The organism is Novimethylophilus kurashikiensis (genome assembly GCF_003112435.1).
In the GTDB taxonomy this organism is placed as follows: Bacteria; Pseudomonadota; Gammaproteobacteria; order Burkholderiales; family Methylophilaceae; genus Novimethylophilus; species Novimethylophilus kurashikiensis.
The window spans coordinates 171,862-287,204 of the sequence record NZ_BDOQ01000006.1 but is presented as its reverse complement, the minus strand read 5'-3'; the positions used below and the strand labels follow the sequence as shown (position 1 = coordinate 287,204).

Here is a 115,343-nt window from a genome sequence, read left to right as displayed (position 1 = left end):
GCCATTTCAGCATTCAGTTGCTGTATTTCCTGTAACCCTTGTCTTTGTCTGGCAGCCTGCTCGGGCGTGCCAGCCTTGGTAAATGCCCCGGTGATCCTGGCTGCATTTAGCGCTTGCAGGGTATCCATCCAGCCCTGGTAGACCGTCAGCAACGAGACATTAGGTTGCTTATCCAGTGGCAGGGCATGCAGGAATAATCCCTGCATGCTGACATCCAAGCCATCAGGAAATTGGGCTGCAATTACGCCATCATCCAGCACGACCTTGCCTGCCTCATTCTGCGCCCAGCGTTTGCTGGCAAGCGACAGGTGCAGCGTTTGCTTAAGGCCGCACAATAAAAACACCGGGTAAGGCACTGCGCGGTGAATCAGCTCTTCTAACCGGGCAATCTTCGCCTGTGAGCTGGCTTCTGACCTTAGCCTGACAGATAGCAACGCAATTTCCAGATATTCCCGCTCATCATCACGATATTCGGCAATGCCGGAAGTGCCTGGCTTGAGCGCGGCCAGCCATTGTATTTCATCGATACCATCATGGATGAGCCGCTTATCTGTAGAGGTAGGCGCGCCATTTTCAGCCAGCAGTTTTTTGGGGACGCGTTGATCTACCCGACAGCTTTCCGGGAGCCGTAAGGCATTAATGATTTTGGCTATTGTTGTTTCTGCCATCAGGACTTAATGATCCTTTCGATGTGCAGCAGGCAGTACCACCAGAAAGGCGACCACCTCAAAATCGTTGATACCTGCAAACTCGCCCCGCATGGCATGCGTACCACCTGAACTGAATAAGCTGGCAACCGCGCGCTCTTGACTCTTGCCGGCAATTGACGCTACTGCTGATGCTAATAGACGCTGGGCCTGTCGCATGTCTTCACCGTTCTTGGTGGCCTTCTCAAAAATGGCCGTTGCACCGGCATCCTGCATATCGCGCCCCAATGACAGGCGTTTCAATCGATCCAGAATTCGTCTCGCTTGAGTGTACGGCAGTACCACGTCTCCATCTTCAGACACATGTACTAAATAATGCGGTGCCAATGGGTAGCCGGGGTCGATAGGCTTTTGAGCGGCCACGCCTTCGGCCCGGAGGCAGAAGATGATACCGGGCGAGATGTCCTCATCGATCGATGAAGTTACCGCACAGGCACCAAGCGGCAGTGTTTCCAGCTTACCCGGGTGTGCCTTCAGGTATTGCGCCAGATCGATACGGAAATCGGTAAGGGTCAGGTCTGTAATCGAAACTCCGCTGGAAAGGTCTTCTAAATCGATGACGCTATCTTGTAGCTTCAATAACTGCTTGCGGCGATATTCCAGATCGTTCATCGGATTGCCGGATTGCTGCTCAATCAGGTTTTCTTCCCCCGTTGCGGAAACATCGAGTAGCACCATGCGGCCGCTAACGCGCTGCTCTAGGTTGATGTATTCCTCCAGCTCCATGTTGGGCCAGAAATTTACAAGCTGGATGTGCTTATTTGGGGAGCCAATACGGTCGATACGGCCGAAGCGCTGAATAATACGCACTGGATTCCAGTGAATGTCATAGTTAATGAGCCAGTCGCAGTCCTGGAGGTTCTGGCCTTCGGAAATACAGTCGGTAGCGATCAGCAAATCCAGTTCACCCTCGTAAGAGAGCTCTTCTGGTCGCTCTTTTGACTTGGGTGAAAATGCCGTGAGAATGGAAGCCAAATCCTTACGCAGTCCTGTCAGCGTGGTTTGGTTGCCACCGGCACCCGTCATCAGTGCAGATTCAATTCCAAGGGTTGCCTTAGCCCATGGCGAAAGCTGCTCATATAGGTAGTGTGCGGTATCGGCAAATGCGGTAAAGATGATGATTTTGCGATTGCCAGGGTTGATGGGGTTAGTGCATTTCTGCTCAATCATCTTCCGCAAAGCTGCTAGCTTGGCATCGCGTTCGGCGTCTACTTCATTGGCAGCGGCTAAGAGCGTGGCAAGCCGGTTACGGTCCTCGATCAGGTCTTGTCTCCAGCGAATCAAATCAACATCGCTCAGTAGGACTTTGACCTTGCGTCCGACCAATAGGCTTTCAAATGCCGGATCATCAATATCAACATCTGCGATGTCGATTTCTTCAATGTCCTTATCATGGGCTTCAATGTGGGCAAGCATCGCTTCTACGTCCCGCAGCTGACGCTCTACGGTCAATGCAAATGAAGATACTGCGCTTTCCATTCGCTTGAGCACATTGACGCGCAACAAGTGAATCAAGCTTTCTTCACGGTCTACCTGCCGGAAGAAGCTTTCTCCACCACGAATCTGGGTGCTGTATTTGGCATCGTAGGCGGCTTGCTTGTGTGGCAATACATAACGAAGAGGGGCGTAGCTCGCCAAGTTGAGACGGCGGATCTCCAGATTAATGTCGCGAATGGCCGGGAATGCACCACTGCGATCAACATCAGATTTGATGTTAATGGGAGGTAGCCGATCCGGGAATTTGCCAGTTTCGCTGGTGCCGTAATACTTTTCGATATGACGACGGGAACGGGCAATGGTGAGATGATCGAGTAGGGTGAAGTAGTCAAACCCCAACATCTCGACCAGACGTGACGGTGTTTTCTCTGCCTCATCCATGTCGAGCCAGCGATTGAATTGGGCCTGCGCCTTGCGCGTAGTCGCCTCAATACTGGAAATGCCATGTTCCAGCAAGGCTGAATCGTCACCTTCAGTCACGAAGGATATTTGGTTACGTAAATCGGCCAAGCGATTATTGACCGGTGTTGCAGACAACATTAGGACTCTAGTTTTGACGCCTTCCTTGATGATCCGGCGCATGAGGCGGTCGTAGCGGGATTCTTTACCTTTATGTGTCGCCTTATTACGGAAGTTATGGGATTCGTCGATGACAACCAAGTCGTAGTTGCCCCAGTTAACATGGCTCAGATCAATGTCGCCGGATGATCCCCCATCCCTTGATAGGTCGGTGTGATTGAGAACGTCGTAATTGAGTCGGTCGGAGGCAAGCAAATTGCGCTTGTCGTTAGTTTTGTAAAGTGTCCAGTTGTCACGCAAGCGTTTGGGGCAAAGCACCAGGACGCGATCATTGCGAAGCTCATGGTATTTGATGATAGCAAGCGCCTCGAACGTCTTGCCGAGGCCGACGCTATCGGCAATGATGCAACCGCCAAAACGGTTGAGCTTATCGATTGCGCCAATAACCCCATCGCGTTGGAATTTGAACAGTTTTTTCCATACGACTGTATTACGGATTCCGGTTGCCGATTTGACGATGCGCTCTTCGTCCATTTCGCCATCACCATCACGCAGCAGGCTGGAAAGGATCAGGGTGTAGAGGGTGAATGGTTCTTGTAGTTCGGAAATGGACTGCAGAGCCTGGAGCAGCTGTACCTTTTTTTCTTGCACGTCAGATAAGTTTGACCACTGCGCATTAAACCATTTGGCCAGATGATCTGATTCTGTGAGGTTTTCAGTGGATTGAATCAGGTTTAGCGGATTGCCGGGAGTTATGCCTAGACCATCTGTGCTGAAAGAAAATGACCCAAAAACTGCTTGGACAGCTTGATTTACAGAATTATGGATGATCGCAGCCCCTTGAGGCACAGCGCCGCGGGCGTGTCGGACTTCTACTTGCTTATTTAGCCATTCAAGGCATCGTTTTGCTAGCCAACGAGATTGAAGGCAGTTGCGCCCTGCGCGGTCACCTTGATTGCCGATTAGTTCCAAGTCAACATCGCTGCCAGGCAAGAGTAGCTTGATGTTCTGGAGTCTAAATAGCTCATTCTGAAGCTCTTCAAACGCAAATAGCGAAAAGCTGGTGGTCGCTAAGTCTAGACCATCGCCGCTTGATAGGCTCGGGCGAACAATATCGATAACTCTATCTGTCCCTACATTTGTGACAATTCTCATGGTCGTCCCAAATTATTAGTATTGATTTTGGGCAATTGAATATTCCTCCCTCAGGTTATCTTTTAGATAACACCATAGGCGCTTATCAATTTGGGTGCGAATATTTGCCCATCATACAATGCGTGCATCATCCCAGAGAGCAGGTAATCGGCGCTCAACATATTGAATATAACTAACGAACATAAGCGCCAGAAAGCAATAACACCTGCCACAACCTCAGGAGTGATTTTTACTTCACCTCTTGAGTATGCTAGATAAACAGCATTACGTTGTTCGCCTTTTGAGTGAGCAATATAGTCTATCTCTGCTTTGTAGTTTTCAGGCAGCAACTTCCGTTCAAAATGAATTGCATATTCTTGTATCCCGAGTAGTCCTCTATTTCTCCACTCCTTTTGCTCGGGAAAAATAACATCAATCACCTCCCAAAGCTTTGCATGCGGCGCAGCTAATGCAGCCCATAACATCACACCTCCGGGGCCTAGGTCGAATACGGCACGACTACCTGCACATCTCTTTTCAACAGCTGCAAGGGTGGCATGCGTTGGAACCCTAGTTCCAGAACGGTACTTATACCAATTACGGTCAGTACCAGAGCCGAAAAAGTCGTCCATCTCATAGGCTGTAGCGAGCCCAAGTCGTTCTCGCAGCCACTCAAACCACACCACAGTTCTTAACCGATCAATTTCCGTTCGTCTTGGACGGGCCATTATTTAATTACTTTATTGGACAGTTATTCAATTAAACACGTCCTGTCAGTGACTTACAAGACTCCCTAGTATTGCAGAACGTAATCGAACACACCTGACGCCCAGATTGGCAATGGTGATTAGCGCAAGTAGGCGAAAGCCTTGTGGAACATAGGTTATTAGCCTTTTGTTAGTGATTACCAAACGGCCCTTCTACAAGTCTGGAACCTAGCGTTGTAGTGCGGCTTCTGGCCAACGAGTTTTCCCTTGTTCCAGGCTTCGCGTTTGTTGATGGTTTCCATTTCAGACTCCTAGGTTGTTGATCGGAGTCTGATTTTTCGCCTCAGTTGGCAACGGCAGCTATTGGATAATACTTTCTAAAAATACTATCGGCCAATTCCAAACATTCAAACTGTTAAACTGTCGTGATCGAATTTTGAGCACATTTACGAGTTATGGATTTTCTCATTTTGCTTTTGGGGATTATTTGTGCAGCAATCGGCGGTGAACTCTTTGTTCGCGGAGTTGTTGGGATTGCTCTGTGGGCCAGAATATCCTCAGGAATCATTGCAGCAACCTTTGCCGCCTTCGCCACGTCGAGCCCAGAACTTTCCGTATCTGTAACTTCTGCCCTAGCTGGTACTCCTCAAATCGCACTTGGCGACGCATTGGGAAGTAACGTAGTCAACATCGCATTGATTCTTGGCATAGCTCTTTTAATAGCACCGCTGAAGACACCAAAAGACGTTTTGAAGCGTGATTTTCCTGTCGCACTGCTCGTACCAATTCTTCTAATCATCCTCGCTCAAGATGGACTGCTTTCAAGGGCAGATGGTTTGATTCTGCTATCTCTATTTGCCATATGGGTAGTCATTATGGTGCTTGAAGTTAGAAGGCAACGTAGTGTTGCGCCAGCAATACTCGGAGATAACAAGCATGGCCGATCTGTGATTGAAAGCCTTATTGGGTTAGCGTTTCTGGTTGGGTCGGGAAAACTTATCGTGTCAGGAGCAACAGCAATTTCAGCTTATTACGGAATCGATCCCTTTCTTGTCGGCGCAACATTGGTTGCAATGGGTACATCCGCGCCAGAACTAGCCACAGTAGTTATCTCCCGACTGCGTGGACACGATGAAGTTGGCTTGGGAACGATATTAGGCAGCAATATATTTAACGGTTTATTTGTAGTCGCAATTGCAGCAATCATTAATCCTATCGCTGTAAAGTGGGGTGACGTTTCAACGGGTTTGATTTTTGGCTTAATCACAAGTATCTGCTTATTCCCATTGAGTGCAGGCTTAATTGAAAGGCGGCGAGGCGCATTATTGTTGGCACTTTATGCAGTTTACATAAGCGTTCTATTGCAGCGTATGTGACAAGCACGATCACAAACCTATTAAATGTCCCCTTCGGGTAGAGATTCGTCGTCTTGAACCGGCCATTAGTGGACTGTCAGAGTCAAAAGAAGACGCTGAGGAATCACATATCCACTCAACCAGCGAGTATTCAGTGCACCTGTAGACCACTGGCCTTTACTGATTTTTCATCCAGCTATTTGAAGTTAAGAATCAATGGATACTGTCCATGCTCAACAGTTTCTCTCCGAAGGTATGCTGAAATCCAATGAAAAGCCGCCACCGGTCAGCGGCTGGCTGTACCCCACACCGACGTAGGCGCATTTAAGTCTGAGCATCTCACCGCCGTTATTGCACGGTGTATCCGGTTACGGGGTATCCGGCGGCAGATATTGAAGACTGAACCGCCTGGATGTCTGCCTGAGTATCGACATTCACAGTCTTCTTTTGCAAATCCACATCAACCTGTGCATGGCTGTCCACGCGCTGTACTGCCTGTTTTACATTGGCCGCACAGCCGCCGCAGGTCATGCCTTCCACTTGCAATTGATACATGGATTTCTCCTTGGACAGGGATGTGTGTAGTAGCGGGATTGCCCGCTTGTTCAATCAGAATTTTGGGCGAGGCGTTGGCTTTGGTCCGACCAAGCAATCATGGTGGAGCCCACGGTCTTTACCTTGCCGAATACCAGTGCGCTGGGGTCGATCCACATGCGTTTGCCGCCCCAGTCGATAAAACCGAGTGCATTACGTACCCCGCCGATGGCAAGTTGCAACATGGGGCGCCCCTGATGTTCGGCAACATCCACGACTTCGCCGATTCGGATACCTTGACGGTCAAGCACGACGGCGCCTTTGTAGCTCCGCAAGTTGGTGTGAGGTGAATTGACGTTTCCACTCGCGCCCTTCACATCGAATTGCGTAAGTTGGGTGTTTTGCAATAGTCGCTTAGCCTTGTCGGGATGACCGTCGGCGATGCTGCGCCGGGTGCGCAAGACGGTTTCATGTGCTGTTTGGAATGGCTCGCCAAATGTCATACCCAGTTCGCTTACCCGCTTAGCCGCATCCAATGCCAGTACCGCCTCCGTTTTATTGCTGTCTAATGACTGTGCCGCCAGGCCGATGTCTGCCTTTAAGCCCTCTGCAAGTGCTGCCACAGGTGTTATGCCGAATGAAGGTTCGGTGTCCTCTTGCAATGGTTGGCCGATACGAGTCTGAACGATAGCGGCAAATGCCCAGAGGGCCAATACACCCAACAACGTCATCCCAAGAATGTGTAAAGGCATACGGTTCATATCAGGACATTCCGTGTTTCCAGCCGATTTTTACCAGCCAGTAATTCATCGGGTAGGTGACGATAAATCCCATCAGAAGACCGAGTGCTGCAAAGCCCCAGAAGGCAAACGTCGCGGGGTGAGGCTGCTCGCCGACGGTTAATGGCGTCACATACCCCATCACGACTCCCATACCGGACATGACGGTAATCATTGAAAAGAACTCTGCGCGACCTCCCATCCATAGCGCTTGCATTGGACTGTCGGCCATTTTTCGCATGGCTTTGTACTGAAAGATGAACCATCCGAAGGCAAACCCGACGACATATTCGAACCAGTATTCCTGCCAGAAATTCATGCCGATGAGCCTAGCTACAACCATTGCCGTAATGATGCCCAAGCCATCGCCGCCCACGCAGTGGATCACCGAGCCCGTAACTTTGCGAAAGGTTGAGCTGACGTATTCGTGATGCGCCTGCTTTTCCTGCTTGCCTGTTTTGTTTTCGATACCCGGCGGGCGGCAGGTCCAAAGATAAAGCGCCAGACCGATCACGGAGAAGAAGACAACGATAATCGGCCAGGCCCACTTCAGCGCGGGCTGTACCTGAGTGTTCTTGAGATATTCGTCCTGTACCACCCATATCGCTGCAATCAGGCCGATGATGTACCAGAGCACTACGAATATGGGGCTGGCGAGAAATGAAAAGAAGCTCAGATCCGGCATCGCGAGCATCCTTTAAGAATCAATTCAAGGGTTGGTGGTGGGCTAGCCACCCATGATTCCAAGCTTAGGAGAGCCTGCTTGAATTGTATGTACTACAAGACACGCAAGGTGTTTAAGCAAAAATCACCTGCCGGATTTCCTAAGAACAAAAACAAACTTACCGTCTTCACGAGTTTCTTGAACCAGGTCATAGCTGTGACTGGAAGCGAGTGTACGGATATTCCTGACGGTGCCCTCGCTGCTTGCAATAAGCTTAAGAGTCCCTCCTGCAGGTAGCCTATCCAGCGCTTCCTTGCTGCGAATGGTGGGGATGGGACATTCATCTGATGTTGCATCCACTACGACGTCATATTGATGTATGTAGAGCATATTGTTCTCCCTTTCATAAATGGCTCATGGGGCCATAAAGCCCGACGGGTCAATTCCTTTCGATTCTGTTTCTACAATCGTTCGTACGGCTTCCTGCAATTTGCCGACATCGTGTTCCAACTGATACAACCGCTTGGTCCCACGCAACCAGCAATGAAATCCCTGTTCGTATTGACGTTCGAAGACCAGATAGAAGGGCAGTCGCTGCGCTAGAATTTTGAAGAAGTGACAAACCTCCTCCATGACGCTGCCATAGTGCCTATTGAAGTGGGTATCGATCACCATGACAACGCAGTCGTAGTCCATTGATTTACTGTCCTGGCCTAATGCGTTTGAAACTGTTCGGGCATCGCAAGCCCAATTTAGAACCAAGAAGTGATGTTGTAACAACGTAGCAAGGACTGTGCTGTCAGAGACAACCAGTGCATGTAAGGACATCAATTCCCCCTTATAACAATTGAGCGAACCCATGCAAAGTCCGCCAGGGCTTGAAAAAACAGAGCAATAATTTTTAAAAATACTATTGTACAAATATAATTGAGGCAATGAATATTTTTGAGCTTGAGTCATTTCAATCTATCTATGGTTCTGAATCTTAAGGAAGTTTTGACGGCTGTTTCCAAGGCCCAATTGACCGATCATCAGGCGTGGCGTGGAAGGCTGGTAATTTGGTTGGGTGCGGCTGCAGTCGGACTAATCACCGTGGTGTTCGTCCGGCTTTCCGACCTTGCCATCCGCCTCTTTTTTGCCTTGCAGGCAATCGCCTGGTGGGTCCCGCTGGTAGTAACGCCACTGGGTGGCATGCTCATTGCCGCTATCACTACGAAGTGGTTTGCAGGTGCTAAAGGCAGCGGAATCCCCCAAACCATCGCTGCCGTGCAGGAGCAGGAAGCGATGGTCTCGCCATTGATTTCACTCAAGCTAGCCTTGGGCAAGATTCTGCTGGGTGCGTCGGCGCTTGCAGTAGGTTTCTCATCCGGACGTGAAGGGCCCGCGGTACAGATCGGTGCCAGCGTTCTTCACAGTTTCAGGCGATTGGTACCTGAAGGCTTCAGCGTTCATCCCCATCATCTCATCATGGCCGGAGGTGCCGCTGGCATAGCAGCAGCATTCAATACACCCCTAGCAGGAATTGTGTTCGCCATTGAGGAACTCGGTAGGAAATTCGAACAAAAAACCAATGGTGTGGTGATCACGGCCATTGTGCTATCAGGCTTGGTTTCGATTTCGCTACAAGGTAATTACACCTATTTTGGTAGCCTAGCCGTGGGGCATGTTGATAGAACCATTTTGTGGCCTGTTTTGGTCTGTGGCTTAATCTGTGGCGTACTTGGCGGGGTGTTCAGTCGAACCTTGATTGAAGCTTCGCTGCCAATGAATGATTGGCCTGCTCGGCTGAGGAAAACCCATCCCTTGATATGGGCTGGGGCATGCGGGTTGGTGGTAGCCTTGTTAGGTTTGGTAAGTCACGGGGCGGCTCATGGTTCAGGCTACCAATATACCCAGCAGATGCTGAGCGGCGGGGTTAAAGAGGCTTGGCAGTATGCCCCCATTAAATACCTTGCAACGATATTCACTTACCTTAGCGGTGTGCCTGGCGGAATCTTCGCTCCTTCTCTTTCGATCGGTGCAGGCATTGGTAACGATCTCCTGTCCGTATTTGGTGGCACGTATAGTCAAGCCGCTATTTGTGCATTGTGCATGGCTGCGTTCCTCGCCGCGGTCACGCAAGCGCCAATTACATCTTTCATCATCGTCATGGAGATGATTGACGGCCATTTGATGGTGATCAGCCTAATGGCTGTCGCATTGCTCTCTTCTATTGTTGCCCGCTTGTTTAGCCCTCCGCTTTATGCGGCACTGGCTATAACGGCAAATAGTGGCAATCCTCTTTTAGAGCATAAGGAGAAAAAACGGGCTAGTCCATTCTAACTGCGCGCCTATCTGCCGATTTTCCTCTTTGCTTGGACCTGTCGCCCCAGATTGCATTTATATAAATATATTTATACTATAACCATCATAAAAATCCTGTCTAAATGAGGCACACCTAACAGGAACAATCGATGCCATAAGAATTCAGGACTAAGTAAATTGATATCAATCAAAAGGAGATGAGATGTATGTACGACAGGCATCTGGGGGAGTTTTGATTGGCGGAAAAAACCATTCAGAAATTGAAATTAATCGGTTCAAGTTCCTTGAGCAGACCGAAAAATTAGGTCTCGCACCATTCGTAGAAATATCTCCTGCCGAGAATGGTCAAGGCACTAGGTTCTGGATATGCAGAGAGATTCAAGAAGCATGGGCCCCAGATCGCAGTACATTAAACCTCTGTAAGACGCTTCAACTCGATACGCTGGCAAAGACAGATGACCTGGAAAAAGAAATCCTGGTGGCCATGCTGCTGGCGCCTGTTACTTTTGCGTTTCCCAGCCATGATGAAATGCTTGCTTCAGTTCGCATCCGTCAAAATATTGTGCAAGGAGCTCGCCGCACTGCACTCTCTTTTCACACATCCAAAGTCGATCGACCCACTGAATATTGGCGATACTCTGAAGAAGCTGGCTTCATCTTGGTTCCAGGAAAACATTTAATCGAGGCTCTTAGAACTGCAACGCAGCCCGACAACTCTGAAATCCGCTATTCATTTTCCTGCTATCGCGCTACAGAGTATGTGATCCTGCTCGGTATGGCGCTGGAACTCGAAACGTCTAACCCAATACTATTACAAGGGTTACAACGCCAGTGGGAAACCCGCGCCATCATGTCAGGCCGCTTCCATGACACATTTCTTTGCGAGTACGGTTCAGTGAATGAACCTCTGCCAATGAAATTTTATGTACCTGGCGATAGGTTGTGGTTCCGCAACCCAGACGAAGCATCCTCTGACGTCTCTGGCTATGAAGGGTCTTGGGTTTTCTATCTTGGAAATGGCTTATTTACCAATTTTTGGGAGCCGGACAAACCATATACCTTGGCGGAAAAATGCGTCGAACTCTACCACTGGCGTCATGCAATTTACACAGACGAAGAGGGAGCCCCGAGGATTGATGAAACAATTGTCGATGAAAGGGTTTGCGCAACAATGAAGGACCATGCCAAAGTCCAAATCATTCTTGGAAAAATGATGCGATTGCGTGATTCCAAAGGGGTATACGCTGATGGTGGTTGCATCGATAGAACGCGTGAATATCCTCGTTTAGTTTGTCAAGGAACTTCCGACATAGTTCTGCCTTTTGACATGCTCATGGGCTCACCTCAATGAAAAGGCTCATGGTTGCAGCAATTTTCACCCTCGGTACGTTATGTGTTGCCATCTACTATTACTGGCAACATATTCAATCGATACCGGTGGACGAACCAGTTCCACCACCCATTCCTGCGATGACATCGACCCCACCTAAACCGGTAGCACGTCAAGTCATAACCCCTCCTGCTACCCAAGGATCTTTACCAGATTTGGCAAATAGCGATCCATTCGTGATGGATGCTTTGACGAGTCTAATCGGCAATCAATCGCTGCTGAAAATTTTCAAGACCGAGCAAATCATTCACGACATCGTTGCAACGATTGATAATCTGCCAGGCCCACGTGCACCGATGAGTGTGATGCCTGTAGAGCCTGCCCGTGGAAAGTTCATCATAGAAAAGACAAAAGGAACTATCGGTATAGATCAACAGAATGCTATTCGCTATACCCCATATGTACGACTAGCAGAATCGTTAGATGCTAAGAAATTAGTGGAGTTATATGTCCGGCTATATCCATTGTTCCAACAGTCTTATGAAGAGCTAGGTTACCCAGGTAAATATTTTAATGACCGCTTGATGGTAGCCATAGATGATCTGCTTGCTGCGCCTGAGTTCAGCAAACAAATTAAGTTGGAGCAACCAAAGTATTACTACCAATATGCCGACCCAGATATCGAAAGCCTTTCCATTGGGCAGAGAATTCTTGTACGGATTGGTATCGATAACGAAATGTTGATCAAAAATAAGATAAGAGAAATCAAACAGGAGTTGATTCATCACATGCACAAGATTGGCACGTCGGACGTCAGATAAATACGAAGTTCTTAGCTATAACGATTACGAGGAAGAGCGGCTAGGCGGGGGCGGCTAAAGCGGGTGCTCCCGTCCTTTTTTACTTCTTTATTTTGAAGAGAAGTAGCTGGTCAATCAGCCAATAAATCATCTAGTGGCCTGCTGCGTTAGTCATATAGATCGCTTGGTTTCTATCGCGGCAGAAACGAAAATAGACCCGAGGGGGCAACTTCGATATGCCGATTGGCCATGTGTCGCTTTAAACGAGCGAAAGGCAAAGATGATGATGTATGAAGCTTTGCAAACTGACGTCTAGATTTGTATCAGGGTTTTAGAACGAAACAATAGTCTTTTCGTAAACTCCTGAAAATATAGGAATGGAGCTTGTTATGGATGGCGTAAGTGATGAAGCGGCTACTGAGGCAGCCATTCAAATTGCTTCATCAAATTATCTAAAGACTTTAACTGAGCTTGGCGATAGTCGCTCACTAATTACTACTCAAGATATTTATTCAAGTACCGGTCTCAAACTTATTAAAAAGGGGGTTCGCTTTAATAGCAAGCTATACGATCAACTTGTTCATCACAAGTTAATCCCTGACCTTGATCAATCCCTCGGCATTGAAAACCCTATTACGACCGAGGAACTCGCTGAACAGTTGAACAATTTGCTGGCTTATGATGCTCGGCTTCTAGCGTTTAAAGCCAATTTTTCCCAAACAGATGTTCTTGTGCGGGTGCTCAAACAAGTTCAGCTCAACCCTGCAATGGCCTTCAAGCTAACTGTAATGAGGGAAGTTCGTCCTAGACTATTGCAACACAGTCTTTATGTCACAATCGTTAGTATTTATATCGGTATTCGTGCCAATTTGTTAGAGGAAGAATTAATAGGGCTTGCAACTGCGGCATTACTTCATGACATCGGCATTATGCATATGGACCATAGACTACTTGACGATGGCCATGTGCTAACAGAACAAGAGTGGAACCATCTCTATGCCCATCCAGTTACGGCATACCTAATCCTTAAAGAATTTCCAGAGTATGAAGCCAACATTACCAATGCAATCCTTGAACATCATGAGCGTTTAGATGGTAGTGGCTACCCTCGAGGTTTGCGTGGAAATAGAATTGGTCGCATGGGGCAGATCATCGCGCTGGCTGTCATTGTGTCAAGCCGTTTTGAGCAAAATGATGAGAACCATGGTGGCCTTCGCCTGGAAACCATTCTTAAGTTGAATTCTCGACGCTATGGGCACGAATATATTGGTTATCTAGATATCTTCTACAAGGATCAGGATATCCAATTACCTTCAATAACACCGGAATTACAAGAATTAACTGCTGAGCGAATTAGAACCATAGCCATGGTCTTGCAATCATGGGCTGAAACTTACTTGGCATTGCGAGATAGCCAACCCGTCGGGCACTTCATAAACGAGCGGATATCGAATTTGGAAGTGGCAGTATTCGATGCAGGATTTGACCCAAACCCAGAAAATACGATGCTACTTGAGGCCGAGAATGATCCTAGATTTTTGTTAGAGATGCGAGTCCTATCAGATGAGACATTTTGGCAGATAAGAGAAGTTCTAAAAGAAATTCATCGACGATGGCCATTGCTAGACCACGAAGACAAAACTTCCGCTCTACGCCCAATCGCTGATTGGGTATCAGAAACGAGGGCGCTGACGGCATTCAGTGATCAGAACACCCTATGACAGGCAAAGATTGCTGAAATTCCAAGGGCTGCAATGGGTCGGAAGTACGCATTCCCGGTATTGAAAAGCAGCCGTTCGGCATGAATTCGTGATCAGTGACAGCTATAGATTACATAGAGGACCAAGCTGCTATGAATCCGAACGGCTGCAATGGCCGAGAAGCCGACCTTGGTTTCTATCTCTGTAAACGACTGCTCTTGGCCGTAAGCTGACATTGCAATAATCATTAGCAACAGTCTGGTTCTTGGCCAATGCTGCCCTTACGGATAAGGCCAGTCTGAGGCGGCAATGTGCTGGTATTCTGCCGTTCAACTGGCGGCAAAGTGTCTACTGAAACGAGTCAATTCATTCCTCATTTTTAAACTTTTATTGTCCAGATTTATTTCGAGTTGGATCTTCTCTTCACGGCGCTGGTCGACAAAGCTGAGCCGGTCACATTCAGATCTCCAGATGGTTGGATTCCATCCTCAAAAAAAGCATCTACATGATTCTTAGTCCCAGCTGCATGAAACAAAATCAATTCATTGATGGCATTTTTGATTCTTAATGGCAATCGGTTATATGCGGCAAGCATTTCAAGATGCTGTGGGGTAACAAAAGATGGAAGCCCATCGGGTATCTTCCCGGTAGCGTTTAGTGTGACGCCAAGAAGAGTTTCCAGCTGTTGAAGCCTTCCAATCTTTATTCCTTTCCCATTTTCCCAATATGTGACTGACGTTTTAGATACCCCTGCTCGTTTTGCAAGCTCGGCTTGATCCCAGCCTTTTGCCTCTCTTGCAATCCGGATTTGGTCTTTCAGCTCCATATCGATTTATCCCTAAATTGTTCTCATAAATATACAAGAAAAAGTTCAATCAGACAAAAAAGTTTAACTTAAAAAGTAAAAGTTATATTAATATGTGCCTCTGATTCGCACTTGGGTTAGACAAGGTGTGTTCAATTAAAGCCAGGTAGCTTTTAGTCGAATCAAAATTAATCAACATTAAAGAGCAATCATTTGTGAAAAATTAAATGCTGAGCAAAGATCAAACTACATTCGAAGATGGCAGTAATCAAACATCAATTCATAACAATGAAAGCGATGAGGTGCAGCTGAATAACCGAGACCCATTATTAAATACAGTAGAAGCGGCCAGCTATCTTGGTATTTATCCACATACCCTCGATGTTTGGAGATGCACAAGACGTTACAAGATTTCTTATGTGAAAGTGGGGCGCTTGGTTAGGTATAGGAAAAGTGCTCTCGATGAATTCTTGAATCGTCAAACTGTGCGTTGATGACTCATGTGTAAACCAAATTAGATCAGTACGAGAAAGCTAAACATGACTATTAAATTCGCTAATTCTCCAGCAGATGTGGAATCGAGGGAGATGGAATTCAGACGGAAATATTTTGCGACTGCAGAAGATAATTTGAGAAAGGTGGGAGCTAAATTCATACATCTTTACCCCGATCAAAACTTACACCACAACTTTAGTGGATCAGCAGACATTGTGATAATTGATCAACTACTTGAAGCAATAAATCCGAAATTAACTAACCGAAATGTGGTTGGTAAGTTGGGTTCAAGCATCAGCGCAAAGTCAGCAACTGAAATGAAAAAGTTTGCTAAAAAGTTAAAAGACATACGCAAGAATCTATTGAAGATGGTGGAGGAATCAATATGACCTCGACTCATCTGTTGAGATTGGCGAAGCTGAAAGGAGCTACTCGAGTGCTTGCGGCTGCTAAACATAACCGGCGGGAAATTCAGAGCGAGTTAGTCGGAGGTGGAAATATCGATCCTACGAAATCTCATCTTAATTATTCGCTGACTGGAGCTACTACAGCGATGGGAATCAGCCAAGAAGCTAAAAGTATGATGCAAAGGGCTGGTATTAAAAAAATGCGTAAAGATGGTGTAGTCGCTGTCGAGGTTGTGTTTTCGTTGCCTGCGAAACATTCCGCAGATCACAAGAAGTTTTTCAGCGACTGTCTGGAATGGACATGCACTGAATTTGCCGGTCATGTTTTAAGCTTCGACGTTCATCTGGACGAAAGTGCTCCACACGCACATGCATTGATTCTTCCGCTTATAAATGGAAGCATGAAGGGGTCGGAAATGGTGGGAAACAAGAGACGCCTTCAAGAATTACATGCTCGATTTCATATTGCGGTCGGGTGTAGATATGGCTTGGCAAAACCAAGCGGACGATTGATTGGATACGCTAAAGAAGAAACTCTAAAAAACGTACTTGCCGCTTTGAGAAACGATCCTGTCCAACATTCAAAAATTTGGGCAGTGGTGCGTGACATGATCACAGTAAACCCAGCTATCTTTGCAAGTGCGCTAGGAATTATGATTTCAAGAGCCAAAGCTGGTGCACGTCAGTCATTCGTTGAGATCATGACAAGCAAGGGGCATGGATCAACGATATAAGTTTGCATAGTTCCAAATCGAACCCTATCCTGTGTAGGGTTCGTTGTTCCGCTAGCTTTGCACTTAGTTATATATAAACGGAACTAACTGTAAAAGGCTGGGTGAGCCTCTCAACTAAAAGGAGGTTACGCTGCAGTTACCAAGTGGTTACATAAACTATTCCATTTTTAGGCTAATCTCACATGCGTATAACTATTTTTATTAATTTGCATGCGATGATGTGGCATCTGCTAGAAATTCTAGAGAGCAAATCGTTCTCCGATAGTAGGTAGCTCGTTCCAGTCAGCCGTGTAGTTTCTACTCTTCAGTTCCCGACGCATTGCCCAATCATTGCGATAACCCTGAGAGGCTAAACGGACGGTATGCCTGCCGTAACGTTCGTTAATCTTATCGATCGCAGTCATCAGTGACTCAGCTTTACCTGCATCATCGGAATACCCCAGCAAATCCATTTGCTGCCCTGCTACGGGCACTAGCTCCATCAGCATGACTCCAGCCTTCTGGTAATACACCTTAGGGGCGTACATGCGTTCCAGCAGCATCAGAGCGGCCTCTGTCACTTTAAACGTATCATTGGTCGGGCTTGGCAATGCGATAGTCAGGCTGCGTCCGAAATACGGCCTCTCGTCGAACGGGCTGTTCTGGATGAAGCAATGAACTGCCTGCGCATAGAGCCTTTGCTCGCGCAACCTTGCAGTGGCAGTTGCAGCGTGAAAGGAGATAGCCTCCCGCAAGCCCTGCAAGCTACTTACGCGCTGTCCAAACGACCGGGAACTCATGACCTGCTTAGATGGCTCAATTTCCTCGGTAAGCTCATGACAAGCTATGCCGTTCAATTCCTGGACTGTACGCATGAGCACCACACCGAACTCATCCCGTACGCGACGAGGATTAGCTCGTTTCAATCGCAGCACGTTACGCACACCCAGGCTGTTCAGGCGTTCCGCATAACGTCGCCCGACGCCCCAAACCTTATCCACGTCGAGCTTCTCAAGAAGTGCATCCAGCTCAGCCTCGGACATGCTCGTGAAGTCGCATACCCCACCAAATCGCTCCTGTTTTTTCGCTACCTTATTAGCCAGCTTCGCCAAGGTCTTGCTGTGTCCAATACCGACACAGATGGGTAAGGATGTCCATTCTAGAACCGTATCCTTGATCTTGCGGCCATACTCTTCGAGATCGAGTTTCAAGCCGGTCAGGTCCATAAAACACTCGTCGATGGAATAAACCTCGATTCTGGGCGCGAAATGCCGCAGCGTTTCAACGAACCTATTGCTGAAGCTGGCATACATCTCGTAATTGGATGAGAATGCGACCACGCCTATCGCACGCGCCTGCTTTTCTACTTCGAACCATGGCTGCGCCATCTCGATACCCAATGCCTTCACTTCCTTGGTCTGAGCAATTACACAGCCATCGTTGTTCGACAGGACCACGATGGGCGTCTTGTGCAGGTCCGGGCGGAATGCACGCTCGCATGAGCAGTACATGGAATTGACGTCCGCCAGCGCGAACACTGGCCTAGGCGAGCTTGTTGATCGCATCTTTCACCACGCCAAAGATATAAAGTTCGCGACCTTCCTTGAATTCGATTGGTGGGTAGTTTTTGTCCCGATTTGATGAGTGCAGCTGTACCTCGCCATTCCGCTTATATAGGCGCTTAACCAACCACTCCCCATCTACGGCAGCTACCACAATGCTTCCGTGCCTTACCTTCAGCGAGCGATCCACAATAAGCAAGCTGCCGGGCAGTATGCCGTCATCAATCATTGAGTCGTAATCTTTCCCTACAGGAAAAAGAAATGTAGCGGGTTTGTTCTGCACCAAATGAGCTGTCAGATTGAGTTCATCGACCGTTTCATAATCCTGCGCTGGCGATGCGAAGCCTGTAGTCGCTCCGGCAATCAGTTTGAACCCATAGATCGGAAGAGAGACTTCCGACAGGTTCTCGGGAAGACGGAAGAGGGTGAACGTTGGTATCTCGAGGGCATTGCTCATGTTGAATCATCTATTGAACGAACGTACAACAATTTCAGTGCGAAATATACGCCGACAAAAGATAGGTGTCTATGGTAAAAATTGCAGATGTGCTCTAACTATGACCCCGTGCTGGACAAGACAAAGCTGCGCACGCATTTTGGTGTAGAAGATCTTCCGCCAGACCTCAAGCCTAGGCTCTGGCCCGGCTATGTCGGGCCGTTTATACGCAAACACGAGTTCGCTGACGTTGGTGATGAGGCAGTGCCTAAGCATGAGCTTATGGTTGGTTCGTTTGGCCTAATTCCGCATTGGGCCAAGGACGAGAAGATAGCGCGACAAACCTACAACGCAAGATCGGAAACAGTGCACGAGAAGCCATCATTCCGCGATGCATGGCGTCTCGCACGACACTGCATCATTCCAGCTGAGGCGATTTTCGAGCCCGACTGGCGAAGCGGTAAGTGCACTCCGACTCGAATTGTTCGCACCGATGGCAAGCCGATGGGTATAGCAGGTTTGTGGACCGGCTGGAAGCAGCCGAATGGTGAGGTTCTGCGCAGCTTCACGATGTTAACGGTGAACGCGGATGATCATGCATTCATGCGGAGCTATCACAAGCCTGATGATGAAAAACGGATGGTAGTGATCCTGCAAGATGAGGAATACGATGCATGGCTGTCCGCATCGCCAGATGAAAGCCGCTACTTTCTACGGCAGTTTCCGTCGGAACTGATGGCAACAGATTAATACTACGTGTTCATCAAGACCGGACTACTGCGTAGTGATTAGTTGTAGCTAAGTGGGTGCAGAGAGATACGGAACGTGGAGCTCAGGTTCATTTAACCTGATTCATTTCTTCTTCAACTAACCGCATAAATTCTGAAACACTCACATTTAGTGCGGGAACGATCTTGAATATGATCTTGAGGCTTGCACTGTTGCGGCCAAGTTCCAGCAAAGATATATAGTTGCGTTCAACGTCAGCCTGATGGGCGAGCGCTTCCTGCGACATTTTCAGTTGCATTCTCATTCTCTTCAGCACTCTTCCAAATGCAACTTCTGGTTCCAACTGCACCTCCGGTTAAGAGGTGCAAGTTACGGGGACGCAGACCCAATGTCTTCACAATATATTGGGCAATAAGTCTAAGATTTGGATATTATTCAACTAGGAACAGGCATGTTCACTTGGTCAGGTTTATTGATGGGTTATAGATGAAAATACTGATTTTGTTTCTAGCTTTGATGACGTCTTTCACGGTCAATGCAGCTGGTAACTGCAATCCATATCTCAAGCATACTGTGCGAGAACTCATTGTTTGTGGCATTGAGAGAAGTCAGGGATTGATCACCAATAAAAATGACTTTGTAAGTAGTGCGTACGATCATTTGCATAACTCAATGATCAATGAAATGCAGGACTTGCTTGAGGCTTTGGATGCGAAACAAATCAAACCTGCTCAAGCTGGATTAGCATTTGATAGATTGCTTGCTAGGTACACTGAAGAAGCTGATAGGCTGGAAGTAAGATTGAACCAGCAGATAGACAGCATGAACAACATACCAATCCCAATTCCATCGGCTCCTCAGTCGATAGATTTTACTTGCACAAAGCAATATGATGATTCGGTAAGGTGCCGATAATTGAAAATGGAAGATCGTTTACGGAAGTTGATTTCCAAGCACAAGCTAACTCCGCAGGAGCTAGAGCGGCGAAGGCTGGGAGCGCATCGTTTAAAAGAACGGCTTTCACACATTCCATCCTTCAAGCAGAAGGCGGATGCAATTGGAGAGAGGTATTGGCAACTCTTGTACGATTCTCGAGTAAAAACCTAATTGGTAACACCGCTCTGCAACCACTGGATTTACAGCAACGGCGCCACGTCAGCTTGAGGCCCTGGCCTCATATTTCAGTGAGGACTAATTGGTTTTAGTTCTGGGTAGAGCGGTAGCTCGATTTAAGCCCAAATCGCACACGAAACTGTACCGGCCATTTCCCTGACTCCAAGGCGCAAGAACAATGCGTGGACGTAATTTAGTTCATGAGGCTGTTTGTAGGCTAAAAGCTTTTTGATGTCGTCATCGTCTGGAGTTGGTGACACTCCCTTTTTTAGCTCAATGGCCAGAAAATTATTATCAGTGCCGATACGGTGCAGAATGATGTCGGGAATAACAACCTGCTCCCCTCCGTTCACAGTTTTAATTTTGACACCCTTGCGGTTGTATTCAACATGGACATTCCATGGCTCGCCATCGGGGGATAACAGTCCTTGAGCTCGAATGTGAGATGCTAACTCTGCAGCTATATGTCGCTCGGAAGCATCGACTACCAACGAGTGACGGTCTTCACGCCATAGCGCTTCTATACTTCGAGCGATAGCAACAGCCAGTTCTGGGTTGCCACACTCAGCAAGCAGTTCGCGCCAGTTTTCCAGTGCCATAGCCAGAATTCGCGTCGTTCGGTGGAAGTAATGTTAGTTATTTTAGCCGAAGAGCTTGCTTCCAAATGGGCGCCTGCCACTCCCATACATGAATTTCTTCGAACGTCTTAAGTAGCAACATGCGGCCAATCTCGACGCTAAGGCATAGCGGAGTTGCAGGGTGCAAATGGAGAACGCGTACGCCGGCCCGGACCAACTTCATGAGGAATGCATTGAACTCCCGTCGGAAGGCTTGGACATGACCCTCTGTACGAATGATTCCACGGTTGGGAGCTTCGGCTCGGAATTCCACAATGCTGGAATATGAAGGTGGAGTGGCCACATTAGAGATACTCACGACAACCGCAACTTCACGAGGTAATTGATCAGGTACAACGTGAAGGAATTGCGGAGACGGGCAGTCGGCATTTTTATCCCAAAGCCATCGTTCAGTGGGTAGGTCGAACACAGTTGCTTCTGTCTTGTCTCCGAGGAGCGCTCCAAGCTTCATGAGCATTGGAATGGGTGCGAAGGCAACCACAGTCAAATGGGTCGCGCCGTTTCTCGCGGTGATTTCGGGAAGGATACGCCGCTCATAGACTTCAGTGACAACGCGCTCCGCTCGCGGCCAGAAATCAGTCGAATTGTCTTGGGTGTCGAAATCACTCTTATCAATATGAACATGCTTATCAAGAGGAAAGCGTGTGTAGCCACTGTTCTCTAAAATTGCATACTGAACTTGGCGAACGTCGATGACAGGCACATGGGCACCGATAGGAAATGACATCATTATTGGCAGGCTGTCTTTTACACCAGTTGCCGAGTAGATGAACTGTATGCGAGCCTCGTGCTCACGCTTCATTGCTCGTAGTTGCTCTGCCGTATATTCATTATTTTTTCCATTCCGGTCGATACGGCTGTGGCAATCGAAGCATGCAAGCATGAGATTGGTTGGATCTTTGGCCAAGCGCTCTGATTCACCTGCAACTCCGCGAGTACCGTCCGGACTGTCAGCGATGATATGTGCATATTCACCCACTTTACACTTCGTCTTGGTTAAAAAGTCCCGGTCAACAGGCTTGCAGCAGCCTCGAAATTCGCAACGTCCAGCAGCAGCAATCCATAGTTCGCGGCGCACGTCCCGAGGGATGTATGCTCTATCCTGAGTTCTAGCCATTCTTGATCTCCTGATTCAGTTCCTGAATTGTGCCGCTGCGGCTCAGGCACCACACTCGAATTCGTTCTGTGCCAATAATGGGGAAAAACAGATGGTCGCCTTCAAACGTGTCTCCATACACAGCTTGCTGCCAGTCGAGCCGGTCGACGCTGCTGGGATTCGGGTCGGGCTCGGGGTGGGTGTGCCACAGCCCCAGGTAGGCTGACGTTCTATCCTGCTCTAACCATCGCTGACGCGCGAGGTATTCATGCCTGGATGACCGGAAGAAGGCGAATCTGCTGCGGAGGTCACTTTTCTGGGGCGTAGACACCTCGTCGATGACCACGTCATGTGAATCCAGAAGATGACGCCCTAGCAGGACGCCACCGGCCTCGCAATTCCACCAGTGGCGCTGCGTATACCCCACCATCTGCTGTATGGCATGCTCTACGATGATGAGTCGCTGCTGCGGCGTGACGCGATAAACCAGTTTCACGTCGGCTCCTGCGGTGTGCGGCAGTGCATGCAGGGACGGCCGAAGATCCGTTGCGTAGCGTCATCCTGGAATGTTGTCCGGGCTGACTGAAACCAGTGCGTCGTGTGCAGCCCATGTTGAGCAGCTGCGCTGCCGTCACCAACCCAGAATCGGTAGGAAGGCTGGTGTGCCGCAACACCCGCTGGGATTACGCTGATTGCCGAAAGGATGTGCTCTGCAGCCATCAAGCCAGTGCGGCGCGCCTGAATGGGCCCGAATGGGACGAATGCACCGGCGCAGCCCGTAAGGTTGCGCGTTACGGGCTGGTTTGGCGTCAGAAACGAAGTGCGCGACACTTGGGACGGGTGACCATCGTCGTCGCGATAGACGCAGTCAAGGCAGCCCTCGCCCTTGGTCCACATCAGTATCGAATGTCCGCCGATGTCCAGAGCCTCAAGCCAGGTGAAAACCACGGGCAGTTCGTACCGCCTGTTCCTGAGCGCACGCGATAAAGAGCGCTCAATGGACGGCGCGCCAAAAGCAATCACTATGCCGTCGTACTTTCTAAGATCGGCAGTCTTAAGCCATTCTTGTGCTGTCGTGCAAACCGGCGTGATCTCGACACCTGGGTAACGTCTTTCCAGCGACAGCTTTAGTCCTATCGGCTTGCCTAAGTCAATGTAGAGTGGCTGTAGAAGATGACGAAACACGTTATCTTCAGAATATTCGTCGTGATCCACTACCGTTAACTTTCCGATGCCAGTTGCAGCTAAGGTGTCGACGACAACGCTACCGATAGCTCCAGCGCCCAGAATAGCCACGTGCTTCCCCATTAAATCAAGCGACGCGCCGCCTCGAGCGCGCATGTAATTGGGGGTATGGCGACGCATAGTCAATGGCGCAACCGTTACTCTCTCATCAACACCACCACGGTATGCCCCAAAAGAGACGCCGACCAACGAACGTCCGCCAGCTTGTCGAGGCACGGATACCAGCAGCGCCACTCGCTTTGGTGAATTTTTCGATGGTCCGACCAGTTCCTCCCATAGTTTCAACTGATCACGCGACAACCGTTGATGAACCTCGTCGACGAACCCTGTGGTCAACTTATCAGGTTTCACTGGCGGCAAACTAAGCGTATCAACGTGAACGTACAGAGCACGGTGCCCCGCGAGCTTTTTATCCTGAACTTCCCAGGGCACTTTCTCGTCTCGCTCCACAAAGTACCATATTGGCTTATTCAGTTTCGAATCTAAGAACCCCTTAATCATCCGGGAGTTGCCGTCAACCTCGAAGTAGGCACGGGAACGCAGAGAGTCTGGCAGGTGTAACCAGTAGCCCTCTAGTTCATTGAAGAACTCCGTATAACCGTTAGTCGCATCGAGCGACGAATGTTCGAGCAGGTGATATGCTTTGAGGACCGTATGCGCTACGATTTCCGCTGGTTGCTTAGGGTCTAGCGACAGCCCCTGGCCATCGTCAACGCACACGACACCAGAGTAACTAACATGCGCGAGTGGTGTTACCGGAGGCGGTGTCCAGACCCTCGGAAGGCGCAGCAATTCCTCGTCACAATTGACGTACAAAGGCCATTTGCACGTCGCGCCAGTTAGCTCGATTCCTAGAGATTTCGTGTCTGGGCTCTCCAGGCGTACAACCTCGATGCCGCCCAAATTACAAACGGTCTTGACGGCCTCGAAGGCGGCGTCTACCTTCGAGGTGTCGTCCGCATCGATGGTGGACTCCGTCAAGCGGAGTTCCCGGTGCTGATCACCGCAGCCGCTACCGCCTTGGCCGTTTCGGATTTCTCCGGCACCTTGAAATCGTCACCAAACTGTTTCTTGAGTAACTTGCAGGCGTCCTCGGGCAATTCCTCGTCGTAGGCATCGCTGAGAGCATCGCGTAGCGCTTCCAGCTTCTCCTTGAACGTCGCCATCTGCCCCTTCGACATGCCTGCCATCAAGTCGCAGTATGGGGTCACCGGTAAAGTGACCTTCAACCGTTGGTGCCAACCATCATCATCGCTGTAGGAAGTTTCGAAGTGCGACAGGATTGCCTTGGTCAAGTCGAGCAGGGCAAGCAAATCCGTCGGTTTACCTGAGATTTCGAAGTAGGGCTTGAACCACGTTTTAGCAGCCACGGTGAGCGCAATGCTGAGTGGAGCTCCACCATTGCGGAATTGGACGTCACGCCAGCGCTTGAGATAGCGTATGCAGCGGCGATACTGAGCCAACTCGTTCGTATCCTTGAACGCGGTGCAAATGAGCTCAGTGAGCTTTTTAGGGGCTGACGTTTCCCAGACCCGATACCCCTCGATGGAATTCTCTTTGCCCTTAGCTAGGTCGAGCTGGTCATCATCACGCTTGGCATAGATTGCCAAGTCAACGTGATACTCGATTTCGGCTCCACGCATATAGTTTACTGTTACGCAGGGGCGTCTGATGACAACCTCCCGCCCATTCGAATTGAGTGCATCGCGAACTTTAGTCTTTAGTTTAACGGGGTCGGGATACTTGTCCCGTTTACAGTCAAAGATGAGACCCACATCGATATCATAGTTGCCATCAAGGGGCACCACACCTGTGTGCATCGAATAGCTGCCTTGATTAAAGTGCTCGAAAGATGGGACGTCGTTCAAATGGCTATTCAAGGCGTCAAGAAGTATTTTTCGCTTCTCGCGGAGGGTCGCTTTTTCGTCATCGTCGTCGAGCTTAATATTTGAATGGAAGTCTTCGAATTGCTTTTGTACTGCTGGCATCTTAGAGTCCTTATCATCAAAGAAGAGCCATGCGGCCGCTGTGAACAGACCAAGGCGAATGAGCGGATGCATAATTTATAAATGGTTTTTCGAATAACCCTACTTTACAATAAAAACACCATATTTAGTGTTTTATTTTATTTTAATTCAATATATGGGGCTTTTTGGATCTGCTGAAAGAAGCACGTACATATACTTGATTCATCCCTATTTAACTAAAGAACTGAGTTGAGGTAGGGGTAATAATGTGAATTCGACCAAGAATGGATTTTGTTTAACGTGTCGGAGCTGTGACTTACAAGTGCAGGGGTCAAAAAGTGGATCGCCATTGTCACCAGAAGAGCGACTTTAGGTTCTAACTGTCTTACGGAGTAAATTTTGCATCCGGTGCTGGCACGCCTGGGTATAGAGTGGATAGCTTACTGGCTGAATAATCAACCGAGACGAGAAACCGCGGGCAAAAAAGACTGAGATGTTCTTAACGATGGTTACAGGGCTAATTGATCTTAGCGTAACCCCTGCGTAACCCCGTATAAATAAAAAGGGGTTAGCATTTCTGCTAACCCCTTGTTTTATTTGGCGCGCCCGAAGAGATTCGAACTCCTGACCCCTTGGTTCGTAGCCAAGTACTCTATCCAGCTGAGCTACGGGCGCGTTGTTGAGAGACCGAGATTATACAGAGCCAGCGATTTTGTTCAAGAGGTTTTCGCGGAAATATTCGAATTTATTGAACTCATGCACGGCGCCAGGTGGTGCCTTGGGGGCCGTCTTCGAGGATGATGCCCGCCTCGGCGAGTTCCTTGCGGATGCGATCGGCTTCTGCAAAATTTTTGGCTTTGCGAGCATTGAGTCGATCCGAGATGAATTGCTCGACTTGCTCGGCTGTGAGGACATCCATGCTACTGCTGCCGGCTTGGAGGTAGGCTTGGGGGTCGCGCTCCAGCAGCCCTAGGGTGTTTCCCAAGGATTTAAGCAATGCCGCCGATTGAACGGAGCCTGATTTGTTGACTTCATTTGCCAGTTCAAACAAAACAGCAAAGGCTTCCGGAGTATTGAAATCATCATCCATTGCTGCCTTGAAGCGTTCGCCATAAGCGTTGCTCCAGTCGATAGCGATGTTAGGAATCTCGATTCCGCGCAGTGCGGTATAAAGCCGCGTCAGCGCTTGCTTGGCGTCTTCCAGATGCTGGTCTGAATAATTGAGCGGGCTGCGGTAGTGCGCGCGCAGGATAAAAAAGCGCAACACTTCCGGATCGAATTTTTTGACGACTTCACGAATGGTGAAGAAGTTGCCCAATGATTTGGACATCTTTTCGTCGTCGACGCGCACAAAACCGTTGTGCATCCAATAATTCACAAAAGTGCAGTTATGAGCGCCCTCGGATTGGGCGATTTCGTTTTCGTGGTGGGGAAATTGCAGATCGGCGCCGCCACCGTGAATATCGAAATGGTCGCCCAGGTGCTGTTCACTCATGGCTGAGCATTCCAGATGCCAGCCAGGACGTCCAGGCCCCCAAGGGGAATCCCAATGTGGCTCGCCGGGTTTGACCGATTTCCAGAGAACAAAATCGAGCGGGTCGCGTTTGTGGGTGTCGACCTCTACACGTTCACCGGCACGCAAGTCTTCCAGGGATTTGCCGGATAGCTTTCCGTAGCCTGTAAATTCGCGCACTGCATAGAACACGTCACCGTTGCTACCCACATAAGCCAACCCGTTTTCAATGAGACGGGAGGTCATGCTCAGCATTTGCGGAATATGCTGTGTGGCTTTGGGTTCAATGTCCGGACGCAGGACACCCAGGGCAGCGGAATCTTCATCCATAGCCTGGATGAAGCGCCCGGTCAAGGAATCGATGGTTTCCTGATTCTCTGCCGCACGCTTAATAATTTTGTCGTCAATATCCGTGATGTTTCTGACGTAAGTGACGTCATAGCCCGAGGTGCGTAGCCAGCGCGCTACCATGTCGAATACCACCATCACTCGGGCATGGCCCAAATGGCAGTAGTCGTAAACAGTCATGCCGCAAACATACATACGTACCTTGCCGGGTTCGATGGGAACAAAGGTCTGCTTGTCGCGTGCAAGCGAATTGTAGATTTTTAGCATGGGATTAAAAGGGTGCTGGAACTGCTTGAAATATTTGGATTAAAAGGAAGTAAGTTGCTAGAATTCCGCAACCGAAATTTTGGAAAAAAGTATAGCATAATGACCCGCTTACGCACTCCCTTGCTCAGTTTGTTGCTGTTTGCGGCGCTCGGCTTCCCGCTTGTCTCACATGCGGATGAATTGAAGGATATTTCCCAATTGATGGGCCAGGAGCAGTATTCCCAGGCCCTGGATAAAGTGAATGCTTATCTCGCAGCCCATCCCAAGGATGTTGCCGCGCAATTTCTCAAGGGCGTGGTTCTGGCAGAACAAAACAAGTCTGCCGAAGCCATCAAGATTTTCACTGACATTACGGAAAAACACCCGGAACTCCCTGAGCCCTATAACAACCTTGCTGTGATCTATGCCGAGCAGGGCCAGTACGACAAGGCCCGGATCTCGCTGGAGAAAGCGATTAAAACGCACCCCAGTTATGCAACGGCGCATGAAAATCTAGGGGACATCTATGCCAAGATGGCGAGCGATGCCTATGACAAGGCCTTGCAACTGGATCGCAGTAACTCGCGTGCTCAAACCAAGCTGATGTTAGTGAAGGAGCTGTTTTCGCGTAGTGCGGTCGTCGCGTCATCCGGGGTTCCAGCGAAACCGACCCCAACTCCTGTCATGCCTACGCTGTCCTCGCCAGTGGTAGCAGTCGCGCCTAGTCAACCTCCTGCACCTCCTGCAGTTAACCCGCCGCTACAGTCTGCAGTAGTTGCAAAGGCTGAGGAGCCCGCCAAGCCTAAGGTGGAGCCTGTGCAAGCATCTGCGGACAAAGCATCATCGAAAGACAAGGCGCCAGATGCGACGTCGATGACGGTGGAGAAAAGCAAGAGCGTAACCGCCAAGGAAGAGGCAAAAGTTAGTAAAGAAGACCAGTCCAAAAACAATGCCCAAGAGGCTTTGCTGAGAGCTGTGCACGGTTGGGCCAAGGCCTGGTCGGCACGCGATGTGGATGCTTACCTCGCCTATTATGCAAAGGATTTCAAAACGCCTAATGGCGAGAGCAGGTCGGAGTGGGAGAAAATGCGCCGCGAGCGTATTCGCAAGCCTGCTTCGATTCAGGTCGAAGTACTGAATCCAAAAGTCAGCATTGACGGCAATCATGCTACCATTGCGTTCAAGCAAAGCTACCGTGCGGGCATCAATAGTATGCGTACAAGCAAGACCCTTGTGTTTGTGAAAATGGGTGAGAAGTGGCTAATAACGCAGGAATTGGCCAACCATTAACATTTGAGTATGTCCCGGAAACTACAGACGCTGGCGCTTACGACTGGAAAACTTTGTATCTTGACGGCAATGTTGTTGCCGTGGAACGCCACCGCCATTTACTTTGCTGATCGTCCATCACGGTTGGAGTCCTTTTTGCACGGGACTCCACGCCAAATCGAAGGCTTGTTGGTCCGGAGCCTGCTGGAAACCACCCAAGGCAAGCTGGATGCCGCGTTGAGCGATATCGACGAGGTCATCCGCGCCATGCCTAATTTCAAGCTGGCCTACCTTGTGCGCGGCGACCTCCTGCAAGCCAAGGCGCGGCAGATTTCAGGTTTCGGCAGTGCACCTAATGCCCCACGCGACGAGATTGCTGATTTCCAGGATGAGGCACGAGTACGGCTGGAGCGTTATCTCTCCCGCGAAGATGCGCCTGCGCAACCTGATTACCTATGGCAACTGGACGAAGCGCAACGCCATGCCATCGTTGTAGATACCAACAAGTCTCGTCTTTACCTTTACCGCAACGATCATGGCCAACCACGCTATGTGGCTGATTACTACGTGACTGTCGGAAAAAACGGTACGGAAAAGCAGTCCGAGGGCGACAAAAAGACGCCTATCGGGGTGTATTTCGCCGGCAAGCAATTAGAGCGCAAGAAGTTGCCGGATATGTATGGCACCGCAGCTTACCCGTTGAGCTATCCCAACGAGTGGGACAAGCATCGCGGCAAAAATGGGCATGGGATCTGGCTGCATGGCACGCCTAGTAATACCTATAGCCGTCCCCCGCGCGCATCGGACGGATGCGTTGTCCTCACCAATCCAGATATCAGCTCACTGGCCCCTGTGCTTCAAGACGGTAGTACTCCTGTCGTGATCGTAGGCAACAATCCGGTTTCGCAGGCAGCCCTCAAGGCCGAACGAGAGCGCTTGATGGGCGCAATGGAACAATGGCGGCGCGATTGGGAGACCCAGAATACCGAGGATTATTTGGCCAGGTACTCGCGCGATTTTTTTAGCGAAGGCAAGAACTTCAAGGCCTGGGCTGATGAAAAGCGCAGGATCCAGCAGAGCAAATCCGCGACGAGTATCCAACTGTCCAACCTGAGCGTTTTCCGCTATCCTGACGGCCAACAACAGATGGCGGTGGTCAGCTTCGATCAGGATTTCAAGAGTGATCGCCTTAACAGCCACATGCGCAAGCGCCAGTACTGGATACTGGAAGACGGGCAATGGAAGATTCTTTACGAAGGTGCTGTATAGCCTGAAGTAAAGGCCGGATGAGGGAGGTCAACATGCTGGGTTATACCAGAGCGCTGCTTTTTGTCGTGGGCCTGCTGGCGAGTTTTCAACTGCTTGCAGCCAATCCTCAAGTAGAAGTCGAAACCAACCGCGGCAATTTCGTGGTTGAGCTTTATCCCGATAAGGCGCCGCAGACAGTGGAGAACTTTTTACGCTATGTTGCCAGCGGTTTTTATAGCGGGACCATTTTTCATCGCACGATCCAACGCTTCGTGATTCAAGGCGGTGGACTGACCGAAAAACTGGAAGCCAAATCGACTTTCGACCCGATTCCGAACGAATCAACCAATGGGCTCTCCAACGATTACGGCACTTTGGCGATGGCTCGTAGTTATGGACCGAATACGGCCACTTCGCAGTTCTACATCAACCTGGAAGACAACAAGTTCCTCAACTTTTATCGCCAGGAAGCCGGACTTGAAGGTTATACCGTATTTGGCAAGGTGGTGCGTGGCATCGATGTTGTGAAACGTATCAGCGAAAGCCAAACGACCAAGATCGGCAAGATGGAGCATGTGCCGACCGAGGCTGTTGTGATCTCCGGCGCACATCAATTGGATACTCCGGTCGTGGCTGAGACTTATGGTCCGCCGCAACCGGAAACGATCAATAAACCTATTCAAATTGCAAAAAAAGGAAAGAAACGTGGTTGAAATTACTACAAACTACGGCACCATCAAGCTTGAACTGGACGCAGAAAAGGCGCCGGGTACTGTTGCCAATTTTCTGGAATACGTGAACAGCGGTTTTTACAACGGCACCGTTTTTCACCGTGTGATCGACGGTTTCATGATTCAGGGCGGCGGTATGGAGTCTGGCATGAAACAAAAGTCGACCAACGCGTCGATCAAGAACGAAGCTGACAATGGCCTGCCGAACAAGCCTTATACCATCGCTATGGCACGCACCCCCGATCCTCATTCGGCCAGCAGCCAGTTCTTCATCAACGTGGCTGATAACGATTTCCTGAATTTCCGCGCACCCAACGCCCAAGGCTGGGGTTATTGCGTGTTCGGCAAGGTGGTCGAGGGCATGGACATTGTGGACAAGATTGCCAAGGTCAAGACCGGCAACAAGGCAGGCCACCAGGACGTCCCGGTGGAAGACGTGGTGATCGAGTCTGCAAAAGTCGTTTAATTTTTGATTCTTTTCATTTCCGATCTGCATCTCTGTCAGGAACGGCCGCGTACGACGCAGTTGTTCCTGGATTTCCTCAGCAGAGAGGCTTCACAAGCTGCAGCGCTATACATCCTAGGAGACCTGTTCGAATATTGGGCAGGTGACGACGATGTTGAAAGCACTTACATTCAATCTGTGCTCGGGGCGATGCGCAGGTTGTCCGATAGCGGAACCAAGGTGTATGTGATGCGAGGCAACCGGGATGTGCTCCTGGGAGCCGGGTTTGAGCAGGCAAGTGGTGCAGAACTATTGCCGGATCCTGTGATGATCGACCTCTACGGTCGATCCGCGCTACTTACCCACGGTGATGCGCTGTGTACGGACGATGTTGAGTATCAGCAATTCCGTCAGATGGTGCGCGATTCGAAGTGGCAGCAGGATTTCCTCAGCTTGCCGCTGGCACAGCGCAAGTCACAGATCCAAGCCCTGCGTTCCCGCAGTGAAGAAGCTAAATCCTACAAAGCCGAAGCCATCATGGATGTGAACCAGGATGCGGTTGCGGAATGCTTACGCACGCACGGCTATCCGCCGCTCTTGATTCACGGGCATACACACCGCCCTGCACGACATTCGTTGGAGATCGACGGAAAGCATTGCGAACGGATCGTCCTGTCCGATTGGGGTGATACGGGCAGTTATCTTCTTTGCACTAAACAAGGTTGCGAAGTCGTCAACCTGTAGTGCAGGCGTTTCGCCTGCAACTTCCATAAACAAATAAAGCTACCTGTACTAAGTTTGAGCGCTGATTACAACGCTTCTAGCTTGGCGTATTCCAAGGCCAACCACTTCGTCCCCGCATCGCGGAAATTGACCTGAACCCGGGCATCGGCGCCCCCTTCATAAGCGAGAATGACGCCGGCGCCAAATTTGGCATGGCGAACACCTTGCCCGACTTTCCATGGTGCATTACTGGCATTTGCACGCGGTGTCGCAGCGAATTCCTGTGTGGAATAAGCAGCCTGATACTTGGCAACAGGGCGGGCGTTCAGCCGTTTCAGCAGGTTTTCCGGAATCTCGTCCAGGAACCGCGAGGGAATGTTGTAACGGATCTGGCCGTGCAGCATGCGGCTTTGGGCGTGGCTCAAGTAAAGCCGGCGTCGGGCGCGAGTTACCGCCACATACATTAGACGTCGTTCTTCCTCCAACCCATTAGCTTCCGACATGCTCTGCTCGTGTGGGAACAGGCCTTCCTCGATGCCGCCGATGAACACGGTGTGAAACTCCAGCCCCTTGGCGGCATGCACCGTCATGAGTTGCAAGGCGTCGCGTCCCGGATCTGCTTGATGCTCGCCGGCTTCCAGGCTGGCGTAAGTGAGGAAATCGACCAAGGTATTCTCATCACGCTCACTCATGAAAGCGATGGCGGCGTTGACGAGCTCGTCCAGGTTTTCGATGCGTTCAGCGCCTTCTTTTTCCGCGCTGTAATGCTGGCGCAGCCCGCTCATTTGCGTAACGGCATCCATCATTTCCGGTAGCGGCAAACCGGTACACGCTTCCTGCATCGACTTGATGAGCGCGACGAAAGCGGCGATCTTGCCGCTCGCTGCAAGCGCTGCCTGCCAAAGGCTACCTCCCTGAGCGCGTGCTGCTTCCTGCAATTGTTCCAGGCTGCGCGCGCCGACGCCGCGAGTAGGGAAGTTGATAACGCGCAATATCGATGTGTCGTCGTCGGGGTTGATCACCAAACGCAGGTAGGCCAGCGCATGCTTGATTTCGGCGCGTTCGAAGAATCGCAATCCTCCATAGACCCGGTAAGGTACGCCTGCGGAGAACAAGCCATGCTCCAAGATCCGGGATTGGGCGTTGGAGCGGTAGAGCAATGCCATGTCTGACAACTCGATGCCATCCTTATGCAGCGCCTTGACTTCGTCCACGATGAAGTTGGCTTCGTCCTGGTCGGTGTAGGCGTCGTAGATGCGGATGGGTTCTCCGCCGCCTTCAGACGTCCAGAGGTTCTTGCCCAGGCGGTTACGATTGTGCGAAATGATGGCGTTGGCCGCATCCAGGATATTGCTGTGCGAACGGTAGTTTTGCTCCAGCTTGATCACGTCCTGTACATCGAAATCGGCACGAAAATCCTGCATGTTGCCGACCCGTGCCCCGCGGAAGGCATAGATGGATTGGTCATCGTCGCCGACCGCAAATACGGCATTGCCAGGGCCAGCCAGCAATTTGAGCCACAGGTATTGCAGCCGATTGGTATCCTGGAACTCGTCGACCAGGATGTAACGGAAGCGTTCTTGGTAATGCTGGCGCAGGGCTGTGTCGCGGGCCAGCACTTCATAACAGCGCAGCAGCAATTCGGCAAAATCCACGACGCCCTCGCGATTGCATTGGGCATCGTATTCGGCATAAATCTCGCGCATTTTCTCCGAATGCCGGTCGTAGACCTCGACCCGGTCGGCGCGTAGACCTTCTTCCTTGCTGTTGTTGATGAAGGACTGCACCTGGCGCGGCGGGTACTTCTCGTCATCTACATTCAGCAGCTTCATGACACGCTTGATGGCTGAAAGTTGATCGGCCGTATCCAGAATCTGGAAGGTCGTCGGCAGGCCTGCCTCGCGGTTGTGCATGCGCAAGAAGCGATTGCACAACCCGTGGAAAGTCCCGATCCACATGCCGCGCGTGTTGATGGGCAGCATGGCTGAAAGCCGCGTCAACATTTCACGCGCCGCTTTATTGGTAAATGTGACCGCCAGGAGTCCATTGGGCGAAACCAGCCCGTTTTGAATCAGCCAGGCGATGCGTGTGGTCAGTACACGGGTTTTTCCGCTGCCGGCACCGGCAAGAATCAATGCGGAAGCATGGGGTAGGGTGACGGCTTGGAGCTGTTTATCGTTCAGCCCGTCGAGCAAGTTATCTGGCATAGGTCGAAAACAAAAAATGCGTGACGCCGGTGGGCATCACGCATGTATAAATTTTTACAAATCTGGCGGGAACCAATCTGGTTGCGGGTCGTCTTAGCAATAGACGATTTCTTCGTCTCCCGCTTCTCCTCCCTGAGCGGGCGCCTTAATCTGCATTAAGGCATCTTTTCCCCCGGTTTTATCCCCTTTAACCGGGGATTTTTTTGCCCGTTGCAAACGCAAAGCGGCAAAAAACCGGCATGAATTGATGACGCAGTATATTCCCAATTTTTCTCGGAAGTAAAGCAATAAAAAAGGCTCGCATGAAGCGAGCCTTTTGGGGCTTGTGACAGGTGTCAGCCGTTCTGAAAACCGTAGCGAGCGCCGCAGGATCGAGGGCGCCCGGAGTACAGGAACCGGAATGTACTTTAAGTACATGAGGATCCGAGCACCGCGCAACTTCGACCCTGCAGGCGTAGTAGGTTTGCAGGATGGCTGGATTACATCATGTCCATGCCGCCCATGCCACCCATGCCGCCCGGCATTGCAGGAGCATCTTCCTTCGGCAGCTCTGCAACCATGCAGTCGGTGGTCAGCATCAGGCCTGCCACGGAAGCAGCGTTTTGCAGTGCGGAACGGGTCACCTTGGTCGGATCCAGGACGCCCATTTCCACCATGTCGCCATAGGTGTCGTTGGCAGCGTTGAAGCCGAAGTTGCCAGAACCTTCCAGCACCTTGTTCACAACGACGGATGGCTCAACGCCAGCGTTGGAAACGATTTGGCGCAGCGGCTCTTCGATAGCGCGCAGAACGATCTTCACGCCAGCGTCTTGGTCGTGGTTGTCGCCTTTGGCAGCAGCGATGGCAGCACGGGTGCGCAGCAGAGCAACGCCGCCGCCTGCAACGATACCTTCTTCGACAGCAGCACGGGTAGCGTGCAGTGCATCTTCAACGCGCGCCTTCTTTTCCTTCATTTCGATTTCGGTCGTAGCGCCAACCTTGATCACGGCAACACCGCCGGCCAGCTTGGCCACGCGTTCTTGCAGCTTTTCACGGTCGTAGTCGCTGGATGCGTCTTCGATTTGCTTGCGGATTTGCTCGACGCGGGACTTGATGTTGGCTTCAGCACCAGCGCCGTCGATGATGGTGGTGTTTTCCTTGCCCACTTCGATGCGCTTGGCTTGGCCCAGGTCGTTCAGGGTCACGTTTTCAAGCTTCAGGCCGAGTTCTTCAGCGATCACGGTACCGCCGGTCAGGATGGCGATATCTTCCAGCATGGCCTTGCGGCGGTCGCCGAAGCCAGGCGCCTTAACAGCGGTGGTCTTGAGGATGCCGCGAATGTTGTTCACAACCAGGGTAGCCAGTGCTTCGCCATCGACGTCTTCAGCGATGATCAGCAGCGGACGGCCAGCCTTGGCCACCTGTTCCAGGGTCGGCAGCAGGTCGCGGATGTTGGAGATCTTCTTGTCGTACAGCAGCACGAAGGGGTTATCCAGCAGCGCGATTTGCTTTTCAGCGTTGTTGATAAAGTAGGGGGAGAGGTAGCCGCGGTCGAATTGCATACCTTCGACGACGTCCAGTTCGTTTTCCAGGCCGGAACCGTCTTCAACGGTAATCACGCCTTCCTTGCCCACCTTGTCCATCGCATTGGCGATGATCTCGCCGATGTTGGAGTCGGAGTTGGCGGAGATGGAGCCAACCTGAGCGATTTCCTTGCTGGTGGTGCAAGGCTTGGATTGCTTCTTCAGTTCTTCGACGGCGACTGCGACGGCCTTGTCGATGCCGCGCTTCAGGTCCATCGGATTCATGCCGGCGGCAACGGACTTCATGCCTTCACGGATGATGGCTTGAGCCAGCACGGTAGCGGTGGTGGTACCGTCACCAGCGATGTCGGAGGTCTTGGAAGCGACTTCCTTAACCATTTGCGCGCCCATGTTCTCGAACTTGTCCTTCAGTTCGATTTCCTTGGCAACGGAAACACCGTCCTTGGTGATGGTCGGGGCCCCGAAGGAGCGCTCCAGCACCACGTTGCGGCCCTTGGGGCCCAGGGTGACCTTAACAGCGTTGGCGAGAACGTTCACGCCATTGGTCATTTTTTGGCGAACTTCATCGCCGAAACGTACGTCTTTAGCAGCCATTATTAAATTCTCCTGAATTCAAATTCTGTCGTAAGGTGTCGAGCTATTAAGCTTCAACGACGCCCATGATGTCTTCTTCGCGCATCACCAGCAGTTCTTCACCGGAGACCTTCACGGTTTGGCCGGCGTACTTGCCGAACAACACCTTATCGCCCACCTTGACTTCCAGCTTGCGCACGGAACCGTCTTCCAGCACCTTGCCGTTACCCACAGCCAGGATTTCGCCTTGATCAGGCTTCTCGGCAGCAGTGTCGGGAATGACGATACCGGAAGCGGTCGTACGCTCTTCTTCCAGACGCTTGACAATGACGCGGTCATGCAAGGGACGAATTTTCATTGTTAAACACTCCTAATAGGTTAGAAATCGTTGAACATTAAGTTCATGAATCAGGCAGAGGATTAGCACTCATGCCTTTCGAGTGCTAATAATAGGGGCGACCCTTTGGATTTTCAAGGGACGATGATGAAAAAACTTATTATGTCTTTGATGATGCGATGAAAAACTAGGCCATAAACCATGCTTGATGGCCTAGGAATTAACGATGCGGAGGATTTTCTTCCTTCACCGCATCGTCAGCGGCTGATTCGCAATCAGCTGATGCGGAAGCGGGACGCTAGCGTTTGCAGATGGCCTGAAATGGATTGAAGACCTTTGGCCGAATCGGCGGTATGCGCGGCGGACGCGCTGTTGTTTTCGGCACTGGAGGCAATCTGTTCGACTTTCAGGGCGATCTCCCGGGCTGCGGTGGCCTGCTCGTGCAGTTCGTGCGAAATCTCATCGACTGCGCTTGCGATCTGCCGGCTGCCCTCGCTGATTTCTGAGATCGAAACGCCTGCCTGGTTGGCGAGATCTACGCCGTGATTGACGCGTTCGACGCTATTGTTCATTTCCCTGGCGGCGCGGTCGGTTTCAGCCTGGATTTCGGCGATCATGCGTGAAATCTGCTGGGTGGATTGCGCGGTACGTTCCGAAAGGCTACGTACTTCATCCGCGACCACGGCGAAGCCACGGCCGGCCTCTCCGGCCCGTGCTGCTTCGATGGCGGCATTAAGCGCGAGCAGGTTTGTTTGATCGGCGATCTCATTGATGACGTTGGCGATGCCAGAGATGTTGTGAGAAGTGTCTTTTAGGCCGCTTATGGTTTCCGCAGTGGATTTGACGGCAGCTGCAATGTTCTGCATTTCTTGACTGGCCGCGAGAATAATGTCCCCGCCTTGCTTTGAACGAGCAGCTGAGTCCTGGGTGATTGCTAGCGCTCTTCGGGAATTGCCTTCCACTACGTCTACCGATTCCGATAGTTGTTCAATCGCCGCCGCCATGCCTGCTGCAGCCGAAGACTGCTCGATAGAGACTTGAGCGGTATCGTCGGCAGAATGGGTGAGATGCGAGGAAGAGCGATACAACGCTTCCACGTTTTGTCGCACAGCCGCAATCAACTCATGCAGCGCATTTCGCATGATGGCGACCTTGACGATCAGGTTGCTGATTTCATCGTTGCCGGCGGGCGGCAGCGGTTTGATCAAGTCGCCGGTAGCAATCGAGGTCACCGCGTCTTCCGCAACCCTAAGTCGTTGCCCCAAGCTTTTGATGTTAAGTCGGGCGCTAACAGCCACCGTGACGCAGCCCAGTAGCGACGTTGTCCATAGCGCAAGCTGCGCTGTCGGGAAGAAGAGAGCGATAGCCGGAAGCGCGATAAAGAACAAGCTCGCCAGCAGCGCGGAAGCCAGGATGCCGTTTGCGATAGATACTCTATTGAAATAGTCAGCCACGGCAGCAAACCCGGTTTTCACCACGGTGCCTTCCTTGAGCCGGATGTTCTCGCCGTTGTTGATGCGGCGATAAAGCGCCTCGGCTTGCTGGATTTCATCGCGTGTAGGTTTGATGCGAACCGATGAGTAACCGCTGCCGTCGGGCAGAGGTGCGACCGTCGCCTTGACCCAATAGAAATCGCCGTTCTTGCGACGATTCTTGACGATGCCGACCCAGGGGCGGCCCCGTTTTAATGTCTCCCACAAATCCTTGAATGCCGCAGGCGGAATGTCGGGATGGCGGATCAGGTTATGCGCTTGCCCGATTAATTCGTCGAGGGTATAGCCGGAAATCTCGACGAACTCGTCGTTGCATTCGGTGATGACGCCTTTGTGATTGGTGCGCGAGATGATGGCTGCTTCATCTCGCAATACGTATTCATTATTCGTGACCGGTTGATTGTTCCTCACGATATCGATCTCCCCTGGCCGTTGCCATTGCATTACTGTCGTATCTTGTCGTTTTATTGCTACCTGACAGGGGAACCGAATGGATGGCCGGCGTGGCAAATCCACACGGCTCCTCTCGTGAGTAGTTCTTATTAGGAATGATTAGAAGGTGCTGATGCGACCTTCTTTTGCATTAGACAGAACGGCAAATGGTTTGTCGATAGTACTTTGGGAGTAGATGGGTCAGTGGGCGCTTTCCCAGTTGGGGCCAACCCCCAGTTCAACCTCGAGAGGCACGTCCAGCTTGGCGACGCCGTTCATCAACCGCGGGAGTTCTTGGCGGATTAATTCGAGTTCGCCAGCCGGTACTTCGAGCACCAATTCGTCATGCACCTGCATGACGATGCGCGTGCCGATGTTCTGCGACTTGAGCCAGCCGTGCACGGCAATCATGGCCAACTTGATGAGGTCGGCGGCAGTGCCTTGCATTGGGGCGTTGATGGCGGCGCGTTCGGCACCCTGGCGGCGCATGCCGTTGGGGCTGTTGATCTCCGGCACCCACAGGCGGCGGCCGAACAGCGTTTCGACGTAGCCGTTCATCTTGGCTTCGGTGCGGGTGCGCTGCATGTAATCGGCGACCCCAGGATAGCGTGCGAAATAGCGGTCGATGTAGCTCTGCGCGGCACTACGTTCGATATTGAGGTTCTGTGCCAGGCCGAACGCGCTCATGCCGTAGATGAGGCCGAAGTTGATGACCTTGGCATAGCGACGCTGTTCGTTGCTGACAGCTTCGGGCTCCACCCCGAAGATTTCCGCGGCAGTGGCGCGGTGAATATCCTGGCGCTCGGCAAAGGCCTTGAGCAAACCGGCATCCTGCGACAAATGCGCCATGATACGGAGTTCGATCTGCGAATAGTCGGCCGAGATAATGCTGTGTCCGGGCGGTGCGATGAAGGCTTCGCGGATGCGGCGACCTTCTGCGGTACGGACGGGGATGTTCTGCAGATTGGGGTCGGAGCTGGCGAGACGCCCGGTCACGGCCACTGCCTGGCTGTAATTGGTGTGCACGCGCCCGGTTTTGCTATCCACCATCTTGGGCAGCTTGTCCGTGTAAGTCGACTTGAGCTTGGACAAGCCGCGATATTCCAATAGCACCTTGGGGAGCGGATGGTCGAGCGCTAGTTCCTGCAGCACGTCCTCATCGGTGGAAGGCGCGCCGGACGGCGTTTTCTTGAGCGGCTTGATGCCGAGCTTGCCGAACAGGATTTTCTGCAACTGCTTGGGCGATCCCAGGTTGAACGGCTGACCGGCCAGGGCGTGGGCCTTTTGTTCGAGTTCGATCAGCTTCTGACCCAGTTCGTGGCTCTGGGCCTGTAGCATCTTGGTATCGATCAGTACGCCGTAACGCTCGATATCGTAGAGGATATCCAGGAGTGGCATCTCGATGGTGCGGTACACGTGTTCGAGTTTTTTATCGGCCGCAATTTGCGGATAGAGCGCCTCGTGCAGTTGCATGGTGACATCGGCGTCCTCGGCTGCATATTCGCCGGCCTGCTCGATGGCGACTTGATCGAAGCCGACCTGCTTGGCCCCCTTGCCCGCGACTTCTTCAAACGTGATGGTCTTGACGCCCAGATGGCGCATCGCCAAGGAGTCCATGTCGTGGGTGCGATGACTTTCCAGAACGTAGGATTGCAACAGAGTGTCGTGAGCGATGCCGTTCAGTTGAATACCATGGTTGGCGAGCACATGCTTGTCGTACTTAAGATTTTGGCCCACCTTGAGTACGTTCGGGTTTTCCAGCAGCGGCTTGATGCGGGCAAGCGTGGTATCGAAATCCAGCTGCTGCGGAGCGCCGGCATAGCGATGGGCAAGGGGCAGGTAAGCGGCTTCGTGGCAGCACACGGCGAACGACATGCCGACCAGTGCGGCGTCCATGCGTTCCAGGCTTGTTGTTTCGGTGTCGAAGCAGATCAGCGAGGCTTGCTGCAGTTTCTCCAGCCAGCGTTCTAGTTCGGCCTCGGTGAGGATGGTTTCGTACTCGCGTGCAGCTTGGCTCTCTGCAAAAAGACCCATCTGGCCCGATTCTGCAATAGGTGGGGGCGCCGCTGGTGTTTCTCCGGCATTGCCCAATTCCCGCAGCCAGGTCTTGAATTCGAAACGCTCGAACAACTCGGCGAGCTTGGTGCGATCGGGTTCGGGATGGGTTAGCCCATCTATGGTGACGGGTAGTTCGACGTCACATTTGACGGTAATCAACTGGCGCCCCATCGGCAGCCAGTCCAGCGCCTTGCGCAGATTCTCGCCGACTACACCGGTGATCTGATGGGCATTCTCGACCAGATTGTCCAGCGTGCCATGCTGGGAGAGCCATTTCACGGCGGTCTTGGGGCCGCATTTTTCCACGCCGGGTACGTTATCCACCGCGTCGCCCACCAGCGTCAGGTAATCCACGATCAGGTTAGGAGGCAAGCCGAATTTGCCGATCACTCCGGCTTCGTCCAGCACTTCGTTGGTCATGGTGTTGACTAGGGTGACGTCGCAATTGACCAGTTGGGCGAGGTCCTTGTCGCCGGTGGAAATGACGGTGCGGAGGCCTTGAGCGCGGGCTTGGCAAGCCAGAGTGGCAATCACGTCGTCGGCTTCGACGCCGTCGACCATGAGCAACGGCCAGCCCATGGCCGTGATCGCTTCCAGCAACGGCGGAATCTGGCGCGACAAGTCGTCTGGCATGGGCGGACGATGGGCCTTGTATTCCGGGTAGAGGTCGTCGCGGAAGGTTTTGCCTTTGGCGTCGAACACGCAGGCGCTATAATCGGCCGGATAGTCCTTGTGCAGGCGCCGCAGCATATTCAGCACACCGTAGATGGCGCCCGTCGGCTCGTTATGTTTGTTGCGCAGGTCGGGCAGGGCGTGAAATGCGCGGTAAAGATAGGACGAACCGTCTACCAGCAATAATGTTTTCATTTAGGAATGAGGCCTCAAAATGTCAGCCGAAGATAAGCTGCCAAAAACCACGGATGCAGAAGTCTTGGCCCGCGAAACCTCGGCGCGCGAATCCTGGCGCGTGTTCGAGATTATGGCAGAATTCGTCGATGCCACAGAGCGCCTGAAAAACATCAGCCCTGCGGTATCCATCTTCGGCAGCGCCCGCATTAAGGCCGATAGCCCTTACTACAAACTGGCTGAGGAAATTGCACGCGAGTTGTCCGATGCAGGATTCAGCGTGATTACCGGGGGCGGCCCCGGCATCATGGAAGCCGGCAACAAAGGGGCATTCGGCGGTAAGTCGCCCAGCGTCGGCCTCAATATCCAGCTGCCGCACGAGCAGCACACCAATCCTTATCAAGACATCAGCCAGACCTTTCAGCACTTTTTTGCGCGCAAGGTCATGTTCGTCAAGTTCGCCTCGGCCTACGTCGTGCTGCCCGGCGGTTTCGGCACCATGGATGAACTGATGGAGGCGCTTACCCTGATTCAAACCGGCAAGACGCGCAAGATCCCCATCATTCTCGTGCATGAGCCGTTCTGGCGCGGCATGCTGGATTGGTTCCGCAACGCCATGGTGGAAGAAAAAATGATCGACCCCTCGGACATGGGGTTGATCCAGGTTATCGACGAGCCCAAGCACGTGGTCGAGGCCATCTTCAAGCATTACGAGTCGCGCGGGTTCGAACCTTCGGCCAGCGAGCGCGAAATCCAGCTCAACCTGTAAATCCGGCGCAGCTATTCCTTGATGCGCGCCGCGGGATATTTCGCTTTCTGCTAGAATCAAACAAATAATCAGGACTTACCGACGAGGTCGATATGCGTTACCTAACCCGTTTTCGTTCGATGCTGGCTGTGCTAGCACTCGCTACGCCGCTGATGGCCGCTGCTGCGGATGCCAAGCCGCCTGCACTTGAACCAGTGCCGGAGCCGCCGCCTCCGCCCGCAGGCTTCGAACCGGATGCCAATACCGAGCCGCAAGTGACCATTATCAAGCGCGGTGAAGACACCATCGAGGAATATCGCATCAACGGTCAGTTGTACATGCAGAAAGTCACGCCGTCGCACGGCGTGCCGTACTACCTCGTCAAGGAAAGCGTGGACGGCGGTTGGGCACGCATGGACGGTCCCGGCGAGCGTGTGTCTGTTCCTCAATGGGTGTTGTTCCGATTCTAGCCATCACTTCTTCTCGCCGGGTCGCGATAATGCGGCTCGGCGATTGAATATTCTCGTCTTCCATTCATGTCAGTTTTTACTACCGTAACCCCTGAGCAACTGCGGGGTTGGCTGCAGAACTATGCCCTGGGCGCGTTGCTCGACCTCAAGGGTATTGCTTCGGGCATCACCAACACCAATTACTTCGTCACGACCGAAAGCGGTCGCTATGTGCTGACGCTGTTCGAAAAGAACACGCTGGAAGAGTTGCCGTATTTCCTCGACTTGATGGCGCACCTGGCACAGCACGGCATTCCTTGCCCGCAGCCAGTGGCGAGCAACGGCGGAGCGTTCGTGGATATGCTCAACGGCAAGCCGGCCGCATTGGTAAGCTGCTTGCGCGGCGCGTCGTTGGAAGAGCCCCAGCCGGTACATTGCGCCGAAGTGGGCGCTTTCCTTGCACGTATGCATCTAGCGGGGCAAAGTTTTCCGGCGCACATGGATAATCCCCGTGGCCCGCACTGGTGGAACGTGACGGCGCAGGCCGTCCTCCCGATGTTGAATGCCGACGAACGTGAGTTGCTGGTGGAGGAACTGACCTTCCAGGCTCGCTTCAAGGATCTTGATCTCCCGCGCGGTGTGATTCATGCCGACCTGTTTAGGGACAACGTATTGTTCGACGGCGATACCCTGGGCGGTGCCATCGATTTCTACTATGCCTGCAACGACGTACTGGCCTACGACCTCGCGATTACCGTCAACGATTGGTGCGTGCACGCCGATGGTTCGTTGGACGAAGCCAGGCTGCAAGCCATGCTTGCGGCTTATCAGCGAGTGCGGCCGTTGTCGGAAGCTGAACGCATGGCATGGCCTGCATTGCTGCGTGCCGGGGCGCTCAGGTTCTGGCTGTCGCGGTTGTACGATTTCCATTTCCCGCAACCCGGCGAAATGACCCACGCCAAAGACCCCGGCCATTTCCGCCGGGTGCTAGAATCCAGAATCAACGACCAAGCTGCCATCGCTCGCGTATGGGGCTGATTTGAACGGAAAAATCATGGAAGTAAAAAAAGTGACGGCCTCGCACGGCTGGCAATGGATACGCGGCGGTTTCGACCTGTTTCGCATGAACCCGGTGATCTGGATCACCCTGTTTTTCGTCTACCTGCTGCTGGGCATGGTGCTCTCGCTGGTGCCGCCCGTCGGTCCCATCATTCTCAACTTGTTGGCGCCGGTATTCATGGCGGGCTTCATGTTGGGATGCCAGGCGCTGGAAAGCGGCGAGGAACTGGAAATCAACCATCTGTTCGCCGGCTTCAAGCAAAATACCTCGCAACTCATTACCGTCGGTGGTTTGTACCTGGTGGGTATCATCGTGGTCGCCGGATTGGTGTTCGTCACGACCGGCGGCACCGTCATGAGCGAAGGTTTGCACGATATGGCGAACCAGCACGAAACACCTGAGGCGAGCGGCGGCATGTTACTCGCTGCCTTGCTGGCATTGGCGCTGCTGATTCCGCTGGTGATGGCCTACTGGTTTGCGCCGACGCTGGTGATTTTTCACGGCATGAGCGCTGTAGAAGCCATGAAGCTCAGTTTCAATGCGTGTTTGAACAACCTTGGGGCTTTTACCCTTTACGGATTGATTTCCATGGTGCTGTTCATCCTGGCCGCTATTCCGCTGGGCCTAGGGTTGCTGGTGATGATCCCGACCCTGACGGCTTCGCTGTATGTGAGCTACAAGGATATCTTTGCGCAGGAAGCCGTGGCTTGAACCAGGCTTGCATGCAATAAAAAAGCCCGCAATCGCGGGCTTTTTTATTGCGTCTCGAGGCTTAGCGTCGTTCGAGCAACTCGTTGATCATCGGGGTCAGGATTAACTCCATCGCCATGCCCATCTTGCCGCCGGGCACCACGATGGTGTTGGGCCGAGACATGAAAGAATCCTTAAGCAAGGCGAGCAGGTTGTCGAAATCCGCCAGTTTTGGATCGTTGAAGCGAATGACGATGAAGCTCTCGTCCGCCGTGGGGATTTCGCGTGCGATGAACGGATTGGAGGTGTCGACTGTGGCGATGCGCTGGAAATTGATGTGCGTGCGCGAAAACTGTGGCGTCATATAGTCCACGTAGTCGCGCATGCGGCGCATGATGGTGTGCGTCACCGCTTCCGGCGAATAGCCGCGTTCCTTGCAATCGCGGTGGATCTTCTGAATCCATTCCAGGTTGACGACCGGTACGACACCCACAAGCAGATCGGCATACTGGGCCACGTTGACGGTATCGGTCACCACACCGCCATGCAGCCCTTCATAAAACAGCAGGTCCGAACCCGCGGGAATAGTCTCCCATTGCGTGAACTCGCCGACTTTCAAGGTGCGCTCAGGAGTTGAATACTCGGCAGCGCTTTGGCGGTCTCGAATGTAATAGCGGCGCTGGCATGTGCCGGTTTCGCCGTAGCTGCGGAAGCATTCTTCCAGCTTGTCGAAATGGTTGACCTGTGGGCCGAAGTGGCTGGGCGCGGGTTTGCCGGCTTTATCGGCGGTTTCGACCGCGGCGCGGAATTCGGCGCGGGTGTGGCTGTAGAAGCTGTCGCCCTCGATAAAGGCGGCGTTGATCTCCTCGCGGCGGAAGATGTGCTCGAACGCACGCTTGACGGTGGTCGTGCCGGCACCGGAGGAGCCTGTAACTGCGATGACAGGATGTTGTTTAGACATGCGGGATCCTGAGGTTGTCTTGCCGAAAGGTGGAAATTGACTACTGGTAACGCGAATTTTTCGGATTATACGGTAGGCTTTCCCATCAACCAATCGCCCGCGGGTATAATTTAACTCTTTTAACGCACGGGTTTATTCATGCAGCAGCAGTATCAATTCGCCGAAATCGAACAACAGGCACAACAATACTGGGAATCCCAGCAGACCTTCCTGGCGGTTGAGGATACCTCCAAGCCCAAATACTATTGCTTGTCGATGTTCCCGTACCCCTCCGGCAAGCTGCACATGGGCCACGTGCGTAACTACACCATCGGCGATGTGCTTTCGCGCCACTACCGCATGAAGGGCTTCAACGTTTTGCAGCCCATGGGCTGGGATGCATTCGGACTGCCAGCTGAAAACGCCGCGATCCAGAACAACGTACCGCCCGCCAAGTGGACGTTCGACAACATCGCCTACATGAAGAAGCAGTTGCAGAGCCTGGGCTTCGCCATCGATTGGACGCGCGAAGTCACGACCTGCACCCCCGAGTACTACAAGTGGAACCAGTGGCTGTTCCTGCGCATGCTGGAAAAAGGCATCGCTTACAAAAAGACTCAGGTGGTGAACTGGGATCCGGTGGACCAGACCGTACTGGCCAACGAACAGGTGATTGACGGCCGCGGTTGGCGGACCGGGGCCTTGGTGGAAAAGCGCGAGATTCCCGGCTACTACCTCAATATCGTGGGCTATGCCGAAGAACTGCTCAACGATCTCGATAAACTCCCTGGCTGGCCCGAGCGCGTCAAGACCATGCAGGCCAACTGGATCGGCAAGAGCACCGGTGTACGCTTCGCCTTCCCCCATGACATCCAGGACGCAAGCGGCCAATTGATCGACGACGGCAAGCTGTGGGTATTCACCACCCGCGCCGACACTATCATGGGCGTCACTTTTGTCGCCGTCGCTGCCGAGCATCCGCTGGCGACGCACGCTGCCGCAAATAATCCCGAACTCGCGGCCTTTATCGAGAAGTGCAAGCAGGGTTCTGTCATGGAAGCTGACATGGCGACCATGGAAAAGGAAGGCCTGCCTACCGGGCTTTACGTCACGCATCCGCTGACCGGCGAACAGGTCCAGGTCTGGGTCGGTAATTACGTGCTGATGAGCTACGGCGAAGGCGCCGTCATGGCCGTGCCAGCGCATGATGAACGCGATTTCGGCTTTGCCAAGAAGTACGATCTGCCGATCAAGCAAAGCATTGCGGTTGAAGGCCAGACCTTTACCACCGATGCTTGGGCAGAATGGTACGGCGACAAGTCCAATGGGGTGTGCGTCAATTCCGGCAAGTACGACGGCTTGAATTACGAAGCCGCCGTAGACGCTGTTGCAGCCGACCTCAAAGCTAAAAAACTCGGCGACAAGCAAGTCAACTGGCGCCTCCGCGACTGGGGCATTTCGCGCCAGCGCTACTGGGGCTGCCCGATTCCGCTGATCCACTGCGACACCTGCGGCGATGTGCCGGTGCCTGACGACCAACTGCCGGTGGTGCTGCCCGAAGACTGCGTGCCGGACGGTTCCGGCAATCCGCTCAACAAGCGCCAGGATTTTCTCGCCTGCACCTGTCCAAAATGCGGCGGTGCAGCGCGGCGCGAGACCGACACCATGGATACCTTCGTGGATTCCAGTTGGTACTACGCCCGCTACGCCAGCAAGCGCAGCAACGATGCGATGGTCGATAGCGAAACCAACTACTGGATGCCGGTGGACCAGTACATCGGCGGCATCGAGCACGCGATCCTGCACCTGTTGTATTCGCGCTTCTGGAGCAAGGTGATGCGCGACCTCGGTCTCGTCAGCTTTGATGAGCCGTTCAAGCATCTGCTGACCCAGGGCATGGTGTTGAACCATATCTTCTCGCGCCGCACCGACAAGGGCGGCATCGAGTATTTCGCGCCGGACGAGGTGGAGCTGTTGCACGACGAATCCGGCAAGGTCATCGGCGCCAAGGCACTCAAGGACGGTCAGCCGGTGGATTTCCAAGGCATGGGCACCATGTCCAAGTCCAAGCGCAACGGGGTGGACCCGCAATCGCTGATCGAGCAATACGGCGCCGATACCGCACGCTTCTTCATGATGTTCGCCGCGCCGCCGGAACAGACGTTGGAATGGTCCGACAGCGGTGTAGAAGGGGCGCATCGCTTTCTGCGTCGTGTATGGGCTTACGGTCATGCTTTGTCAGCCACTTCGGCAGGCGAGATGCCGGCCAAACTGGGCAACGAACTTGCCGCAGTGCGCCGCGATATTCATTTGACACTGAAACAAGCCAGCTACGACCTCGCGCGTCACCAGTTCAACACCGTCGCTTCCGCCGGCATGAAAATGCTTAATGCTTTGGAAAAAGCGCAGAAGGATTCCCAGGACGGCTGGGCTGCCGTTGCGCATGAAGGCTTCTCCATCCTGCTGCGCATGTTGTCGCCGATCACGCCGCATATCACGCATGCCTTGTGGCGAGAACTCGGCTATGGTGACGATATCCTCAACGCTGCATGGCCAGAGCCGCTGGAAGCAGCGTTGGTGCAAGATGAAATCGAGCTCGTCATTCAGGTCAACGGTAAGCTGCGTGGCAGCATGACGGTAGCCAAGGACGCCGACCGCGCGGCGATCGAACAGCAAGCGCAAGCCGAGCCTGCCGTCCAGAAGTTCCTGGAAGGCGTAAGCGTGAAAAAAGTCATTGTGGTCCCAGGCAAACTCGTCAACATCGTGGTGGGGTAACTCATGCAACTTTCTGTGTTCAAACGTCTGCTGGTCCCGGCACTGCTGGTGCTGACGACGGCCTGCGGCTTTCATCTGCGCAAGATGGAGTCGCTGCCGTTCGATGCCATCTACGTGCAAGGCGGCACACCGGCCATGCAGCGCGACATCAAACGTCAGTTGGCTGGTGGCGGGGTCAAGGTGGTGGAAAGCACTGAGGATGCCCAGGCTGCTTTGGAACTGATGGGCGACCGCTACGAAAAACGCATTATGTCCTTGTCGGGCAAAGGTCGCGTGCGTGAATACGAATTGATTTACAACGCCACCTTCCGCGTGAGGAATTCGCCCACGGAAAACTGGGGCCCTCCGCAAACGGTGGAGCAGCGTCGCGATTTTTCGTATGACGATACGCAGGTTCTCGCGAAGGATGCTGAGGAGCAGCGTCTGGTCAGCGACATGCGCGCCGAAGCAGTACGCGAAATCCTGCGCCGGGTGGGCAGCTTGAGCAAACAAGCGGCGCCCGCCCAGTAATGAAAGTTGCTGCCGAACAGCTTGCGCAGCATCTCGAAGGCGGCTTGCGTCCGCTTTACGTGGTGTCGGGCGACGAGCCGTTAGGCGTGACCGAAGCGGTAGACGCTATTCGCGTTGCGGCACGCCAGCGCGGCTACAGCGAGCGCGAGGTTTACAACGTCGAGCGCGGCTTCAACTGGCAGCGGCTGCGCGCCAGTAGCCAAAGCCTGTCATTGTTTTCCAGCTTGCGTCTCGTCGAGGTCAATATTCCCTCGGGCAAGCCGGGCGTGGATGGCAGCAAGGCCTTGCAGGAGTACGCTGGAGACTTGCCCCCGGATACGGTGACGCTGATTACCCTGCCGCGTATCGAAAAGCGCGACCAGGGAGCGTGGTTCAAGGTGTTGGAAGACACCGGCGCAATGGTTCAGATCTGGCCGGTGGAAACCGAGAAACTCCCTGCATGGATCGGACGCCGCCTTGCGGCACAACAGCAGCAGGCCGATAGCGAGGCGCTGGAGTTCATCGCCAACCAGGTTGAAGGCAACCTGCTCGCGGCCCATCAGGAAATCCGTAAGCTGGGCTTGCTGTATCCGCCGGGGCGATTGAGCCTGGAACATATCCGCGACGCCGTGCTCAACGTCTCGCGATTCGATGCTTTCCAGCTCGGCGACGCGATGCTGGCGGGTGATGCGCCACGTACGGCCCGCGTGCTGGAGGGCTTGAAAGCCGAGGGCGTGGAACCTGTGGCCTTGCTCGGGGTCATCATCTGGCTCTTGCGTGCGGCGCTCAAGGTGAAGACGGCGCAGTCGCAAGGCATGGACCTGACCGCGGCATTCGGCCAGGCCAAAATTTGGGGCGACCGCCAGAACCTCATGCGACAAGCGCTGGGGCGCCTATCGTTGAAACGTTTGCAAGCCGCCCTCTTGAAAATGGCGGAGATCGACAAGATTAACAAGGGCCTGGCGCAAGGCGAGTCGTGGCTGGAACTGTCCAGGCTGTGCCTGGGCCTGGCAAGAGCGCAGCCGGCAAGGAGCAAGAGCCTAGCTCCGTAGGAAACGAAAGATGCGTTTGAACACAAAAGGGATGGATGCAAGGCGCAACGTGCAACGAATGGTTGTTCCATTCGCAAGCGGTGCAACGCCGCACATGCCCTTTTGTGTTCAAACCCTACGGGCTGGCCCTGCATTGCACACATGGCGGTGTTGCTCGCCGCTTATTTGGAATGACCAAACATCGCAGCTCGCGCCTAGCCCTGCGCGCAATGCAGGACCAGCGCACGTTCGTTTCCTACTGAGATAGGCTCTACATGAATATGATCAATATCAAGGAATACATGCAGCAGCTGGGCGTGGAAGCGCGTGCCGCCTCCCGACTCATGGCGCGCGCCGATACCAACGCCCGCAATCAGGCATTGCTGGCGATTGCGGCTGGTATCCGCCGCGACAAGGAAGCGCTGCTGGCTGCCAACCGCAAGGACATGGACGCCGCCCGGGCTGCCGGGATGGATGCCGCCATGCTGGATCGTTTGGCGCTGTCGGAAAAATCCATTGCCACCATGGCGGAAGGGTTGGAGCAGATTGCTACGCTGGCCGACCCCATCGGCGAAATTACCGATCTCAAATATCGTCCTTCCGGCATCCAGATCGGCAAGATGCGCGTGCCGCTTGGCGTGATCGGCATCATCTACGAAGCGCGTCCCAATGTGACCGTGGATGCCGCTGGGCTTTGCATCAAGTCCGGTAATGCCTGTGTTTTGCGCGGCGGTTCCGAGGCGATTCATTGCAATCAGGCCTTGGCGGCGCTGGTCAAGGAAGGCCTGCGGACGGCAGGCTTGCCCGAGGCTGCGGTGCAAGTGGTCGAGACCACCGACCGTGCCGCAGTCGGCGAACTGATCACGATGAAAGAATACGTGGACGTCATCGTGCCGCGCGGCGGCAAGGGGCTGATCGAGCGTATTTCCAGCGAAGCGCGCATTCCCGTCATCAAGCATCTGGACGGCAACTGCCATGTGTATGTCGACGACGATGCCGACGAAGCCAAGGCGTTGCGTATCCTGGAAAACGCCAAGACGCAGCGCCTGGGGACCTGCAATACAGCGGAATCCCTGCTGGTTGCGCGCTCTGTCGCTTCGGCGATGTTGCCCAAACTGGCTGCGATGCTGACTTCCAAGGGAATCGAAATCCGCGGCTGTGCGGAAACGCAGAAGCTCGTGCCGCAAGCCAAAGCTGCGACCGAAGAAGACTACTACACTGAATATTTAGCAGCGATTATTTCGTGCAAGGTCGTCGATGGGCTGGATGAGGCCATCGAACACATCAACAAGTATTCCTCGCAGCACACCGAAGCCATCGTGACCGAGAACTACACCAAGGCGCGGCGCTTTCTGCGCGAGGTGGATTCGAGTTCGGTGATGGTGAATGCTTCGACACGGTTTGCAGATGGTTTCGAATACGGTCTGGGCGCCGAAATCGGCATTTCCACTGACAAAATCCACGCACGCGGCCCGGTGGGGCTGGAAGGGCTGACCTCGCAGAAATACGTGGTGCTCGGCGACGGGCACGTGCGAGGCTAAGCCGTAGGGCGACTTGGTGCAGGCGGTCGGCATTCTCGGGGGTACGTTCGACCCCATCCATTTCGGCCACTTGCGTATGGCTCAGGAGCTGTGCGAACAGCTGTCGCTGGGAGAAGTGCGCTTCATTCCCTCGGCCCGCCCGCCGCATCGTGAGGTGCCTCGGTCTGTAGTCGAACATCGGGCTAACATGGTCCAGCATGCCATTGCCGATAATCCCTTGTTCGTGTTCGACGATCGGGAAATCCGGCGCGATGGGCCGTCGTACATGGTGGACACATTGGCGAGCCTTCGCCAGGAATTGGGTGAGGACGTGCCGCTGTTCCTGCTGTTGGGAGCAGATGCTTTTCTTGGATTGGACCGATGGCATCGTTGGTTGACCTTGTTCGATCTGACGCATATTGCCGTGGCTTGCCGTCCAGGCGTGGCGCTTGATCCCGGAATCATGTCGCCGGAACTCAAGGCACAGTGGCAGTTGCGCCATAGCCCACATACCGGCGAAAACCCCGCCGGTAAGATTTTGCAGTGCGAAATTACCGCGCTGGATATTTCGTCGAGCGCCATTCGAGCAGGATTTGCTGCCGGTCATACCCCGCGCTATTTGTTGCCAGAATCCGTGCTCGGCTATATTTTTGAACACCAACTTTATATGTCAGGAACTGAATGAACCTTGAAGAAATGAAAGCTGCCGTCGTCGATGCCCTGGAGGACGTCAAGGCCACCGATATCAACGTAATCGATGTGTCGGAGATGACTTCGCTCACCTCCTGCATGATCATCGCCAGCGGTAGTTCCAATCGTCAGACCAAGGCCTTGGCCGATAACGTACAGAAAAAGCTCAAGGAAAAAGGTGCCGACATTAACGGCGTCGAGGGCGAGCGGGAAGGCGAGTGGGTGCTGGTGGACCTGGGTGATATCGTCGTCCACATCATGTTGCCCGCCACGCGAGACTACTACAACCTTGAGCAACTGTGGGGCGCGGCGGAAAGCCGTCGTCATAACGCCAAGGCCGCTGGTTGATTTCTCCTGCTGCATGAAACTGCACATCATTGCCGTCGGCCACAAAATGCCCGCTTGGGTGGCCGAGGGCTATGCGGAGTACGCCAAGCGCATGCCGCGCGAAGCGACTATCGAACTTATCGAAATCAAGCCCGATAAACGGGCCGCCGGTAAAGGCGGAGAGCAGGTGCGCGAGGCTGAGGCTTTGCGCATTCTCGAAGCGGTCGGGCGCGACTATCTGGTGGCGCTCGATGAACACGGGCAATCGCCCACGACGCTCAAGCTTGCGGATAAGTTCAAGGCCTGGCTCGCCAACGGCCGCGACGTAGCGCTCGTCATCGGAGGTGCCGACGGCTTGCATGCTTCAGTCAAGGAACGCGCCGATTGGACTTGGAGCCTATCGCCGCTCACCTTGCCGCACGGCATGGTGCGCGTGATGCTGGCAGAACAGCTCTACCGCGCCTGGAGTGTCATCAACAATCACCCCTATCACCGCGGCGATGTCGGCTAAGCGCTACGACCGCGCCCTGGTATGGTTCCGCCGTGACTTGCGTGATTACGACCATGCTGCACTCTCCCAGGCGTTGATCGACGCACAGCACGTTTACTGCGCTTTCGTATTCGATACCGACATTCTCCATCATCTCAATGACAAGGCCGACCGACGTGTCGAATTCATCTGGGAAAGCGTGCGCGAGCTCAAAGAAGCACTGCGCGATCGCGGCGGAGATTTGATCGTTCTGCACGGCAGTGCGCAAGTCGAGATTCCGGCCTTGGCCGCAAAGCTGGGCGTTCAGGCGGTCTATGCCAATCGCGATTATGAGCCTGCCGCGACCAAGCGCGACCAGATCGTTGCCGATCTGCTAGGTCGCGAAAATGTCGATTTCGAGACCTTCAAGGATCAGGTCATTTTCGAGCGCGACGAAATCCTCACTGCCCAGGGCAAGCCTTACGGAGTATTCACACCCTACAAAAACGCCTGGTTGAAACGCGTGAGCGAAGCTGATCTTGGACCGCATACCATCGACGAGCATGTTTCCTCGCTGGCCGCACCGGCAACGGTCTCGCCCATGCCTTCGCTGGAGTCGCTGGGTTTCCTGCGTACCAACTTGCTGCAACTGATGCCGACGGGCATGTCGGGAGCGGACAAGCTGTTCGAGAATTTTCAGGAACGCATGGACCATTACCACGATGCACGGGATTACCCGGCCAAGAAGGGACCTTCCTACCTGTCGGTGCATCTGCGCTTTGGCACGCTGTCGATCCGCGCTGCGGCGAGCCAAGCCTGGTATATGGGGGGGCGGGGGGCTGAGGTGTGGCTGAGCGAGCTCATCTGGCGCGAGTTTTACTTCATGTTGCTGCATTTCCATCCCCAGCTTGCCGAGGGGCGGGCGTATCGCCATGAATTCGATGGCTTGGCGTATCCGGGTGACGAAGAGCATTTTGTGGCTTGGTGCGAGGGGCGAACTGGTTTTCCTATCGTCGATGCAGCGATGCGTCAATTGAATCAAACCGGCTATATGCACAACCGCTTGCGCATGATTGCAGCGAGTTTTCTGGTGAAGGATTTGCTGGTGGATTGGCGCCGAGGTGAGGATTATTTCGCTCGAAAACTGATTGATTTCGACTTGGCTGCCAATAACGGCGGTTGGCAATGGTCGGCTTCTACCGGCTGCGACGGCCAGCCCTGGTTTCGTATTTTTAATCCGGTGACGCAGTCGGAGAAGTTCGACCCGGACGGCAAGTTCATCCGCCGTTACGTGCCGGAACTGGCGGCTTTGCACGGGGCTGAAATCCATACGCCGTGGAAAGTACCACCTATGCGGCTGATGGAAGCAGGTATCGAGTTAGGTAAAACTTACCCCGTTCCCGTCGTCGATCACGCCGTCATGCGCGAAAAAACGCTGGCACTCTACAAGAGCGCCAGCGGTTCGGCTCACGCTTTGTGATACGCGACGAGGCGTTCGACCTCGTTCCTGGACCCCAAAATCACCGGTACGCGCTGATGCAGGCTGCTCGGCTGAATGTCGAGGATGCGTTCGCGCCCCGTGGATGAAGCGCCGCCAGCTTGTTCCACGATCATGCTCATGGGGTTGGCTTCGTACATGATGCGCAGCTTGCCTCCTTTTTCCTTGAGGTTGCTGTCGAGCGGATACATGAACAAACCGCCACGGATCAAGATACGGTGCACTTCGGCCACCATGGAGGCCACCCAGCGCATGTTGAAATCCCGTCCGCGTGGGCCTTCCTTGCCTTTCAAGCATTCTTCGACGTAGCGCTGCACCGGTGCTTCCCAATGGCGCTGGTTGGACGTGTTGACGGCGAATTCGTGCGTGTCGGCTGGAATCGTCATATTGGGATGGGTGAGGTAGAACTCGCCAACCTCGCGATCCAGCGTAAAGCCGTTGACGCCGCGTCCTGTGGTAAGCACTAGCATCGTCGACGAGCCGTACAGCGCATAGCCCGCGCAAACCTGTTGGGTGCCGGGCTGCATGAAGTCTTCTACCTTGGGATGCGTAACGCCTTCCGGTGCACGCAGGATGGAGAAAATCGTGCCGACGGAAATATTCACATTGACGTTGGATGAGCCGTCCAGCGGATCGAACAGGATCAGATATTTGCCGCGCGGATAGCGTGCCGGAATCTCATAGGGTTCTTCCATTTCCTCTGACGCCATGCCGGCCAGGTGGCCAGACCATTCCAGAGACGAAATGAAAATGTCGTTGGTGATGACATCTAGCTGCTTTTGCACCTCACCTTGGACGTTTTCCGACTCCAGGCTGCCCATGGTGCCCAGCAGCGCGCCTTTGTTCACGGCCAGCGAGATTTTCTTGCAAGCGGTGACGATATCGTTGAGCAGCAGGGTGAATTCGCCGGTGGCGCCCTTGGCCTGGCGCTGCTCTTCGATGATGAACTGGGTGATGGTGATGCCGGTCATGGTTGGCTTCCAAGCGGTAAGTGAGAGGCGGCAATAGGCCGGATTGTGTTACATTTATGCAACGCAATTCTAGCATGCGTCAGGGAAGCGATTTAATGGCTGGACAAAGCTTCCGGGCGTACTTTAAAGTTACACGACGGCTATTGTAGGGGTATTAAAGCCGTGAATTTCGACAGAAAAACGGAATCCAGAATGCACACCAAATTAATCAAGACCGCTGTCGCTGGTCTCGCTGCCGCAAGTCTGTTGGGCGGCTGTGCCAGCCAAGCAAACAAGGACCCGCTAGAAGGCCTGAACCGCGGTATTTACAAATTCAACGACACTGTCGACAAGGCTGCGCTACGCCCTGTTGCCGGTGCCTATAAAGCTGTCGTGCCGAGCCCGTTGCGCACCGGCGTCAGCAACTTCTTCTCCAACCTGGGCGATGTCGTGACCGTGGTCAACGACCTGCTCCAGTTCAAGCTGAGCCAAGCCATGGACGATGCCGGTCGCGTTGCGATCAACACGACCTTCGGTATCGGCGGCGTTTTTGACTGGGCTTCCAAGGACGGCATCCAGAAACATAACGAAGACTTCGGCCAAACCCTGGCGACCTGGGGCTGGGGCGATAGCGCCTACCTGGTGCTGCCTTTGCTTGGCCCAAGCACGGTTCGCGATACCGGCGGCCTGTTGGTCGATACGGCGTTCTTCGATCCGATCTACTACGCTGATCCGCAGCCGCGCAACATCATGCTGGGGACCAAGTTCATCGACAAGCGCTCGCAATACCTGCCGGGTAGCGACCTGCTCGACGATGCAGCGCTCGACCCTTATGTGTTCATGCGCGATGCTTATCTGCAACGCCGTGCCAACCAGATTCATGATGGAAACGTCGAGAAGACGACGGACGCGGATGCCGATGCGGATGACGCAGCAGACAGCCAGGCTGCTGAAGCCAAGTAAGCTGTCTTTGCCAGATGTAACAAAAAGCCCCGCATTTGCGGGGCTTTTTGTTTGTTATACACGTGGTGATTTCAGTGGCTGAGTCAATTACTCCCCGGCAATCGTCATGCGATCCACCAGGATAGAGCCGCACTGACGCGAACCCTGGATCAGCACGTCGTTACCTACAGCCACGATGCCGCGGAACATATCCTTAAGGTTGCTGGCGATAGTGATTTCTTCCACCGGGAACTGAATCTCGCCGTTCTCGACCCAGAAGCCCGCTGCGCCGCGAGAATAATCGCCCGTCACAAGATTGGTGCCGTGGCCGAGCAGTTCCGTCACGACCAAGCCGGTCTCCATCAGTTTCAGCAATCCGTTGAAATCGTGCTCGCCGCTTTTTACGATCAAGTTGTGGCTGCCGCCAGCATTGCCAGTAGTCTTCAACCCCAGCTTGCGTGCAGAGTAGCTTGAGAGCACATAGCCTTGCAGCACGCCATTGCTGATCAGTTCGCGGTCTTGCGTCGCCACGCCTTCATGGTCGAAGGGGCTGCTAGCGAGTCCTTTGGGCAGAAGCGGGCGTTCGCTGATGTTGACGATGGGGGAGAATACTTGCTGCCCGAGCGAGTCGAGCAGGAAGGACGATTTGCGGTAAAGATTGCCACCCGAAATCGCGCCGATGAAATTGGAGATCAGGCCGGAAGCGAGGCTAGGTTCGAACAGGACCGGCACCTGGCGCGTATCCAGTTGGCGCGCACCAAGGCGACGTACGGTACGTTCTGCCGCCTTACGGCCGACGGCTTCGGCCGTGTCCATGTCGGTGGACGCACGAGCCGTGGTGTACCAGTAATCGCGCTGCATCATATCGCCTTGCTCGGCGATGACCGAACAACTAAGGGCGTGGCGAGAAGTCGGATAGCCGCCGCAAAAACCCAGACTGTTGGCGTAGGCGAATAGGCCTTCGTTGGTAGAAACGTTGGCGCCTTCAGAATTGTTGATGCGTGAATCGATCGACATAGCCGTCGATTCGCAGGCTTTTGCCATGGCAATGGCCTCGTCCACGGAAATCACCCAAGGATGATATAGGTCAAGATCGGGGATTTCCTTCGCCAGCAGGTCTTGCTCGGCCAGGCCACAGAAGGGGTCTTGTGCCGTATGGCGTGCAATGCTGCAAGCGGCACGGACTGTATCGCTCAAGGCTTGCGGGCTAAGGTCGGAAGTGCTGGCGTGGCCGCGGCGCTGGCCGAAGTAGACGCTGACCGATAAGCCTTTGTCGCGGTTGTATTCGATGGTTTCGACTTCGTCGAGGCGCACGCTGACGTTCTGGCCGAAGCTCAGGCTGATTTCGGCCTCTGCCGCACTCGCGCCTGCGGCCTTGGCCTGCCGCAAGACGTCCTGCGTCATTTCCTTGAGTTGATCGAGCGTGTAACTGAATCGCGTGTCGTGCATGAAAAAGCTTGCCGGCAAAAACTGCTATGATACCCGACCATGGAAGATAACGATCACCAAGAAGCGCCGAGCAAGAGCGAGCTCAAGCGGCGCATGGAAGCATTGCAGGACATCGGCGAAGTGCTGGTGGAACTGCCCAAGGATAAACTCAAGCAGCTTGAACTGCCGGAGGCGCTGCACGAAGCCGTCCTGGAAGCCAAGCGTATCACTGCCCACGGCGGTCGTCGTCGTCAGTTGCAATACATCGGCAAGCTGATGCGTGGCGTGGATGCCGATCCAATCCGCGCCAAGCTGGAAGAGTGGAACGGTAACCACGCTGCCGAAACTGCCATGCTGCATCGCCTGGAAAACTGGCGAAAGCGGCTGCTGGAAGACGACGCTGCCCTCGCCGAGTTCATTTCGCAATACCCCGCGTTCGACATTCAGCATCTGCGTACTCTCATTCGCAATAGCCGCAAGGAACACTCGGCCGGCAAGCCGCCCAAGAGCAGCCGCGAACTGTTCAAGCTGCTGCGCGAGGGCGTTTCGGACTAATCGCTCTTGGTGTTGAGGACGATGGTCTTGTGCCGGGTGTCGGCCTCGTGGGCGAATACCACCTCGACCTGCTGGCCGGCATAACGTCGGGTAGCACGCGTTAACGCATCCACATTGCGCATGTCGGTGTCGCCGATGCGCAGCAGCGTATCCCCTGCCTGTATTTCTGCCTCAGCCGCCGGCGAATTCTTGATGACTGCCACTACCGGCAATCCTGCAACAGCCTCATTGGCGGCCGGCTCCTTAACGTGCAAGCCCAGGATAGGCGGGGGGAGTCGCGTCCAATAAGAAGCAAAGTATTCGTATTGCGGTGCCTGGGCTGTAATCAGTCGGCCGTTTCGCCCATCGTCTTCGCTGGTGGGCGCTGATTTCGATTTGGGTTTGCTCGGCAACCCCACGGGCTTGATATTGGCATGCTGGCTATACACCAGCACGATATCGGCATTGAGTGTTTTGGCTTGCTCCAGCGCCTGGTCGGAGGGGACGTCACCGCCGACGAACGAGGAGTAGCCCAGGATGTCGTAGCCATCCTCCAGCAAGCGCCGGTAATCGGATTCCTGATCTTGTCCGCGGTAGATGCGCGGCGGCATGCCCGTGCGGTTCGGCGGCGTCTTAACGTAGGCCCGGTAGAACTTTGCATACAGATTGGCTTGCGCGGGCGGCGCTTCCATCGGGGTTTTGGTCGTGGCACACCCCACGGTCAGCAGCACGAGCAGCAGCGGCAACAGTCGCATGGCGACTCCTTTCGGGAATAACGGCGGTGATATGATGAAAAGCAATTCGGTAGGCGTATTTTTGACGTAGCCCCATTTGAGACAAGCAAAATGACGAAAGAATCCATCACCATCGGACTGGTCAGCATCAGCGACCGCGCGTCGAGCGGTGTCTACCAGGACTTGGGCATTCCGGCCTTGCGCGATTGGCTAAACGCCGCGCTCGCAACGCCATGGCAAGAAGTCGCACGCATCATCCCCGATGAACAGGATGAGATCGAATCCACGCTGAGGGATTTGGTCGATCACGAAGGCTGCGACCTCGTGCTGACGACTGGCGGTACCGGACCGGCGCTACGGGATGTGACGCCCGAGGCCACCCTGGCGGTGGGCGACAAGGAAATGCCGGGATTCGGAGAGCAGATGCGACAGATCGGTCTGCATTTCGTGCCGACCGCGATTCTTTCCAGGCAGGTCGCGGTGATCCGCAAGCAATCCCTCATCATTAACCTGCCCGGCCAACCCAAATCCATCAAGGAAACGCTGGAAGGCCTCAAGGATGCAGACGGCAAGACGGTCGTCCAGGGTATTTTTGCCGCTGTGCCTTACTGCCTGGATTTGATCGGTGCACCGTACATCGAAACCAATGAAGCGATGGTCAAGGCCTTCCGTCCGAAATCCGCGCAAAAGCCGCAAGCCTGATTCATGACTTTGATCGCATGACGCCCGAGTTCAGTCTTATCGAACGCTTTTTTACCCGTCCGGCGCCTTCGGCTACGCTTGGGGTGGGGGACGATGCAGCCTTGTTCGCCGTGTCACCTGGTATGGAACTGGCGGTGTCTACCGACATGCTGGTGGCCGGCACGCATTTTTTTCCTGATGTCGATCCCCGGAAACTCGGTTGGAAAACTTTGGCGGTCAATGTCTCTGACCTCGCGGCCATGGGGGCGCAACCGAAATGGGCCACATTGTCGTTGGCTTTGCCGGAGATCGACGAAATCTGGCTAGGTGCTTTCGCCGAAGGTTTTTTTCAATGCGCGAATCAATACGGCGTCGAGCTCATCGGCGGCGATACCACGCGGGGACCGCTGAACTTGAGCGTCACGATTTTCGGTGAAGTCCCGCGGGGGCAGGCGTTGCGGCGAGATCGAGCCGAGGTCGGCGACGATGTTTGGGTATCTGGCACCTTGGGTGGCCCCGCGCTGGGATTAGCCGCATTGCAGAGCCGTGCCTCTTTGGAAAACGATGCGCTTCAACAATGCGTACAAGCATTAGAGCAGCCGTGGCCCAGAGTAGAGCTCGGGCTTGCGTTGCGCGGTATTGCGCATGCCGCTATTGATATCTCCGACGGTTTCCTGGCCGATCTGGGGCACATTCTGGAGCGTTCCCGTGTTGGCGCCAACATCGAGTTTGACGCCTTGCCGGCACATGCTGCGCTAGTACCGAAGATTGGCTCTTCCCAGATCAAGCAGTGCGTGTTGGCCGGCGGCGACGATTACGAGTTATGTTTTACTGCGCCGGCAGGACAGCGCGAGGCGATTTCCGCTATCGCGACGCAATTGGGTCTCGGGTTGAGCCGTGTGGGCTGTATTGTTCCTGGTGACTCAGCGCTCGTGCTGGACGCATCGGGTAATCCTCTCTCTATCGAAAGAACCGGCTATGACCACTTCGCCTGATTGGCGCTTCGTTCTGTCCAACCCTGCGCATTTCCTCGCTTTCGGTTTCGGTGCCGGATTGGCGAAAGTGGCCCCGGGCACTTGGGGGACGCTGGTGGCAATCCCCTTGTACCTGGTGCTGGCGCCTTTGCCCTGGCTGGCTTATCTGGCGCTGGTGGCGGCGATGTTCCTGGCGGGTATCCGTATTTGCGGCGTGACAGGGAAGGCGTTGGGTATCCACGACTACGGCGGCATCGTCTGGGACGAAATCGTCGCCATGCTGTTGATCCTGGCATTTACCCCAGCGGGTTGGGGCTGGATGGCTGCGGCATTCTTGCTGTTCCGCCTGTTCGATATCTGGAAGCCGTTTCCCATCCGCTGGTTCGACCGTAGCGTTCATGGCGGTTTCGGCGTCATGCTGGACGATCTGCTGGCGGCGGTTTATGCCTTGATCGCGTTAAGAGGGTTGGTATGGCTGACGATGCACTGATTGCGCTGGCGGCCGAGGTTGGGGCGTCGCTTAAGCAGCGGGGCTGGATGCTGGCTTTGGCCGAGTCCTGCACCGGCGGCGGCATTGCCGAGGCGATAACCGCCGTGCCTGGTAGCTCGGCCTGGTTCGATCGTGGTTTCGTAACCTACAGCAATGCGTCGAAGATAGACATGCTTGGCGTTCAGTCCGAGACCCTGGATGCGCATGGGGCTGTGAGTAGAGAAGTGGTGCTCCAAATGGCGCAAGGCGCGTTGCGCAATAGCCAGGCGCAAGTATCCATTGCCGTGAGCGGAATCGCCGGTCCTGATGGCGGCACGCCGGAAAAACCTGTAGGAACCGTTTGGCTTGCCTGGGCCGTGGAAGATGGCGAGATGTTGTCGGAATGTCATCGTTTTGACGGCTCCCGGCGCGAAGTGCGGTACCAATCCGCCTTGGTCGCGCTTGAGCGACTGTTGGCTGTATTGAGGTAAATATCTCGACCCAATCCTAAACCGGTCGGGATTTCCTTACGAAAGAATCATGAATTCTTCTAGGTAATGTAAGGAGTAATTGAGGTCTGCTTAAAGAATTTCCTGTCGTTTCTTGCCTATAATCTCTTGCTATAAAAGCATTCAATAATCACAAGAAACAATAAAAAGGAGATTCGCAATGAGGAGATATTCCCATTGGCGACGTATTCTCGCCGGCGGTGTTTTATTGCTGGCCGTTCATGCCGGATGGATTCAGGCGGACGAACTGGATAAAACCAAGGCCCTGTATAAACGTCCCTCGAGCATTCCTTTCCCGGTTCAAAATCCCTACACCCCTGAAAAAGCAGCGTTGGGCAAGATGCTGTTTTTCGATCCTCGCTTTTCGCGCGACCAGAACCTCAACTGCGCAAGCTGCCATAACCCCTCGTTCGGGTGGGAAGTCCCATTTGCCAAGGCGATTGGCGCAGCCGGCGCGCCTTTGCGACGTCAGTCGCCCACCGTATTGAACCGTGCCTGGGCTTCCCACATGTTCTGGGATGGGCGAGCCTCGAGCCTTGAAGAGCAGGCCAAGGGGCCGATCGAATCGAAGGCCGAAATGGATATCAAGTTGGGGGACGTGGTGAAGCGGCTGAGCGCCGTGGGCGATTACCGCAAGGCCTTCAATACGGCGTTTCCCGGCGAAGGCATTACCGAGAACAACATTCTCAAGGCTATCGGCACGTACGAGCGCACCCTGGTCTCTGGTACGACCCCGTTCGACCGCTGGGTAGAAGGTAACGATTCCGCGATTTCGACCTCTGCCAAACGTGGTTTCGTGTTGTTTAACGGTAAGGCGCGATGCAACCTGTGCCATAGCGGTTGGAATTTCACCGACGAGAAATTTCACGACATCGGTACGGCTGACGACTTGGACAAGGGTCGTTTCGAAATCACCGGTAAGCAGGAAGACTTGTATGCCATGAAAACGCCGACCCTGCGCGAAGTGGCACATCGTTCGCCCTATGGACATGACGGTAGCCTAACCACACTGGATGTCGTCGTTCAACACTATATCCAGGGCGGAGCGCCGCGGCCGAGTCGATCGCCCTTGATGCAGCCCGTGCCGTTGACCAATGAGGACGTCAAGGATCTGGTGGAGTTCATGAAAACGCTCTCCAGCGATAGCGCTGCTATTGCCATGCCCAATCTCCCCGTTCCCCAGTAAGCGAGCGCTATCATGACAATCAAGTTCCGTATTTTGCTGGCGGTGTCCGTTTTGCTCCTGCTGGGCGTTGCCCAAGGGCTTTACGCCATCTATCAGGTTGAGTCGCTGGGGCAAGTGACTAAAGGTGTTTCTTCCACGCCGATTGCCACTGTCAATTATTCCCGAACCGCCTGGGACCGTTTCCGTAACAGCCGCGATTACTTGCAGAGCCGTTTGCAGTTTACCGATGAGGAAACCGGCGAGACGCTCAAGAAGGGGCTGGACGAGCGCTTGCTGGAAGTGCGCAAGGCCTTGGATGGAATCGCGGATGTAGCGCACGACGACGAGGTGAAACAGCATCTCAAGCAAGTCAAAGTGGCTTTGACCAAGTGGCAACAGTTGGCCTCGGCCAGACTCGCCACCCAGCCCCGTCAGGAGATTCCTGCCGATCACGTGATGGATGCTGCCGAAGCCGACTTGCAGCAAGCGCTCGATGCGTTGGTGACTACCAGTATTGCCGTGGCAAAGAAAACGGCCGAGAGCAGCGATCAGAAAGTCAGTCAGGCGGTGCGTCTGGCTGTTGTTGGCATGGTGATTGGACTGGCTTTCGTCATCGGCTTGTCGCTCTTCCTGATGCGCAGCGTGCTGGCGCCGGTCGTTCAGTTGAACCGGGCCCTGGTCGACTTGAGCCGCGGCGAGGCCGATTTGTCGCGGCGTTTGAAGGTGCGCGGCGAAGACGAGCTGGCGGAGGCTTCTGCCGCGTTGAATACCTTCCTGGAAAAAATCGCCGGCATGGTAGGGCAAGTCAATCAAGCCACCCGGGATGTTCACAGCGAGAGCGGGGCGTTGACCCGGTTCATGTCCGAAGTGCATGAGAGTGCCGGACGCCAGCATGAGGAAAGCGAACGGATTCGAGCTGCGGTCGAGGATGTGTCGAAGGCCGCAACCGACGTCAATGCCAATGCCGAAGCGGCTGAAGCGGCTGCACAGCAAACCGACGGGCAGGTTATGCAAGCACTGGCGGTGCTCGAAGTAGCCGTGACGGAAATCCGTAGCCTGGCCGATCTCGTGGATAAAGGCGTTTCGGTTATTTCTACCGTCGGTCGGGATTCCACGAGTATCGCCTCGGCTTTGACGGTGATCCGCGATATCGCGGCGCAAACCAATCTGCTGGCCTTGAATGCCGCTATCGAGGCAGCGCGAGCAGGGGAGGCTGGTCGCGGATTTGCCGTGGTGGCGGACGAGGTGCGAAAGCTGGCCAGCGAAACGGAGAAGAGCACGGCGACGATCGAGGCGATCATCGAGAAACTCCATCGCGGCATGCAGGAAGCCGTCGAAACCATCCAGGCGATCAATGCTCGCAGTCAGTCTACGGTCGATCAAGCTTGCGAGATCGATTCCTCCTTGCAAAGCGTACGCAGCGCTGTGGGCAATATCGCCCGCATGAATGTGCAGATTACTGGCGCGGCAAAGGAGCAGACCCGGCTTGTAGCCCAGGTCGATACGGGCATTCGCCAGATCGTCGATATCTCTGGCAAGACAGCCAAGGATGCCGAAGAAGCTTCGCACGGGACACATCGCATCTCGTCGCGGGCACAGGAACTGGAGGCCTTGGTAGGACGATTCAAAACCAGCTGATAGCCCTATTGCACGCTCGTCCGTGCTTACCTTCACCCGTGATTTATGAAATAATTGAAGCTTTTTAACGGGTTGGGATACATAAGCATGGACGAGAACAAAAGCAAAGCATTAGCTGCTGCTCTTTCTCAGATCGAGAAGCAGTTCGGCAAGGGCTCCATCATGCGCATGGGCGACACCGACGTCGCCGGCGATATCCAGGCTGTGTCCACCGGCTCGCTCGGTCTCGACCTGGCCCTCGGCATCGGCGGCTTGCCGCGCGGCCGCATCATCGAAATCTACGGTCCGGAATCCTCCGGTAAAACCACCCTCACCCTGCAAGTCATTGCCGAGATGCAAAAACTCGGTGGCGTGGCAGCGTTCATCGATGCGGAACACGCGCTCGATCCTCAGTACGCACAAAAGCTCGGTGTCAACGTTGCCGACCTGCTGATTTCCCAGCCGGATACCGGCGAACAGGCGCTCGAAATCGCTGACATGCTGGTGCGCTCGGGTTCTGTCGATGTGGTCGTGGTCGACTCCGTCGCCGCGCTGACCCCCAAGGCAGAAATCGAAGGCGAAATGGGCGATTCCCACATGGGCCTGCAAGCCCGTTTGATGTCGCAAGCCTTGCGCAAGCTCACTGCCAACATCAAGCGGACCAATACGCTGGTAATCTTCATCAACCAGATTCGTATGAAGATCGGCGTGATGTTCGGCAACCCCGAAACCACGACCGGCGGTAACGCGCTCAAGTTCTACGCCTCGGTGCGCATGGACATTCGCCGTACCGGCTCCATCAAGAAGGGCGACGAAGTGGTGGGTTCCGAAACCCGAGTGAAGGTCGTCAAGAACAAGGTGGCGCCGCCGTTCAAGCAAGCGGAATTCGACATTCTCTACGGCGAAGGCATTTCCCGCGAGGGCGAGATCATCGAGATCGGCGTGAACCTCAAGCTGGTGGAAAAATCTGGCGCCTGGTACAGCTACAAGGGCGAGAAGATCGGTCAGGGCAAGGACAATGCTCGCGAGTACCTGAAGGAACATCCGGAAGTTGCCCGCGAGATTGAAGACAAGATTCGTGCGCATGCCAAGGTGGGCGGTGCAGATGCCGTCGTGAAGACGGTCATGCCAGAGGCCGGTGACGAGTAATTCCGGCCCTTCGCTGCGGGAACGCGCGCTTGGCTACTTGGCCCGGCGCGAGCATTCGCGGCAGGAGTTGGCCCGCAAGTTGGCAGCCTATACTGAGGACGAAGATGAAATTGCAGCCGTCCTCGACGATTTCCAAAAGCGCGGCTGGTTATCCGACGAGCGATTTTCAGAGCAAGTCGTGCAAAGCCGGAAAGGCCGCTACGGCAGCCTGAAAGTGGCCCACGAACTGCGGCAAAAAGGCATCAGCGATTCGTTGACCGAAAAAGCTGTTGCGATGATGGTGCAAGATGAACTTGAGACCGCGCGTGCGGTCTGGCAAAAGAAGTTCGGCGAAGCGCCGAGAAGCCGCGAGGAGTGGGCCAAGCAAGCCCGGTTCCTGCAAGGACGCGGATTCGGCTTCGATACAATCAAGCGGGTACTCAAGAGCGACCCGGATGAACTGTAGCGCGGGCGGCCTCGCCTGCGACATAAAGCTTCTCGACGAGAGGCGAATGGAAGAATGATGCAGGCGAGGCCGCCTGCGCTACATAAAGCACACATGAACAGCAAACAGATACGTCAGGCTTTCCTCGATTTCTTCGCCTCCAAAGGCCATGCCATCGTTCCATCCAGCTCATTGGTGCCGCACGGCGATCCGACCCTGCTGTTTACCAATGCCGGGATGAACCAGTTCAAGGACGTGTTCCTGGGTTTCGACAAGCGTCCCTACACCCGTGCCACGACTTCGCAGAAATGCGTCCGTGCTGGCGGCAAGCACAACGACCTGGAAAACGTCGGTTATACCGCGCGCCATCACACCTTCTTCGAGATGCTGGGTAACTTCAGCTTCGGCGATTACTTCAAGCGCGACGCCATTCATTACGCCTGGGAACTGCTCACCGTCGTGTTCAAGATCCCTGCGGAAAAGCTCATGGTCACGGTCTATGCCGAGGACGATGAGGCTTACGATATCTGGCACAAGGAAGTCGGCGTACCTGCAGAGAAAATTGTACGCATCGGCGACAACAAGGGCGCACGCTACGCTTCCGATAACTTCTGGATGATGGGCGACACCGGCCCCTGCGGCCCGTGCACGGAAATCTTCTACGATCACGGCGCGCACATTCCCGGCGGGCCTCCGGGCAGCCCCGACGAAGACGGCGACCGCTTCATCGAAATCTGGAACAACGTGTTCATGCAGTTCAACCGCGACGAGGCCGGCGTGATGCATCCGCTGCCCAAGCCTTCGGTCGACACCGGCATGGGACTGGAGCGTATTGCCGCCGTGCTGCAAGGTGTGCATGCCAACTACGAGATCGACCTGTTCCAGAACCTCATCAAGGCTGCCGCGCGAGAAACCAAGACGTCTGATCTGGACAGCCCTTCATTGAAGGTTTTGGCCGACCATATCCGTGCTTGTTCTTTCCTCATTGCGGACGGCGTGATTCCCGGCAATGAAGGCCGCGGTTATGTGCTGCGCCGCATTATTCGCCGCGCCATCCGCCACGGCTACAAGCTGGGTGCGCGAGCTGCCTTCTTCCATAAGATGGTGCCCGACCTCGTGGCCGAGATGGGCGAAGCTTATCCGGAACTGAAGGAAAACCAGCAGCGCGTGATGGAAGTGCTCAAGCAGGAAGAAGACCGTTTCTTCGAAACCATCGAGCACGGCATGGCGATCCTGGAAGCAGAGTTGGCCGAGATGGCGAAGTCCGGGGTGACCATTTTTAACGGCGAGACCGCCTTCAAGCTGCACGATACTTACGGATTCCCGCTCGACCTTACTGCTGATATTTGCCGCGAGCGTAACGTCACGGTGGATAGCGCAGCCTTCGACGCCGCGATGGCCCGACAGAAGGAGCAAGCGCGCGCCGCAGGCAAGTTCAAGATGGCGACCAACCTGGAATACGACGGCCAGGCCACGACATTCCACGGCTATGAAAAGCTGGAGACGCAGGCTAAGGTGCTGGCACTCTACAAGGACGGTGCTGCGGTCAACGAACTTAACGAAGGTGATATGGGCGTAGTCGTGCTGGACGATACCCCGTTCTATGCCGAATCCGGGGGCCAGGTCGGCGACAATGGCGAACTGCGTGGCGGCAACGGCATTTTTGCCGTGGAAGACACGTTGAAAATCCAGGCAACCGTGTTCGGGCATCACGGCGTGCTGAAGACTGGTGTGCTCAAGGTTGGCGATGCGATCGCTGCACGCGTCAATATTCAATCCCGCGCTGCAACTATGCGCAATCACTCTGCCACCCACCTCATGCACAAGGCGTTGCGCGAAGTGCTGGGCGAACACGTGCAGCAGAAGGGGTCTTTGGTCGACCCCGACAAGACCCGTTTCGACTTCGTGCACAACGCACCGATGACGGACGAGGAACTGCGCAAGGTCGAGCAGATCGTCAATGCCGAGATTCTGGCGAATGAAGCTACTCAAGCGCGCGTCATGCCGATTGACGAGGCGCAGAAAACTGGCGCGATGATGTTGTTCGGCGAAAAGTACGGCGATGAAGTGCGCGTGTTGGATATCGGCTCCACTCGCGAATTGTGCGGCGGTACGCATGTCAGCCGCACCGGCGACATTGGTTTCTTCAAGATCGTGGCCGAATCCGGTGTGGCTGCAGGCGTACGTCGTATCGAGGCCGTTACCGGTGAGGGCGCGCTCAAGCTGGTTCAGTCGCAACAGGCGCTGATTGCTCAGGCTGCTGGCGAACTCAAGGCGCCGGCACATGAAGTTCCTGCCAAGATTGTCCAGATCATGGATAACGTGAAGGCATTGGAAAAAGAGCTGACCCGTCTCAAATCCAAGCTGGCGGCAAGCCAAGGCGACGATTTGGCAGCGCAGGCGCAGGAAATCAACGGTATCAAGGTGCTTGCTGCAACTCTGGAAGGCGCAGATGCAACAGCGCTGCGCGAGACCATGGACAAGCTCAAGGACAAGCTCAAGTCCGCTGCTATCGTGCTGGCTAGTGTGAACGATGGCAAGGTGAGCCTGGCAGCAGGGGTGACGGCCGACCAGATCGGTAAGATCAAGGCCGGCGAATTGGTGAATTTTGTCGCCCAGCAAGTGGGCGGCAAAGGCGGCGGCAAGCCGGATATGGCGATGGCGGGCGGAACCGAACCCGCCAAGCTGCCGCAAGCTTTGGCCGGTGTTACCGGCTGGGTTCAAGAGAAATTGGCTTAACCCTTAACTCGCGAATTAAGAATTTAGACTCATAACTCAACTATGGCACTCATCGTACAAAAATACGGCGGCACGTCCGTCGGCTCTCCGGAACGTATTCGCAATGTCGCCCGCCGCGTAGCGCGCTACAAGGCACTGGGGCATCAGGTCGTGGTGGTCGTATCCGCGATGTCCGGCGAAACCAATCGATTGATCGGCCTGGCCAGGGAAATCATGCCGGAGCCCGATCCGCGCGAATTGGATCAAATGGTCTCGACCGGCGAGCAAGTCACCATTGCGTTGACTTCGATGGCGCTGATGGACTTGGGTGTCAAGGCGCGCAGCTACACCGGTTCTCAAGTTCGTATTTTGACAGACGACGCCTTCACCAAAGCGCGCATTCTCAGCATCGACGAAGAGCGTATCCGCGCCGATCTGAACGCTGGTTATGTGGTGGTCGTCGCCGGTTTTCAGGGGGTGGACGAGGCTGGCAACATCACCACGCTCGGTCGTGGTGGCTCCGATACCACCGGCGTGGCGTTGGCTGCGGCGCTCAAGGCTGACGAATGTCAGATCTACACCGACGTGGACGGCGTCTACACGACCGACCCGCGTATCGTGCCCGAGGCGCGACGCCTGAGCACCATTACCTTCGAGGAAATGCTGGAGTTGGCGAGCCAGGGCTCAAAGGTGCTGCAAATCCGCTCGGTCGAATTCGCCGGCAAATACAAGGTCAAGTTGCGCGTGCTCTCCAGCTTCGAGGAAGAAGGCGACGGCACGCTGATTACATTCGAGGAAAGCGACAATATGGAACAACCCATCATCTCCGGCATTGCATTCAACCGCGACGAAGCCAAGATCACCGTGCTGGGCGTGCCCGATCGTCCCGGTATTGCCTACCAGATCCTGGGTCCGGTGGCCGATGCCAATATCGACGTGGACATGATCATCCAGAACGTGGGCGCAGACGGCACCACGGACTTTACCTTCACCGTGCACAAGAATGAGCTCAACAAGACGCTCAGCATTCTTAAGGACAAGGTGCAAGGCCATATCGGCGCACGTGAAATCAACGGCGACGACAAGATCGCCAAGATTTCCGTGGTCGGTGTGGGCATGCGTTCCCATGTGGGGATTGCTAGCCAGATGTTCCGCACGCTTGCCGAGGAAGGCATCAATATCCAGATGATTTCCACGTCCGAAATCAAGATTTCCGTCGTTGTCGACGAGAAGTACATGGAGTTGGCGGTACGCGTTCTGCACAAGGCATTCGAGCTGGATCAGGCCGCCGCCTGATCTCGAAAAAGATTGCTTTTTGCAGGATAAACCGTTATCCTGCGCGTCCTGTTTGGAGACGTGGCCGAGAGGTCGAAGGCACTTCCCTGCTAAGGAAGCATACGGGCTTAAACCTGTATCGAGGGTTCGAATCCCTCCGTCTCCGCCAGTTAAATAAAAAAGCGTCCGGTCGGACGCTTTTTTATTTTTCAGACTGGTTTCTCGTGTTTCTGCAGAATCTCCCAGATTTCAACAAATTGCGAGTCCTTGCTGAAATGGCTTGCAGTCGATGTGGCTAGGGCTACCAGTCGCTGGAATATGCTGCAAATGAGTGATGTGGAGTAAATGCGGAAAATAAAAAAGGCGTCCGATTGGACGCCTTTTTTGAAATTGGTCGGGGTGAGAGGATTCGAACCTCCGGCCTCTACGTCCCGAACGTAGCGCTCTACCAGGCTAAGCTACACCCCGAAAGCAGTTAATAACTACGTGTAACTGCGAAAGACGCTAATTCTACCAGAGCTTGGTGGTAATTTGAAACAGGTAAATGCGAAATCGCGGCGCAGGCGGCGTGCGATTCAAGCTGCGCGAGATTGCGGACATGGTCGAGCGCGCCAGTCTCATGAACGGCGGCTGCGACTGCGTCCAGGTGGTCCAAACCGCCTTGTTCGATCGCATCGCGGATCAGTTTGGCCTGGGTCGGAGTTCCATTTCGCATCGCATAAAGCAGCGGCAGGGTGGGCTTGCCTTCGGCGAGATCGTCGCCCAGGTTCTTGCCGATTTCTGCAGCTTCGCCGGAGAAATCGAGGACGTCGTCGATGAGTTGGAAGGCTGTACCCAGGTGCATGCCGTAACGCGCCATGGCTTCCTCGTCATTAGAGGATGCCTGGCACAGGATGGCGCCGAGCCGGGTCGCGGCTTCGAACAGTTTAGCGGTCTTGTAGTGGATGACCTTGAGGTAGGCCTCGTCGGTAATGTCTGCATCGTGGCAATTGAGGAGTTGCAGCACCTCGCCCTCGGCGATGATGTTGGTGGCATCGGCCAACACTTGCATCACACGCATGTTCTCCACGCCGACCATCATCTGGAACGCGCGGGAATAGATGAAGTCGCCAACCAGGACGCTGGCAGCATTGCCGAACAGGTTGTTTGCCGTTTCCTGCCCGCGTCGCATGCTGGAGCCGTCGACCACATCGTCATGCAGCAAAGTGGCGGTATGGATGAACTCGATGACGGCTGCGAGCCGGTGGTGGTGCGCAGAGATACTGCCGAACGCGCCTCCGGAGAGCAGCACCAGGGCCGGCCGCATGCGTTTCCCGCCGCTGTTGACGATATATTCCGCTACCTGGTTGATGAGAACGACTTCGGAGTGGAGTTGGCGACGAATTTCGGCATCTACGAGAAGCATCTCGTCGGCGATGCTGGCCTGGATAAAGTCGAGCGACACGGTTGATTTTTATGAATGCAAACAAGGGAATTCTATCATAGGGATAGAGTGCGATTCGGGTTGACCTTTCGACTTTTCTATCTGTATAATTCCGGATTCTTTTTAGATGCATAAAGCAACGAGGCTCAACATGTATGCAGTCATCAAAACCGGTGGTAAGCAATATCGCGTAACCCCTGGTGAAAAACTCAAGGTTGAAAAGCTGGCTGGTGAAGTCGGCAGCGATGTCGTGATCGATCAAGTGCTGATGGTTGCAGACGGCGACAACGTGACCGTTGGCGCACCTGTGGTTGCTGGCGCTTCTGTGAAGGCAACCGTGGTTTCCCACGGCCGTCACGATAAGGTCATGATCTTCAAGATGCGCCGTCGTAAGCACTACCGCAAGACGCAAGGTCATCGTCAAGATTACACCGAAATCCAGATTCAACAGATCGCTGCAAAGTAATCTGTTAAAACTGGATCAGTTAAGGAGTTAAGCAATGGCACACAAAAAAGCAGGCGGTAGTTCCCGTAACGGCCGCGACTCACAAGCACAACGACTCGGCGTCAAGGCTTTCGGCGACCAAGTGATTTCCGCCGGCAGCATCATCGTTCGTCAGCGCGGCACCCAAATGCACCCGGGCGAGAACGTCGGTATCGGCAAGGATCACACCCTGTTCGCCAAGGTTGACGGCAAGGTGGCTTTCAGCGTCAAGGGCGCGCTGCAACGCAAGACGGTTAGCATCATCCCGGTTTAATTTCGGGTTGCTCCGTACTGGAAAAGCCTCGCCGTGTTGGCGAGGCTTTTTTGTTTGGGGATAATTTCTCATTATGAAATTCATCGACGAAGCCACGATTAAAGTGTTTGCCGGTGACGGCGGTAACGGCGCAGCGACATTCCGTCGCGAAAAGTACGAGCCGGAAGGCGGGCCCAACGGCGGCGACGGTGGTCGCGGCGGATCGGTCTACGCGATTGCCGACCGCAACATCAATACTTTGGTGGATTACCGCTATACCCGCAGCTTCCGCGCTGAGCGTGGAGAAAACGGCCGCGGCTCAGATTGTTACGGCAAGGGCGGCGAAGACACCGTGTTGCGCGTTCCGGTTGGAACGGTCATCACTGATAAGGCAACAGGGCGAACCGTGGCTGACTTGGCCGAGCACGACCAGAAGGTGCTGCTCGCCAAGGGCGGTATCGGCGGGTTGGGCAACATCCATTTCAAGTCAAGCACCAACCGCGCGCCGAAACAATGCACCCCCGGAGAACCTGGAGAGCAGTTCGAGCTCTACATGGAGCTCAAGGTCTTGGCCGATGTGGGCTTGCTGGGCATGCCCAATGCCGGCAAATCGACTTTCATTCGGTCGGTTTCCGCGGCCAAGCCCAAGGTTGCCGATTATCCGTTCACCACCTTGCATCCCAATCTGGGTGTGGTGCGCGTCGATACCAACCGCAGTTTCGTCATCGCCGATATTCCCGGATTGATCGAAGGGGCGGCAGAAGGTGCCGGGCTGGGCCATCAGTTCTTGCGCCACCTAGCACGCACGCGCTTATTGCTGCATATCGTGGATATTGCACCGTTCGACGAGGGTGTCGATCCGGTGCAAGAGGCGCACGCTATTGTTGAAGAGTTGCGCAAGTACGACGAAGGCTTGTACAACAAGCCACGCTGGCTGGTGCTCAACAAGCTCGACATGCTGCCCGACGATGAGCGAGACGCACGCCGTGATGCTTTCATCAAGGCATTCGGTTGGGAAGGCCGTAGCTTCGGTATTTCCGCGATCAGCGGCGAAGGTTGTCAGGCGCTGGTCTACGCCATCATGGAGCATCTGGACGCAAACAAATATCAAGAAGATGAAGTCGCTACTCGCTAACGCCAAGCACATCGTCGTCAAGGTCGGTTCCAGCCTCGTCACCAACGAGGGGCGAGGACTTGACCGCAATGCCATTGCCGCCTGGGCCGATCAAATTGCCCGGCTTACTCAGCATGGCAAAAAAGTCATTCTGGTTTCTAGCGGCGCTGTGGCCGAAGGCATGCAGCGCTTGGGCTGGAATAAGCGTCCGACTGCCGTGAATGAATTGCAGGCAGCAGCAGCCGTTGGGCAGATGGGATTGGTGCAGATGTACGAATCCTGTTTCGCCCAGCATCAGCTGCATACTGCGCAAGTACTGCTCACTCATGACGATCTCGCCGATCGCAAGCGTTATCTCAATGCCCGCAGCACCTTGCGCACGCTGCTCGACCTCAACGTTATTCCCATCATCAACGAGAACGACACCGTTGCCACCGACGAAATTCGTTTCGGCGACAACGATACCCTGGGTTCGTTGGTTGCTAACCTGGTGGAGGCCGACGCTCTCGTTATTCTCACCGATCAGTCCGGTCTGTACTCAGCTGATCCGCGCAAAGATCCTTCAGCTACCCTGATACAACACGCCGCAGCCGGCGCCCCTGAGCTTGAGCAAATGGCGGGTGGCGCCGGCAGTGTGGTTGGTACCGGCGGCATGTTGACCAAAGTATTGGCGGCTAAGCGGGCTGCGCGTAGCGGTGCACATACCATCATCGCTTCAGGTCGCGAAAAGGATGTGCTGGTACGGTTGGCGGATGGCGAAGTCATCGGCAGCCACCTGCATGCCGCCGAAATGAAAATGGCTGCACGTAAACAGTGGATGGCCGATCATTTGCAAGTCCGGGGCAAGCTAACGCTCGATGCCGGGGCCGTGCGTGCATTGCGCGAGGACGGCAAGAGCCTGCTGCCTATCGGGGTCACAGCCGTCAGTGGCGAATTCGAGCGCGGCGAAGTCGTTACCTGTGTGGATAGCAACGGTCAACAGATCGCCCGGGGGCTGGTGAACTACACCTCGACGGAAACCATGCGCATCCTTAAGCACCCCAGCAGCGAGATCGAAACCGTGCTGGGGTACGTGGATGAAGCAGAGCTGATCCACCGGGACAATCTGGTATTGCTGTAAAACGCAGCGGATGATCGGGCGGGCGGTTCGCCTGCTTTCTCACCGGAAGGCTAGGCCTTCTGCGTTACAATTCGGCCGCATTGAAAGGAAACAATATGACCAACCAACAACCTCTGGTCGCCATCATCATGGGCTCCGACAGCGACTGGCCCGTCATGCAAGCTGCTGCGGCCATGCTTGACGATTTCGGTGTGCCTTATGAAGCCGGTGTCGTCTCTGCCCATCGTACTCCCGACCTGATGTTCGAATTCGCCGAGCAAGCCCGCGAGCGCGGCTTCCGCGCCATCATCGCAGGTGCCGGCGGTGCTGCGCATTTGCCAGGTATGGTGGCCGCCAAGACCACGCTGCCCGTATTAGGTGTTCCAGTGCCGTCTCGTCACCTGCAAGGGCAGGATTCCTTGCTCTCCATCGTGCAAATGCCCAAGGGGATTCCCGTCGCTACGTTTGCGATCGGCGAGGCTGGGGCAGCCAATGCGGGCCTGTTTGCCGTTGCACTGCTGGCGACCACCGACAATACCTTGGCTGACAAGCTTGCTGCATTCCGCCAGGCGCAAACCGAGAAGGTGCTCAACATGACTTTACGGAGGGATGCATGATTCTGCCACCCGCAACACTGGGGATGCTCGGCGGCGGCCAGCTGGCGCGATTTTTTGTAATTGCCGCGCATGAGATGGGCTACAAGGTCGTGGTGCTCGATCCGGATAAGAACAGTCCAGCAGGCATGATCGCCGACAAGCATTTGTGCGCCGCTTATGACGATGCGGCCGCGCTGAATGAAATGGCGCAGACCTGCGCCGCTGTAACCACGGAATTCGAGAACGTTCCGGCCGCTACGCTGGAAACCTTGGCTAAATCGGTTCCGGTGCATCCCACGGCATCTGCCGTGGCGATCTGCCAGCACCGTGTGAGCGAAAAGAATTTCCTGCGCGACAACAGCTTTCCTCACGCGCCTTACGCAGAAATCAATACCGAAGCGGACATTCCTTCGACGGATAGCGGCCTTTATCCCGGCATCCTCAAGGTGGCGCGATTCGGTTATGACGGCAAGGGTCAGGCTCGTGTGAAGTCGGCGGAAGAAGCGCTTGCTGCTTTCCGTGCCTTCAAGGGCGAGCAGTGCGTGCTGGAGAAAATGCTATCGCTGGATTACGAGGTTTCCGTTGTTCTGGCGAGAGATGCTGCCGGCAACGTCGTGCCTTTTCCCACCGTGGAAAACCAGCACCGCAACGGGATTCTGGATGTGACTATTGCCCCTGCGCGCGGCAGTGCCGAAGTACGCGACCAGGCGCAAGCACTGGCGCGCGGCGTGGCAGAGAGGCTGGGGTATGTGGGAACGCTGGGCGTCGAGTTTTTCGTGTGCGGCGGCCAGCTCTACGTCAACGAAATGGCACCGCGCCCGCATAACTCGGGCCATTACACCATCGATGCCTGCGTGACCAACCAGTTCGAGCAGCAAGTGCGTGCGGTGTGCGGCTTGCCTTTAGGCGATGCGCGCCTGCACAGCCCGGCGGTCATGGTCAATCTGCTGGGCGACGTCTGGCCAAACGGCCATGCGCCGGCTTGGAATGTGTTGTTCGAGCAGCGTGACCTCAAGCTGCATCTTTACGGTAAGCATGAAGCGCGCCCCGGTCGCAAGATGGGTCACTTCACCGTGATCGGTGCAGACGCAGCCGAAGTGCATGCCGCTGCAATGGCGGCTCGCAAGCGCATCGGTATCGAGGATTAATGCAGTAAATCGAAAGTCCTTTAGTCGGAGTCATTCCGGCAAAATGGCTTTCAACCTTTGAATTTCCCGCTTACAACTCAATTCGCAAGCCAAAACAAAAAGCCGGTCAGGTTTCCCCGACCGGCCTTTTTAATCCAGCAAAAACGCTAAGTCTTAGGCCATGGCCTTAACAGCAGCAGCCAGACGGCTCTTGTGGCGTGCGGCCTTGTTCTTGTGGATGATCTGCTTGTCCGCGATACGATCGATCACGCTTTGCGATTCATTGAAAACGGTTTGAGCAGCGGCTTTGTCGCCAGCCAGAACTGCCTTAGCCACTTTCTTGATTGCGGTACGCAGCTCGGAGCGCAAGCTCGCGTTGTGGGCGCGTTGCTTTACCGCCTGACGAGCACGCTTTCTTGCCTGTGCGCTGTTAGCCATTAAAACTCCTGAAGAATGAGCAGAATTTCGAAACGCGAAATAATACAGAGCTGCGCGGTTTTTTGCAAGGATGAATCGGTGGCGCGCATGGTAGAATTCGGCGCACGAAAATAACGTCAGTTTCCTGCATGAATCTACTCCGTGCGCTGGCCGCTGTCGGCAGCATGACTTTCCTCTCCCGCATCCTGGGATTCGTCCGCGACACCTTGGTGGCGCGCGTCTTCGGTGCAGGGGCCGCGACCGACGCTTTTTTCATCGCTTTCAAGATTCCCAACCTGCTGCGCCGCATGTTCGCGGAGGGCGCATTTTCGCAGGCCTTCGTGCCGGTGCTGGCCGAATACAAGGAGCGGCGCGGGCAGGAAGCTACGCAGCATCTGGTGAATCACGTCGCCAGCCTGCTCAGTCTGGTGCTGTTCGGCGTCACCGTGCTGGGAATACTCGCAGCCCCCTGGGTGGTTTACCTCAGCGCCCCTGGCTTCAAGGCCAGCCCGGATACGTTCCAACTCACTATCCAGCTGTTGCGGGTCACGTTTCCCTACATCTTGTTCATCTCCTTGGCCTCGTTGGCGGGCGCGGTGCTGAACACTTATGGGCGCTTTTCCATTCCCGCCTTCACGCCGACGCTGCTCAATATCACCTTCATTCTGTTCTCCCTGTTTTTGGTGCCGTACTTCAATCCGCCCATCATGGCGCTGGCTTGGGCGGTATTCATCGGCGGCATCCTGCAACTGTTTTTCCAGGTGCCGTATCTGATCAAGCTGGGTTTCCGTCCACGATTCAGCCTGGATTGGGGCGACGAAGGCGTGTGGCGCATCGTCAAGCTCATGGGCCCTGCCATGTTCGGCGTTTCCATTGCGCAGATATCCCTGCTGATCAACACGATTTTTGCGTCCTTCCTGCAAACCGGCAGCGTGTCTTGGTTGTATTACGCCGACCGCCTGATGGAGTTTCCCACCGGTGTGCTAGGCGTGGCGTTGGGGACTATCTTGTTACCCAGTCTCTCCAAGACGTACGCCGATGCATCGCATCAGGAATATTCCAAACTGCTGGATTGGGGCCTGCGCCTGACCTTTATGCTGGCTGCGCCCGCTGCCGTAGCCTTTGCCGTGCTCGCAGTGCCCTTGGTCACGAGTTTGTTCAAGTACGGCCAATTCAACGAGCAGGATGTATGGATGACCTGTCAGGCGCTGGTCGCTTATAGCGCCGGGTTGCTAGGGTTGATTGTGGTGAAGGTGCTGGCCCCTGGTTTTTATGCCCGCCAGAACATCAAGACGCCGGTGAAAATTGCCGTGTTTACTTTGGGCGCCACGCAATTGATGAACCTAGCGTTCATCTGGCAGTTGAAACACGCGGGCCTCGCGCTTGCCATCGGGCTGGGCGCTTGCCTCAATGCGGGCCTGCTTTACTACAACTTGCGCCGGCACAACATCTATCATCCGCAGCCAGGCTGGCTGCCCTTTGTGCTTAAGCTGGCGACAGCGCTGGCTGTCATGGCTGCGACACTGGCGTATCTTTCCGGGCCGAGCGAAGCCTGGCTGCATTATGCGGTTCACGAAAAGCTGGTGCGACTGAGCATCTTGGTCCTGGCCGGGGCCGGCAGCTACTTCGCCGCATTGGGCCTGCTTGGTTTCCGGCCGCGAGATTTCACGAAGCGCGTTTCAGCATGATGCAAATCCTCAGACATTTTCCCGAACATGCGGAAGTGCCATGTGCGCTCGCCATCGGCAACTTCGACGGCGTGCACATCGGGCACCAGGCCATTCTCAAGCAGTTGACCAAGACTGCTAAGGCGCTGGGCATGATGAGCAGCGTCCTGACGTTCGAGCCGCATCCGCGCGAATTCTTCAAGCCGGAAGCCGCGCCGGTACGATTGGCCTCGATGCGCGAAAAACTGGAGTTATTCGCCAAGTACGGCGTTGAACGCGCCATCGTGTGTCAGTTCGATGGTGATTTTGCTGCCATGAGCGCGGATAACTTCATCGAGGACATCCTGCGCAAGTCGCTGGATGCACGGTTGATTCTCGTCGGTGAAGATTTTCGTTTCGGTGCCCATCGTATGGGTAACGTGCAAAGCCTGCGCGATGCGGGATGTCAGGTAGAAAACCTTCCGGATGTTGAGATCGAAGGCGTGCGCGTTTCCAGTACGGCAGTCCGCCAGGCACTTGCGACGGGCGATTTGGCGCAGGCCAAGCGCCTGCTGGGCCGCGATTACAGCATCAGCGGGCATGTGGTGCACGGCGACAAGGTGGGCCGCCAACTTGGGTACCCCACTGCCAACGTGCAAATGCATCACGACAAACCGCCGTTGACCGGCATCTATGCGGTAAAATTAGCGGGCTTGGAAAACAAGGACTTGCCCGGTGTTGCCAGCCTGGGATTCCGGCCGACGGTGAAGAACAACGGCAAGCCGACGCTGGAAGTCCATCTTTTCGACTTCGAAGGCGACCTTTACGGTCATCATGTGCAAGTCAAGTTTTTGCAGAAAATCCGCGACGAGGAAAAATTTCCCGATCTCGAGACGTTGAAGCGCCAGATTGCGCTGGACGAGCAGGCTGCTCGCCAATATTTTTTGAACGAACCGATATGACCGATTACAAAAATACGCTGAATCTTCCCGATACCCCGTTCCCCATGCGCGGCGACCTCGCCAAGCGCGAGCCCAACTGGCTCAAGGCCTGGCAGGAGAAAAAGCTCTACGAGAAGATCCGCGAGGCACGCAAGGGCGCCAAGAAGTTCATCCTGCACGACGGCCCACCTTACGCCAACGGCGATATTCACATCGGTCATGCGGTCAATAAGATTCTCAAGGACATCATCGTCAAGGCGAAGACCTTGAGCGGTTTCGATGCGCCTTATGTGCCCGGTTGGGATTGCCACGGCCTGCCCATCGAGCTGATGGTGGAAAAACTGCACGGCAAGGAGATCGCACCGGCCAAGTTCCGCGAGCTATGCCGCGAATACGCCAAGGAACAGATCGAGCGCCAGAAGAAGGATTTCATCCGCCTGGGCGTGCTGGGCGACTGGGATCATCCCTACCTCACCATGGATTTCAAGACCGAGGCCGACATCATGCGCGCCTTGGGAGAGATCTATAAAAACGGCTATTTGTATCAAGGCTCCAAGCCCGTGCACTGGTGCGTGGACTGCGGCTCCGCATTGGCCGAGGCCGAGGTGGAATACGAGGACAAGAATTCGCCTGCCATCGACGTCAGTTTCAAGGTGGTGGACAACGCGGCATTGAGCAAGGCGTTCGGCGTGAATATCGAGGGTGATGCCTATGCGCTGATCTGGACGACGACGCCATGGACCTTACCAGCCAACCAGGCAGTTTCCGTTCACCCTGAGTTCACCTATGACCTTATCCAAACCAGCCGCGGTTTGCTTATCCTGGCGCATGACTTGGCCGAAGCCACATTGACGCGTTATGCCGAAACGGCTACGCACGTCGTCGCCTCCTGCCAAGGTTCGGCGCTGGAATACCTCAAGCTGCAACACCCGTTCTACAGCCGCCAGGTGCCCATCATTTGCGGGGACCATGTCACCACCGATGCCGGTACCGGCCTGGTGCATACTGCTCCGGCACACGGTCTGGAAGACTATGCGGTCGGGATGCGCTACAACCTGCCGGTAGATAATCCGGTCGGCGACGACGGCAAGTTCTACAGCAAGGTCGAGTTGTTTGCCGGTATGAGTATTTGGGATGCCAACAAGGTCGTGATCGAGACGCTGCAAAACAACGGCGTCCTCATGGCTTCGGCCCGCCTCAACCACAGCTATCCGCATTGCTGGCGCCACAAGACGCCGGTGATTTTCCGGGCAACACATCAGTGGTTCATTGGCATGAACCAGCAGGGTACGTCCGGCAAGACCTTGCGTGACATCGCCAACAAGGCCGTCGACGATACGCAGTTTTTCCCGTCCTGGGGCCGTGCGCGTCTGGAAGCCATGATCAAGAACCGCCCCGACTGGTGCGTCTCGCGCCAACGCAATTGGGGCGTACCGATGCCGCTGTTCGTGCACAAGGAAACGGGTGAGCCCCATCCGCAAACGCTGGAGCTGCTGGAAAAGGTTGCGCTGCAAGTCGAGCAGCAGGGCATCGAGGCCTGGTTCTCGCTGGATGGTGCGGCTTTCCTGGCCCAGCATGCGCCGCAGAATGCTGACCAGTACAAGAAAGTCACAGATACCCTGGATGTTTGGTTCGATTCCGGGGCCACGCATGCTGCCGTATTGAAGCGCCGTGAAGAATTGCAAAGTCCTGCAGATTTGTACCTGGAAGGCTCCGACCAGCATCGCGGCTGGTTCCAGAGCTCGCTCCTGACGGGCTGTGCCATCGATCAACGTGCACCTTACGATGCATTGCTGACCCACGGTTTCGTGGTGGACGGCGCCGGGCACAAGATGAGTAAGTCCAAGGGCAACGTCATAGCGCCGCAAAAAGTCATGGATACCTTCGGCGCCGATATCCTGCGCTTATGGGTTGCTTCGACGGATTACTCCGGCGAGCTCACGATTTCCGACGAAATCCTCAAGCGTTCGGTGGACAGCTATCGTCGTATCCGTAACACCTTGCGCTTCCTGTTGGCGAATCTGGCCGATTTCGATGCGAGCAAGGATTTGCTGCCTGCCGATCAATGGCTGGATATCGACCGCTATGCCCTGGTACTGACGGGCGAATTGCAGGAGCGCGCCCGCAAGAACTACGACAGCTACGAATTCCATCTCGTCGTGCAGGAACTGCATAACTTCTGTTCCGAGGAACTGGGCGGCTTCTATCTCGATATCCTCAAGGATCGCCTCTATACAGCCGGGGCTGATTCCAAGGCACGCCGGGCTGCTCAGAGCGCCTTATGGCACATCACCCATGCGTTGACGCAACTCTTCGCGCCGGTGCTGTCGTTTACAGCCGATGAGGTGTGGGAACTGCTCTCGGGTAATCCGGCAGACAGCGTGTTGCTGCATACCTGGTATGAATTGCCGACATTCGGCGATGTCAGCGAATTAGTCGCGCGCTGGAGCACTTTGCGCAAGCTGCGCGGCGATGTGCTCAAGCTGCTGGAGCAATTGCGTCAGGAAGGCAAGATCGGTTCTTCATTGCAGGCCGAGGTCGATGTGTATGCCGAAGGCGATTCGCTGGCGCAGTTGCAAAGCTTCGGCAACGACCTCCGCTTTGCCTTCATCACCTCGCAGGCCCGTCTGCATGCAGGCAAGGAGACCGATGCCGTCGCCACTTCCGTCGACGGCGTCAGCGTCGTGGCTGCGCCCAGTGCCCAGGCCAAATGCGAGCGTTGCTGGCACTACCGCTTCGATGTCGGCGCCGATGCAGCCCATCCGCATATTTGCGGTCGTTGCGTGAGCAACCTCTACGGTGAAGGCGAGCCGCGCAGCCATGCGTGATTCTCATAGCGCAGGCGGCATGGCCTGCATCGCTCTGGTTGCTTTGGGTAATGCAGGCGAGACCGCCTGCGCTACGGGGGTGGTAGCGTGAGGCGCTGGCTGGCGTTGAGTGCGCTGGTCATCGTGCTCGACCAAGTCACCAAGGTGTGGGTGCAGTCAGCGTTCGCTTTCGGTGAACACCGCACTGTGACTTCGTTCTTCGACCTCGTGCTGTTCTACAACGAAGGCGCTGCGTTCAGTTTTCTTGCCAGTGCCGGCGGCTGGCAGCGTGTATTCTTCAGCCTGTTCGCCTTGATCGCCTCCGGCATCATCCTGCGGCTGCTCAAGAAACACCCGGAAAATACCTTGTTCTGCTTCGCGCTGAGCCTAGTACTGGGCGGCGCGCTGGGCAACCTGTGGGACCGCGTCATGCTGGGACACGTGGTCGATTTTCTCTATTTTCACTATCATGACTATTATTGGCCCGCCTTTAATGTGGCCGATTCCGCAATTTGCGCGGGTGTGGGATTGCTGTTGTGGGACGGCCTGAAGAAGCCTGATCGATAATTTGCAGCGTAGGGGGTGTGCATGGCACAGCAGGAAAAAAGAGCATGTCTTGCGACAGCGCTGGTTTTTTCCTTGTTATGGCTTGCTGGATGTGCCAGTTCTGCCCCTCCCATCAAAAAGTCCGTCCCAGAGCAGCAAGATCGTAGCTCTCTAAGCCAGTTCGGCAAATCCGACCTCGACCGCATGGCCGACGTGCAAATGCGGGAAAACACCCAAAGCCTGCGCCTCCTCATGACCAAGCTCTACAAGCGCAATCCGCGCGAACTGCGCAAGAGCACTTCCGGCACAGCGGAGGAAATGGTGGATTGGGTGTTCGAAGGCGGCCAGGGTTGGCGATTCCCGAAGATCAACAACGTTCAGGGCACCGAGGCGATTCAGCTGGCTTTTCAGCCCGAATACCAGGGCGACCGCGTGCTGCCTTTCATCGTGGGGTTGGAAACCATGCTGATCAAGGCGCACGGCGGCAAGGAGGAGTTTTTCTATACCGATAGTCTCGATCCCCAAAGCATCTACAATGCAGCACGCAACGTCGAGATCGCGGCGTGGAAGCTCTCCAACGCCCGCGATAGCCAGGGCCAGCTTTACCTGCTTACCAACGAGCTGAACGACAGCGGCCACAACCTCAGTTTCGAGCGCGAATTCGGCAAGATCATCGGACGCACCGACCTTTATGCCATGACGCTTTCCGAAAAGTCCCAGCGGACGATCTCACGTATCGCGCTGAGCTTCGCGACGGCGCTGTTCCTGCCGTTCTGATTACTTCTACTGCTTTATTCCGCTTTTGATTGGATCACCACGAAATTCGGCGCAAAGACGGCACTGAACGTGCTGCCTTTGCCCAGCTCGCTCTGGATTTCCAGGCGCGCATCGTGGCGGGTGAGGATGTGCTTGACGATGGAGAGCCCCAAACCCGTGCCGCCGGTCTCGCGCGAACGGCTGCGGTCCACGCGGTAAAAGCGTTCGGTCAGGCGGGGGATGTGATGCTGCTCGATGCCGATGCCGGTGTCCTGCACGCTGAACACGGCTTCCTTGCCGCGCAGTTGCCAGCGAATGCGGATTTCGCCGCCCTCCGGGGTATAGCGGATGGCGTTGTTGACGAGGTTGCCGAAAGCGCTATGCAATTCGTCGCGGTTGCCGCGCAAGTGCAGGGTTTCGTCCATGGACTCGATATAGACTTTGTGACGATTGCCGCTTAGATTCTGGCCCTCGTTCTGCACGGTGGCGATGAGGCCGGGGACATCGACTTCGGTTTCCTGCAACAGGTTCTGGCTGCTTTCCAGCTGCGACAGCATCAGCAGGTCTTCTACCAGGTTGCGCATGCGGCCGGTCTGGTCTTCCATCAGGTCGAAGTAGTGGCGCAGGTTTTCTGGCACTGCGCCTTCGATATCCTTGAGCGTTTCCAGGAAGCCGCCGACGACCGTCAACGGGGTACGAAGCTCATGCGAGACGTTGGCGATGAAGTCGCGTCGCATGGTTTCGATTTTTTCCAAATGCGTGATGTCGCGGCAGATCAGCAGTTTTTGATTTTCGCCAAAAGGGACCAACTGCAATTCGAGCGAGATATCGGAATTGCGGCTCGATTTGAGATGCAGCGGCTCGGAGTAGTTGCGCTCGTTGAGGTAGGCGATGAACTCGGTCTGGCGCACCAGGTAACTGATCGGCTGCCCCGCGTCGTGCTCCATGCTGAGGCCGAGCTGCTTGCTGGCCGAAGGATTGCACCACTCGATCTGGTCGGTCTCGTTCAATACCACCACGCCATCAGGCAAGGCGCCGGCAGCGAGTTGCAGGCGTTCCAGGGCCGAGATCAGTCGCGTTTCGCTACGGGAATGCTGTCGCAACACCTGATACAGCGTGGCGAATACGTCGTCCCACAATCCGTTGCCTTCCGGCACCAAGGGCAATTCCGGTTTTTTCAGCCAGGCGACGAGCTTGCGGAAATTGTACAAATGCAACGCAAGCAGCGCCGCAACGCACAGGCAAAAAGTGAAAAGGGCGGTGCCGCCGCCGGCCATGGGCCACAGCAGCAGACAAAGAAAAGCCGCCGGTAAAAGCGGCCAGGTGGTCCGCCAAACGAAATCTTGCACGTATTAAACCGTTGGGATGAGGCTGGGTATTATCGGCTAGTGCGCGGAAAACCGGTAGCCCACGCCGCGCACTGTCTGAATCATTTCTTCGTGCTGGCTGGCTTCGAGTGCCTTGCGCAAGCGGCGGATGTGGACATCCACGGTGCGGTCTTCAACATAAACGCGATCGCCCCAGACCTTGTCCAGCACGTTGGCGCGGGAGTGCACGCGCTCCGGGTTGGACATGAGGAAATGCAGCAGGCGGAATTCGGTCGGGCCGAGGTCGATCACGATGCCGTTGCCGGTCACCCGATGTGTCACCGGATCCACGCGCAGGCCGCCGACTTCGATCGGATCGTCTGTCATTTGCGGCGCGCGGCGGCGCAGCACGGCCTTGACGCGAGCCAGGAGCTCGCGCGGGCTGAACGGTTTGGTCACATAGTCGTCCGCACCCACTTCCAGGCCGCGCACCTTGTCGGCTTCTTCGCTCTTGGCGGTGAGCATGATGATGGGAATGGCCTTGGTGTAATCCTCGCTCTTGAGGCGGCGTGCGAATTCGATGCCGCTCATGCCGGGTAGCATCCAGTCGAGAATGATCAAATCGGGAAGGGTCTCGCGCATCAGTTGCTGAGCTTGTTCGACGCTCATGGCGCGAAGCGGGTTGTGCCCGGCTTGCTGCAGGTTGAGCGTCAGCAGTTCCTGAATGGCCGGTTCGTCTTCAACTACCAAGATGTTGGCAGGCATTGCGGTGTTTTCCTTGCGATGAGTTGCGCACACTTTATGACGCTAATATGACATATTCATGACAGCGCGGAAACGATTGCTAACTCGACTGTTTTATACGACTATTCACCAACGTTTTTCATTTCGGAGCAGTGGCTTAACGGCAGGATAAAGTTTCTTAAATAAATAATCAGGAGGAGAGCATGTCGGGTTTTTTCTCGAAGGAAAGAATAACGGCCAGCCACGGTTACAACCGCTGGCTGATTCCCCCGGCCGCATTGGCCGTGCACTTGTGTATCGGGCAAGCGTATGCGTTCAGCGTGTTCAACGAACCGTTGACGCGCATCCTCGGCGTCAAGGAATCTCTTCCTGAAGATTGGAAACTCACGACGATTGGCTGGATCTACAGCCTAGCCATCGTTTTCCTGGGACTCTCCGCGGCATTCGGCGGCAAATGGCTGGAAAAGGTCGGTCCGCGCCGCACCATGTTCACGGCCGCTTGCTGCTTCGGCGGGGGCTTCATCCTCTCGGCCATCGGCATCAAGCTGCACCAGATCTGGCTGCTCTATCTCGGTTACGGTGTCATTGGCGGATGTGGGTTGGGCCTGGGCTATGTCTCGCCGGTTTCTACACTTATCAAGTGGTTCCCCGACAGGCGCGGCATGGCGACTGGCATGGCGATCATGGGTTTCGGCGGCGGCGCCATGGTGGGTGCACCCTTGAGCGTGATGCTCATGAAGCATTTCCATAGCGACACCAGCACTGGTGTGATGGAAACCTTCGCAGTCATGGGTGTGTTGTATTTCACCTCCATGGTCATCGGCTCGCTGGCCATCCGGATTCCTCCTCCCGATTGGAAGCCCGCAGGCTGGACGCCGCCTACGGAAGAGAAAAAGATGGTGACCAAGCGCCACGTGCACATCGATCAGGCGCTCAAGACGCCACAGTTCTATCTGCTCTGGCTCATCCTGTGCCTTAACGTCACGGCTGGTATCGGGATATTGGGGCAAGCCTCAGTGATGATCCAGGAGATGTTCAAGGGCCGCATTACACCAGAGGCTGCGGCAGGCTTTGTGGGCTTGCTGAGCCTGTTTAATATGGGTGGGCGTTTCGTCTGGTCGTCGGCATCGGATTTCTTCGGCCGCAAAAACACTTACTTCCTGTTCTTTGCGCTGGGGACATTTCTTTATTCCATGCTCCCAAACTTCAGCAGCGAGGGAAATATCCTGCTGTTCATCGCGGCGGCAGCGGTCATCCTGAGCATGTACGGCGGCGGCTTTTCCACCATTCCCGCTTATCTCGCCGATATCTTCGGCACGAAGTACGTTGGCGGCATCCATGGGCGACTACTGACGGCGTGGTCTACGGCGGGTGTGCTGGGGCCGGTGCTGGTGAACTACATTCGCGAATATCAGGTCGCCCATGGCGTTGCCAAGGCCGATGCCTACACGACAACCCTGTACATCATGGCCTGCCTGCTGGCGACAGGATTCGTGTGCAACCTGCTGATGCGCGAAGTGCATGAAAAGCACTACATGCGGCACGATCAGGTCGACGACGACTCACTCAACGGTTAACGGGAGTACGACATGGAAACGACGAACAAATCGGAAAGCCATCCCATCCTGCTGGTATTGTTCTGGGCCTATGTGCTGATTCCGCTGGGCTGGGGGGTGTACCAGACCTTCAAGAAGGCCATGGCGTTATTTCAATAATCTCTTCCCGGGTAACGCGGACTATTATTCGGTCGTCTAGCGTTGCCCGATTTGCCCCATGCTCCTAGCCCGCCGCCTTTGTCTAAATTGTAGGGAAATGGCTGGTCAGGAAATCCTGATGTGGGGGTACTCAAAGATATCACCGTCCTGTTTTGAGCCTATAATGCCTAACCCGCAGCACAACATTAAGAACAAGCAACACACGAATAATTAACAATAGCTCGAACGACTCATGCAACAGATCTACCACAAAGCGATTCTTCTTCTTACCACCATGCGGGGCTATGTTTTTGCCGCGACTGTCGGCATTGCCGCCATGGTGTTCCTCGGTGCCACGCTCGCTTCTTCCTTGTTGTATGAAAAACTGTTCGGCGAGAACGCGCGGGAAACCGCCCAGGAAATCTCCTGGCAGAACTACGGCATCCTGACCCGCTCGCTGGAAACCGGAGCGACGCATGCCCAGGTCCAGGCCTTGTCCGAGACGACCAAGAATGCCTTTTCCAATATCACCCGACTGGATGTTTATCGTAGCGCCGGGCTTGCCAATCGATACGGCGTCGTAAATCTGCCACCTGCGTCAGCCGAAGTTTTGCAGGCGATGTCGAGCGGGAAAAAGGTGATCAGCGAGGATGAACAAGGTATCCGCTTCGCTTATCCGGTCAAGGCGCAGTCGAATTGCTTGCGGTGCCATGCCGAAGCGCGCGAGGGAGATGTGCTGGGGGTGATCGCCTCGCACTATCGACTGGAGCCGGTCACGCCCAAGGTGCGAATTTATTACGTTGGTCTGTTCTTGCTGCTGGGAACGCTGGTACTGTTGATCGCAACCGCCATTTCTGCCTTTGCGGCAGGTCGTATCAAGGTTTCTGCCGACCGCTTCCGTCACAAGGTGGGAACGATCAACTCGGTCAAGGATTTCCATCAGCTGGATATCGATAGCGTTAATTTCGGTTTCGAGGAGTTCAACGAGACCTTCGGCCACGTACACGAACTGGTCGAGAAAATCCGCCAGGTGGCGGTGGACAAGAATGTGCTCGAATTCGAAATCCGCCTGCTGGAAAAATTCATCATCACCTCCAATGTGGTGAAAGATTGGCGCGAATTCATCTGCTCCCTCCTCATCGAAATTACGCCCATCATCGACGCTTATGCGCTGGTGACGATTTTCCGCATCGAGGAAGAAGCCTACGAGTGCGAGGTGTTCTGGCGCAATACGCCGTCCGACAAGACCCGCGAGGTATTCGAGCACTTCCTGCACAAGCATCTGGAAGGCAACCCCATGCTGCACGGTAGCGTGCTGCTCAACGTGGTGCACAACATCGCCGACCAGAAGAGCATGCTGGCCGACCTGAGCGAGCATGAGCTGGAACTGCAAACCAAGTCGCTGGTGCTGGATACCCCGCGTATCGGCGGCATCGTCGGCATCGGCGTGCAGTCGACCATGGCCCAGGATGAAGTGCGCAGCATGGTCATCGGTAGCATTCTTACCACGCTGCTCAACCTGGTGGGCTCGGTTAAGGCGATCTACAAATACACCAAGGACCTGGAGTATTACGCCACCCGCGACCCGCTGACCAATATCTACAACCAGCGCATGTTCTGGGAACTGTTGGGTTATGAGGTAGGGCGATCCAAGCGACATAACCAGCATTTCGCTGTGATGATGCTCGACCTGGATAACTTCAAGACCATCAACGACCGCTTCGGCCACCAATTTGGCGATCTGTTCCTGCAAGCCTTCTCGGACATCCTACATAGCGTGGTGCGCGACGGCGATCTGTTGACACGGTACGGCGGCGATGAGTTCTGCATCATTCTGCCCGAGGCCAACGATACCCAGGCACACATGATCGCCCAGCGCATCGTGGAAAGGCTGGAGGCCTATGTGATGCCGACGCCGGACGGTTTGCGCGTCAAGACCACGACTTCGGTCGGCATCGCTGTCTACCCCCAGCACGGCGAGGACCCCAAGGATTTGTTCCTGGTCGCCGACAACATGATGTACAAGGCCAAGCGCTCTGGCAAAAACGCCATCGCCATCCCCAACGAGGACGAGATGGCCGAGGTGTTCCGTCAGGCCGGCGAAAAAATCCTCATGGTGCAGAATGCGCTGGACCAGCGCCGCATCGTGCCGTTCTTCCAGCCCATTTGTAACGCCGCAAACGGCGAGATTGGCATCCACGAACTGCTCATGCGTATCCAGATGGATGACCGCCTCATCGTCGCCAACGACTTTATCGAAGAAGCCGAGAGCATGGGCATCGTGCACAAGATGGATTACCAGCTGATCGAGAAGGCTTTCGAACAGATGCGTGAGCAGAATTACCAGGGCATGCTGTTCGTCAACCTGTCGCCCAAGGCCTTGATCGTCGGCGAATTCGTGGGGCGCGTGCAGCGCTTGGCCAAGGAGTTCGATATCGCGCCGGAACGTATCGTGTTCGAGATCACCGAGCGCGAGACCGTAAGCAACCTCAGTCTGCTGGAGAAATTCGTTCTGGACATCAAGATGCAAGGCTTCAGCTTTGCCATCGACGACTTCGGTTCCGGCTATTCATCCTTCCAGTACATCAAGCGTTTCCCCGTCGATTACATCAAGATCGAGGGCGAATTTATCCGCAACATGCTGCAGGACGAGGTTTACCTGGCATTCATCAAGAGTATCGTGACGCTGGCCAAGGAACTGAAAGTCAAGACCATCGCGGAGTTCGTCGAGGATGCGGACATCCTGGCAGCGGTGAGCGAATTGGGCATCGATTACGCCCAGGGTTACCATATCAGCCGTCCGTCTCAGAAACTCCATACCGGCGCGAATCTAAACTGATTCCCGCTTGAGTAGTGACAACCCCCAAAGGCCCGCAAGGGCCTTTTTTGTTGACCTCGGTTTGTCGCGGGATCGGGTAAAAGCGATCCATATAAGACGTCGGTTTGGTGCCGAAATTGCATGGGGTGTAGGTCAAATCCTACGTGCAATTAACATATAATGGAGTTCTAATAACAATAATGAAACTATCGCGGAATCATACTTTCCTCAAAAAATAACAAATCAAAAACATTGAGATAGACCTATCGTCATGCCCAGTTTTGCCACGCAACCCATTATTGCCTCATACCGCTTTGAAGAGTTGGTAGACATTCCTGCGTTCAAGCGATTGCTGGAGCGGTTTTATGAAACGACAGGAATTCCCAATGGGTTGGTCGATGCCGACGGGACCTTGCTGGCAATGTCGAGCGGGAAGAATGCATGCGAATTGTTTCACCGCATGCAGCCGGCTTCGGCAGAGCGTTGCCGTGAGAGCAACCTCGATATCATGCGCGATCTTTGCCAGGGACAGATCAGCGGAGGGATTTGCCGCAATGGGCTGATGGACTACGCGACGCCGATTTTGATTGAAGGCCGGCAACTGGCGACCTTGTTTCTCGGGCAGATTTTTCATGCACCTCCCGATCTCGAGTTTTTCCGCAACCAGGCACGTCAGTTCGGCTACGACGAGGAGTCCTATCTGGCGGCCATTGCTGCTATTCCTGTCGTGGAAAAAGTGCGCGCCGAGGCCCTCATGCAGGTCATGGTGGAAATGGCGAATATGCTGGCGCAAAGTGGGCTGGCCAAGATTCGCCAGGCAGCGCTTGAATATGAAGTCAACGTCCATAGCGAGAGGCGTATCGAGCTCGAGGATATTCTGGAATCATCCCCGGTCGCCATTGGCTGGTCTAACAGCGATGGCAATGTCGAATACATCAACCGGCAGTTTACCCACCTGTTTGGCTATACGCTGGAAGACCTGCCCGATACCGAAACCTGGTATCGACTGGCATATCCAGACGAGAACTACCGATATAAGATCATCAAACCCTGGGTCAACAGCGCGTTGCTGGCCCATCAAACCGGCACTATCCCGCCCGAACTTGAAGCCGATATCACGTGCAAGGACGGCAGCAAACGGCGAGTTGTGGTTAGGATCTCGTGGGTAGGCCCCTTGCGGCTGGTTAATTTCACCGATATTACCGAACGCTGGAAACAGGATCAGCGCAAGCGTGCCCAGGATGCCATCTTGCAAATGGTTGCCAAGGGCGTTGCGCTGCCTGTCATTCTTGCAGCTATTGTCGAGCAAATTGAATCGGAAGATCCCACAGCCCTTTGCAGTATCCTGCTGCTGGATAAGGAAGGCCAGCACCTGTTTTGCGGTGCGGCACCGCATCTACCCGACTTCTACAACCATGCTATCGATGGGGTGGAGATCGGCATGGGCGTAGGTTCGTGCGGAACAGCGGCGTACTTGGGCCAGCGGGTGATCGTGGAAGATATCCAGACTCACGACTACTGGAAGCCTTATGCCCAATTGGCGCAATCGGCCGGATTGCGCGCTTGCTGGTCCGAGCCCATTGTTTCCTCGCGTGGCAAGGTATTGGGTACGTTTGCAGTCTATCACCCGCACCCCCAGAGCCCGGATGCGCAGGATATCGAGCGCATCGGTTTTGCTGCCAATGTTGCCAGCATCGCCATCGAGAACCGTTATGCTTATGAAGAGCTGGAGCGCCGTGCCTATTCGGATTACCTCACCGGGCTTGCAAACCGCCGCTATTTCCTTGAGCAGGCAGAAAATGAACTGGCGCGTGTGCAGCGCTACGGCGGCCTTTTGTCAATCTTCATGCTGGATGTCGACCACTTCAAGCTCATCAACGATACCTACGGTCACAAGATAGGCGACTTGGTGCTGCAACATCTGGCCAATATCTGCAAGACGACACTACGCGACCTCGATGTGATCGGGCGCATTGGCGGTGAGGAGTTTGCTGTGTTGTTACCGGAAACCGGAAGCGATGCCGCCGAAGATGCTGCTGAACGCCTGCGTCGAGCTTTAGCTGATACCCGCGTCACTTTGCCGGGGGATAAGACTCTAAGTTTTACCGTATCCATGGGTGTGGTCACACTGGAGGGCAAAGGTGCGAGCGTGGATACATTGCTGAACCAGGCAGACCAGGCGCTCTATCTTGCCAAAAACGCAGGCCGCAACCGTGTGTGCACGTTCAGGCAGGTGGTAGGGCACCCCACCATGAACGGAAAATGAATTGATGGACATGGTCAAATTGAATGCCTGAAAGCTGCGGGCGGCAGGCTACGATGCCAAGGCTCGGTTGTTGCAAGTGCAGCTTGACGATGGCGTGACCCTGCAATATCGCGGTGTGGGGGAAGAAACCTGGCGCCAATTGCGCTATTCTAGTTCTGCCTGGAGTTATTACCGCGACAATATCGAAGAATCGTATGCCTCGGCGCGAGTGACTACAACCGCTGCGTCTAAACCTGGCAAGAATCCGCTGGACGATCTGTTCGACAACTGAATTTTCCCATCTCTAATTATCGCGACTGTCCTGCAAAAAGGCTCGGTTCACGAGTTTTTTTGGGCAACATAGCAACGCTTAAACGCTCCCGTCTCCCGCCTGTTGCTTGGCATCTGTTCCCTGTCAATCTAAGCCATTCTTCATGCATGTAAGTATGTAACTATCAGAAAGTATTGGTGATAAAGTCATTAAATCCTCAGCTTTGCTAGTGCTATGATGACGGTATAACCATAAACAGTGCTAAGATTATTCCTATAATAAATCCAAGAATGCGGTTAATGAATGTTTGTCGCGGCAAGGGGGAGGGGAGTATGCTGAACCAATTGCATCAGGAAAATCGCCTGTCGTTTCTTGTGGCTGCGATATCGATACTGCAGCCTTTCGCTGTGCTTGCCCAGGATGCCGAAGCGACGGAAACAGTAAATGAAAAGGCCGGAATAAGCCAGGAAGAAGGCCCTACCGTAGCTCGCTCGCCGATTTCTCCGGTCAACCTAGATACTGTCGTCGTGACCGCGACTGCGAATCCCCTGACAAGCATGCGTTCCAGCGTGGCTGCCAGTATCCTCACGCAGGATCAGATAGAACAATCAGTCCCTGGCAACGCAGCAGAAATCCTCAATAACGTCCCTGGGTTACTGGTGCAATCGTCCGGTGGCGAAGGCAATGCCAATGCGACCGCCCGCGGTTTGCCGCTGAGCGGTGGGGCCAAACTCATGCAATATCAGGAAGACGGGCTGCCCGTGCTGGATTTCGGCGACATCGATTTCGGCACTGCGGATACCTTCGTTCGGGCCGATTACAATCTTGATCGCCTCGAAGTCATCCGCGGCGGTTCTGCTGCGACGTTTGCCAGCAACGCCCCCCGGCGGCGTATTCAACTTCATCAGCAAGACGGGGGAGGAAGCCGGGGGAAGAGTCCGGCTGACTCGGGGCCTGGATTACGACCATACCCGGATGGATTTCGATTACGGCAAGCCGCTCGACGACGGCTGGCGGTTCCATGTCGGCGGATTCTACCGGTTTGGTGAAGGTCCCCGCACGGTGGGGTATCAAGCTGAAGACGGGGGGCAGATCAAAGGCAACATCACCCGCGAATTCGATTCCGGCTACGTCCGTCTCAATTTCAAACTGCTGAACGACCGTGCCCCGGTCTATCTGCCTGTGCCGATCAGGGTCTCGGGCACGACTTCTGCTGCGCATTTTTCATCGCTGCCCAGTTTCGATGTGCTGGACGGCGCCATGCAGTCCAAATATTTCCGCCACGATATTTCGGTAAATCGAAATGGACAGGCGGTCAGTACGGATATTGCAGACGGTTACTATTCAAACAGCAAGGCATTCGGGATCGAAGCGGCATTCGATCTGGCAAAGGACTGGAAGATCGAGGACAAATTTCGCATCGCCTCGACTTCCGGCCGTTTCGTGGGGCCTTACCCGGCCGAGGTGAATACTGCATCTGCGCTGGCGACTTCGATCGGGGGACCGGGTGCTACGTTGAGATATGCCACCGGTCCACGCGCAGGCCAGGTGATTACCGACCCTGCTTCCTTGAACGGAAACGGTCTCGCGGTGCGTACGCATTTATTCAATGTGACACTCGATGATCTCGGTAACTTCGCCAACGACTTGAAGCTGACTAAGCGTTTCAACAGCGGCAACTATGGCGACACCAATGTCACCCTAGGCTATTTCAAATCCCAGCAGATGATCAACCAGGATTGGCATTGGAACACTTATCTGCTCGAGGTCAAGGGTAAGAATGCGGCGCTGCTAGATGTCGTCAATTCCCTGGGCCAGGTCGTCACCCAGAAGGGATTAGTTGCCTATGGGGAGCCGGCCTGGAAGAACTGTTGTGTTCACTCTTACAAGCTGAAATACGACACCGACGCGCCTTATCTCGCATTGGGGTGGCAACAAGGGCCGATTAACTTGGACGGCAGTTTGCGCTATGACGTTGCCAGTGCCTCAGGCTCCTACGCGGGATCGACCGGGACGAAGATCATGGATGTCAATGGCGACGGCGTGATCGAACCACCCGAACAAAAGGTGCCTATCGTCGACCCGGCAAGTAAAAGGCCGGTTGACTATACCGTCCGCTACTTGTCCTATTCATTCGGTGCAAACTATCTGCTTAACCCGGATTTGGCTGTTTTCGGCCGTATCAGCCGAGGCGGGCGTGCGAATGCCGAACGAGTGCTTTTCGGTGGTGGAATCCATGCGGACGGCAGTATCGCCAAAGAGGTTGCAGTTAATTCCGTAAAACAGGTTGAGGGTGGCATCAAATGGCGAAGCAGTCGTGCGAGTTTATTCGCTACATTGTTTCATGCCACAACTTCAGTGACCGACCAGGACATTACGTCGATTGTTAATCGGTTCACCAGTAGTGAGTACGAGGCGGACGGACTGGAACTTGAAGGTAGCTACAATCTACATGGGTTCCACCTGTTTGGTGGGCTCACCTATACACATGGCACAGTGACACGAGCCGATAAGAATCCGCAGAGTGTCGGCTATCAGATCAATCCACGATTTATGTACCAGTTGACCCCGGCCTATCACATTGGAAAGCTCGACTTCGGTCTTAACTTCATTGGCTTATCGAAGTTCCCCTCTGTTGGCTATGGCCTGGATAATCCTGGGTACGTGCAGGTGAACGGCTTTCTGAACTATGTGCTGGAGAAAGGCTGGTCGCTATCGCTTTCCGGCAATAATCTCTTCAACCGGATAGGCATTACCGAGATACCCAACGCTGGAGCCGGGGTGCCATCAACTGGGGCTACGACGGCCCGCTCTATCAACGGACGTACCATTAATGCAGCGCTCATTTACTCCTTTTAGGGGATTGTGGCGCTTAGCTGCGTGGTTTTTCGTACTTCTGCCGGTATGGGCTGCGTTAGCGATAGCCGAGCCAGTCTCCAAAAGTGATGCCCGTTCACCAAAAACTATACCTGTCTGGACGCGCGCAGCGCTCAATACCGATGAAGCGGGTGTGCTTAAAGCCTCCACGGATAATTTCAATCGTCTTCAGCATCGCTACAAAATCGAATTATTCTCATCCAATTACCGAAATTATGCCGACTGGGTAAAAAGCGTGGCCCTGACCGGAGGGCTACCGTGTTTGCTGGAAGTCGACGGTCCGTATGTGGCCGACTTCGCGTGGCCGGGCTATCTGCAGCCTCTCGACAAGTTTGTTTCCCGCGATTTGAGAAACGACCTGCTGCCTTCGATTATCGCCCAGGGAACCTACGACGGCCGGCTGTACACCTTGGGGCAATTCGATTCGGGGTTAGGGCTATGGGCGAACAAACGCTACCTGGAGATGGCTGGGGTTAGGATACCGACTGTCGATGCACCCTGGAGTTTGTCAGAGTTCGAGCACATCCTGGTTAAGCTCTCATCGGTAAAAGGCGTGGATTACCCACTCAGCATGACGGTGTATGCGGGGATGAGCGAATTCTATGCTTATGCCTATTCCCCCATACTTCAGGGATTCGGCGGCGATTTGATCGATCGCAAAAGCTATCGTACGGCGCACGGCGTGCTTGACGGCCCGCAATCGATCGCAGCAATGAAGCGCTTTCAATACTGGTTCAAGCAGGGGTGGACTCAGCCGATTTTCAAACGCAACGATGATTTCGAGAAAAGGCGTACCGCGCTTTCATGGACCGGACACTGGAAATATCCAGGCTACCGCAAGGCGTTGGGAGACGATTTGATATTATTGCCGCTTCCCGATTTCGGCCATGGCATCAAAACCGGGATGGGTTCCTTGAGTTGGGCCATTACCAGTACGTGCGACGCCCCGGAAGGCGCCTGGGCGTTCCTGGCCTATCTCATGACTCCACAAGAAGTGCTGCGCATGACCAACGCAAATGGAGCGGTCCCAGCGCGTAAATCCGCCTTGGCGGAGTCTCCCTTATATGGTCGAGACGCCCCTCTCAATGTGTACGCACAGCAATTGCTGCATGGGCATGGCGTGCCTCGTCCTGCCGTTCCCGGTTATAGCACGATCAGCAAGTCTTTTTCGAAGGCGATGAGCGATATTATCGCCGGTAATAACGTTGAGGCCGCACTGGGCAAGGCTGCCGATGACATCGATGCAGATATTATTGCCCGCGACCCCAATTCGCAGAGTCGCCAATGAACGAGGTGCGACTTTTCTGGGGCAAGCTGATACGGTACGGCATCAAGCAGAGGATTTTGCTGGTCCTGGTGGTCGTGCTGGTGCTGACCACTTTGCTGGATGCGTTGCTGGCCTCGTATTTTACCAACCGGCAAAATCAGGAATCCGCCTTCGCCAATCTCGACAATGCCTTGCAGGCATGGCAAAGCGATCTGCAAACGATGACGACGCGGCTCAGGTCGGTGGCCTTGGTCACCGTGGGCGACGCGGCACTCCTCAATCAGCTATCCGAGCTGTTGACGCTGGAATTCAATCTCGATACATCTGTCGCTGCGTCCGGATTTAGTGAAATGGCGAGGACACTTGCCTACCGCAAGACGGTTTCGCTGAATCGGTTGCAACTCGCCTTGCATACGGGGGGATTCAGCAGTATTGCCGTGTATACCCGCGACAAGCTGAGTTACTACGTTTCGGAAACGGAAGTCGGGATGATGACCCGGCAGGACAACCATCGCGAAGTCTGGACCACGGCCACAGCCAATGCGGATGGCGATATGCCCTTCCAGAACTGGCCGTCATGGAAGCATGGCCGAATGCCAGATATACCGACGACTCTGCCGGCGCTGGCGCAGCCGATGGTTTCTTTTAATTTTCCCGTGCCTGATGAGACCGTACTTGAAGTGACGGTGCCCATCCAGGGGATTGTGGAAAATGTCATGACCGACGCCGAGCACAACCCCATCGTGCATTTCTTTTCGGATATGTCGATTGCCGGCCGGCCCACTAAGCTTCGTCGCGAGCTGGAACCAGGGAGTCAGGCGGTTACTGTTGCGGTGGTTGTCTTTCGCAAATCCATCGGACGAGCGGCACTGGACGAAGTCGCAAGGAAAACCGGCAGTATCCCGGCCATGTTCTCGCCGGATGGCCGTCATCCTCTAGAGCTTCCTGGCCTTAGGCTGATTTCCGACGAAATGCTTCGGCAGGTACAAGCAGATGGACGGATGGTGCATGGACAGAGACACGTTGTCACCGCCGGCGAAAAATCCTACTACGTGGCCATGCTGCCCTGGCAATTCGAGCGCCAACCTCGCTTGACGCTGGCGCTGGCGTCTCCCCGCGATAGTACATTGCAGAACATCCGGCAGACGGTCGCTGCAATTCTGGCCATGGCCATCGGAATCCTGTTGTTGAGTGTGGCGGTAGGAACGTTATGGGTGAAGCGCCTGATCGACCCCATCGTTCACTTGACCGCGGCCGTGAACAAAATCACACAGAAGGAACGGATGGACGAGAGCCGCTATCTCGATCATCGCGGTACCACGGCGGGACTGCAACCCATCGTTATTCAGGCAGAAGACGAAGTGAGAGCCTTGGCCCAGGCCTTCAACGCCATGCTCTCCGAACTGCAACAATCGTTCGAGACCCTGGAACAACGCGTTCATGACCGTACCGCCGAGCTGCGGCAGCAAACCCGTTACGTGCGGGAGCTGTTTGACACCCTGCCTGTGGGGGCATGGCTCAAGGATACGCAGGGGCGTTACCTGGCGGTGAACCAGGCGAGTGCCGACGCATGCGGACATTCGGTCGACGAGATGCTGGGCAAGACTGACGAGGTTTTGTGGCCGGCTGAACAAGCGGCGCTCTTCCGCGCCGACGAGGCCGAAGTGATGATCACTCGCCAGCGGAAAATCGTGGAGCGTCTGCAAATGCTGGCAAACGAGACTGCCCCCGTGTGGATGGAAATCTATTATGCCCCTGTGCAGGATGAGGACGGCACTTTGCTGGGCACTGTGGGCGTGACCCGCAATATCAGCGAATTCAAGAGCACGGAGGCGGTACGAGAGGCGGCGTTGGCTGAGGCCGAGCGTCTTGCCCGCTTGCGTAGCGATTTCCTCGCCAAGATGAGCCATGAATTGAGAACGCCGTTGAACGGCATTCTCGGCTATGCGCAGATATTGTTGCGCGACAAGAACCTCACCGAGTCGCAAACCACAGGATTGAACATCATCCTGAAAAGCGGGGAGCATTTACTGACGCTGATCAACGATATCCTCGACCTGGCCAAGATCGACGCCAACAAGCTGGAGCTTTATCCCAACGACATTTTCTTTGACAAGTTCCTGCAAGTCCTCAGTGAAATGGTGGGGATCAAGGCCGCCCAGAAAAAACTGGATTTCGTCTGCGAAACCTCACCCGACTTGCCCCGGATGATCCATGCCGACGAGCGACGCCTGCGACAAGTGCTGCTGAACCTTCTGGACAATGCGATCAAGTTTACCGATCGCGGACGAGTGCTGCTCCGTGTTGGACATACCACGGAAGGCCGCTTGAGGTTTGAGGTAGAGGATACAGGCAGAGGTATTGCGGAGGAGGGGCAGCGAACTATTTTCCTGCCTTTCGAGCAAGCGGGGGAAGCCCGGCAACGCATGGGTGGAACCGGTCTGGGTCTGGCCATTAGTCAACAGTTCGTGCGTCTAATGGGTGGGGAAATTCAGGTCGAGAGCCGCTTGGGCGAAGGCAGCCGATTCAGCTTTGAGATTGCGGTGCCGGAAGAAGGCACCATGCCTGTTACCGGCGTTTCCCGTCAGGTCGTGACTGGATACAAGGGTGAACGCAAGACGATATTGGTCGTGGACGACCTCGCGGAGAATCGAAAACTCATTAGAGACATGTTGATTCCCCTGGGGTTTGGAATAGTCGAGGCTGAAAACGGTGTCGATGCGTTGAAGCAGGCAGAAGCCGTCCGTCCGCCTATTATTCTGATGGATGTGCTCATGCCTGAAATGGACGGATTGGAGGCTACCCGACGCCTCAGGCAAATGCCGGGGATGCAGGATGTTGCTGTCATTGCCATTTCAGCGAGTGTGTCGAGTTCGGATGAGAAAAAGTGCTTTGAGGCCGGTATGAATGCGTTTCTGGCCAAACCGGTGATCATCGATCAACTGCTTGCGCAAATGGGCGCATTGTTGAATATCGAATGGGCTAACGATGTTGAGGTGGTTCCTGTCCGCTACGAAGAAAGCGGCCGTCTCGAAGCGCCGCCGCAGCAGGAAATCAAGATCCTGCATGCATTGGCGCTACGGGGAAATATGCGAGATATTCGTCAGCACGCAACTGCGCTGGTGGAACTTGATGAGCGCTATCGGCCGTTTGCCGATAAGTTGCATCAACTAGCGCGTGAGTATCAATCCAAAGCCATTCTGAACTTTGTCGAGCAATATCTCGATCGGACTACGCTGGACCAGCAATAAGGCTTTTGGGCGTGGGCAGGTGCCTGGGTTAGGCTAGGGGCACTGCCTCGCGCCCTAGTGCTTGCCTTCCTTGGCCATGTTGATGCTGTACTTGGGGATTTCGACGACCAAATCCGTGTTCTGCACGATGGCCTGGCACGATAAACGCGAATTCGGCTCCAGTCCCCAGGCCTTATCCAATAGGTCTTCTTCGTTTTCCTCAGGTGCCGGCAGGCTATTGTAGCCTTCGCGCACGATGACATGGCAGGTTGTGCAGGCGCAAACCTTGTCGCATGCGTGTTCGATGTCGATATCGTTGTCGAGCAGAGTGTCGCAGACGGAAGCACCCGACTGTGCTTCGATCACGGCGCCTTCCGGGCAAATCTCGACGTGGGGCAATACGATGATTTTCGGCATCAGTTGAGTTCTTCCAGTTTGTGGCCGGTCAGGGCTTGTTGCACGCTGGCGTCCATGCGGCGGGCGGCAAACGGCTCAGTGGCTTTATTAAGGGCTTCCATTTCGCGGCTGATCGCGGTCGCATCGGCACCCTGCGATGTTTCGCGCAAAGCAGCGATCTGATTTTCGAGCGCCTTGCGCTCTTCCGCACTCAGGAATTTATCGCCGTCCTTTTCCAAGGCGGCATTGATCGCTACGATCAGGCGCTCGGCTTCTACCTGGGCTTCGCGCAGGGCGCGGGCTTGTTTGTCTTCACCGGCATGCGAGAACGACGCTTGCAGCATGTCGGCGATTTCGCTTTCCGACAGTCCATAAGACGGCTTCACCGTGATGTGAGCTTCCACGCCGCTGGTTTGTTCCTGCGCCGAAACCGAGAGCAGCCCGTCGGCATCGACCTGGAAGGTAACGCGAATGCGCGCCGCTCCTGCGGCCATCGGCGGAATGCCGCGCAATTCGAAGCGCGCCAGCGAACGGCAGTCGGACACCATTTCGCGTTCGCCTTGCACCACGTGGATGCCCATAGCGGTCTGGCCGTCCTTGTAGGTGGTGAAATCCTGCGCGCGGGCGACGGGAATTGTCGAGTTGCGCGGAATGATTTTCTCGACGAGGCCGCCCATGGTTTCCAAGCCTAGCGACAGCGGCACCACGTCCAGCAGCAGCAAGTCGTCCTCGCTACGGTTGCCCGCCAGCACGTTAGCCTGGATGGCGGCGCCGAGAGCGACGACCTTGTCCGGATCGAGGTTGGTGAGCGGCTCCTGGCCGAAAAACTCCGCCACAGCGTGCTGGATTTGCGGCATGCGCGTCGCGCCGCCCACCATCACCACGCCTTGCACATCTTCCACGCCTAGTTTGGCGTCTCGCAGTGCTTTTCTCACCGGAGCCATGGTTTTGGCAACCAGGGTTTGCGTCAGTGCGTGGAAAATCTGGGTCGTCAATGTCAGGTTGATGATGTCGCCGCTTCTCAGCACGCACGTAATGTTGGCTTCGGCGTGCTCGCTTAGCCATTCCTTGGCTTCGCGCGCCTTAGTAAGCAACAGGCTGTTGTCTTCCGGCGAGAGCGGCGGTAGCTTGGCCTGTTCCAGCATCCAGCAATAAATGCGCTGGTCGAAATCGTCGCCGCCCAAGGCGGAATCGCCATTGGTAGCCAGTACTTCGAATACGCCCTTGGAAAGCTTGAGTACCGATACGTCAAACGTCCCGCCACCCAGGTCATAGACCACATAGACGCCTTCAGAACCGTTATCCAGCCCGTAGGCGACGGCGGCTGCAGTGGGCTCGTTGAGCAGACGCAGCACATTCAGGCCGGCGAGGCGGGCTGCGTCCTTGGTGGCTTGGCGCTGGGCATCATCAAAATAAGCGGGCACCGTGATCACGGCCCCAGTCAATTCGCCACCCAGGGATTTTTCGGCGCGAGCCTTGAGCACCTTGAGGATTTCCGCCGCGACTTCGACGGGGCTCTTGGGCCCGGCGGCAGTCTTGATCTGCAACATGCCCGGCGAATCGACGAATCGGTACGGCAGATGGATGACGTCGGCGATGTCGTGCAAGCCGCGTCCCATGAAGCGCTTGGCCGAAGCGATGGTGTTCTGCGGATCGTTGCTTTGCTGTTTTTGCGCAGCTGCGCCTACGTGCGGTTCTTCGTCGGCGAGAAAACGCACCACGGAAGGCAGCAGGGCGCGGCCGTCCTCGTCATGCAGGACGACGCTCAAGCCGCTACGGACGGTCGCTACCAGGGAGTTAGTTGTCCCGAGGTCGATGCCTACCGCCAGCCGATGCTGGTGCGGCGCGGCACTCATGCCGGGTTCGGATATTTGGAGAAGAGCCATTATTCTTCTAACGCTTCAATTGCCTGATCTATTTCGGCCTGCACTTTATCAAGAAAGCGCAGCTTGCGCACCGTTTCGCTGGCGCTGGAATAATCTGCATTGGAATCGAGCTGGCCTGCCAACGCCAGCTGCATGTCGCGCGACTCCTGGCGCAACTCGCGGCTGAGTGCATCGAGCGCATTGACATCGGTCGCTGACTGGGCTTCCTCGATCGCCTCGCGCCATTCCATCTGGCGCATGAGGAAGTCAGGTGGCATGGCCGTGTTGGATTCTTCCTGCGTATCTACACCGTGAAGTCGCAGCAGGTAGCGGGCGCGATCCAGCGGATTCTTGAGGGTCTGGTAAGCCTCGTTAGCGTGCGTCGCCCACTGCAGCGAGCGGCGGCGTTCGGTATCGGATGCGGCGACGAAACGGTCGGGATGCACCTCGGCCTGTAGCTGGCGGTAGGCTTGGTCCAGACGTGCGAGGTCGATGTTGAATGCGGGGGGGAGTCCGAACAGCTCGAAATAAGTTCTTTGCATATTTCCAGATCAGCAGTGGCGGTCAACGGTCGGCAGGGTCAAGCGCCTCGCTGCGCCGGTTCGCCCGGCCAGCGATCAGACAGTAAAGCTCTCGCCGCAGCCGCACTCGCCCTTGACGTTGGGGTTGTTGAACTTGAAGCCTTCGTTCAGCCCTTCCTTGGTGTAATCCAGTTCGGTGCCGTCCAGATAAACTAGGCTCTTGGGATCGAGCAGCACGGTGACGCCGTGGCTTTGGAAAGTCACGTCTTCGCTGGCGATCTCGTCGGCGAATTCAATCGTGTAAGCCATGCCGGAGCAGCCGGAAGTCTTCACGCCAAGGCGTAGGCCCACGCCCTTGCCACGGTTGTCGAGGAATTTCTGAACGCGTGCCGCAGCGGCTTCTGTCAATGTGATTGCCATGATGATGTTCCTGTTACTTGGCGGCGGCCTGGGTTTCTGGTTCGCACACCTTGCTTTCGGCACTCTCGCCCGACTTCTGCTTCAAATCTGCAATCGCGGCCTTGATGGCGTCTTCAGCCAGTACCGAGCAGTGGATTTTCACCGGCGGCAACGCGAGCTCTTCGGCGATATCCGAATTCTTGATCTGCAACGCCTCGTCCAGCGTCTTGCCCTTGATCCATTCCGTTACCAGCGAAGACGATGCAATGGCGCTGCCGCAACCGTAGGTCTTGAACTTGGCGTCTTCGATCACGCCTTCGTCGTTCACCTTGATCTGCAATTTCATCACGTCGCCGCATGCAGGCGCCCCCACCATGCCGGTGCCGACATTGGTGTCGTTCTTGTCGAACGAGCCCACGTTGCGCGGGTTTTCGTAGTGATCCAGTACTTTATCGCTGTATGCCATTTTGTTGCTCCTTCAATATTTGCGTGCATTCGATTCGTTTACCCGACAACGTCGTCAGGCGAACGGGGCTTTGCCTAGTGCGCTGCCCATTCAACTTTTTCGAGATCCACGCCTTCCTGATACATCTCCCATAAGGGCGAGAGTTCGCGCAGCTTGCCGATCTTGCCCTTGAGCAGGTTGATCGTGTAATCGACTTCTTCCTCGGTGGTAAAGCGGCCGATGGAGAAGCGGATGGAGCTGTGGGCGAGTTCGTCGCTGCGGCCCAGGGCACGCAGCACGTAGGACGGTTCCAGGCTGGCCGAGGTACAAGCCGAGCCGGAAGACACCGCGATGTCCTTCACCGCCATGATGAGCGATTCGCCTTCGACGAAGTTGAAGCTCATGTTGAGGTTGTGCGGCACGCGTTGATCGAGGTCGCCGTTGAGATACACCTCTTCGATCTCATTGAGACCGGCATAGAGACGGTCGCGCAGTTTGCGGATTCGTGCATTTTCCTGCGCCATTTCTTCGCGAGCGATGCGGAAGGCTTCACCCATGCCGACGATTTGATGGGTCGCGAGCGTGCCCGAGCGCATGCCGCGTTCATGACCGCCGCCGTGCATCTGGGCTTCGAGGCGGACGCGCGGCTTGCGGCGCACATACAAGGCGCCGATGCCCTTGGGGCCGTAGGTCTTGTGGGCGGAGAAGCTCATCAAGTCGACGGGGAGTTTTTCCAGATCGATCTCGACCTTGCCGGTGGCCTGGGCTGCATCGACGTGGAACACGATGCTTTTCTCGCGGCAGATATTGCCGATGGCTGTAATGTCCTGGATCACGCCGATCTCGTTGTTCACGAACATGACCGAAACCAGGATGGTGTCGGGCCGGATCGCAGCCTTGAACTTCTCCAGGTCGATCAGGCCGTTGGGTTCGGGATCGAGGTAGGTGACTTCGAAGCCGTGGCGTTCCAATTCACGGCACGGGTCGATCACAGCCTTATGTTCCGTCTTGACCGTGATGAGGTGCTTGCCGCGTCCCTGGTAGAACTGGGCGGCACCTTTGATGGCGAGGTTATCCGATTCGGTCGCTCCCGAGGTCCAGACGATTTCCTTGGGGTCGCAATTGACCAGTGCCGCCACTTCGGCGCGCGCGTCTTCCACCGCCTTGTCTGCCACCCAGCCGAACACGTGCGAACGCGAGGCCGGATTGCCGAAATGCTCGGTGAGATAGGGAATCATCTTCTCCGCCACGCGCGGGTCCACCGGCGTCGTCGCAGAGTAATCGAGGTAGATCGGGGTATGAACAGTCATGGTTTCCTCAAACCGCAATCGCGGTCATATTTTGCATGCGCGACAATTCGTATTGCAGCGCCAATAAAAATCCTTGTACTTCTTCTGCCGTATTCTCCGGCCCCAGGCTGATGCGTACCGCGCCTTGTGCCAATGATGGGTCGACACCCATTGCCATTAACACCGGGCTAGGGTCCGAGCTATCGCTGGAACAAGCCGAGCCGCTTGCCACTGCAAAGCCTGCTCGATCAAGCGCCATCACCAAGGTTTCGCCATCGATACCGGGGATCGCGAAAAACGTCGTATTAGGCAGTCGTGGGGCGTTCTCACCGAAGATAATAGCGCCAGCTTGTTTCAAGCCGGTTTCCAGCGAGTTGCGCACTGCTTCTCCCTGATATGGGTACGAAGCCAGTAATTCACAAGCCCTGCCGAAGCCGACGATAGCAGCAATGTTTTCCGTGCCGCTGCGGCGGCCTTTTTCCTGTCCGCCGCCGTAAAGCAATGCTTGCATGTCGACGCGTTTGTCGACGATCAATGCGCCTGTGCCTTGCGGCCCGCCGATTTTGTGACCGGAAACGCTCATTGCGTTGACGTTCAGTTCGGCGAAATTCAATCTCGTTTTTCCCAGTGCCTGCACTGCATCGGTATGCACCAATGCGCCGCGCTTGCGGGCCATTTCGGCCAATGCAGGAATATCCTGCAAGACGCCGGTTTCATTATTCGCCAGCATCATGGAAACCAGGGCCACCGGCTGGGCTAATGTATCAGCGAGTTGGTCGGCGCTGATACGACCATCCGCCTCGACGCCGATAACTGCAAGTTTCCAACCGCGCTGTTGCATGGACTGCGCCGGACGCATGACGGCGGGATGCTCGATCGAGCTCACTGCAAGTGAAGACGGCTTCAATCCATCGCAAATGCCGCGAATGGCTAGATTATCCGCCTCGGTGCCGCCACTGGTAAATACGAGCTGCGACGGATGCGCGCCGACGGCAGCGGCGACTTGTTCCCTTGCGGTTTCAAGTGCTTGCCGGGCGGCGCGCCCGAATTGATGACGACTCGAAGCATTGGCCGGAATGCCCAGCCAGGGCCACATCGCTTCCTTGACCGCCGGGTTGAGCGGCGTGGTCGCGTTGTGGTCGAAATAAACGCTTCTCGTCATGCCTTCCTTAAGCTGCTTGCGCGGCGCTCCTGGTGCGCTTGGGCTCGGCGATGACGACCTTCTTGCCGCCGCGCTGCGAAGCCACGAGTTGGGCCAGGCTGACGCCTTCGAGGTATTCCAGAATCTTGACGTTGAGCGCCGTCCACAGGTCGTGGGTCATGCAGCGGTGGTCGTCATGGCAGTTTTCGTTGCCGCCGCACTGGGTGGCGTCGATCTGCTCGTCCACGGCGCGGATGATGTCGGATACGGAAATGGACTTGGGGTCCATGGCGATGCGGTAGCCGCCGCCGGGGCCGCGCACGCTCTTGACGAGGCCGTTCTTGCGCAGGCGGCTAAACAATTGTTCGAGGTAAGACAGGGAAATATCCTGCCGTTCGCTGATGGTGGTCAACGTGACCGGACGCCCCGTTTCGTTGAGGGCAATATCAAGCATGGCGGTGACGGCAAAGCGCCCTTTGGTAGTCAATCGCATAGGTTTTTGTGCTTTCGCATGAGGTCAGGTAAGGACTTCATTGTCTAATACCTTACTTATTCAGTCAACTATCTTGTTCAGATAGTTCACATCGAAAGCTTCACCAACCTTTTCGTCGACTTCCAGATCTGCGCCCAGTTTGGCTAATTGCTCGGCCATGTCCTGCAGGCGCTTGTCCTGCTCGGCGGCATGGTCGAGCAGCGCATGGATGGCCTTGGTCATAGGGTCGTTGTGGTCGTCGCCTACGGCGTAGGCGGAGAATCCCATCTTCTCTGCGGTCTCGTTGCGCTGCCGGGCTTTTTCCTGATCCAGGATGCGTGCCGGAATCCCAACAGCGGTCGCTCCTGCGGGAACATCCTTGACCACCACCGCGTTGGAGCCGATTTTTGCCCCTGCACCTACGGTAATCGGGCCGAGCACCTTGGCACCGGCGCCGATGACGACGCCTTCCATCAAGGTCGGATGGCGCTTGCCCTTGTTCCACGAGGTGCCGCCCAGGGTGACGCCGTGATATAGCGTGCAATCGTCGCTGATGACGGCGGTTTCGCCGATTACAACGCCCATGCCGTGATCGATGAAGACGCGGCGGCCGATGGTCGCGCCCGGATGAATTTCAATACCGGTGAAAAAGCGGCCAAGGTGCGAAAACACCCGTGCCAGCCAGCGCAGGCCTAGATTCCACAGCCAGTGCGAAAAACGGTGAAAAATCAGCGCATGCACGCCGGGGTAAGTGGTCAGCACTTCCCAGGTGTTGCGAGCAGCAGGGTCGCGCTCGAAAACGACGGCGATGTCTTCGCGCAGGTGGTTAAACATGAATTTCAGGCAGCCGAAAAGTTGAGCAATTTATCGGGGAATTATGCCATAAAGGGCAAAATGCCGCGATCTAACTGCTGTCTGGTTTCGAACGTGGAAATTAGCGATTGGTTCGGGAATTGTTTTTCTGAACCGATTTGAGAATGCCGCGCAGGATATTGATTTCTTCCTCATGCAGGCGGGTTCTGGCAAACAATCGACGCAGGCGCGACATCAGGCGCTTGGGCTGGGCGACGTCGAGATAGCCGATATCGACCAGGGTTTGCTCCAGATGCTGGTAAAAGCCTTCCGTCTCGTCGTGTGTGGCGTATTTCTCACGCCCGGCCTTGGGTTGGGGTGTTTCCTCGTTTTTCATGCGTAATTCATACGCCATGACCTGTACTGCGGCGGCCAGATTGAGCGAGGAGTATTCCGGATTGGCGGGGATATGTGCCAGCCGCTGGCAGCGGATCAGTTCTTCGTTCGATAGGCCGTTGGTTTCGTTGCCGAACACCAGCGCGACTTCCTGCTCTGCGGCAATCTCCAGTACTTCTTCCGCAGCGTCGCGGGGTGTGACCGGCACATGGGACAGTTCACGTTTGCGTGCCGAGAGGCCGATGACGAAACCGCAACCCGTCAATGCTTGTTCCAGCGTATCGCACACCACAATGCTTTCCAGCACATCCGTAGCCCCCGAGGCCATGGCGTAGGAGTTGGGGTGCGGGAATTCCTTGGGTCGTACCAGATAAAGACGGGATAGCCCCATGGTCTTCATGGCACGGGCAGCGGAGCCGATATTGCCGGGATGGCTGGTCTGGCAGAGGACGATACGGATGTTGGCGAGCTTGTTCAAGGCGCTGGTTTCCCAAGGACTTTGTTCACGAGAAGGGGGCGGGTAGGGTAAAATGCGCAGCTATTCTAATTGTTCTTTATCCAAATTATGCATCCCATGCTCAACACGGCGGTGAAAGCCGCCCGCCGCGCAGGCTCCATTATTACGCGTGCTTCGCAAAACATCGACGCACTCACGGTGCGCAACAAGCGCCACAACGACTACGTGAGCGAAGTCGATCACGCCGCTGAACAAGCGATTGTCGAAACGCTGCTGGAAGCCTATCCCAACCACGCCATCCTGGGCGAGGAGGGTGGCAAGCAGGGCGGGGATGCAGATTATCTGTGGATCATCGATCCGCTCGACGGCACCACCAATTTCCTCCACGGCTTTCCCCAATACTGCATTTCCATCGCATTGCAGCATCGCGGCGTGCTGGAACAAGCCGTGGTGTACGATCCCAACCGCAATGATCTGTTCACGGCGACCAAGGGCCGCGGTGCTTTCCTCAACGATCGCCGTATCCGCGTCAGCAAGCGTACCAAGCTGCAAGAATCGTTGATCGGCACCGGTTTGCCGTTCCGCGATTTCACCCACGTCGATACCTACCTCGGCATGTTCAAGGACATGATGCAGAAGACCTCCGGTATTCGTCGTCCGGGTTCTGCCGCGCTTGACCTCGCCTATGTGGCCTGCGGTTGGTACGACGGTTTCTGGGAAATCGGTTTATCCAAGTGGGATGTCGCCGCTGGCGGTTTGCTGGTGCTGGAAGCGGGTGGCCTGGTGGGCGATTTCGAAGGCAACGAAAGCTGGATGGCGACCGGCAATATCGCCGCGGGCAACCCCAAGGTGTTCGGCCAGATGCTGCAAGTGCTGGCACCCCACCTCACGCCGGAACTCAAGACGCCGGCCGAGTAACTACCAGCCATGCATGCCTTCGAGTCCATCGCCGAGCAGCGTATCAGCGAAGCGGTCGCCAAGGGCGAACTCGACAATCTTCCCGGCGCCGGCCAGCCGCTCAACCTGGACGACGATCCGCTGGTGCCGGAAGATTTGCGCCTGGCTTATCGCATCCTCAAGAACGCCGGCTACGTGCCGCCCGAAGTCGAAGCGTTCAAGGAATTCGCCGATCTCGAACGCCTGGTGCATTCCCTCGAAGAAGGCGAAGCCCGCAGCCAGGCCATGAAGAAATTGCGCGTGCTGAGCCTGCAACTTGGCGAGTTGCGCAACACCAGCCTGCAAGTCGAGGCGGGCTATTACAGTCAATTGCTAAACCGCCTCACCTAGCCTTTCCTGATGGCCGTCGATCTCCAGCAAGGACTATCGCACCAGGCCGCCGCCGCACGACTCGCCCACGACGGGCCCAACCAACTCCCCAGCGCCAATCCGCGCAAGGTATGGGCGATTGCTATCGACGTGGTACGTGAGCCCATGTTTTTGCTGCTGATCGCCTGCGGCACGCTTTATCTCCTGCTGGGCGACAAGACGGAAGCGGCCATGCTGCTCGCTTTCGTCTTCGTCATCATCGGCATCAGTTTCGTCCAGAGCCGCAAGAGTGAACGGGCGCTGGAGGCCCTGCGCGATCTTTCCAGTCCGCGCGCTTTGGTGATTCGCGATGGCAAGCAGCATCGAATCCCCGGGCACGACGTGGTGCGCGGCGATTTGCTGGTGCTGAGCGAAGGCGACCGCGTACCGGCTGACGCCGTGTTGCTGTCCGGCATCAATTTGGCGGTGGATGAGTCCTTACTCACCGGGGAGTCTGTGCCGGTACACAAGGAGGCAGTCGAGCGTTTGCCTCAAACAATGCCAGTGCCCGGAGCCGAATCGGCCTTTGGGCTCTACTCTGGTACTTTGGTCGTGCAGGGCAAGGGCATCGCCCAGGTGATGGCGATCGGGGTGGAAACGCAGCTGGGCAAGATCGGCAAACGGCTGCAACAAATTACCTCCGACGAGACGCGGTTGCAGCGCGACATGGCACGGATTGTGAAGCGCATCGCCTGGTTCAGCCTGTCGTTGAGCCTGGCGGTGGGCGCCTATTACGGATTGACCCACAGCGATTGGCTCAACGGCTTTCTGGTCGGTATCACCTTTGCCATGGCCGTATTGCCGGAGGAACTGCCGGTCGTGCTCTCGATCTTCTTCGCCCTTGGCGCATGGCGCTTGTCGCAAAAGCGGGTGCTCACCCGGCGCATTCCGGCGATCGAAATGCTGGGCGCCGCCACGGTGCTGTGCGTGGACAAGACCGGCACGCTGACCCAAAACCGCATGGCGCTCAAAAGCGTATGGACTACGTCCGGGCATTGCGATCTGACTAACCTCGGCATTGCGGCTTTGCCGGAGACGTATCACGAAGTGCTGGAGTTCGGCCGCCTCGCCAGCCATCGCGATCCGTTCGACCCGATGGAACTGGCGATCAAGCAAGCTATCGAGAAAACGCTGGAAGGCACCGAGCACATCCACCGCGACTGGACGCTGGTGGAAGAGTATCCGCTGTCGCGCGAACTGCTGGCGATGTCGCGGGTATGGCAGTCGCCTGATCGTGCGCAGTATGTCATCGGCGCCAAGGGCTCGCCGGAAGCGATTTTCGACCTGTGTCATCTTACCCCCGAAACCGCGCAGGCCCTGATGCAAGAGGCACATACTTTGGCAGAACAAGGACTGCGGGTGCTAGGCGTTGCCAAATCGAGCTTCGATTCCACGGTATTGCCGCCCATCCAACACGATTTCGAATTCACGTTTCTCGGGCTGTTGGGGTTAGCCGACCCCATCCGTCCGGATGTTCCGGCCGCTATTGCCGAAAGCCGCACAGCCGGGGTGCGCGTTGTCATGATTACCGGCGATCACCCGGCCACGGCCATGAATATCGCACGTCAGGTCGGGCTCGGCATCGAAGGTGGTCTGCTGAGCGGCAGCGAACTCGATGCCATGAGCGATGCCGAGTTGCGTGAGCGCATACGCGAGGTCAACGTATTCTGCCGGGCAGTGCCGGAGCACAAGCTGCGTCTGGTCGAGGCGCTCAAGGCTGACGGCGAGATCGTCGCCATGACGGGGGACGGCGTCAACGACGCACCCGCCCTCAAGGCCGCACACATCGGCATTGCCATGGGTGCTCGCGGGACCGACGTGGCGCGGGAAGCGGCCGATCTGGTGCTGCTTGATGACGATTTTGCTGCATTAGTGGCTGCTGTGCGCATGGGGCGGCGCATCTTCGACAACCTGCGCAAGGCAGCGGCTTTTCTCATCGGCGTCCATCTCCCCATCGTCGGCCTATCCATCATTCCTGTCGCACTGGGTTGGCCGCTCATGCTGATGCCGGTGCATATCCTGTTCTTGCAACTCATCATCGATCCGGCTTGTTCCGTCGTGTTCGAGGCGGAACCGGATGAGCCGGGCAATATGAAGCGGTCACCGCGAGGCGTTCATGCCAGCTTGTTCGATCGGCACGTGCTCTGGCTGGGATTCCTGCAGGGTGCTGCACTGCTCGGGGTGTTGCTGGTCCTGTATGGCGGTGCCTTGTGGCTGGGGCAGCCCGCAGGGGAAGCCCGCGCACTAGCATTCAGCGGCATGGTGCTCGCCAACCTCGGGCTGATCTTTGCCAATCGCTCCCATCACCACAGCATCGCCGCGACCTTGAGCATCCGCAACCATGCGTTGTGGTGGATACTCGGAGGCGCGGCCGTTTTCCTGGTACTGGTACTCGCCGTGCCTGGCTTACGCCATTTGTTTTATTTCGACGGATTGTCCATTCGCGATGCGGGAGCCCTGGCAGTGGCGCTGCTGGCCTCTATCGGTGCGTTCGAAGGGCTCCGACGCTTCTGCGCGCGCTACCTTGCATGCCGGTGAGTTTTGGCGCTGAGGCGGCCCTGAGCTAAACTTCCGGCAAACTCTTTCAGGCAGGATTTCACGTTGAACCAAATCACCCCCGACCCGGCCATCGCCAGCGGACTCGAAAAACATACGCCCATGATGCGCCAGTACCTCAGCATCAAGGCGGAGCATCCGGACATGCTGGTGTTCTATCGCATGGGGGATTTCTACGAGCTATTTTTCGACGATGCGGAGAAGGCGGCGCGGCTCCTCGATATCACGTTGACCAAGCGCGGGTCGAGCAACGGCGAGCCCATCAAGATGGCCGGGGTGCCATATCACTCGGTCGAGCAATATCTCGCCAAGCTGGTGAAGCTGGGCGAAGCGGTCGCCATCTGCGAGCAGGTAGGCGACCCGGCGACCAGCAAAGGCCCGGTGGAGCGCAAGGTGACGCGCATCCTCACCCCCGGCACGCTGACTGACAGCGCCTTGCTGGACGACACTCGCGACAATGTACTGCTGGCAATGTGCGTGATGGAAGGGCAATTGGGCCTTGCTCGCATCAATCTAGCCTCGGGCCGCTTCATCCTGTGCGAAGTGCCGGAATCAGCCCTGGCGCACGAGTTGGAACGGATCGGCCCGGCTGAATTGTTGCTGCCGGATCACTTGCGCCATCCGGTGCTCGATAGCTTGAAATGCGCCAAGAAACGGCTCGCCCCGTGGCAGTTCGATCTGGAAACTGCACAGCTGATCCTTACCAAGCAATTCGGTACCCATGACCTGGGCAGTTTCGGAGTGGAGGGAATGAATGCCGCCATCGCAGCGGCTGGCGCCTTGCTGGATTATGTGCGCAACACCCAGCGTAGTGCCTTGCCGCATATCCTGGGGCTGTCGGCAGAGCAAGCAGGCGCTTACATCCAGCTGGATGCCGCCACACGTCGCAATCTGGAAATCGACTTGACCCTGCGCGGCGAGTCGTCGCCTACCTTGCACTCCTTGCTGGATACGACCTGTACAGCTATGGGAACGCGCTTGTTGCGGCATTGGCTGCATCATCCCCTGCGCGATCGCGGCGCCATTACGGCGCGACATCAGGCCGTGACCGAGTTGCGCGAGAGCGGCTTGCACGAAACCTTGCGCCCGCTCTTGAGGCAAGTGGCGGATATCGAACGCATTACGGCGCGGGTGGCATTGAGAACCGCGCGGCCCCGCGATTTGGCGGCATTGCGCGAAAGTCTGAAATTACTGCCGGGATTATCTTCGGCGCTCGCCCTGTCAACGGGACGGCTGGAACAATTGACGCAGCAGCTGGTTGCCGCCCCCGATGCTGCCGAATTGCTTGAACGCGCTATTCGCGCGGAGCCTTCTGCCGTACTGCGCGAAGGCGGCGTCATTGCCGATGGCTTTGACCCCGAACTCGACGAACTCCGCGGCTTGCAGGCCAATTGCGGCGATTACCTGCTGCAATACGAAGCCCAGGAGCGCGAACGTACTGGTATTGCTACGCTCAAGGTGGAATACAACAGCGTGCACGGCTTTTACATCGAGCTGACCCGAGCCCAAGCCGAGAGCGCCCCGCCCGAATATCGACGTCGCCAGACTTTGAAAAATGCCGAGCGCTACATCACCCCAGAACTCAAGGCGTTCGAGGATAAGGTGCTGTCGGCCAACGAGCGTGCTCTGGCTAAGGAAAAAGCACTGTACGAGGAGGTGCTGGACCGGCTCGCCCCGCATATCCCGCAATTGCAGGCCAATGCCGCCGCTACGGCCGAGCTGGATCTGCTAGCGTGCTTTACCGAGCGGGCGGAGACGCTGGACTATGTGTGTCCTGAGTTCCGCGACGAGCCTGGTATCGACATCCACGGCGGACGCCATCCCGTAGTGTCGCAGCTGGTGCATCCCTTCATCGCCAACGACACGGTGCTGACACCGTTCCGACAATTGCTGCTGATCACCGGCCCCAACATGGGTGGTAAATCGACCTTCATGCGACAGACGGCGCTGATCGTGCTGCTGGCGCATTGCGGCTGCTTCGTGCCGGCACAAAGTGCGGTCATCGGTCCGGTGGACCGGATTTTCACCCGTATCGGCGCATCGGATGACCTTGCGGGCGGACGTTCGACCTTCATGGTGGAAATGACGGAAACCGCGAATATCTTGCATAACTCCACCGAGCATAGCTTGGTGCTGTTGGACGAGATTGGCCGCGGGACCTCTACCTTCGATGGCCTGGCTTTGGCTTGGGCCTGCGCGCGGCATCTGCTTGAGCGCAACCGCAGCTATACCTTGTTCGCGACCCATTATTTCGAGCTCACAAGGCTGGTGGAAGATTACAAGCAGGTGGCGAACGTCCATCTGGATGCGGTCGAACACGGCGACGGCATCGTGTTCTTGCATAGCGTTGAGGAAGGGCCGGCGAGCCAGAGCTATGGCTTGCAGGTGGCGCAGCTGGCGGGCATTCCAAAGAGTGTGATCGCAGCGGCCAGGCGGCGTTTGGCGCAACTGGAGCAGCAAAGCATCCAGGCTGGTCCGCAGGCCGACATGTTTGCTGCTCCTGAAGCCGTTACACCGGTGCCTTCACCTGTAGTTGAAGCCGTCATGGACCTCGAGCCGGACGAGATGAGTCCCAAGGAGGCGTTGGAAGCGCTGTATCGCCTGAAAGGATTGCTATGAACCTGATGCCGTGGAATTCCGAGCAGGACGGTCCGTTAAGCGAGGCCGCGATGCGGCTCAAGCTGGAGCGAATGGGCTATTCGGTCACCCGCTACACCTACGCTCCCGGCACCTACTTTTCGCCGCATACGCATGGCGTAGACAAGATAGACGGTGTGCTGGCCGGACGATTCCGCATGGGAATGCAGGAAGGTACGGTGATTTTGGAAGCGGGAGATATGCTGGAAGTGCCGCGCGGGGTGCTGCATAGCGCGGAGGTAGTGGGGGAAGAGGTTGTGATTAGCCTCGATGCGGTGAGGCTTTAACTGGCTGCTACAACGATGGCAAAACTTGTTTCAAGGAGATGGATGCAAGGCGCACGGAGCACAGGAACCAGAATGTACTAAAAGTACATGAGGATTCCGCGCACCGCGCAACGCCGCAGGCGCTCCTTGTAACAAGTTTTTAGTGGTGGTGGCCGCCTTCGCCGTGGATGTGCCCGTGATCCACCTCTTCCTTGTTTGCCGGGCGCACATTGTTCACCGTGCACTTGAACATCAAACGTTCGCCAGCCCAAGGGTGGTTGCCGTCCACCACGACCTTGCCGTCGGCGACATCGGTGATGGTGTAAAGAATCACGTCGCCGCTTTCGTCTTCACCCTCGAACTGCATGCCGACTTCCAGCTTGTCGGTGGGGAAGGCTGAAGCAGGCTCGATCTGCACCAGTTCTTCATCGTAATCGCCGAACGCGTCGGCAGGCTCCAGCGTCAGCTCGACGGTATCGCCGACGTCCTTGCCGTGCAGTTCTTCCTCGACACGCGGGAAAATTCCGTCGTAGCCGCCGTGCAGGTAGCTCACCGGCTCGGAAGTGGATTCCAGCACATTGCCGTCGCTGTCGCGCAGCTCATAGGTGATGGAGACCACGGTGTTCATTGCGATTTTCATTGTAATTCCTTGATGATATTTAATATTTCCGCCGCATGGCCTTTGGCTGTCACGCCGTAGAGCGCCTGACGGATCGTTCCGCTCTTGTCGATGACGAACGTGGAGCGGAGGATGCCCATCTTGCGAACGCCTTCTTTCTCATGCTCCTTCCACACGCCGTATTTTTCGCAGACTTTGCCGTCGACGTCGGATAACAGCTGAATCGCCAGCCCGTGCTTATCGCGAAACTCCGCATGGCTGAGGCAGTCATCGCGCGAAACGCCCACGACTTCGGTATTTCGTTTGGTGAATTCCTCGATTAAATCACTGAATTCGATGGCTTCTTGCGTACAGCTGGGCGTGTCATCCTTGGGGTAGAAGTAGAGTACGACGTTTTTTCCTTTATACCGGGAGAGTTTGATCAGCTCCATATCGGCATCGGGAAGCGTGAAGTCGGGAGCGTGCGAACCAAGTTGCGGCATAGTTTCTCGCAAGGAGGAAGCGTCGAAACCCATTTTAAACCATTTCCCCGAGCCACAAGCAAGCGCTATTATGCCGTCCATGAAACTCGATCACCTGGGCGGTCTGACCGCAGAACAATTCCTTGAAGAATACTGGCAGAAAAAGCCGCTGCTGATTCGC

General features: G+C 55.3%; 108 protein-coding genes and 3 tRNA genes (2 of these 111 only partly in view). 66 read left to right on the top strand and 45 right to left on the bottom strand.

Annotation, left to right across the window (positions count from 1 at the left end):
* The 3 genes from NMK_RS08930 to NMK_RS08920 form a co-directional block, all read right to left on the bottom strand.
* Positions 1 to 668 carry the 5' portion of a DUF4391 domain-containing protein gene (locus tag NMK_RS08930; RefSeq protein ID WP_109015421.1) on the bottom strand. 112 nt of this gene lie to the left of the window's left edge, so the window shows 668 of its 780 coding nt (coding positions 1-668); the start codon lies at positions 666 to 668; the stop codon falls past the left edge of the window.
* 6 nt (positions 669 to 674) lie between these two features.
* Positions 675 to 3,878 carry a helicase-related protein gene (locus tag NMK_RS08925; protein WP_109015420.1) on the bottom strand — a complete coding sequence of 1,068 codons (3,204 nt, stop codon included), beginning with the start codon at positions 3,876 to 3,878 and terminating at the stop codon, positions 675 to 677.
* Positions 3,879 to 3,940: 62 nt separating this feature from the next.
* Positions 3,941 to 4,489 carry a hypothetical protein gene (locus tag NMK_RS08920; RefSeq protein WP_146187149.1) on the bottom strand — a complete coding sequence of 183 codons (549 nt, stop codon included), beginning with the start codon at positions 4,487 to 4,489 and terminating at the stop codon, positions 3,941 to 3,943.
* 530 nt (positions 4,490 to 5,019) lie between these two features.
* Between NMK_RS08920 and NMK_RS08915 the strand changes: the two genes are divergently transcribed.
* On the top strand, positions 5,020 to 5,940 hold the full coding sequence (locus tag NMK_RS08915) for a sodium:calcium antiporter (protein WP_109015418.1): 921 nt from the start codon (positions 5,020 to 5,022) through the stop codon (positions 5,938 to 5,940).
* Positions 5,941 to 6,267: 327 nt separating this feature from the next.
* On the opposite strand, the gene NMK_RS08910 is transcribed toward NMK_RS08915, so the two are convergent.
* From NMK_RS08910 to NMK_RS08890, 5 genes are all read right to left on the bottom strand, one after another.
* A complete protein-coding gene (locus NMK_RS08910) occupies positions 6,268 to 6,474 on the bottom strand; it encodes a heavy-metal-associated domain-containing protein (protein ID WP_109015417.1) in 207 nt (68 codons plus the stop codon).
* Positions 6,475 to 6,524: 50 nt separating this feature from the next.
* Positions 6,525 to 7,214 carry a hypothetical protein gene (locus tag NMK_RS08905; protein WP_109015416.1) on the bottom strand — a complete coding sequence of 230 codons (690 nt, stop codon included), beginning with the start codon at positions 7,212 to 7,214 and terminating at the stop codon, positions 6,525 to 6,527.
* Position 7,215: 1 nt separating this feature from the next.
* The gene (locus tag NMK_RS08900; protein ID WP_181376211.1) at positions 7,216 to 7,917 is read right to left on the bottom strand and encodes a DUF4396 domain-containing protein; all 702 of its coding nucleotides are present in this window, start codon (positions 7,915 to 7,917) and stop codon (positions 7,216 to 7,218) included.
* Positions 7,918 to 8,040: 123 nt separating this feature from the next.
* Positions 8,041 to 8,286 (bottom strand): sulfurtransferase TusA family protein, encoded by a 246-nt coding sequence (locus NMK_RS19030; protein WP_109015415.1) that lies wholly within the window; start codon positions 8,284 to 8,286, stop codon positions 8,041 to 8,043.
* 24 nt (positions 8,287 to 8,310) lie between these two features.
* On the bottom strand, positions 8,311 to 8,724 hold the full coding sequence (locus NMK_RS08890) for a hypothetical protein (protein WP_146187148.1): 414 nt from the start codon (positions 8,722 to 8,724) through the stop codon (positions 8,311 to 8,313).
* Positions 8,725 to 8,847: 123 nt separating this feature from the next.
* Between NMK_RS08890 and NMK_RS08885 the strand changes: the two genes are divergently transcribed.
* From NMK_RS08885 to NMK_RS08870, 4 genes are all read left to right on the top strand, one after another.
* Positions 8,848 to 10,218 carry a chloride channel protein gene (locus NMK_RS08885; protein WP_227871433.1) on the top strand — a complete coding sequence of 457 codons (1,371 nt, stop codon included), beginning with the start codon at positions 8,848 to 8,850 and terminating at the stop codon, positions 10,216 to 10,218.
* A 184-nt stretch (positions 10,219 to 10,402) separates the two neighbouring features.
* Entirely contained in the window at positions 10,403 to 11,551 is a 1,149-nt protein-coding gene (locus tag NMK_RS08880) for a TGL-type protein-glutamine gamma-glutamyltransferase (RefSeq protein WP_109015412.1), read from the top strand.
* An 8-nt stretch (positions 11,552 to 11,559) separates the two neighbouring features.
* The gene (locus tag NMK_RS08875) at positions 11,560 to 12,351 is read left to right on the top strand and encodes a DUF3014 domain-containing protein (protein ID WP_181376210.1); all 792 of its coding nucleotides are present in this window, start codon (positions 11,560 to 11,562) and stop codon (positions 12,349 to 12,351) included.
* Positions 12,352 to 12,719: 368 nt separating this feature from the next.
* Complete coding sequence (locus NMK_RS08870) at positions 12,720 to 14,051, top strand: HD-GYP domain-containing protein (RefSeq protein WP_181376209.1); 1,332 nt, start codon at positions 12,720 to 12,722, stop codon at positions 14,049 to 14,051.
* Between the two features lie 379 nt (positions 14,052 to 14,430).
* On the opposite strand, the gene NMK_RS08865 is transcribed toward NMK_RS08870, so the two are convergent.
* The gene (locus NMK_RS08865; protein WP_109015409.1) at positions 14,431 to 14,856 is read right to left on the bottom strand and encodes a helix-turn-helix domain-containing protein; all 426 of its coding nucleotides are present in this window, start codon (positions 14,854 to 14,856) and stop codon (positions 14,431 to 14,433) included.
* Positions 14,857 to 15,062: 206 nt separating this feature from the next.
* On the opposite strand from NMK_RS08865, the gene NMK_RS08860 reads away from it, so the two are divergent.
* Genes NMK_RS08860 through NMK_RS08850 form a run of 3 tightly spaced genes read left to right on the top strand, consistent with a single transcriptional unit; the run spans position 15,063 to position 16,471 of the window.
* On the top strand, positions 15,063 to 15,329 hold the full coding sequence (locus NMK_RS08860; protein ID WP_109015408.1) for a helix-turn-helix domain-containing protein: 267 nt from the start codon (positions 15,063 to 15,065) through the stop codon (positions 15,327 to 15,329).
* 45 nt (positions 15,330 to 15,374) lie between these two features.
* Complete coding sequence (locus tag NMK_RS08855) at positions 15,375 to 15,719, top strand: hypothetical protein (RefSeq protein ID WP_146187147.1); 345 nt, start codon at positions 15,375 to 15,377, stop codon at positions 15,717 to 15,719.
* Positions 15,716 to 16,471 (top strand): plasmid recombination protein, encoded by a 756-nt coding sequence (locus NMK_RS08850; protein WP_109015406.1) that lies wholly within the window; start codon positions 15,716 to 15,718, stop codon positions 16,469 to 16,471. The genes NMK_RS08855 and NMK_RS08850 overlap by 4 nt, the downstream gene beginning before the upstream one ends.
* 239 nt (positions 16,472 to 16,710) lie before the next feature.
* On the opposite strand, the gene NMK_RS08845 is transcribed toward NMK_RS08850, so the two are convergent.
* The gene (locus tag NMK_RS08845) at positions 16,711 to 18,015 is read right to left on the bottom strand and encodes a Y-family DNA polymerase (RefSeq protein WP_109015405.1); all 1,305 of its coding nucleotides are present in this window, start codon (positions 18,013 to 18,015) and stop codon (positions 16,711 to 16,713) included.
* Positions 17,993 to 18,469 (bottom strand): LexA family protein, encoded by a 477-nt coding sequence (locus NMK_RS08840; RefSeq protein WP_109015404.1) that lies wholly within the window; start codon positions 18,467 to 18,469, stop codon positions 17,993 to 17,995. Before NMK_RS08840 ends, NMK_RS08845 begins: the two co-directional genes overlap by 23 nt.
* Positions 18,470 to 18,556: 87 nt before the next feature.
* Between NMK_RS08840 and NMK_RS08835 the strand changes: the two genes are divergently transcribed.
* Positions 18,557 to 19,198, top strand: coding sequence for an SOS response-associated peptidase (locus NMK_RS08835; protein WP_109015403.1), 642 nt, complete (start codon positions 18,557 to 18,559; stop codon positions 19,196 to 19,198).
* An 88-nt stretch (positions 19,199 to 19,286) separates the two neighbouring features.
* Here the strand turns inward: NMK_RS08835 and NMK_RS08830 are convergent, their stop codons facing one another.
* Complete coding sequence (locus tag NMK_RS08830; protein ID WP_227871439.1) at positions 19,287 to 19,493, bottom strand: helix-turn-helix domain-containing protein; 207 nt, start codon at positions 19,491 to 19,493, stop codon at positions 19,287 to 19,289.
* Positions 19,494 to 19,663: 170 nt separating this feature from the next.
* Between NMK_RS08830 and NMK_RS08825 the strand changes: the two genes are divergently transcribed.
* Entirely contained in the window at positions 19,664 to 20,092 is a 429-nt protein-coding gene (locus NMK_RS08825; protein ID WP_109015401.1) for a hypothetical protein, read from the top strand.
* Between the two features lie 314 nt (positions 20,093 to 20,406).
* On the opposite strand, the gene NMK_RS08820 is transcribed toward NMK_RS08825, so the two are convergent.
* From NMK_RS08820 to cysS, 7 genes are all read right to left on the bottom strand, one after another.
* Positions 20,407 to 20,889: a hypothetical protein gene (locus NMK_RS08820; protein WP_109015400.1), complete on the bottom strand. Its 483-nt coding sequence runs from the start codon at positions 20,887 to 20,889 to the stop codon at positions 20,407 to 20,409.
* A 37-nt stretch (positions 20,890 to 20,926) separates the two neighbouring features.
* The gene (locus NMK_RS08815; protein ID WP_109015399.1) at positions 20,927 to 22,045 is read right to left on the bottom strand and encodes an SAVED domain-containing protein; all 1,119 of its coding nucleotides are present in this window, start codon (positions 22,043 to 22,045) and stop codon (positions 20,927 to 20,929) included.
* The gene (locus NMK_RS08810) at positions 22,038 to 22,520 is read right to left on the bottom strand and encodes a Mov34/MPN/PAD-1 family protein (RefSeq protein ID WP_109015398.1); all 483 of its coding nucleotides are present in this window, start codon (positions 22,518 to 22,520) and stop codon (positions 22,038 to 22,040) included. Before NMK_RS08810 ends, NMK_RS08815 begins: the two co-directional genes overlap by 8 nt.
* Entirely contained in the window at positions 22,517 to 24,250 is a 1,734-nt protein-coding gene (locus tag NMK_RS08805) for a ThiF family adenylyltransferase (RefSeq protein ID WP_109015397.1), read from the bottom strand. Before NMK_RS08805 ends, NMK_RS08810 begins: the two co-directional genes overlap by 4 nt.
* A complete protein-coding gene (locus NMK_RS08800; protein ID WP_227871432.1) occupies positions 24,247 to 25,329 on the bottom strand; it encodes a nucleotidyltransferase domain-containing protein in 1,083 nt (360 codons plus the stop codon). Before NMK_RS08800 ends, NMK_RS08805 begins: the two co-directional genes overlap by 4 nt.
* A gap of 505 nt (positions 25,330 to 25,834) precedes the next feature.
* A tRNA-Arg gene (locus NMK_RS08795) sits at positions 25,835 to 25,911 on the bottom strand.
* A gap of 79 nt (positions 25,912 to 25,990) precedes the next feature.
* Entirely contained in the window at positions 25,991 to 27,364 is a 1,374-nt protein-coding gene (cysS, locus tag NMK_RS08790) for a cysteine--tRNA ligase (RefSeq protein ID WP_109015396.1), read from the bottom strand.
* A 12-nt stretch (positions 27,365 to 27,376) separates the two neighbouring features.
* Here cysS and NMK_RS18880 point away from each other — a divergent pair, with 12 nt between their 5' ends.
* Genes NMK_RS18880 through NMK_RS08765 form a run of 5 tightly spaced genes read left to right on the top strand, consistent with a single transcriptional unit; the run spans position 27,377 to position 31,780 of the window.
* The gene (locus NMK_RS18880) at positions 27,377 to 28,633 is read left to right on the top strand and encodes a nuclear transport factor 2 family protein (protein WP_265415765.1); all 1,257 of its coding nucleotides are present in this window, start codon (positions 27,377 to 27,379) and stop codon (positions 28,631 to 28,633) included.
* 9 nt (positions 28,634 to 28,642) lie between these two features.
* Positions 28,643 to 29,881 (top strand): L,D-transpeptidase family protein, encoded by a 1,239-nt coding sequence (locus NMK_RS08780; RefSeq protein WP_109015394.1) that lies wholly within the window; start codon positions 28,643 to 28,645, stop codon positions 29,879 to 29,881.
* A 32-nt stretch (positions 29,882 to 29,913) separates the two neighbouring features.
* The gene (locus tag NMK_RS08775; RefSeq protein ID WP_227871431.1) at positions 29,914 to 30,573 is read left to right on the top strand and encodes a peptidylprolyl isomerase; all 660 of its coding nucleotides are present in this window, start codon (positions 29,914 to 29,916) and stop codon (positions 30,571 to 30,573) included.
* Positions 30,566 to 31,057: a peptidylprolyl isomerase gene (locus tag NMK_RS08770; protein WP_109015392.1), complete on the top strand. Its 492-nt coding sequence runs from the start codon at positions 30,566 to 30,568 to the stop codon at positions 31,055 to 31,057. The genes NMK_RS08775 and NMK_RS08770 overlap by 8 nt, the downstream gene beginning before the upstream one ends.
* Positions 31,058 to 31,060: 3 nt before the next feature.
* Positions 31,061 to 31,780 carry a UDP-2,3-diacylglucosamine diphosphatase gene (locus NMK_RS08765; RefSeq protein WP_109015391.1) on the top strand — a complete coding sequence of 240 codons (720 nt, stop codon included), beginning with the start codon at positions 31,061 to 31,063 and terminating at the stop codon, positions 31,778 to 31,780.
* A 65-nt stretch (positions 31,781 to 31,845) separates the two neighbouring features.
* Here the strand turns inward: NMK_RS08765 and NMK_RS08760 are convergent, their stop codons facing one another.
* From NMK_RS08760 to polA, 5 genes are all read right to left on the bottom strand, one after another.
* Positions 31,846 to 33,966 carry a UvrD-helicase domain-containing protein gene (locus NMK_RS08760; protein ID WP_109015390.1) on the bottom strand — a complete coding sequence of 707 codons (2,121 nt, stop codon included), beginning with the start codon at positions 33,964 to 33,966 and terminating at the stop codon, positions 31,846 to 31,848.
* A gap of 479 nt (positions 33,967 to 34,445) precedes the next feature.
* The gene (groL, locus tag NMK_RS08755) at positions 34,446 to 36,083 is read right to left on the bottom strand and encodes a chaperonin GroEL (protein WP_109015389.1); all 1,638 of its coding nucleotides are present in this window, start codon (positions 36,081 to 36,083) and stop codon (positions 34,446 to 34,448) included.
* A 46-nt stretch (positions 36,084 to 36,129) separates the two neighbouring features.
* On the bottom strand, positions 36,130 to 36,420 hold the full coding sequence (gene groES / locus NMK_RS08750; protein WP_109015388.1) for a co-chaperone GroES: 291 nt from the start codon (positions 36,418 to 36,420) through the stop codon (positions 36,130 to 36,132).
* A 254-nt stretch (positions 36,421 to 36,674) separates the two neighbouring features.
* Positions 36,675 to 38,336 (bottom strand): methyl-accepting chemotaxis protein, encoded by a 1,662-nt coding sequence (locus tag NMK_RS08745; RefSeq protein WP_109015387.1) that lies wholly within the window; start codon positions 38,334 to 38,336, stop codon positions 36,675 to 36,677.
* Positions 38,337 to 38,525: 189 nt separating this feature from the next.
* Complete coding sequence (gene polA, locus NMK_RS08740) at positions 38,526 to 41,249, bottom strand: DNA polymerase I (protein WP_109015386.1); 2,724 nt, start codon at positions 41,247 to 41,249, stop codon at positions 38,526 to 38,528.
* Positions 41,250 to 41,268: 19 nt separating this feature from the next.
* Here polA and NMK_RS08735 point away from each other — a divergent pair, with 19 nt between their 5' ends.
* The 4 genes from NMK_RS08735 to NMK_RS08720 all read left to right on the top strand — a co-directional run bounded on the left by NMK_RS08735 (position 41,269) and on the right by NMK_RS08720 (position 44,196).
* Positions 41,269 to 41,997: an LOG family protein gene (locus NMK_RS08735; protein WP_109015385.1), complete on the top strand. Its 729-nt coding sequence runs from the start codon at positions 41,269 to 41,271 to the stop codon at positions 41,995 to 41,997.
* Between the two features lie 92 nt (positions 41,998 to 42,089).
* On the top strand, positions 42,090 to 42,446 hold the full coding sequence (locus NMK_RS08730) for a DUF2782 domain-containing protein (RefSeq protein ID WP_227871430.1): 357 nt from the start codon (positions 42,090 to 42,092) through the stop codon (positions 42,444 to 42,446).
* Positions 42,447 to 42,512: 66 nt separating this feature from the next.
* The gene (thrB, locus tag NMK_RS08725; RefSeq protein WP_109015383.1) at positions 42,513 to 43,463 is read left to right on the top strand and encodes a homoserine kinase; all 951 of its coding nucleotides are present in this window, start codon (positions 42,513 to 42,515) and stop codon (positions 43,461 to 43,463) included.
* 16 nt (positions 43,464 to 43,479) lie between these two features.
* Positions 43,480 to 44,196: a BPSS1780 family membrane protein gene (locus NMK_RS08720; protein ID WP_109015382.1), complete on the top strand. Its 717-nt coding sequence runs from the start codon at positions 43,480 to 43,482 to the stop codon at positions 44,194 to 44,196.
* A 61-nt stretch (positions 44,197 to 44,257) separates the two neighbouring features.
* Here NMK_RS08720 and NMK_RS08715 read toward each other — a convergent pair whose 3' ends face one another.
* Positions 44,258 to 45,136, bottom strand: coding sequence for a phosphoribulokinase (locus tag NMK_RS08715; protein ID WP_109015381.1), 879 nt, complete (start codon positions 45,134 to 45,136; stop codon positions 44,258 to 44,260).
* A 138-nt stretch (positions 45,137 to 45,274) separates the two neighbouring features.
* On the opposite strand from NMK_RS08715, the gene leuS reads away from it, so the two are divergent.
* The 8 genes from leuS to NMK_RS08670 all read left to right on the top strand — a co-directional run bounded on the left by leuS (position 45,275) and on the right by NMK_RS08670 (position 53,896).
* Positions 45,275 to 47,890 carry a leucine--tRNA ligase gene (gene leuS, locus NMK_RS08710; RefSeq protein ID WP_109015380.1) on the top strand — a complete coding sequence of 872 codons (2,616 nt, stop codon included), beginning with the start codon at positions 45,275 to 45,277 and terminating at the stop codon, positions 47,888 to 47,890.
* A gap of 3 nt (positions 47,891 to 47,893) precedes the next feature.
* Entirely contained in the window at positions 47,894 to 48,400 is a 507-nt protein-coding gene (locus tag NMK_RS08705; RefSeq protein WP_109015379.1) for an LPS-assembly lipoprotein LptE, read from the top strand.
* A complete protein-coding gene (gene holA / locus NMK_RS08700) occupies positions 48,400 to 49,431 on the top strand; it encodes a DNA polymerase III subunit delta (RefSeq protein WP_109015378.1) in 1,032 nt (343 codons plus the stop codon). The genes NMK_RS08705 and holA overlap by 1 nt, the downstream gene beginning before the upstream one ends.
* Before the next feature lie 263 nt (positions 49,432 to 49,694).
* On the top strand, positions 49,695 to 50,951 hold the full coding sequence (locus NMK_RS08690; RefSeq protein WP_109015445.1) for a glutamate-5-semialdehyde dehydrogenase: 1,257 nt from the start codon (positions 49,695 to 49,697) through the stop codon (positions 50,949 to 50,951).
* A 16-nt stretch (positions 50,952 to 50,967) separates the two neighbouring features.
* Positions 50,968 to 51,615 (top strand): nicotinate-nucleotide adenylyltransferase, encoded by a 648-nt coding sequence (gene nadD / locus NMK_RS08685; protein WP_227871429.1) that lies wholly within the window; start codon positions 50,968 to 50,970, stop codon positions 51,613 to 51,615.
* The gene (rsfS, locus tag NMK_RS08680) at positions 51,612 to 51,968 is read left to right on the top strand and encodes a ribosome silencing factor (RefSeq protein WP_109015375.1); all 357 of its coding nucleotides are present in this window, start codon (positions 51,612 to 51,614) and stop codon (positions 51,966 to 51,968) included. The genes nadD and rsfS overlap by 4 nt, the downstream gene beginning before the upstream one ends.
* 13 nt (positions 51,969 to 51,981) lie before the next feature.
* Positions 51,982 to 52,458, top strand: a complete 477-nt coding sequence (rlmH, locus tag NMK_RS08675) for a 23S rRNA (pseudouridine(1915)-N(3))-methyltransferase RlmH (RefSeq protein WP_109015374.1) — start codon at positions 51,982 to 51,984, stop codon at positions 52,456 to 52,458.
* Positions 52,448 to 53,896 carry a cryptochrome/photolyase family protein gene (locus tag NMK_RS08670; RefSeq protein WP_109015373.1) on the top strand — a complete coding sequence of 483 codons (1,449 nt, stop codon included), beginning with the start codon at positions 52,448 to 52,450 and terminating at the stop codon, positions 53,894 to 53,896. Before rlmH ends, NMK_RS08670 begins: the two co-directional genes overlap by 11 nt.
* On the opposite strand, the gene NMK_RS08665 is transcribed toward NMK_RS08670, so the two are convergent.
* Positions 53,884 to 54,885 (bottom strand): class 1 fructose-bisphosphatase, encoded by a 1,002-nt coding sequence (locus NMK_RS08665; RefSeq protein WP_109015372.1) that lies wholly within the window; start codon positions 54,883 to 54,885, stop codon positions 53,884 to 53,886. The genes NMK_RS08670 and NMK_RS08665 overlap by 13 nt on opposite strands.
* A 192-nt stretch (positions 54,886 to 55,077) precedes the next feature.
* Here NMK_RS08665 and NMK_RS08660 point away from each other — a divergent pair, with 192 nt between their 5' ends.
* A complete protein-coding gene (locus tag NMK_RS08660; protein ID WP_109015371.1) occupies positions 55,078 to 55,827 on the top strand; it encodes an MlaA family lipoprotein in 750 nt (249 codons plus the stop codon).
* 87 nt (positions 55,828 to 55,914) lie between these two features.
* On the opposite strand, the gene pmbA is transcribed toward NMK_RS08660, so the two are convergent.
* A complete protein-coding gene (pmbA, locus tag NMK_RS08655) occupies positions 55,915 to 57,255 on the bottom strand; it encodes a metalloprotease PmbA (protein ID WP_109015370.1) in 1,341 nt (446 codons plus the stop codon).
* Positions 57,256 to 57,294: 39 nt separating this feature from the next.
* On the opposite strand from pmbA, the gene yjgA reads away from it, so the two are divergent.
* A complete protein-coding gene (gene yjgA, locus NMK_RS08650; protein WP_109015369.1) occupies positions 57,295 to 57,789 on the top strand; it encodes a ribosome biogenesis factor YjgA in 495 nt (164 codons plus the stop codon).
* Here yjgA and NMK_RS08645 read toward each other — a convergent pair.
* Positions 57,786 to 58,523, bottom strand: coding sequence for a PDZ domain-containing protein (locus tag NMK_RS08645; protein ID WP_109015368.1), 738 nt, complete (start codon positions 58,521 to 58,523; stop codon positions 57,786 to 57,788). The genes yjgA and NMK_RS08645 overlap by 4 nt on opposite strands.
* A 90-nt stretch (positions 58,524 to 58,613) precedes the next feature.
* Between NMK_RS08645 and mog the strand changes: the two genes are divergently transcribed.
* The 11 genes from mog (at position 58,614) to NMK_RS08590 (ending at position 69,652) form a co-directional block, all read left to right on the top strand.
* A complete protein-coding gene (gene mog / locus NMK_RS08640; RefSeq protein ID WP_109015367.1) occupies positions 58,614 to 59,204 on the top strand; it encodes a molybdopterin adenylyltransferase in 591 nt (196 codons plus the stop codon).
* Positions 59,205 to 59,221: 17 nt separating this feature from the next.
* Positions 59,222 to 60,178, top strand: coding sequence for a thiamine-phosphate kinase (gene thiL, locus NMK_RS08635; protein ID WP_109015366.1), 957 nt, complete (start codon positions 59,222 to 59,224; stop codon positions 60,176 to 60,178).
* A complete protein-coding gene (locus NMK_RS08630) occupies positions 60,162 to 60,647 on the top strand; it encodes a phosphatidylglycerophosphatase A family protein (RefSeq protein ID WP_109015365.1) in 486 nt (161 codons plus the stop codon). The genes thiL and NMK_RS08630 overlap by 17 nt, the downstream gene beginning before the upstream one ends.
* The gene (locus NMK_RS08625; RefSeq protein ID WP_109015364.1) at positions 60,629 to 61,117 is read left to right on the top strand and encodes a CinA family protein; all 489 of its coding nucleotides are present in this window, start codon (positions 60,629 to 60,631) and stop codon (positions 61,115 to 61,117) included. Before NMK_RS08630 ends, NMK_RS08625 begins: the two co-directional genes overlap by 19 nt.
* A 178-nt stretch (positions 61,118 to 61,295) precedes the next feature.
* Positions 61,296 to 62,321: a cytochrome-c peroxidase gene (locus NMK_RS08620; RefSeq protein ID WP_109015363.1), complete on the top strand. Its 1,026-nt coding sequence runs from the start codon at positions 61,296 to 61,298 to the stop codon at positions 62,319 to 62,321.
* A 12-nt stretch (positions 62,322 to 62,333) separates the two neighbouring features.
* A complete protein-coding gene (locus NMK_RS08615; RefSeq protein WP_109015362.1) occupies positions 62,334 to 63,938 on the top strand; it encodes a methyl-accepting chemotaxis protein in 1,605 nt (534 codons plus the stop codon).
* A gap of 87 nt (positions 63,939 to 64,025) precedes the next feature.
* Entirely contained in the window at positions 64,026 to 65,066 is a 1,041-nt protein-coding gene (recA, locus tag NMK_RS08610) for a recombinase RecA (protein WP_109015361.1), read from the top strand.
* Positions 65,056 to 65,511: a recombination regulator RecX gene (recX, locus tag NMK_RS08605; protein ID WP_109015360.1), complete on the top strand. Its 456-nt coding sequence runs from the start codon at positions 65,056 to 65,058 to the stop codon at positions 65,509 to 65,511. The genes recA and recX overlap by 11 nt, the downstream gene beginning before the upstream one ends.
* A 93-nt stretch (positions 65,512 to 65,604) precedes the next feature.
* Positions 65,605 to 68,229 carry an alanine--tRNA ligase gene (alaS, locus tag NMK_RS08600; RefSeq protein ID WP_109015359.1) on the top strand — a complete coding sequence of 875 codons (2,625 nt, stop codon included), beginning with the start codon at positions 65,605 to 65,607 and terminating at the stop codon, positions 68,227 to 68,229.
* 42 nt (positions 68,230 to 68,271) lie between these two features.
* Positions 68,272 to 69,504: an aspartate kinase gene (locus NMK_RS08595; protein ID WP_109015358.1), complete on the top strand. Its 1,233-nt coding sequence runs from the start codon at positions 68,272 to 68,274 to the stop codon at positions 69,502 to 69,504.
* Positions 69,505 to 69,558: 54 nt separating this feature from the next.
* Positions 69,559 to 69,652: transfer RNA gene (locus tag NMK_RS08590), tRNA-Ser, on the top strand.
* 222 nt (positions 69,653 to 69,874) lie between these two features.
* Here NMK_RS08590 and NMK_RS08585 read toward each other — a convergent pair.
* Both NMK_RS08585 and NMK_RS08580 read right to left on the bottom strand, forming a co-directional pair.
* A tRNA-Pro gene (locus NMK_RS08585) sits at positions 69,875 to 69,951 on the bottom strand.
* 7 nt (positions 69,952 to 69,958) lie between these two features.
* Positions 69,959 to 70,888, bottom strand: coding sequence for a polyprenyl synthetase family protein (locus NMK_RS08580; protein WP_109015444.1), 930 nt, complete (start codon positions 70,886 to 70,888; stop codon positions 69,959 to 69,961).
* A gap of 169 nt (positions 70,889 to 71,057) precedes the next feature.
* Between NMK_RS08580 and rplU the strand changes: the two genes are divergently transcribed.
* The 6 genes from rplU to NMK_RS08550 all read left to right on the top strand — a co-directional run bounded on the left by rplU (position 71,058) and on the right by NMK_RS08550 (position 75,600).
* The gene (gene rplU / locus NMK_RS08575; protein WP_109015357.1) at positions 71,058 to 71,372 is read left to right on the top strand and encodes a 50S ribosomal protein L21; all 315 of its coding nucleotides are present in this window, start codon (positions 71,058 to 71,060) and stop codon (positions 71,370 to 71,372) included.
* 34 nt (positions 71,373 to 71,406) lie between these two features.
* On the top strand, positions 71,407 to 71,664 hold the full coding sequence (gene rpmA, locus NMK_RS08570; protein WP_109015356.1) for a 50S ribosomal protein L27: 258 nt from the start codon (positions 71,407 to 71,409) through the stop codon (positions 71,662 to 71,664).
* Positions 71,665 to 71,737: 73 nt separating this feature from the next.
* Positions 71,738 to 72,778 carry an Obg family GTPase CgtA gene (cgtA, locus tag NMK_RS08565; RefSeq protein WP_109015355.1) on the top strand — a complete coding sequence of 347 codons (1,041 nt, stop codon included), beginning with the start codon at positions 71,738 to 71,740 and terminating at the stop codon, positions 72,776 to 72,778.
* Positions 72,759 to 73,877: a glutamate 5-kinase gene (proB, locus tag NMK_RS08560; RefSeq protein WP_109015354.1), complete on the top strand. Its 1,119-nt coding sequence runs from the start codon at positions 72,759 to 72,761 to the stop codon at positions 73,875 to 73,877. The genes cgtA and proB overlap by 20 nt, the downstream gene beginning before the upstream one ends.
* A gap of 95 nt (positions 73,878 to 73,972) precedes the next feature.
* A complete protein-coding gene (purE, locus tag NMK_RS08555; protein ID WP_109015353.1) occupies positions 73,973 to 74,473 on the top strand; it encodes a 5-(carboxyamino)imidazole ribonucleotide mutase in 501 nt (166 codons plus the stop codon).
* Positions 74,470 to 75,600 (top strand): 5-(carboxyamino)imidazole ribonucleotide synthase, encoded by a 1,131-nt coding sequence (locus NMK_RS08550; protein WP_109015352.1) that lies wholly within the window; start codon positions 74,470 to 74,472, stop codon positions 75,598 to 75,600. Before purE ends, NMK_RS08550 begins: the two co-directional genes overlap by 4 nt.
* 153 nt (positions 75,601 to 75,753) lie before the next feature.
* On the opposite strand, the gene rpsT is transcribed toward NMK_RS08550, so the two are convergent.
* The gene (gene rpsT, locus NMK_RS08545) at positions 75,754 to 76,017 is read right to left on the bottom strand and encodes a 30S ribosomal protein S20 (RefSeq protein ID WP_109015351.1); all 264 of its coding nucleotides are present in this window, start codon (positions 76,015 to 76,017) and stop codon (positions 75,754 to 75,756) included.
* A gap of 128 nt (positions 76,018 to 76,145) precedes the next feature.
* Here rpsT and murJ point away from each other — a divergent pair, with 128 nt between their 5' ends.
* The 5 genes from murJ to NMK_RS08520 all read left to right on the top strand — a co-directional run bounded on the left by murJ (position 76,146) and on the right by NMK_RS08520 (position 82,713).
* Positions 76,146 to 77,684 carry a murein biosynthesis integral membrane protein MurJ gene (murJ, locus tag NMK_RS08540; protein WP_109015350.1) on the top strand — a complete coding sequence of 513 codons (1,539 nt, stop codon included), beginning with the start codon at positions 76,146 to 76,148 and terminating at the stop codon, positions 77,682 to 77,684.
* On the top strand, positions 77,681 to 78,604 hold the full coding sequence (locus NMK_RS08535; protein ID WP_306419341.1) for a bifunctional riboflavin kinase/FAD synthetase: 924 nt from the start codon (positions 77,681 to 77,683) through the stop codon (positions 78,602 to 78,604). Before murJ ends, NMK_RS08535 begins: the two co-directional genes overlap by 4 nt.
* Positions 78,601 to 81,411 carry an isoleucine--tRNA ligase gene (ileS, locus tag NMK_RS08530; RefSeq protein WP_109015348.1) on the top strand — a complete coding sequence of 937 codons (2,811 nt, stop codon included), beginning with the start codon at positions 78,601 to 78,603 and terminating at the stop codon, positions 81,409 to 81,411. The genes NMK_RS08535 and ileS overlap by 4 nt, the downstream gene beginning before the upstream one ends.
* An 87-nt stretch (positions 81,412 to 81,498) precedes the next feature.
* Positions 81,499 to 81,957 (top strand): signal peptidase II, encoded by a 459-nt coding sequence (lspA, locus tag NMK_RS08525; RefSeq protein WP_109015347.1) that lies wholly within the window; start codon positions 81,499 to 81,501, stop codon positions 81,955 to 81,957.
* A 21-nt stretch (positions 81,958 to 81,978) separates the two neighbouring features.
* Positions 81,979 to 82,713, top strand: coding sequence for a hypothetical protein (locus NMK_RS08520; protein ID WP_227871428.1), 735 nt, complete (start codon positions 81,979 to 81,981; stop codon positions 82,711 to 82,713).
* A gap of 14 nt (positions 82,714 to 82,727) precedes the next feature.
* On the opposite strand, the gene phoR is transcribed toward NMK_RS08520, so the two are convergent.
* Both phoR and phoB read right to left on the bottom strand, forming a co-directional pair.
* Positions 82,728 to 84,041, bottom strand: a complete 1,314-nt coding sequence (gene phoR, locus NMK_RS08515; RefSeq protein ID WP_109015346.1) for a phosphate regulon sensor histidine kinase PhoR — start codon at positions 84,039 to 84,041, stop codon at positions 82,728 to 82,730.
* A 36-nt stretch (positions 84,042 to 84,077) separates the two neighbouring features.
* Positions 84,078 to 84,764 (bottom strand): phosphate regulon transcriptional regulator PhoB, encoded by a 687-nt coding sequence (gene phoB, locus NMK_RS08510; RefSeq protein ID WP_109015345.1) that lies wholly within the window; start codon positions 84,762 to 84,764, stop codon positions 84,078 to 84,080.
* 182 nt (positions 84,765 to 84,946) lie between these two features.
* Between phoB and NMK_RS08505 the strand changes: the two genes are divergently transcribed.
* The 9 genes from NMK_RS08505 (at position 84,947) to NMK_RS08470 (ending at position 99,166) form a co-directional block, all read left to right on the top strand.
* Positions 84,947 to 86,320, top strand: coding sequence for an L-lactate MFS transporter (locus NMK_RS08505; RefSeq protein WP_109015344.1), 1,374 nt, complete (start codon positions 84,947 to 84,949; stop codon positions 86,318 to 86,320).
* A gap of 12 nt (positions 86,321 to 86,332) precedes the next feature.
* Positions 86,333 to 86,458 (top strand): MFS transporter small subunit, encoded by a 126-nt coding sequence (locus tag NMK_RS18990; protein ID WP_109015343.1) that lies wholly within the window; start codon positions 86,333 to 86,335, stop codon positions 86,456 to 86,458.
* A 232-nt stretch (positions 86,459 to 86,690) separates the two neighbouring features.
* Positions 86,691 to 89,276 (top strand): putative bifunctional diguanylate cyclase/phosphodiesterase, encoded by a 2,586-nt coding sequence (locus NMK_RS08495; protein ID WP_109015342.1) that lies wholly within the window; start codon positions 86,691 to 86,693, stop codon positions 89,274 to 89,276.
* A 250-nt stretch (positions 89,277 to 89,526) separates the two neighbouring features.
* A complete protein-coding gene (locus NMK_RS08490) occupies positions 89,527 to 91,521 on the top strand; it encodes a diguanylate cyclase (protein WP_109015341.1) in 1,995 nt (664 codons plus the stop codon).
* A gap of 34 nt (positions 91,522 to 91,555) precedes the next feature.
* On the top strand, positions 91,556 to 91,792 hold the full coding sequence (locus NMK_RS08485; protein WP_227871437.1) for a KTSC domain-containing protein: 237 nt from the start codon (positions 91,556 to 91,558) through the stop codon (positions 91,790 to 91,792).
* 311 nt (positions 91,793 to 92,103) lie between these two features.
* Positions 92,104 to 92,820, top strand: a complete 717-nt coding sequence (locus tag NMK_RS18740) for a TonB-dependent receptor plug domain-containing protein (RefSeq protein WP_227871427.1) — start codon at positions 92,104 to 92,106, stop codon at positions 92,818 to 92,820.
* Positions 92,747 to 94,630 carry a TonB-dependent receptor gene (locus tag NMK_RS08480; protein ID WP_227871426.1) on the top strand — a complete coding sequence of 628 codons (1,884 nt, stop codon included), beginning with the start codon at positions 92,747 to 92,749 and terminating at the stop codon, positions 94,628 to 94,630. The genes NMK_RS18740 and NMK_RS08480 overlap by 74 nt, the downstream gene beginning before the upstream one ends.
* 151 nt (positions 94,631 to 94,781) lie before the next feature.
* Positions 94,782 to 95,936 (top strand): extracellular solute-binding protein, encoded by a 1,155-nt coding sequence (locus tag NMK_RS08475; RefSeq protein WP_181376207.1) that lies wholly within the window; start codon positions 94,782 to 94,784, stop codon positions 95,934 to 95,936.
* Complete coding sequence (locus tag NMK_RS08470; RefSeq protein WP_109015339.1) at positions 95,933 to 99,166, top strand: ATP-binding protein; 3,234 nt, start codon at positions 95,933 to 95,935, stop codon at positions 99,164 to 99,166. Before NMK_RS08475 ends, NMK_RS08470 begins: the two co-directional genes overlap by 4 nt.
* Before the next feature lie 54 nt (positions 99,167 to 99,220).
* On the opposite strand, the gene fdx is transcribed toward NMK_RS08470, so the two are convergent.
* The 10 genes from fdx to NMK_RS08420 all read right to left on the bottom strand — a co-directional run bounded on the left by fdx (position 99,221) and on the right by NMK_RS08420 (position 107,339).
* Positions 99,221 to 99,562, bottom strand: a complete 342-nt coding sequence (fdx, locus tag NMK_RS08465) for an ISC system 2Fe-2S type ferredoxin (RefSeq protein ID WP_109015338.1) — start codon at positions 99,560 to 99,562, stop codon at positions 99,221 to 99,223.
* A complete protein-coding gene (gene hscA, locus NMK_RS08460) occupies positions 99,562 to 101,427 on the bottom strand; it encodes a Fe-S protein assembly chaperone HscA (protein ID WP_109015337.1) in 1,866 nt (621 codons plus the stop codon). Before hscA ends, fdx begins: the two co-directional genes overlap by 1 nt.
* Positions 101,427 to 101,948: a Fe-S protein assembly co-chaperone HscB gene (hscB, locus tag NMK_RS08455; protein WP_109015336.1), complete on the bottom strand. Its 522-nt coding sequence runs from the start codon at positions 101,946 to 101,948 to the stop codon at positions 101,427 to 101,429. Before hscB ends, hscA begins: the two co-directional genes overlap by 1 nt.
* 75 nt (positions 101,949 to 102,023) lie before the next feature.
* On the bottom strand, positions 102,024 to 102,347 hold the full coding sequence (gene iscA, locus NMK_RS08450; RefSeq protein ID WP_109015335.1) for an iron-sulfur cluster assembly protein IscA: 324 nt from the start codon (positions 102,345 to 102,347) through the stop codon (positions 102,024 to 102,026).
* Positions 102,348 to 102,360: 13 nt separating this feature from the next.
* Positions 102,361 to 102,792 (bottom strand): Fe-S cluster assembly scaffold IscU, encoded by a 432-nt coding sequence (gene iscU / locus NMK_RS08445; protein ID WP_109015334.1) that lies wholly within the window; start codon positions 102,790 to 102,792, stop codon positions 102,361 to 102,363.
* A 74-nt stretch (positions 102,793 to 102,866) separates the two neighbouring features.
* Complete coding sequence (locus NMK_RS08440) at positions 102,867 to 104,081, bottom strand: IscS subfamily cysteine desulfurase (RefSeq protein ID WP_109015333.1); 1,215 nt, start codon at positions 104,079 to 104,081, stop codon at positions 102,867 to 102,869.
* Positions 104,082 to 104,088: 7 nt separating this feature from the next.
* The gene (locus NMK_RS08435) at positions 104,089 to 105,222 is read right to left on the bottom strand and encodes a cysteine desulfurase family protein (RefSeq protein WP_109015332.1); all 1,134 of its coding nucleotides are present in this window, start codon (positions 105,220 to 105,222) and stop codon (positions 104,089 to 104,091) included.
* Positions 105,223 to 105,229: 7 nt separating this feature from the next.
* Entirely contained in the window at positions 105,230 to 105,694 is a 465-nt protein-coding gene (gene iscR, locus NMK_RS08430; protein ID WP_109015331.1) for a Fe-S cluster assembly transcriptional regulator IscR, read from the bottom strand.
* Between the two features lie 60 nt (positions 105,695 to 105,754).
* Positions 105,755 to 106,507 (bottom strand): serine O-acetyltransferase, encoded by a 753-nt coding sequence (gene cysE, locus NMK_RS08425; RefSeq protein WP_109015330.1) that lies wholly within the window; start codon positions 106,505 to 106,507, stop codon positions 105,755 to 105,757.
* Positions 106,508 to 106,607: 100 nt separating this feature from the next.
* Positions 106,608 to 107,339 (bottom strand): RNA methyltransferase, encoded by a 732-nt coding sequence (locus NMK_RS08420; RefSeq protein WP_109015329.1) that lies wholly within the window; start codon positions 107,337 to 107,339, stop codon positions 106,608 to 106,610.
* Between the two features lie 87 nt (positions 107,340 to 107,426).
* On the opposite strand from NMK_RS08420, the gene NMK_RS08415 reads away from it, so the two are divergent.
* From NMK_RS08415 to NMK_RS08395, 5 genes are all read left to right on the top strand, one after another.
* Positions 107,427 to 108,236 (top strand): inositol monophosphatase family protein, encoded by an 810-nt coding sequence (locus tag NMK_RS08415; protein ID WP_109015328.1) that lies wholly within the window; start codon positions 107,427 to 107,429, stop codon positions 108,234 to 108,236.
* 9 nt (positions 108,237 to 108,245) lie between these two features.
* Positions 108,246 to 108,605 carry a DnaJ family domain-containing protein gene (locus NMK_RS08410; RefSeq protein WP_109015327.1) on the top strand — a complete coding sequence of 120 codons (360 nt, stop codon included), beginning with the start codon at positions 108,246 to 108,248 and terminating at the stop codon, positions 108,603 to 108,605.
* Between the two features lie 9 nt (positions 108,606 to 108,614).
* The gene (locus tag NMK_RS08405) at positions 108,615 to 111,161 is read left to right on the top strand and encodes a cation-translocating P-type ATPase (RefSeq protein WP_109015326.1); all 2,547 of its coding nucleotides are present in this window, start codon (positions 108,615 to 108,617) and stop codon (positions 111,159 to 111,161) included.
* A gap of 120 nt (positions 111,162 to 111,281) precedes the next feature.
* A complete protein-coding gene (gene mutS / locus NMK_RS08400; protein ID WP_109015442.1) occupies positions 111,282 to 113,798 on the top strand; it encodes a DNA mismatch repair protein MutS in 2,517 nt (838 codons plus the stop codon).
* A gap of 5 nt (positions 113,799 to 113,803) precedes the next feature.
* A complete protein-coding gene (locus NMK_RS08395; RefSeq protein WP_181376206.1) occupies positions 113,804 to 114,103 on the top strand; it encodes a cupin domain-containing protein in 300 nt (99 codons plus the stop codon).
* A 139-nt stretch (positions 114,104 to 114,242) separates the two neighbouring features.
* Here NMK_RS08395 and NMK_RS08390 read toward each other — a convergent pair whose 3' ends face one another.
* Both NMK_RS08390 and NMK_RS08385 read right to left on the bottom strand, forming a co-directional pair.
* Positions 114,243 to 114,722 (bottom strand): FKBP-type peptidyl-prolyl cis-trans isomerase, encoded by a 480-nt coding sequence (locus tag NMK_RS08390; RefSeq protein ID WP_109015324.1) that lies wholly within the window; start codon positions 114,720 to 114,722, stop codon positions 114,243 to 114,245.
* The gene (locus tag NMK_RS08385; RefSeq protein ID WP_109015441.1) at positions 114,719 to 115,183 is read right to left on the bottom strand and encodes a peroxiredoxin; all 465 of its coding nucleotides are present in this window, start codon (positions 115,181 to 115,183) and stop codon (positions 114,719 to 114,721) included. Before NMK_RS08385 ends, NMK_RS08390 begins: the two co-directional genes overlap by 4 nt.
* A 70-nt stretch (positions 115,184 to 115,253) precedes the next feature.
* Here NMK_RS08385 and NMK_RS08380 point away from each other — a divergent pair, with 70 nt between their 5' ends.
* On the top strand, positions 115,254 to 115,343 hold the beginning of the coding sequence (locus tag NMK_RS08380; protein ID WP_109015323.1) for a cupin domain-containing protein. The gene runs 1,032 nt beyond the window's last position; only the first 90 of its 1,122 coding nucleotides appear in the window; its start codon is at positions 115,254 to 115,256; its stop codon lies off the right edge, out of view.

Coding starts and splice junctions, on each gene's coding strand:
- rsfS (WP_109015375.1), top strand. CDS start 51,612: ATGAACCTTGAAGAAATGAAAGCTGCCGTCGTCGATGCCCTGGAGGAC.
- NMK_RS08910 (WP_109015417.1), bottom strand. CDS start 6,474: ATGTATCAATTGCAAGTGGAAGGCATGACCTGCGGCGGCTGTGCGGCC.
- cysS (WP_109015396.1), bottom strand. CDS start 27,364: ATGCTAAAAATCTACAATTCGCTTGCACGCGACAAGCAGACCTTTGTT.
- NMK_RS08760 (WP_109015390.1), bottom strand. CDS start 33,966: ATGCCAGATAACTTGCTCGACGGGCTGAACGATAAACAGCTCCAAGCC.
- NMK_RS08880 (WP_109015412.1), top strand. CDS start 10,403: ATGTATGTACGACAGGCATCTGGGGGAGTTTTGATTGGCGGAAAAAAC.
- NMK_RS08470 (WP_109015339.1), top strand. CDS start 95,933: ATGAACGAGGTGCGACTTTTCTGGGGCAAGCTGATACGGTACGGCATC.
- thrB (WP_109015383.1), top strand. CDS start 42,513: ATGTCAGTTTTTACTACCGTAACCCCTGAGCAACTGCGGGGTTGGCTG.
- leuS (WP_109015380.1), top strand. CDS start 45,275: ATGCAGCAGCAGTATCAATTCGCCGAAATCGAACAACAGGCACAACAA.
- cysE (WP_109015330.1), bottom strand. CDS start 106,507: ATGTTTAACCACCTGCGCGAAGACATCGCCGTCGTTTTCGAGCGCGAC.
- NMK_RS08665 (WP_109015372.1), bottom strand. CDS start 54,885: ATGACCGGCATCACCATCACCCAGTTCATCATCGAAGAGCAGCGCCAG.
- iscU (WP_109015334.1), bottom strand. CDS start 102,792: ATGGCATACAGCGATAAAGTACTGGATCACTACGAAAACCCGCGCAAC.
- NMK_RS08630 (WP_109015365.1), top strand. CDS start 60,162: ATGACCACTTCGCCTGATTGGCGCTTCGTTCTGTCCAACCCTGCGCAT.
- NMK_RS08735 (WP_109015385.1), top strand. CDS start 41,269: ATGTCAGCCGAAGATAAGCTGCCAAAAACCACGGATGCAGAAGTCTTG.
- ileS (WP_109015348.1), top strand. CDS start 78,601: ATGACCGATTACAAAAATACGCTGAATCTTCCCGATACCCCGTTCCCC.
- mutS (WP_109015442.1), top strand. CDS start 111,282: ATGATGCGCCAGTACCTCAGCATCAAGGCGGAGCATCCGGACATGCTG.
- NMK_RS08715 (WP_109015381.1), bottom strand. CDS start 45,136: ATGTCTAAACAACATCCTGTCATCGCAGTTACAGGCTCCTCCGGTGCC.
- NMK_RS08580 (WP_109015444.1), bottom strand. CDS start 70,888: ATGCTTCTCGTAGATGCCGAAATTCGTCGCCAACTCCACTCCGAAGTC.
- NMK_RS08550 (WP_109015352.1), top strand. CDS start 74,470: ATGATTCTGCCACCCGCAACACTGGGGATGCTCGGCGGCGGCCAGCTG.
- groL (WP_109015389.1), bottom strand. CDS start 36,083: ATGGCTGCTAAAGACGTACGTTTCGGCGATGAAGTTCGCCAAAAAATG.
- NMK_RS08660 (WP_109015371.1), top strand. CDS start 55,078: ATGCACACCAAATTAATCAAGACCGCTGTCGCTGGTCTCGCTGCCGCA.
- rpsT (WP_109015351.1), bottom strand. CDS start 76,017: ATGGCTAACAGCGCACAGGCAAGAAAGCGTGCTCGTCAGGCGGTAAAG.
- NMK_RS08845 (WP_109015405.1), bottom strand. CDS start 18,015: ATGCGATCAACAAGCTCGCCTAGGCCAGTGTTCGCGCTGGCGGACGTC.
- NMK_RS08850 (WP_109015406.1), top strand. CDS start 15,716: ATGACCTCGACTCATCTGTTGAGATTGGCGAAGCTGAAAGGAGCTACT.
- NMK_RS19030 (WP_109015415.1), bottom strand. CDS start 8,286: ATGCTCTACATACATCAATATGACGTCGTAGTGGATGCAACATCAGAT.
- NMK_RS08595 (WP_109015358.1), top strand. CDS start 68,272: ATGGCACTCATCGTACAAAAATACGGCGGCACGTCCGTCGGCTCTCCG.
- NMK_RS08705 (WP_109015379.1), top strand. CDS start 47,894: ATGCAACTTTCTGTGTTCAAACGTCTGCTGGTCCCGGCACTGCTGGTG.
- purE (WP_109015353.1), top strand. CDS start 73,973: ATGACCAACCAACAACCTCTGGTCGCCATCATCATGGGCTCCGACAGC.
- NMK_RS08405 (WP_109015326.1), top strand. CDS start 108,615: ATGGCCGTCGATCTCCAGCAAGGACTATCGCACCAGGCCGCCGCCGCA.
- NMK_RS08840 (WP_109015404.1), bottom strand. CDS start 18,469: ATGAGCAATGCCCTCGAGATACCAACGTTCACCCTCTTCCGTCTTCCC.
- polA (WP_109015386.1), bottom strand. CDS start 41,249: ATGAAAACATTATTGCTGGTAGACGGTTCGTCCTATCTTTACCGCGCA.
- NMK_RS18740 (WP_227871427.1), top strand. CDS start 92,104: ATGCTGAACCAATTGCATCAGGAAAATCGCCTGTCGTTTCTTGTGGCT.
- NMK_RS08825 (WP_109015401.1), top strand. CDS start 19,664: ATGAAAATACTGATTTTGTTTCTAGCTTTGATGACGTCTTTCACGGTC.
- NMK_RS08435 (WP_109015332.1), bottom strand. CDS start 105,222: ATGACGAGAAGCGTTTATTTCGACCACAACGCGACCACGCCGCTCAAC.
- NMK_RS08395 (WP_181376206.1), top strand. CDS start 113,804: ATGCCGTGGAATTCCGAGCAGGACGGTCCGTTAAGCGAGGCCGCGATG.
- NMK_RS08480 (WP_227871426.1), top strand. CDS start 92,747: ATGGATTTCGATTACGGCAAGCCGCTCGACGACGGCTGGCGGTTCCAT.
- NMK_RS08505 (WP_109015344.1), top strand. CDS start 84,947: ATGTCGGGTTTTTTCTCGAAGGAAAGAATAACGGCCAGCCACGGTTAC.
- alaS (WP_109015359.1), top strand. CDS start 65,605: ATGAACAGCAAACAGATACGTCAGGCTTTCCTCGATTTCTTCGCCTCC.
- proB (WP_109015354.1), top strand. CDS start 72,759: ATGAAGTCGCTACTCGCTAACGCCAAGCACATCGTCGTCAAGGTCGGT.
- phoB (WP_109015345.1), bottom strand. CDS start 84,764: ATGCCTGCCAACATCTTGGTAGTTGAAGACGAACCGGCCATTCAGGAA.
- iscR (WP_109015331.1), bottom strand. CDS start 105,694: ATGCGATTGACTACCAAAGGGCGCTTTGCCGTCACCGCCATGCTTGAT.
- NMK_RS08860 (WP_109015408.1), top strand. CDS start 15,063: ATGCTGAGCAAAGATCAAACTACATTCGAAGATGGCAGTAATCAAACA.
- NMK_RS08865 (WP_109015409.1), bottom strand. CDS start 14,856: ATGGAGCTGAAAGACCAAATCCGGATTGCAAGAGAGGCAAAAGGCTGG.
- NMK_RS08800 (WP_227871432.1), bottom strand. CDS start 25,329: ATGCATCCGCTCATTCGCCTTGGTCTGTTCACAGCGGCCGCATGGCTC.
- NMK_RS08920 (WP_146187149.1), bottom strand. CDS start 4,489: ATGGACGACTTTTTCGGCTCTGGTACTGACCGTAATTGGTATAAGTAC.
- NMK_RS08390 (WP_109015324.1), bottom strand. CDS start 114,722: ATGAAAATCGCAATGAACACCGTGGTCTCCATCACCTATGAGCTGCGC.
- NMK_RS08620 (WP_109015363.1), top strand. CDS start 61,296: ATGAGGAGATATTCCCATTGGCGACGTATTCTCGCCGGCGGTGTTTTA.
- NMK_RS08520 (WP_227871428.1), top strand. CDS start 81,979: ATGGCACAGCAGGAAAAAAGAGCATGTCTTGCGACAGCGCTGGTTTTT.
- NMK_RS08645 (WP_109015368.1), bottom strand. CDS start 58,523: ATGCGACTGTTGCCGCTGCTGCTCGTGCTGCTGACCGTGGGGTGTGCC.
- yjgA (WP_109015369.1), top strand. CDS start 57,295: ATGGAAGATAACGATCACCAAGAAGCGCCGAGCAAGAGCGAGCTCAAG.
- fdx (WP_109015338.1), bottom strand. CDS start 99,562: ATGCCGAAAATCATCGTATTGCCCCACGTCGAGATTTGCCCGGAAGGC.
- NMK_RS08615 (WP_109015362.1), top strand. CDS start 62,334: ATGACAATCAAGTTCCGTATTTTGCTGGCGGTGTCCGTTTTGCTCCTG.
- rplU (WP_109015357.1), top strand. CDS start 71,058: ATGTATGCAGTCATCAAAACCGGTGGTAAGCAATATCGCGTAACCCCT.
- iscA (WP_109015335.1), bottom strand. CDS start 102,347: ATGGCAATCACATTGACAGAAGCCGCTGCGGCACGCGTTCAGAAATTC.
- NMK_RS08780 (WP_109015394.1), top strand. CDS start 28,643: ATGTCCCGGAAACTACAGACGCTGGCGCTTACGACTGGAAAACTTTGT.
- NMK_RS08670 (WP_109015373.1), top strand. CDS start 52,448: ATGTCGGCTAAGCGCTACGACCGCGCCCTGGTATGGTTCCGCCGTGAC.
- NMK_RS08855 (WP_146187147.1), top strand. CDS start 15,375: ATGACTATTAAATTCGCTAATTCTCCAGCAGATGTGGAATCGAGGGAG.
- NMK_RS08410 (WP_109015327.1), top strand. CDS start 108,246: ATGCATGCCTTCGAGTCCATCGCCGAGCAGCGTATCAGCGAAGCGGTC.
- NMK_RS08625 (WP_109015364.1), top strand. CDS start 60,629: ATGGCTGACGATGCACTGATTGCGCTGGCGGCCGAGGTTGGGGCGTCG.
- NMK_RS08535 (WP_306419341.1), top strand. CDS start 77,681: ATGATGCAAATCCTCAGACATTTTCCCGAACATGCGGAAGTGCCATGT.
- cgtA (WP_109015355.1), top strand. CDS start 71,738: ATGAAATTCATCGACGAAGCCACGATTAAAGTGTTTGCCGGTGACGGC.
- NMK_RS08915 (WP_109015418.1), top strand. CDS start 5,020: ATGGATTTTCTCATTTTGCTTTTGGGGATTATTTGTGCAGCAATCGGC.
- rpmA (WP_109015356.1), top strand. CDS start 71,407: ATGGCACACAAAAAAGCAGGCGGTAGTTCCCGTAACGGCCGCGACTCA.
- hscB (WP_109015336.1), bottom strand. CDS start 101,948: ATGCAAAGAACTTATTTCGAGCTGTTCGGACTCCCCCCCGCATTCAAC.
- NMK_RS08730 (WP_227871430.1), top strand. CDS start 42,090: ATGCGTTACCTAACCCGTTTTCGTTCGATGCTGGCTGTGCTAGCACTC.
- rlmH (WP_109015374.1), top strand. CDS start 51,982: ATGAAACTGCACATCATTGCCGTCGGCCACAAAATGCCCGCTTGGGTG.
- murJ (WP_109015350.1), top strand. CDS start 76,146: ATGAATCTACTCCGTGCGCTGGCCGCTGTCGGCAGCATGACTTTCCTC.
- NMK_RS08495 (WP_109015342.1), top strand. CDS start 86,691: ATGCAACAGATCTACCACAAAGCGATTCTTCTTCTTACCACCATGCGG.
- NMK_RS08900 (WP_181376211.1), bottom strand. CDS start 7,917: ATGCCGGATCTGAGCTTCTTTTCATTTCTCGCCAGCCCCATATTCGTA.
- pmbA (WP_109015370.1), bottom strand. CDS start 57,255: ATGCACGACACGCGATTCAGTTACACGCTCGATCAACTCAAGGAAATG.
- holA (WP_109015378.1), top strand. CDS start 48,400: ATGAAAGTTGCTGCCGAACAGCTTGCGCAGCATCTCGAAGGCGGCTTG.
- NMK_RS18990 (WP_109015343.1), top strand. CDS start 86,333: ATGGAAACGACGAACAAATCGGAAAGCCATCCCATCCTGCTGGTATTG.
- NMK_RS08870 (WP_181376209.1), top strand. CDS start 12,720: ATGGATGGCGTAAGTGATGAAGCGGCTACTGAGGCAGCCATTCAAATT.
- NMK_RS08775 (WP_227871431.1), top strand. CDS start 29,914: ATGCTGGGTTATACCAGAGCGCTGCTTTTTGTCGTGGGCCTGCTGGCG.
- NMK_RS08835 (WP_109015403.1), top strand. CDS start 18,557: ATGTGCTCTAACTATGACCCCGTGCTGGACAAGACAAAGCTGCGCACG.
- recA (WP_109015361.1), top strand. CDS start 64,026: ATGGACGAGAACAAAAGCAAAGCATTAGCTGCTGCTCTTTCTCAGATC.
- NMK_RS08815 (WP_109015399.1), bottom strand. CDS start 22,045: ATGGCTAGAACTCAGGATAGAGCATACATCCCTCGGGACGTGCGCCGC.
- NMK_RS08905 (WP_109015416.1), bottom strand. CDS start 7,214: ATGAACCGTATGCCTTTACACATTCTTGGGATGACGTTGTTGGGTGTA.
- NMK_RS08415 (WP_109015328.1), top strand. CDS start 107,427: ATGCATCCCATGCTCAACACGGCGGTGAAAGCCGCCCGCCGCGCAGGC.
- groES (WP_109015388.1), bottom strand. CDS start 36,420: ATGAAAATTCGTCCCTTGCATGACCGCGTCATTGTCAAGCGTCTGGAA.
- NMK_RS08490 (WP_109015341.1), top strand. CDS start 89,527: ATGCCCAGTTTTGCCACGCAACCCATTATTGCCTCATACCGCTTTGAA.
- NMK_RS08440 (WP_109015333.1), bottom strand. CDS start 104,081: ATGACTGTTCATACCCCGATCTACCTCGATTACTCTGCGACGACGCCG.
- NMK_RS08890 (WP_146187148.1), bottom strand. CDS start 8,724: ATGTCCTTACATGCACTGGTTGTCTCTGACAGCACAGTCCTTGCTACG.
- NMK_RS08385 (WP_109015441.1), bottom strand. CDS start 115,183: ATGCCGCAACTTGGTTCGCACGCTCCCGACTTCACGCTTCCCGATGCC.
- mog (WP_109015367.1), top strand. CDS start 58,614: ATGACGAAAGAATCCATCACCATCGGACTGGTCAGCATCAGCGACCGC.
- NMK_RS08745 (WP_109015387.1), bottom strand. CDS start 38,336: ATGCAATGGCAACGGCCAGGGGAGATCGATATCGTGAGGAACAATCAA.
- NMK_RS08720 (WP_109015382.1), top strand. CDS start 43,480: ATGGAAGTAAAAAAAGTGACGGCCTCGCACGGCTGGCAATGGATACGC.
- thiL (WP_109015366.1), top strand. CDS start 59,222: ATGACGCCCGAGTTCAGTCTTATCGAACGCTTTTTTACCCGTCCGGCG.
- hscA (WP_109015337.1), bottom strand. CDS start 101,427: ATGGCTCTTCTCCAAATATCCGAACCCGGCATGAGTGCCGCGCCGCAC.
- NMK_RS08820 (WP_109015400.1), bottom strand. CDS start 20,889: ATGGCACTGGAAAACTGGCGCGAACTGCTTGCTGAGTGTGGCAACCCA.
- NMK_RS08875 (WP_181376210.1), top strand. CDS start 11,560: ATGGTTGCAGCAATTTTCACCCTCGGTACGTTATGTGTTGCCATCTAC.
- NMK_RS08925 (WP_109015420.1), bottom strand. CDS start 3,878: ATGAGAATTGTCACAAATGTAGGGACAGATAGAGTTATCGATATTGTT.